The 115,343-nt window shown below is 38.6% G+C and carries 84 protein-coding genes and 1 pseudogene (2 of these 85 running past the window's edge); 39 read left to right on the top strand and 46 right to left on the bottom strand.

Features of this window, described 5'->3' with window-relative positions:
* Both R3E32_08680 and R3E32_08675 read right to left on the bottom strand, forming a co-directional pair.
* Positions 1 to 1,816, bottom strand: the 5' portion of a protein-coding gene (locus tag R3E32_08680; protein MEZ4884785.1) for a hypothetical protein. Its footprint begins 1,115 nt before the window's first position; only the first 1,816 of its 2,931 coding nucleotides appear in the window; its start codon is at positions 1,814 to 1,816; its stop codon lies beyond the left edge, outside the window.
* Positions 1,817 to 2,230: 414 nt separating this feature from the next.
* Positions 2,231 to 2,353, bottom strand: coding sequence for a type II toxin-antitoxin system PemK/MazF family toxin (locus R3E32_08675; GenBank protein MEZ4884784.1), 123 nt, complete (start codon positions 2,351 to 2,353; stop codon positions 2,231 to 2,233).
* A gap of 535 nt (positions 2,354 to 2,888) precedes the next feature.
* On the opposite strand from R3E32_08675, the gene R3E32_08670 reads away from it, so the two are divergent.
* The gene (locus tag R3E32_08670; GenBank protein ID MEZ4884783.1) at positions 2,889 to 4,352 is read left to right on the top strand and encodes a DUF1800 domain-containing protein; all 1,464 of its coding nucleotides are present in this window, start codon (positions 2,889 to 2,891) and stop codon (positions 4,350 to 4,352) included.
* Between the two features lie 60 nt (positions 4,353 to 4,412).
* Complete coding sequence (locus tag R3E32_08665; GenBank protein MEZ4884782.1) at positions 4,413 to 6,062, top strand: DUF1501 domain-containing protein; 1,650 nt, start codon at positions 4,413 to 4,415, stop codon at positions 6,060 to 6,062.
* 143 nt (positions 6,063 to 6,205) lie between these two features.
* Here the strand turns inward: R3E32_08665 and R3E32_08660 are convergent, their stop codons facing one another.
* Entirely contained in the window at positions 6,206 to 7,189 is a 984-nt protein-coding gene (locus R3E32_08660; GenBank protein MEZ4884781.1) for an IS110 family transposase, read from the bottom strand.
* 349 nt (positions 7,190 to 7,538) lie between these two features.
* Positions 7,539 to 10,454, bottom strand: a complete 2,916-nt coding sequence (locus R3E32_08655) for a PKD domain-containing protein (GenBank protein MEZ4884780.1) — start codon at positions 10,452 to 10,454, stop codon at positions 7,539 to 7,541.
* 346 nt (positions 10,455 to 10,800) lie between these two features.
* Between R3E32_08655 and R3E32_08650 the strand changes: the two genes are divergently transcribed.
* The 14 genes from R3E32_08650 to R3E32_08585 all read left to right on the top strand — a co-directional run bounded on the left by R3E32_08650 (position 10,801) and on the right by R3E32_08585 (position 29,078).
* Positions 10,801 to 13,932 carry an amidohydrolase family protein gene (locus tag R3E32_08650; GenBank protein MEZ4884779.1) on the top strand — a complete coding sequence of 1,044 codons (3,132 nt, stop codon included), beginning with the start codon at positions 10,801 to 10,803 and terminating at the stop codon, positions 13,930 to 13,932.
* Between the two features lie 184 nt (positions 13,933 to 14,116).
* Positions 14,117 to 15,439 (top strand): amidohydrolase family protein, encoded by a 1,323-nt coding sequence (locus R3E32_08645; protein MEZ4884778.1) that lies wholly within the window; start codon positions 14,117 to 14,119, stop codon positions 15,437 to 15,439.
* 30 nt (positions 15,440 to 15,469) lie between these two features.
* Positions 15,470 to 15,613: a hypothetical protein gene (locus R3E32_08640; protein MEZ4884777.1), complete on the top strand. Its 144-nt coding sequence runs from the start codon at positions 15,470 to 15,472 to the stop codon at positions 15,611 to 15,613.
* A 32-nt stretch (positions 15,614 to 15,645) separates the two neighbouring features.
* Complete coding sequence (locus R3E32_08635; protein MEZ4884776.1) at positions 15,646 to 16,530, top strand: alpha/beta hydrolase; 885 nt, start codon at positions 15,646 to 15,648, stop codon at positions 16,528 to 16,530.
* 416 nt (positions 16,531 to 16,946) lie between these two features.
* A complete protein-coding gene (locus R3E32_08630) occupies positions 16,947 to 17,939 on the top strand; it encodes an OmpA family protein (protein MEZ4884775.1) in 993 nt (330 codons plus the stop codon).
* A 44-nt stretch (positions 17,940 to 17,983) separates the two neighbouring features.
* On the top strand, positions 17,984 to 18,484 hold the full coding sequence (locus R3E32_08625; GenBank protein MEZ4884774.1) for a DUF6252 family protein: 501 nt from the start codon (positions 17,984 to 17,986) through the stop codon (positions 18,482 to 18,484).
* Positions 18,485 to 18,689: 205 nt separating this feature from the next.
* Positions 18,690 to 20,903: a DNA cytosine methyltransferase gene (locus tag R3E32_08620; GenBank protein MEZ4884773.1), complete on the top strand. Its 2,214-nt coding sequence runs from the start codon at positions 18,690 to 18,692 to the stop codon at positions 20,901 to 20,903.
* Positions 20,900 to 22,078, top strand: a complete 1,179-nt coding sequence (locus tag R3E32_08615; protein MEZ4884772.1) for an MvaI/BcnI family restriction endonuclease — start codon at positions 20,900 to 20,902, stop codon at positions 22,076 to 22,078. Before R3E32_08620 ends, R3E32_08615 begins: the two co-directional genes overlap by 4 nt.
* A gap of 132 nt (positions 22,079 to 22,210) precedes the next feature.
* Complete coding sequence (locus R3E32_08610; GenBank protein ID MEZ4884771.1) at positions 22,211 to 24,913, top strand: CpcT/CpeT family chromophore lyase; 2,703 nt, start codon at positions 22,211 to 22,213, stop codon at positions 24,911 to 24,913.
* 72 nt (positions 24,914 to 24,985) lie between these two features.
* Positions 24,986 to 25,615 (top strand): T9SS type A sorting domain-containing protein, encoded by a 630-nt coding sequence (locus tag R3E32_08605; GenBank protein MEZ4884770.1) that lies wholly within the window; start codon positions 24,986 to 24,988, stop codon positions 25,613 to 25,615.
* A 68-nt stretch (positions 25,616 to 25,683) separates the two neighbouring features.
* Entirely contained in the window at positions 25,684 to 27,285 is a 1,602-nt protein-coding gene (locus tag R3E32_08600) for a T9SS type A sorting domain-containing protein (protein MEZ4884769.1), read from the top strand.
* Positions 27,286 to 27,579: 294 nt separating this feature from the next.
* On the top strand, positions 27,580 to 27,786 hold the full coding sequence (locus R3E32_08595; GenBank protein MEZ4884768.1) for a hypothetical protein: 207 nt from the start codon (positions 27,580 to 27,582) through the stop codon (positions 27,784 to 27,786).
* Positions 27,787 to 28,054: 268 nt separating this feature from the next.
* Positions 28,055 to 28,579: a hypothetical protein gene (locus R3E32_08590; protein MEZ4884767.1), complete on the top strand. Its 525-nt coding sequence runs from the start codon at positions 28,055 to 28,057 to the stop codon at positions 28,577 to 28,579.
* Positions 28,569 to 29,078 carry a hypothetical protein gene (locus tag R3E32_08585; GenBank protein MEZ4884766.1) on the top strand — a complete coding sequence of 170 codons (510 nt, stop codon included), beginning with the start codon at positions 28,569 to 28,571 and terminating at the stop codon, positions 29,076 to 29,078. The genes R3E32_08590 and R3E32_08585 overlap by 11 nt, the downstream gene beginning before the upstream one ends.
* A 964-nt stretch (positions 29,079 to 30,042) precedes the next feature.
* On the opposite strand, the gene R3E32_08580 is transcribed toward R3E32_08585, so the two are convergent.
* From R3E32_08580 to R3E32_08570, 3 genes are all read right to left on the bottom strand, one after another.
* Positions 30,043 to 31,467, bottom strand: a complete 1,425-nt coding sequence (locus R3E32_08580) for a glycosyl hydrolase 53 family protein (GenBank protein ID MEZ4884765.1) — start codon at positions 31,465 to 31,467, stop codon at positions 30,043 to 30,045.
* A 61-nt stretch (positions 31,468 to 31,528) separates the two neighbouring features.
* Positions 31,529 to 32,155, bottom strand: a complete 627-nt coding sequence (locus R3E32_08575; protein ID MEZ4884764.1) for a hypothetical protein — start codon at positions 32,153 to 32,155, stop codon at positions 31,529 to 31,531.
* 6 nt (positions 32,156 to 32,161) lie between these two features.
* Positions 32,162 to 32,773 (bottom strand): hypothetical protein, encoded by a 612-nt coding sequence (locus R3E32_08570; protein ID MEZ4884763.1) that lies wholly within the window; start codon positions 32,771 to 32,773, stop codon positions 32,162 to 32,164.
* A gap of 397 nt (positions 32,774 to 33,170) precedes the next feature.
* On the opposite strand from R3E32_08570, the gene R3E32_08565 reads away from it, so the two are divergent.
* Positions 33,171 to 36,650 carry a tetratricopeptide repeat protein gene (locus tag R3E32_08565; protein ID MEZ4884762.1) on the top strand — a complete coding sequence of 1,160 codons (3,480 nt, stop codon included), beginning with the start codon at positions 33,171 to 33,173 and terminating at the stop codon, positions 36,648 to 36,650.
* Between the two features lie 106 nt (positions 36,651 to 36,756).
* Here the strand turns inward: R3E32_08565 and R3E32_08560 are convergent, their stop codons facing one another.
* Both R3E32_08560 and R3E32_08555 read right to left on the bottom strand, forming a co-directional pair.
* On the bottom strand, positions 36,757 to 37,224 hold the full coding sequence (locus R3E32_08560) for a PA2169 family four-helix-bundle protein (GenBank protein ID MEZ4884761.1): 468 nt from the start codon (positions 37,222 to 37,224) through the stop codon (positions 36,757 to 36,759).
* A gap of 135 nt (positions 37,225 to 37,359) precedes the next feature.
* A complete protein-coding gene (locus tag R3E32_08555) occupies positions 37,360 to 38,286 on the bottom strand; it encodes a YihY/virulence factor BrkB family protein (GenBank protein MEZ4884760.1) in 927 nt (308 codons plus the stop codon).
* A 152-nt stretch (positions 38,287 to 38,438) separates the two neighbouring features.
* Here R3E32_08555 and R3E32_08550 point away from each other — a divergent pair, with 152 nt between their 5' ends.
* On the top strand, positions 38,439 to 39,716 hold the full coding sequence (locus R3E32_08550; protein ID MEZ4884759.1) for a DUF2851 family protein: 1,278 nt from the start codon (positions 38,439 to 38,441) through the stop codon (positions 39,714 to 39,716).
* A gap of 391 nt (positions 39,717 to 40,107) precedes the next feature.
* Here R3E32_08550 and R3E32_08545 read toward each other — a convergent pair whose 3' ends face one another.
* Positions 40,108 to 40,545, bottom strand: a complete 438-nt coding sequence (locus R3E32_08545) for an OsmC family protein (protein MEZ4884758.1) — start codon at positions 40,543 to 40,545, stop codon at positions 40,108 to 40,110.
* Positions 40,546 to 40,678: 133 nt separating this feature from the next.
* On the opposite strand from R3E32_08545, the gene R3E32_08540 reads away from it, so the two are divergent.
* The 7 genes from R3E32_08540 to R3E32_08510 all read left to right on the top strand — a co-directional run bounded on the left by R3E32_08540 (position 40,679) and on the right by R3E32_08510 (position 51,413).
* Positions 40,679 to 41,752: a Nif3-like dinuclear metal center hexameric protein gene (locus R3E32_08540; protein ID MEZ4884757.1), complete on the top strand. Its 1,074-nt coding sequence runs from the start codon at positions 40,679 to 40,681 to the stop codon at positions 41,750 to 41,752.
* A gap of 25 nt (positions 41,753 to 41,777) precedes the next feature.
* Positions 41,778 to 42,557, top strand: coding sequence for a C4-type zinc ribbon domain-containing protein (locus R3E32_08535; GenBank protein MEZ4884756.1), 780 nt, complete (start codon positions 41,778 to 41,780; stop codon positions 42,555 to 42,557).
* Between the two features lie 213 nt (positions 42,558 to 42,770).
* Positions 42,771 to 44,246 (top strand): tetratricopeptide repeat protein, encoded by a 1,476-nt coding sequence (locus R3E32_08530; GenBank protein ID MEZ4884755.1) that lies wholly within the window; start codon positions 42,771 to 42,773, stop codon positions 44,244 to 44,246.
* A 221-nt stretch (positions 44,247 to 44,467) separates the two neighbouring features.
* Positions 44,468 to 47,632 carry a T9SS type A sorting domain-containing protein gene (locus R3E32_08525; GenBank protein ID MEZ4884754.1) on the top strand — a complete coding sequence of 1,055 codons (3,165 nt, stop codon included), beginning with the start codon at positions 44,468 to 44,470 and terminating at the stop codon, positions 47,630 to 47,632.
* 83 nt (positions 47,633 to 47,715) lie between these two features.
* The gene (locus R3E32_08520) at positions 47,716 to 49,266 is read left to right on the top strand and encodes a T9SS type A sorting domain-containing protein (protein ID MEZ4884753.1); all 1,551 of its coding nucleotides are present in this window, start codon (positions 47,716 to 47,718) and stop codon (positions 49,264 to 49,266) included.
* Between the two features lie 49 nt (positions 49,267 to 49,315).
* A complete protein-coding gene (locus R3E32_08515) occupies positions 49,316 to 49,765 on the top strand; it encodes a T9SS type A sorting domain-containing protein (GenBank protein MEZ4884752.1) in 450 nt (149 codons plus the stop codon).
* An 82-nt stretch (positions 49,766 to 49,847) separates the two neighbouring features.
* Positions 49,848 to 51,413, top strand: coding sequence for a T9SS type A sorting domain-containing protein (locus R3E32_08510; GenBank protein ID MEZ4884751.1), 1,566 nt, complete (start codon positions 49,848 to 49,850; stop codon positions 51,411 to 51,413).
* A 225-nt stretch (positions 51,414 to 51,638) separates the two neighbouring features.
* On the opposite strand, the gene R3E32_08505 is transcribed toward R3E32_08510, so the two are convergent.
* Complete coding sequence (locus R3E32_08505) at positions 51,639 to 55,790, bottom strand: C25 family cysteine peptidase (GenBank protein ID MEZ4884750.1); 4,152 nt, start codon at positions 55,788 to 55,790, stop codon at positions 51,639 to 51,641.
* 633 nt (positions 55,791 to 56,423) lie between these two features.
* Between R3E32_08505 and R3E32_08500 the strand changes: the two genes are divergently transcribed.
* The 3 genes from R3E32_08500 to R3E32_08490 all read left to right on the top strand — a co-directional run bounded on the left by R3E32_08500 (position 56,424) and on the right by R3E32_08490 (position 60,456).
* Positions 56,424 to 57,851, top strand: coding sequence for a hypothetical protein (locus R3E32_08500; GenBank protein MEZ4884749.1), 1,428 nt, complete (start codon positions 56,424 to 56,426; stop codon positions 57,849 to 57,851).
* A 305-nt stretch (positions 57,852 to 58,156) separates the two neighbouring features.
* Entirely contained in the window at positions 58,157 to 59,239 is a 1,083-nt protein-coding gene (locus R3E32_08495) for a DNA recombination protein RmuC (GenBank protein ID MEZ4884748.1), read from the top strand.
* A 20-nt stretch (positions 59,240 to 59,259) separates the two neighbouring features.
* The gene (locus tag R3E32_08490) at positions 59,260 to 60,456 is read left to right on the top strand and encodes a proline dehydrogenase family protein (protein ID MEZ4884747.1); all 1,197 of its coding nucleotides are present in this window, start codon (positions 59,260 to 59,262) and stop codon (positions 60,454 to 60,456) included.
* A 56-nt stretch (positions 60,457 to 60,512) separates the two neighbouring features.
* Here R3E32_08490 and R3E32_08485 read toward each other — a convergent pair whose 3' ends face one another.
* Positions 60,513 to 60,806, bottom strand: coding sequence for an SCP2 sterol-binding domain-containing protein (locus tag R3E32_08485; GenBank protein ID MEZ4884746.1), 294 nt, complete (start codon positions 60,804 to 60,806; stop codon positions 60,513 to 60,515).
* A 172-nt stretch (positions 60,807 to 60,978) separates the two neighbouring features.
* On the opposite strand from R3E32_08485, the gene R3E32_08480 reads away from it, so the two are divergent.
* The 4 genes from R3E32_08480 (at position 60,979) to R3E32_08465 (ending at position 66,543) form a co-directional block, all read left to right on the top strand.
* Complete coding sequence (locus R3E32_08480) at positions 60,979 to 62,355, top strand: MATE family efflux transporter (GenBank protein MEZ4884745.1); 1,377 nt, start codon at positions 60,979 to 60,981, stop codon at positions 62,353 to 62,355.
* A gap of 107 nt (positions 62,356 to 62,462) precedes the next feature.
* Positions 62,463 to 63,743 (top strand): HNH endonuclease, encoded by a 1,281-nt coding sequence (locus R3E32_08475; GenBank protein ID MEZ4884744.1) that lies wholly within the window; start codon positions 62,463 to 62,465, stop codon positions 63,741 to 63,743.
* 17 nt (positions 63,744 to 63,760) lie between these two features.
* Entirely contained in the window at positions 63,761 to 65,203 is a 1,443-nt protein-coding gene (locus R3E32_08470; GenBank protein MEZ4884743.1) for a hypothetical protein, read from the top strand.
* Complete coding sequence (locus R3E32_08465) at positions 65,200 to 66,543, top strand: DNA methyltransferase (GenBank protein MEZ4884742.1); 1,344 nt, start codon at positions 65,200 to 65,202, stop codon at positions 66,541 to 66,543. The genes R3E32_08470 and R3E32_08465 overlap by 4 nt, the downstream gene beginning before the upstream one ends.
* Here the strand turns inward: R3E32_08465 and R3E32_08460 are convergent.
* The 6 genes from R3E32_08460 to R3E32_08435 form a co-directional block, all read right to left on the bottom strand.
* Positions 66,506 to 67,990 carry an O-antigen ligase family protein gene (locus tag R3E32_08460; protein ID MEZ4884741.1) on the bottom strand — a complete coding sequence of 495 codons (1,485 nt, stop codon included), beginning with the start codon at positions 67,988 to 67,990 and terminating at the stop codon, positions 66,506 to 66,508. The two genes, R3E32_08465 and R3E32_08460, sit on opposite strands and share 38 nt — an antisense overlap.
* A gap of 13 nt (positions 67,991 to 68,003) precedes the next feature.
* Positions 68,004 to 68,879 (bottom strand): hypothetical protein, encoded by an 876-nt coding sequence (locus tag R3E32_08455; GenBank protein MEZ4884740.1) that lies wholly within the window; start codon positions 68,877 to 68,879, stop codon positions 68,004 to 68,006.
* Between the two features lie 201 nt (positions 68,880 to 69,080).
* Positions 69,081 to 71,708, bottom strand: coding sequence for a M1 family aminopeptidase (locus tag R3E32_08450; protein ID MEZ4884739.1), 2,628 nt, complete (start codon positions 71,706 to 71,708; stop codon positions 69,081 to 69,083).
* 169 nt (positions 71,709 to 71,877) lie between these two features.
* Entirely contained in the window at positions 71,878 to 72,306 is a 429-nt protein-coding gene (locus tag R3E32_08445) for a gamma-glutamylcyclotransferase family protein (GenBank protein MEZ4884738.1), read from the bottom strand.
* A gap of 42 nt (positions 72,307 to 72,348) precedes the next feature.
* On the bottom strand, positions 72,349 to 73,200 hold the full coding sequence (trpA, locus tag R3E32_08440; protein MEZ4884737.1) for a tryptophan synthase subunit alpha: 852 nt from the start codon (positions 73,198 to 73,200) through the stop codon (positions 72,349 to 72,351).
* A 53-nt stretch (positions 73,201 to 73,253) separates the two neighbouring features.
* Positions 73,254 to 73,781, bottom strand: coding sequence for a hypothetical protein (locus tag R3E32_08435; protein MEZ4884736.1), 528 nt, complete (start codon positions 73,779 to 73,781; stop codon positions 73,254 to 73,256).
* A gap of 89 nt (positions 73,782 to 73,870) precedes the next feature.
* On the opposite strand from R3E32_08435, the gene R3E32_08430 reads away from it, so the two are divergent.
* On the top strand, positions 73,871 to 75,061 hold the full coding sequence (locus R3E32_08430) for a glycosyltransferase family 4 protein (protein MEZ4884735.1): 1,191 nt from the start codon (positions 73,871 to 73,873) through the stop codon (positions 75,059 to 75,061).
* A 103-nt stretch (positions 75,062 to 75,164) separates the two neighbouring features.
* On the opposite strand, the gene eat is transcribed toward R3E32_08430, so the two are convergent.
* From eat to ytxJ, 11 genes are all read right to left on the bottom strand, one after another.
* Complete coding sequence (eat, locus tag R3E32_08425) at positions 75,165 to 76,478, bottom strand: ethanolamine permease (protein ID MEZ4884734.1); 1,314 nt, start codon at positions 76,476 to 76,478, stop codon at positions 75,165 to 75,167.
* Positions 76,479 to 76,530: 52 nt separating this feature from the next.
* Positions 76,531 to 77,187, bottom strand: a complete 657-nt coding sequence (locus R3E32_08420) for a hypothetical protein (GenBank protein ID MEZ4884733.1) — start codon at positions 77,185 to 77,187, stop codon at positions 76,531 to 76,533.
* A 78-nt stretch (positions 77,188 to 77,265) separates the two neighbouring features.
* The gene (locus tag R3E32_08415; GenBank protein ID MEZ4884732.1) at positions 77,266 to 78,312 is read right to left on the bottom strand and encodes a hypothetical protein; all 1,047 of its coding nucleotides are present in this window, start codon (positions 78,310 to 78,312) and stop codon (positions 77,266 to 77,268) included.
* Between the two features lie 112 nt (positions 78,313 to 78,424).
* The gene (gene lgt / locus R3E32_08410) at positions 78,425 to 79,207 is read right to left on the bottom strand and encodes a prolipoprotein diacylglyceryl transferase (GenBank protein MEZ4884731.1); all 783 of its coding nucleotides are present in this window, start codon (positions 79,205 to 79,207) and stop codon (positions 78,425 to 78,427) included.
* 35 nt (positions 79,208 to 79,242) lie between these two features.
* A complete protein-coding gene (gene nth / locus R3E32_08405) occupies positions 79,243 to 79,860 on the bottom strand; it encodes an endonuclease III (protein ID MEZ4884730.1) in 618 nt (205 codons plus the stop codon).
* A gap of 77 nt (positions 79,861 to 79,937) precedes the next feature.
* Complete coding sequence (locus R3E32_08400) at positions 79,938 to 80,891, bottom strand: hypothetical protein (GenBank protein MEZ4884729.1); 954 nt, start codon at positions 80,889 to 80,891, stop codon at positions 79,938 to 79,940.
* 245 nt (positions 80,892 to 81,136) lie between these two features.
* Positions 81,137 to 81,799, bottom strand: coding sequence for a 16S rRNA (cytidine(1402)-2'-O)-methyltransferase (gene rsmI, locus R3E32_08395; protein ID MEZ4884728.1), 663 nt, complete (start codon positions 81,797 to 81,799; stop codon positions 81,137 to 81,139).
* Positions 81,800 to 81,847: 48 nt separating this feature from the next.
* Entirely contained in the window at positions 81,848 to 83,065 is a 1,218-nt protein-coding gene (locus R3E32_08390; protein ID MEZ4884727.1) for an FAD-dependent oxidoreductase, read from the bottom strand.
* 378 nt (positions 83,066 to 83,443) lie between these two features.
* Positions 83,444 to 85,024: a DUF2828 family protein gene (locus R3E32_08385; GenBank protein MEZ4884726.1), complete on the bottom strand. Its 1,581-nt coding sequence runs from the start codon at positions 85,022 to 85,024 to the stop codon at positions 83,444 to 83,446.
* Positions 85,025 to 85,103: 79 nt separating this feature from the next.
* Complete coding sequence (locus R3E32_08380; protein ID MEZ4884725.1) at positions 85,104 to 85,808, bottom strand: methyltransferase domain-containing protein; 705 nt, start codon at positions 85,806 to 85,808, stop codon at positions 85,104 to 85,106.
* Positions 85,809 to 85,820: 12 nt separating this feature from the next.
* Entirely contained in the window at positions 85,821 to 86,216 is a 396-nt protein-coding gene (ytxJ, locus tag R3E32_08375; protein ID MEZ4884724.1) for a bacillithiol system redox-active protein YtxJ, read from the bottom strand.
* A 98-nt stretch (positions 86,217 to 86,314) separates the two neighbouring features.
* Between ytxJ and R3E32_08370 the strand changes: the two genes are divergently transcribed.
* Positions 86,315 to 89,047, top strand: a complete 2,733-nt coding sequence (locus R3E32_08370; GenBank protein ID MEZ4884723.1) for a PAS domain S-box protein — start codon at positions 86,315 to 86,317, stop codon at positions 89,045 to 89,047.
* Between the two features lie 87 nt (positions 89,048 to 89,134).
* Here R3E32_08370 and R3E32_08365 read toward each other — a convergent pair whose 3' ends face one another.
* Positions 89,135 to 90,883, bottom strand: a complete 1,749-nt coding sequence (locus R3E32_08365) for an alpha-glucosidase (protein MEZ4884722.1) — start codon at positions 90,881 to 90,883, stop codon at positions 89,135 to 89,137.
* Between the two features lie 456 nt (positions 90,884 to 91,339).
* Here R3E32_08365 and R3E32_08360 point away from each other — a divergent pair, with 456 nt between their 5' ends.
* Positions 91,340 to 92,482 (top strand): MFS transporter, encoded by a 1,143-nt coding sequence (locus tag R3E32_08360; GenBank protein MEZ4884721.1) that lies wholly within the window; start codon positions 91,340 to 91,342, stop codon positions 92,480 to 92,482.
* A 105-nt stretch (positions 92,483 to 92,587) separates the two neighbouring features.
* Here the strand turns inward: R3E32_08360 and R3E32_08355 are convergent, their stop codons facing one another.
* From R3E32_08355 to R3E32_08345, 3 genes are read right to left on the bottom strand one after another with little or no spacing between them, the layout of a single operon-like run.
* The gene (locus R3E32_08355; protein ID MEZ4884720.1) at positions 92,588 to 93,277 is read right to left on the bottom strand and encodes a hypothetical protein; all 690 of its coding nucleotides are present in this window, start codon (positions 93,275 to 93,277) and stop codon (positions 92,588 to 92,590) included.
* Positions 93,278 to 93,317: 40 nt separating this feature from the next.
* Complete coding sequence (locus tag R3E32_08350; GenBank protein MEZ4884719.1) at positions 93,318 to 93,611, bottom strand: hypothetical protein; 294 nt, start codon at positions 93,609 to 93,611, stop codon at positions 93,318 to 93,320.
* 23 nt (positions 93,612 to 93,634) lie between these two features.
* On the bottom strand, positions 93,635 to 95,002 hold the full coding sequence (locus tag R3E32_08345; protein MEZ4884718.1) for an NAD-dependent succinate-semialdehyde dehydrogenase: 1,368 nt from the start codon (positions 95,000 to 95,002) through the stop codon (positions 93,635 to 93,637).
* 228 nt (positions 95,003 to 95,230) lie between these two features.
* On the opposite strand from R3E32_08345, the gene R3E32_08340 reads away from it, so the two are divergent.
* From R3E32_08340 to R3E32_08330, 3 genes are all read left to right on the top strand, one after another.
* Positions 95,231 to 96,184 carry a zinc ABC transporter substrate-binding protein gene (locus R3E32_08340; GenBank protein MEZ4884717.1) on the top strand — a complete coding sequence of 318 codons (954 nt, stop codon included), beginning with the start codon at positions 95,231 to 95,233 and terminating at the stop codon, positions 96,182 to 96,184.
* A gap of 320 nt (positions 96,185 to 96,504) precedes the next feature.
* Positions 96,505 to 97,290: a metal ABC transporter ATP-binding protein gene (locus R3E32_08335; protein MEZ4884716.1), complete on the top strand. Its 786-nt coding sequence runs from the start codon at positions 96,505 to 96,507 to the stop codon at positions 97,288 to 97,290.
* 12 nt (positions 97,291 to 97,302) lie between these two features.
* A complete protein-coding gene (locus tag R3E32_08330) occupies positions 97,303 to 98,592 on the top strand; it encodes a metal ABC transporter permease (GenBank protein ID MEZ4884715.1) in 1,290 nt (429 codons plus the stop codon).
* A 10-nt stretch (positions 98,593 to 98,602) separates the two neighbouring features.
* Here R3E32_08330 and R3E32_08325 read toward each other — a convergent pair whose 3' ends face one another.
* The 13 genes and pseudogenes from R3E32_08325 to R3E32_08265 form a co-directional block, all read right to left on the bottom strand.
* On the bottom strand, positions 98,603 to 100,678 hold the full coding sequence (locus R3E32_08325) for an ATP-binding protein (GenBank protein ID MEZ4884714.1): 2,076 nt from the start codon (positions 100,676 to 100,678) through the stop codon (positions 98,603 to 98,605).
* Between the two features lie 454 nt (positions 100,679 to 101,132).
* Complete coding sequence (locus tag R3E32_08320; protein MEZ4884713.1) at positions 101,133 to 103,262, bottom strand: ATP-binding protein; 2,130 nt, start codon at positions 103,260 to 103,262, stop codon at positions 101,133 to 101,135.
* 206 nt (positions 103,263 to 103,468) lie between these two features.
* Positions 103,469 to 103,648 carry a hypothetical protein gene (locus tag R3E32_08315; protein MEZ4884712.1) on the bottom strand — a complete coding sequence of 60 codons (180 nt, stop codon included), beginning with the start codon at positions 103,646 to 103,648 and terminating at the stop codon, positions 103,469 to 103,471.
* A 300-nt stretch (positions 103,649 to 103,948) separates the two neighbouring features.
* The gene (locus R3E32_08310) at positions 103,949 to 105,271 is read right to left on the bottom strand and encodes a 2-oxo acid dehydrogenase subunit E2 (protein ID MEZ4884711.1); all 1,323 of its coding nucleotides are present in this window, start codon (positions 105,269 to 105,271) and stop codon (positions 103,949 to 103,951) included.
* Positions 105,272 to 105,416: 145 nt separating this feature from the next.
* Positions 105,417 to 108,098 (bottom strand): pyruvate dehydrogenase (acetyl-transferring), homodimeric type, encoded by a 2,682-nt coding sequence (aceE, locus tag R3E32_08305; protein MEZ4884710.1) that lies wholly within the window; start codon positions 108,096 to 108,098, stop codon positions 105,417 to 105,419.
* A 313-nt stretch (positions 108,099 to 108,411) separates the two neighbouring features.
* Positions 108,412 to 109,500 (bottom strand): YciI family protein, encoded by a 1,089-nt coding sequence (locus R3E32_08300; GenBank protein MEZ4884709.1) that lies wholly within the window; start codon positions 109,498 to 109,500, stop codon positions 108,412 to 108,414.
* Between the two features lie 171 nt (positions 109,501 to 109,671).
* Positions 109,672 to 109,839, bottom strand: coding sequence for a hypothetical protein (locus R3E32_08295; protein MEZ4884708.1), 168 nt, complete (start codon positions 109,837 to 109,839; stop codon positions 109,672 to 109,674).
* Positions 109,840 to 110,110: 271 nt separating this feature from the next.
* Entirely contained in the window at positions 110,111 to 111,118 is a 1,008-nt protein-coding gene (locus tag R3E32_08290) for an adenine-specific methyltransferase EcoRI family protein (GenBank protein MEZ4884707.1), read from the bottom strand.
* A gap of 9 nt (positions 111,119 to 111,127) precedes the next feature.
* Positions 111,128 to 111,670, bottom strand: coding sequence for an EcoRI family type II restriction endonuclease (locus tag R3E32_08285; GenBank protein MEZ4884706.1), 543 nt, complete (start codon positions 111,668 to 111,670; stop codon positions 111,128 to 111,130).
* Positions 111,606 to 111,965, bottom strand: coding sequence for an EcoRI family type II restriction endonuclease (locus R3E32_08280; protein ID MEZ4884705.1), 360 nt, complete (start codon positions 111,963 to 111,965; stop codon positions 111,606 to 111,608). The genes R3E32_08285 and R3E32_08280 overlap by 65 nt, the downstream gene beginning before the upstream one ends.
* Positions 111,966 to 112,051: 86 nt before the next feature.
* Positions 112,052 to 112,291, bottom strand: a complete 240-nt coding sequence (locus R3E32_08275) for a hypothetical protein (protein ID MEZ4884704.1) — start codon at positions 112,289 to 112,291, stop codon at positions 112,052 to 112,054.
* Positions 112,292 to 112,458: 167 nt separating this feature from the next.
* Positions 112,459 to 113,094: pseudogene (locus R3E32_08270) on the bottom strand (adenine-specific methyltransferase EcoRI family protein).
* Between the two features lie 180 nt (positions 113,095 to 113,274).
* Positions 113,275 to 113,454 carry a hypothetical protein gene (locus R3E32_08265; protein MEZ4884703.1) on the bottom strand — a complete coding sequence of 60 codons (180 nt, stop codon included), beginning with the start codon at positions 113,452 to 113,454 and terminating at the stop codon, positions 113,275 to 113,277.
* 107 nt (positions 113,455 to 113,561) lie between these two features.
* Here R3E32_08265 and R3E32_08260 point away from each other — a divergent pair, with 107 nt between their 5' ends.
* Positions 113,562 to 115,343, top strand: the 5' end (the start) of a protein-coding gene (locus tag R3E32_08260; protein MEZ4884702.1) for an SdrD B-like domain-containing protein. 11,262 nt of this gene lie beyond the right edge of the window; 1,782 of the gene's 13,044 nt are visible here — the first part of the coding sequence; it begins with the start codon at positions 113,562 to 113,564; its stop codon lies off the right edge, out of view.

Below are 115,343 nucleotides of genomic sequence, written 5' to 3'. Positions count from 1 at the left end.
CTGCGCTTTGAATCAAATAGGTTGAACCCACTTCCAAGTCTGTGAGGTGCAAACTATGCCCAAAATCGCTGCTTCTGATTTCGGTCAAATTGCCGCAAGTACCTGAAAAAACGGTCAACACATCTGCAAAGTCGGCATTGCTTTCGATGATGACCTCGCCATCCTCAGGGGCTTCAAAACTGTACCATATCGAGGATTTTGATTTGAGGTTGAGGCTCGGTTCGGGGCCAAAGAAAGTAGCATCTTTGTTCGTTCCCAGTGTGCAATCACTATTGATAGTCAGGACAATGGCATCTGAACAGAGGTCATTTGCAGGAGGTGTTTTTGTAGCTGCACCTTCTGCAATGGACAGGCACACATTGCCCTCCGTTTTGCCGAATTTATCGACTGCACCACTGACCCTTACAAAATAGGTTTGATTTGGAGTCAAGTCCATGACAGGTAAAATTTCGCCTACAAAACCAAATTCATCGTAATTAGTGCAGTTGATTTGCTGCAAATTACCACACGTTCCCGAAAAGACGGTCAAAACATCGTTGAAGTCGGTTTTGGCTCGAATAGTCACTGCACCCGAAGTTGGAGCGACAAAAGAGTACCAAATTCCATGCAGACTTTCCACACATTCCGAAGCACTGCCTTCAAAAAGTGCGTTGATATTTGTGCCTTCCACACACATTCCGCCCAAAGTCACGCTTTTGGCTTTGTCGCAAATATCGAAACTTTCGCCCTCGCCATATACCCGCACATTGTCAAATCCTGACCACCAACCCCACATATTGTTGTCGTCGTATTCAAATATAAGGTGCATGTTTTCAGCGCGATAAGCCGAAATGTCAATGCGGTCGTGAATGGCAGAATTGAAAAATTCTCCTGCAATGTTTTCACCTGTATAACTTTTGGCTCGGTGGTATTCGCTTCCGTCAAAAACATACACATTGAAAGATTCTAATTGATAATCTCGGTGATGTACATCCATTTCCAAGAATATTTGAGCAAAATCTCGTCCATTGAAGGAAGGAGAAATTAGTTGCACTTTGGAAGGAATCGTATCCCCAATGGCATCATCGTCAAAAAACACAAAACAACTTCCGTCAATGCTTCTAATTGGCTCGTCACTATCGAATTGTGTGCCGAATTGCCAATCCCATGAGCCTTTTTCAACATTGGTTTCCCAACCTTCTGGCATTTCACACGCATTGAAGTTTTCCAATAACAAATCTCCATCTTTGCCCCAACCTTTCACTTCAAAGTTATCAATTGAAGCCCACCAAGTCCAATCATTTCCATCGTCATACACAAATCGGACGGTCATTTTGTCGTTTTTGTGGGGAGTCAAGTCGACAAAAACATGGCGGTAATCGGGAAAACCCCATCCACTGTCTTCTTCGCCTTGAAAGCGTTCTACTTCAATGTATTCGCTGCCATTGAAGGCTTCAATCACCAAAGATGCGCTGCCGTTCCAATTCCGAAAATGCACATCAACTTCAAGAGTGATTTGGGCATTGACCGTTGCATCAAAGGTGGGTGACTCCAATTCGAGACTCCAAGCAGGGGTGTTTTCGCCCGCCGCATCGTCGTCAAAATAGACCATGCAAGTACCATCCATACTGTTGTTTTCAGCCGCATTTTCATTTTCGGAAATGCCCACGCCCCAAACTGCTGCTTCACCTGCCACCTTTGTCCGCCAATCGCTTGGGAGTTCACATTCATTGAAGTCTTCAAATAAATAGAGGTCTTGGGCTTGCAATTGAAGGGAAAAAGTTGCAGCAAGCAAGAATAAGATGATGAATTGGAGGTACTTGTAATTGTGTTTCATTGTATATGGGGTTTGGATTTTTTGTTTCTATTGATTTATCATTTAGGATAACTGAGTATTCAGCCTTAAACAAGAATCGAATACTGAAAAGAATTTTCTTTACTTGACTTTGTTTCATCCGTGCTGTACAAGATTCCTATTCATGTTCAAGGCGTGTAAAATGAAACCGCAAACTAATTTTTGAATCTCAATAATCCCAAGCTATTTTTTGCTTTTACTATCGTATTAATACGAAAAACGTAACCGAAAACTAGGTTAATGGAAATACGCTCTATTTCTATAAACGCTTAGATTTAAGCATTCGAAAATTTCTTTACTTCTTTATCTTCAAATATTTAATGACAATTTTACCGATTTTCTTCAAATCTTCCTCAAACAATTCCCCAGCTTTATTGCTCAACCTATTTTTACTAACTACTCGCTATTGAGTATTCGGTTTGCCGTATCATTACTCAAAATAACAGCAGGGCGGTCTTTACATAATTCTCCACCAACAGGAGGACTGAAATTCACCCACCAGATTTCGCCTCTCTTCATAATTCTGCTTCGATTTTGGTGGAATAATTGGTTTCTTCTAACCAAGATTCTGCTTCTTTTTCTCGTTCTTCATCAGCAGCCATTTCTTCATAAGTAGATTTTTCTTTTCTATCTTCTTCTGCTTCAAAAAACGCTATTTTATCATTGATTAATTTGTGAATTTGAAGTAAATAGTCATCTTCTAAATCATCGATTTTTCTAAAAAGGTCTAATTTTATTTCTGCAATACTAATGGTGTTTTTATTTGAATGTTAAACAATAAAGTTTCCTTCAATAAACAAAACACCTTCCATATAGGTTTTCGTTCCTTCAAATCATAGTTTCCAATAAAAACGTCCTATAAAGGTTACAATTTTCTTCAATAGCAGATAATACTAAACATCAAATTGCTGTCAAATTTTGACATTATTTAAACAATCAAATAGAAAAACAGTTGAAAATTAGTAAATTTAGCTGAAAATCTCACAAACGAAACCAACATTGTTTCGTAAAAAATCAATAAACCCAAAGCATAAGAAACAAATACATTATCAATATGAGTTGTGCAACTTCCAGCCTCGAAACCTATATTCCCTCCAGCGATACCCCGTGGAATGTCCGAAGAGTAGCGCATTTATACCGTCGAATGGCGTTTGGGGCTACTGCCGAACAAATCAATCAAGCCCTCAATATGAGTCCTGCGGCTTTGGTTGACCAATTGGTTAACCAAGCCCTCAACCTGCCGCTTTCACCTCCGCCAACTTGGGCCGAATGGGCGCGGCAACCTGTGGACGATTACACCGATTTTGACGAAGAAGTAGGGCAACACTATGAGGAAATGTCGGTTCAGTGGGTAAAAGATATGCTCAATAATGGTTTTCGGGACAAATTGGTGCTGTTTTGGAGCAATCATTTTGTGACCGAATGGTACAGTTATTACTGCTCGGCTTATCTGTATAGTTACCACAAAACCTTGCAGCAAAATGCCTTGGGGAATTTTAGGACTTTTGTTGAAGCGATTGGCAAAACTCCTGCAATGCTCATTTACCTCAATGGCAACCTCAATACGGCCAATGAAATCAACGAAAATTATGGTCGGGAATTAATGGAGTTGTTCACGCTTGGTCAAAACAATGGCTATACAGAAGATGATGTATATGAAATATCTCGTGCTTTGACGGGATGGATAGGGGCAAATGGTGAAACTTGCGAATTTTACGAAAACGACAATCAACGCTTTGACCCTGATTTTCACGACAATTCACCAAAAGAAATTTTTGGTCAAACTGGAAATTGGGGGTACAATGATGTGCATCAACTTATTTTTACCCTTCGTGCCAATCAAGTTGCTACTTATATTTGCAGCAAAATTTACCGCTATTTTGTGAATGAAGACATTGACGAAGAAGTCGTTGCAGGTTTGGCACAAACATTCCGCAACAACAATTTTGAACTCGCTCCCGTTTTTCGCCAACTTTTTAAAAGCGAGCATTTTTTCCATGAGGATGTCGTGGGTACTCGCATCAAAAGCCCTATGGAATATCTGATTGGCTTCTTACATACATCTGGCTTACCCTACAATGACGACAACCTGAGGGATTTGGTATATGCTTCAGATGGTTTGGGGCAGCAATTGTTTGTACCTGTAGATGTGGCAGGTTGGCCAGGACATCATGCTTGGATCAACGAAAATACCTTGACCCGCCGTTGGGATATGGTGGGCGAATTTATTGAAAATTTGGAGGAGGATGCTTATATACCTATGATAAATTTGGCACTTTATCTGACCAACAATTCCAATGATGTTGCCTTGATTGCTCGTTCTATGGTCGATTATTTTCTGCCAAACGGTTTGCCGAATCCGAATGAATATGAGGTAGCTACGGATGTATTGAAGGGTGATATTCCCGAAAATTATTTTCAGGATGGGAGTTGGAGTTTGGATTGGGCGGAAGCACGAGGTCAAATGCGGTTGTTGATGGGGCATTTGTTGCGGTTGCCTGAGTTTCAACTTACCTAATTGTTTTATGGCTCAATTGTTATATTGTTTTATTGCTAAATTACTCGAAAGTAAATCAAAATGAATACACATAAACACCCTTCTTCTACTTCAAAATCAACGCAAAACCGCAAGGGCAAAACCCTGCAAAACGAAAAGGCGCACAATTGCGACCACAAGAATTGGAGTCGGCGAGATTTTTTGACAACGAGCGGATTGTTTGCAGCAGGAGCATCTTTTATGCTCTGCAACAGTAGTTTGAAAGCATTTGCACCGAATTCGATGTTGAAGGCTTTGGGAGCTTTGGAGAGTGATAGGACTTTGGTAATCGTGCGATTGAAGGGAGGGAACGACGGTTTGAATACGATTATTCCGAGAGGCAATGATTTTTACTACAACATCCGCCCCAACATTGCGGTTCCAGAAAACGAATTGACTCCTTTGAGCGATGGTTATGGCATCAATGCTGCCATGAATTCACTCATGCCTTTGTGGAATGACGGCAACATGGCGGTGCTTCAAAGTGTGGGGTATCCCGACCAAGATTATTCACATTTTCGCTCGTCCGATATTTGGGCTTCGGCAAGTGACACCGAACAATATTTGACCACAGGTTGGATAGGTCGACACTTAGACCAAGAATATCCTGCTTACAGCATTGCACCACCTGATGCACCTGCGGGTCTGCAAATTGGGGTACGTACCAACTTCATGTTCAAAGGAGCGGACACGAGTATGGCCTTGGCAATCAGCAATCCCACAGAATTTTACCGCATTGCCCAAACGGGACAACTCTACGATACTTCGCTGTTGCCGAATAATTGCTACGGTAAAGAGGCGACCTTTATGCGTAGTGTTGCCAATAGTTCTTTCCGCTATTCGGAGGCTATCAAGACAGCTTTTGATGCTTCAACAACGGAGGTGGACTATCCGCAAGAGGGGCAATTGGGAGAGCAATTGCAGATTGTGGCGAGGTTAATAAAAGGGCGTTTGGGAACAAAAGTGTATTTGGTGGATATTGATGGCTTTGATACTCATGCCGAACAGCGAGGCTACCATGAATATTTGATGACCGACATTGCAGATTCGGTAAGTGCGTTTATTCAGGATTTGAAGGGTGAAACGGATGCTTGGGAGAATACTTTGATTATGACGATTTCGGAATTTGGACGCACAGTACATGAGAATGGTTCTTTGGGTACGGATCACGGAACATCTGCTCCCCAATTCATTTTTGGAGCAAATATCAATGGGGGCATCAAGGGCGAACACGCAAGTCTCGACAACATTCCCCAATATGGTGATATGCAGCATACGACGGATTTTCGGGCGATGTATTATTCTGTTTTGAAAGATTGGTTCTGTATGGAAAGCCAATTGGCGGATGCAATTATGGGTCGCAATTTTCCGATTATTTCCGATTTGTTGCCGAATTGTGAACCTGCAAAAGGTTCAAATGATACGGCGGTTCTGTTTGGACACAACCCAAATCCTTCAAAACCGCAACAACGATTGATTAAGTATGCTATCTTGAAACGGGGTTTTGTGCGGCTGCAATTGTTGGATTTGGCGGGTAAACCCAAGGCTACTTTGGTGAATACTACACAAACGGAGGGTAGTTATACTTTTCCTTTTTATCCACAGGAATTTCACTTGAAGCCTGGGCAGTATATCTATCGTTTGGATACGGGTGGAAAGACGTATAGTAGGCGGATTAGTTTGTTGTTTTGATTGAACATAGAGAAACAGAGATTTTTAGCTCACTTGGTTTGGGAATCTATAGCTCTATTCCACTTGTTGGTGCTTCGAGAAGGATTAAGACGAACTGTATTAAAAAGCAAGCAAAAATCGGATTATTTTTTAAATTGGTTATTTTATTCAATATGTTCTTTGAATTTATTGTGATAATCATCTTGAAATTTGACACCTGATTTAACGACGGCAAAAGTTTGCCTAAGCAGCTTGTTGATAACAGCAACTTTAGCTACCTTGTATGGCTTTCCTTTTGATCGGAGTCTATTGAAAAGTTCTTTACATTCTTTATTGAATCGTATAGCTGCTCTTGTAGCATTGAAAAGAACTGTCCTAATTTGAGCTGGACCAGCTTTTGAAATGCGTCCTTTTCGATACACAGAAGAACCCGATTGATGAGTCAAAGGCACGGTGCCTACAAACTTAACCAATTGTTTAGAATTTGTAAATAATTCAAAGCCATTAGTATATGTGTATAGTAATTGGGCTGATTTTTCGCCAATACCCTTAACAGAACAGGCAAGTTCTTTGAATTTATCGAAACCAATGTCAGTCAAGGCATCCAATTCTTGTTTGATTTTTCGAATATTGTCTTGTATCGTATTCAATACGTCTTGAAAAGCTTCTAAGACAACATCTGGTGTGTAAAGACACTGCATAAGGCTATGAATTTGATTTTTAGTCTGTCGTTCCTGCTTTTCAAAGGCATTAAGAGCCATTTGCATTTTTTTTCTCTTTTGAATATCCTCATTAGGCATTTGAAAATCAGGCAAATCAAGTGTCTTTCCAGCTATTGCTAAAGCTCTTGCTGCTTGCTTATCATCTTTTGCAGTAATGCCTAAGACTTTCATAAAAGCACTGCTTTTTTGTGGATTAATCAATTTAATAGAGCAGTTGGATTTGTCTAAAGAATGAAGCAACTTATCACTGTAAGTGCCAGTAGGTTCTAAAACAAAAGTAATATGTTGTTCATCAAAACCTTGTAAGAATACCTCTATGGATTTCATTGTATTTTCGATTTGATAATCAACCCAGTGGTTATCTTCTTGATAAGCAATGTCTAAAGTCTTGTTACTTACATCTATACCGATAATTAGAGAATTCATAAAGTAATAAATTGAATGTTAAACTAATAATGATGAAATATATCCTATGAAATCTGCGTCGTGACTCAGGCTTTATGCCTACTGAACTGTCCGATTTTTATGGGATATAAAGAACGAGGGGCTAACGTCTAATACGGTCTCTAAGGACTACTTTTGAATCAGTTTACCCTCGTTCTTAATTTTAATCAATATATTATTTTTTATTACAACTTTTGTACTTTTTCCTCTTGGGCCAATGTACGACTTTTGAAGTTTTTTTAATAAAATGCTGATTGTCATAAGCTCAGTATTTTTTAGCGCAAACTTCAAAAGTCTCCTACCTCCAAAATCTTCGATGAAGCAAACCTACCTACCTAATCAAGGTCAAATTCCCTTTCCAAACCAATTCTTCCTCCAAAAATGTCAATGCACGAATATAATAAACATAAGTACCAATACCCATAGGACGAAAATCAACTTCACCATCCCAGCCTTTAGAGATATCATTGGTAGAAAAAACTTCTTGTCCCCAACGGGTGAATATTTTAAATTCTACAATTTCCTTGATACCCCTTGTTGGACCGATTCCAAATTCATCATTGACACCATCCCGATTAGGAGAAAAAGCATTGGGCATAATGACATCAAACACATTGTCGACAAATATTCGCACGGAATCCATGGATTGACAGCCGTTGTCATCAGTGGTAACAACATAATACGTGGAGCTAACAAGAGGCGTTAGTTCGGGATTGGCAATCAATGTTTCGGCAAAATCACTATTGGGAAGCCATTGAAAATCCCAAACGCCACTGGCATCCAGTCGAATACTTTCACCAATATTGATGGTCACATCTTCTCCTGCATCTACCTCAGGTTCAGGAATAACCGTGATGACAACCGTATCTCTTGCATTGCTAAAGCAGCTATTGACACCCGAAACAATATAGGTTTCTGTGCTGGATGGCGTTGCAACAGGATTTTGGCTATTGGCATCACTGAGCGAGTTGGCGGGAGTCCAACTGTAACTATCTGCACCCGCCGAAAATGCGTTCAATTGAACAGATTCACCATAACACAAAATGGTATCGGGAGAAGCTGTAAGTTCAATAGAAGGAACAACGATAATGGTCACTTCTTCACTGTTTTGGCAACCTTTGTCGTCTATTGCAGTAAGGGTATAAACAGTATTTCCTTGCGGCGAAATGATTGGAGTCAATTCTGTATTGTTTACCATCACTCCATCTTGAAGCCATTCAAAACTGACTACATTGTTGCTCACAAGCCCCTCCAATGGCACTTGATCACCAAAACATATCGTAAAGTCTTCGGGCACACTTACCACAGGCAAAGGCAAACCGAAAGCTTCCATTTGGTCGGAATCCACACAACCATTGGGATCTGTCACAACGACTGAATAATTGCGAGGTCCTTCATAATCCATATTTAGGTTGGGGTTTTGTAGGGTTGGATTGTCTAAGGACGCCGCAGGACTCCAAGCGTAAGTATATGGAGTGGTCGATACATTTGAAGTGACGGACAAAGGAACATTGTCACCAAAACAGATTTCTCTATCTACACCTGCCTCTACCAAAAATTCGGGATAAATGGTGAAACTAAGAGAGGCTGTATCTCGGCAACCTTCGGGCGATTCGGTGTAAAAGTTGACTGTATAATCTCCTGCTGAGTTGTAAATATGACTTCCATTCTCTGCATTGCTGCTATTGGCAGGGCCAGAAGCAGGATCGCCAAAATCCCATTCCCATGCAACGGTATTTAATTGGGTTTCATTCACAAAATCAATCGGAACGCCAGGGCACTTCAATGAGGTCGAAAATTCAGCAGCTTCTGGCACTACATATACTTGCTGTTGGTAACTCACATAGCAGCCCAGATTGGTGACAGCATTCAGCGTAACATTGTAAGTACCCCCTTCTGCATAGTGGTGTTTCGGTTCAATGGCAGTGCTGGTTGTACCATCACCAAAATCCCATGAGAATGTTTGGAAATTACCGTATGAAGAAGTTGAAAGGTTGGTAAACTCCACAGGGTCATAAAAGCAAGTGGTTTGAGCTTCAAAACTTGCATCTACCAATGGATACATATACACAATAATATCTGCCGTATCACTACAAATGAAAGAACCTCCATCGTAAATAGCAATCAATTGCCCAACATATTTACCCGTATCAGGATATTGATACATGGGGTTTTCTTCTGTCGAAATGTCCGTATCGGTATTGGGATCGCCAAAATCCCAAAAATATTTGTTTGCCTTGATGCTGGTATTGACAAAATTGATGGTAAAATCATTGCAGTTGTTGAAGATGTATTCCCCTGCTGCTGTAATGTTGTCCGACTCCAATTGGGCTACAGAAGCTTCACAATCTATCACATTGAACTGAAAATCACGCCGTATAGTGTTGATAAGTTGCCCATTACGGTATTCATGCACGCATATTCCCACCACATATTGTCCTGCTGTTGGAGGAGTGCCATACAACCGTCCTGTCACAGGGTCTAAAGTCATAGCATCCTCTCCAAGTGGATCAACCGCATCAAATCCATTTCTCCAACTCACTGTTTCATAAGGAGGCGGGGGAATCACCCTACAATCCACCCCATTTTGGCCATCTTCGCCAGGTGTAGGACATAGATCACTTCCTCCAATCAATGGGTCACAAAGCTCATAGACCAAAGAATCGCCATCCAAATCGGTAGTAGATTGGTCTAATGAAAAAGGCACATTTGTGCAAATCATCGTTGGAGGAAATTCATTGAAGGTAGGAGAACTGTTGCAGATAGCCAAACCAGGGTCGGGAATATGGGTCATGTAAGTAGAACCTGTTTGAGCAGGAAAATTGATATTATCCAAAGTGATGTTTCTACTATAGCGTTGATAGATAATGTCGTAACCGCCTGCTTTGGGAGGTAGAGTTAAGACGGTTTCGTATTCTCCTTTTTCCACACAAATACTGGTGAGGATACTTGCATCTTCGATACAAAGATTGGTAGGAGGATCCACAAAAGTTTTTGGAGGGCGATTGACATCATAGATATCAAAATTGCCATTTGCTTCAAAAACAAAAATATGTGCGGGATCGTCCAAATCTCCGCATTGATCGCAATTACAATCTCTATAAACCGTCAAGGAAATGCGGTATTGATTGTTTCCCAAACATTCATAGGTCATTTCTCCGCCCACAATGTGAAAAGCGTTGACATCATTGACACCGATAAAAAGCATAAATATGCTCATACAAATAGCTGTAAAAATTCGTTTCATAGCGCAAAATAATTGATAAAAAAATGTCTAATAAGTCCATGTTTGCCAACCGACCTCAATATACTAAGAATGTTCTAAAAACATTGTTCTTTAAATAGTCATGTGCCATACTTTTTTTTATTTCATTAATTAATTAGCTGCAAAAGTTTGAATTGGGAATTGTAAAGTGAATTTTCGTTAAGTCACGTTTCTTTCTTCAAAAAATTCTATTTTTGCAAAACTGTTTTGATTTTAGGGGAAAGACACACACTATAGAAACAAAAAGACCAGTTTTTTGTCTTCTGATTTCAAATTTTCACTAATTTTTCCTTCAAAAATAGATAAAATCATACATTAATTAAATATGATGAAAAAAATACAAACCACCCTGCTGATAGCCTTACTACTTTGTAGTGCGGTCATATCAGCCCAGACCACTTTTCCCGTCAATGGGGTATACGACCACCGAGAAGGCATATATGCTTTTACTAACGCAATGCTTCACACACAGTACAATAAGGTCATAGAGAATGCCACTTTATTGATAAAAGATGGAAAAGTAGAGGCAGTCGGAACGAGTGTGGCCGTTCCTAAAAATGCCGTAGTAGTAGATGTAAAAGGCAAACATATCTACCCATCTTTCATAGACTTATACGCCAATTACGGTGTGCCAGAAGTGAAGGGAAACTCTTGGAATTGGGGCGATTCTCCCAAATTTATCTCCACAAAAGAAGGTGCTTATGCGTGGAATGAAGCCATTAAAGCAGAATTTAATGCTGTTGAGAACTTCAAAGTAGATAAAAAAGCGGCAGAAGAATATGTGAACCTTGGCTTTGGCTCCGTATTGACCCATCAACATGATGGAATCGTCAGAGGCACAGGCGTTTTGGTCTTACTGAATGAAGAGAACGAACATGAAGTCATTTTGAAGGAAAAAGCATCAGCTCATTATTCTTTTCAAAAAGGATCTTCCTCACAAGTTTATCCCACTTCCTTGATGGGTTCTATCTCCCTACTTCGACAAACTTATTTGGATGCAAAATGGTATGCTAATGCAGGTAACAAAGAAGAAAAAAATCTCACTCTTCAAAGTTTCAATGAACTGCAAAATTTACCTCAAATTTTTGAAGTACGGGATTGGCTTTCCGCTTTGAGAGCCGACAAAGTGGGAGATGAATTTGGAGTGCAGTACATTATCAAAGGAGATGGTGATGAATATCAACGCATTGAAGAACTGAAATCTGCCAATGCTCGCTTTATTATACCGCTCAATTTTCCCGATGCCTATGATGTAGAAGATCCATTTGATGCGTCCAATGTGTCATTGAAGGATATGAAACACTGGGAATTGGCAGCGTCTAATCCTGCAATGCTTTCTAAAGCCAATATTGATTTTGCGTTTACACTGGACAACCTCAAAAACAAAAAAGACTTTATGAAGAATCTTCGCAAGGTCATCAAAAGAGGTCTAAGTGAAGAAAATGCTCTGAAAGCCTTGACATATACTCCTGCAACTATCTTGGGTGTAAACGACCAACTTGGCAGTCTTGAAAAAGGTAAAGTGGCGAATTTCTTGATTGTATCGGGCAATATTTTTGACAAGAAGGCGGAAATTTTTGAAAACTGGGTCGGAGGCAAACCTTTTCATCTCAAAAAAATGCAAGTTCTGGATTTGAAGGGAGAATATGCTTTCAATGTAGGGTCAGTGAATTATGAACTGCAAATTAGCGGTGAGCCTGACGCTCCCAAAATGGAGATTGTATTCAATGATTCTACAAAAATACCTGTAAAACATAGCATTAGCAACGAAACGATTTCTCTAAGTTTCGACACAGATAAAGATAGTCTGAATCAATCAAAACTGGGTGAAGGCAAGGTTCGTCTGAGTGGTTGGATCAACAAAGACGGTGAACAGTGGGTCGGACGTGGGCAGGACGCAGATGGACAATGGGTCAATTGGCAAGTACTATATGCCAATGAATTGCCTCAAAAAGAGGACGATAAAGACAAAAAAGAAGGTGAAGATAAAGGTAAAGAAGGTGAGGAGGAAGAGGACAATGAAGAAATCGGGAACATTATCTATCCTTTTGAAGCCTATGGTGCCCCTACGCTTCCAAAACAAGAAATTGTCTTGTTCAAAAATGCAACTGTTTGGACGAATGAAGCCGATGGAATTTTGAAGGAGAACGATGTATTGATTGAAAATGGCAAAATTGCAGCGATTGGAAAGGGTTTACCTACCCCTTCTTCTGCAAAAGTGATTGATGCAACAGGCAAACATTTGACCAGCGGTGTGATTGACGAACATTCACACATTGCGATTAGCAAAGGTGTGAACGAAGGTGGTCAAGCAAGTAGTGCAGAGGTGCGTGTCGGGGATGTAGTCAATTCAGAAGATATCAATATTTACCGCCAATTGGCAGGAGGTGTTACGACTTCCCAACTGCTACATGGTTCGGCAAACCCCATTGGAGGTCAGTCCGCTATCATCAAGCTTCGTTGGGGATATATGCCAGAAGATATGAAAATGAAGGGTGCTCCTGAATTTATCAAATTTGCTTTGGGCGAAAATGTCAAACAATCTGGTTGGTCTGAAAATGCCGCCATTCGTTTTCCACAAACCCGAATGGGAGTTGAACAGGTTTTTGTAGATGGATTCACCCGTGCCAAAGAATATGGACAACAGAAAAGGAGCATTAGCCTCCTGCCAAAGAACAAAAAAGGAACTGCTCCTACAATCGGCACATCAAAAATAAAACCTGACTTAGAATTGGATGCCTTAATGGAGATTCTTGAAGGCAAACGATTCATTACCTGCCACTCTTACGTACAATCAGAAATTACGATGCTCATGCGTGTTGCTGAGCAGTTTGGCTTCAAAGTCAATACTTTCACACATATTTTGGAAGGCTACAAAGTGGCAGACAAAATGAAAAAACACGGTGTCAATGCTTCTACTTTCTCTGATTGGTGGGCCTACAAATATGAGGTAATCGATGCCATTCCTTACAATGGGGCCATCATGCAAAAAATGGGTGTGAATGTCGGCTTCAATTCAGATGATGCCGAAATGGCGCGCCGATTGAATCAAGAGGCAGCCAAAGCGGTGAAATATGGTGGATTGAGCGAAGAAGAAGCTTGGAAATTTGTGACCCTCAATCCTGCAAAAATGCTACATATTGACAACCGAGTGGGAAGTATCAAAGTTGGGAAAGATGCAGATGTAGTGCTTTGGTCAGACAATCCTCTTTCGATTTATGCCAAAGCCGAAAAGACCTTTGTTGATGGTATTTGCTTTTTTGACCGCCAAGAATACGACCAACGAGAAGAATATGTTCGCAGAGAGCGCAATCGTTTGGTTCAGAAAATGTTGAACGTCAAGAAAAAAGGTGGTAAAACACAGGAAGCCCAACCTAAAAAGAAACGCCTATACCACTGCGATGATATGGGAGAAGCGGAATCAACTGATTTGTATGAAGAACATCATAAAGGACATTAATCAACTCCAATACTATATAAGTTACTTGTATGTTATAAAGACTTTTGTAGTTTTCTGTTTGATGGAAAGGCGATTTTCTTCCTTCTTATACATTGTTAAATGAAACTACAAAAGTCTAAATTAGGATTTTATTGGCAATTCTAAGCAAATGAAAATCAAAATACAAATTAAAATAAATACAAAAATGATTCATCTATATAAATTTTTCACTTTACTTCTCTTCTTCACTGCAACGTGCTTGGTGGCTCAAGACAATTCTGTGCCGACACCTGCAAAAGCACAATCGCAGACTATTGTTTTGACAGGAGGAACAGCCCATGTTGGTGACGAAAATGTCATCAATAATAGCATCATTATTTTTGAAAACGGAAAAATCACGATGGTGGCAGATATGACCATGGTGAAAATAGACCTAACCGATAAAACGGTGATAGACATCAGTGGTAAGCATGTCTATCCAGGTTTTGTAGCAGCAAGTACTGCAATGGGCTTGATGGAAATTGCCGCAGTTCGTGCTACCAATGACGATGAAGAAATTGGCACACTCAATCCCAATGTTCGGTCTATCATTTCCTACAATACCGATTCAAGAGTCATACCCACCGTTCGCTCCAATGGTGTATTGATTGCACAGGTTCGCCCAAAAGGAGGACGCATTTCGGGAACGTCTTCGATTGTGCAATTGGATGCATGGAACTGGGAAGATGCGGCCTACAAACTAGATGATGGTATTCACCTAAGTTGGCCTCACCTATACACCTTCAAAGGTTGGTGGGCAGAGCCAGGAGGTATCGAAAAAAACGAAAAATACGGTGAACAGATAACCGACATCGAAGACTTATTTGACCAAGCCAAAGCCTATTGTCAAAGCGAAGATCATGACGAAAAGAACTTGAAATTGACCGCAATGTGTGGGTTGTTTGATGGCTCAAAGAAACTTTTTGTGCATGTAAACATGATCAAAGAAATCATTGAAGCGGTGAATTTCTCCAAGAAATATGGTGTAAAAATGGTGATTGTAGGAGGTGAAGATGCTTGGATGGCAACCGATGTATTGAAAAACAACAATATTCCTGTAGTACTCAAACGTACCCAATCATTGCCAAATCGTGCGGATGAAGACATTGATCTTCCCTTCAAATTACCCAAATTGTTGCAAGATGCGGGAGTGTTGTATTGCATCACAATTGGTGACGGTTCAGATGCGTTTTGGGACCAACGAAACCTTCCTTTCCACGCAGGGCAAGCGGTTGCAAATGGTTTGACCCAAGAACAGGCCCTTGCTGCCATCACCTCCAATCCTGCCAAAATTCTCAACATTGCAGATAAAACGGGTACTTTGGAAACGGGTAAGGATGCCAATATCATCGTGTCTTCAGGGGATGTATTGGATATGCGAACAAGTAATATCGAACATGCCTTTATTCAAGGCCGTGCGATAGATTTGGACAACAAACAGAAGGCTTTGTATCGTAAGTATATGGAGAAATATGGGCTGGAAGAATAAAGAAGAAAAGATATTTTAATACAAAAAGATATGAGCGAACAAAAAGAAGAACAGCATATTCCCCTTGGTTGTTGGGTATTGGGGAGTATTTTGATGGTCGTAGTAGGGCTTTTGGTGATTGTATTATTGGTCAATTTTTTAGGCTTGTTTGGAATGGTATTTTCTGAGCATTGAATTCTGTTGGTATGTGGAAAATGGTTTGGATATTGAATATATTTTTTGTCGTGGGATGTTCGTCCGATACAGGATTTTCTACGCCTTTTCCAGTTCACACACTGAAGCAATCAAACGGATACATCAAGTTTGAAGACCATCAGATTTATTATGAAACGAAAGGGGAGGGGCTGCCTATTATTTTTTTACATGGTGGATATTTACACTGTGGAATGTGGGAGCAGCAAATGGATTTTTTTGCTGCAAAAGGTTTCAGAGCCATCAGTTATGACGATTTAGGGCATGGTAAAACAAGAGATGGGACGGTAAAAGTATTTGGGCATGAAGTTTTGCTGCAAATTCTGGACAGCCTGAACATACAGAAAGCTCATTTGGTAGGATTATCTTGGGGAGCAATGATTGCCGTAGATTTTTGCTTACAACATCCTGAAAAGGTCGAAAAAATGGTATTGATTTCTTCTGGATTGAATGGTTGGGAATATTTTCAAGATTCGCTAGCTGCAATGAACAATCAACTTCGTCAAAAAGCTAAAGAGCAAGCAGATACTACCAATTTTGTTGAACTATTCATGAGAAATTGGACGGATGGCCCTTCTCAAAAAACGGATAGATTGGACTCCTCTCTTCGCAATTCTATCCGACAAATCATGACCAAAACAGTTACTGCACATTGGGGAAAAAACTGGTCTTCTTTGGTTCAAAATCCACCTGCTCGTCTTCAATTAGAACAAATAAAACAACCTGTTTTGTTGGTGAAAGGTAGCTTAGATGCTCTTGACATCCACCAAATTACCGATATTTACCAAAAAAAACTTGACAATGCCTACCGATTCGATATACCAAATGTGGCACATACACTGACTATGGAAAAACCTGATTTGTTGAATGAGGTGTTGTTAGATTTTCTGCAATTTTGATAAAGGCGCATCTTAAAAACATACTATGCCCTCATTAAGTATATTTTATGTACTATAAGGGAAAAAATAAATCAATGAAGTCAGTTTTTACGATACTTTGGAATCTTGTCCATACATTGCAGCAATTGGGAGAAGAATTTGCAGATGATTTGTATAACAACAAACTTTGCAAGTCCAATGATTTTGATACAAGCTTTGTTTTTGACGTTCTTCTACTTCATCCCTTGAAATGCTACAATTTCATTTTTTTTTGTTTGTGGGATTTCTATATCTTCTTTATTTTGGTTAGCAAATATGTGTCCTCCTAATCTCACCTCTTATTGCAAATTTGATTCTTTGTTAATTTTTGAAGTCTCCTTTTACAGCTTTTGACAAAGAACCATTATTTTTCATCACCAATCCTTAATTGATTACAAATGAGAGCGTTATTGTTTATTGTATGTTTATTTGTTCTGTCTTCATTCGCTTATGCTCAAACCGATAAACCTGGTAGTGAAGATCATCCTCTTTTGACTCGTTATCCTGATTCCTACATTGCTTACTATGAAACGGTCAAATTTAGAGAATATGTATTGTCAACAGGGCCAGTAACAGGTTATCGCTATATTGGTAAACGGGACACACTTGAAGGTCAATTAACTCGAATAACCTACTTGATTGACAAGCCGACAGAAAGTTTGTCGATTGGAGAGGTCTATAGAGATTATGACTTGGCACTTCAAAAAGCAGGTATTTCTATTATTGCTAAAGGTTCGTTTGCTCAAAGTAATGTAAAAGGCGATGTTGGAGGGGGACAGTGGATTGGGTTGGCGCTGGGAGCCAATCCTCTTGGTCAAGGTGCAGCAGCCAATTATCTTTTTGCGGGTACGAGTAGTGCAGGAGGAACATTTGCTATCATGGGAAAAGTGGGGCGAGCAGATGGTTCGACCTATGTAGCGATTTATGGCGAAAGACACAGTAGTAAAATAGTGGTTGTGCATGTGGATGTGATTGAATTGAAGGCTGCCGAAACGGGTCATGTTTTTGCGGACGCCAATTACATCAGTAAGGAAATCACCGACCGAGGAAGTGTGGCAATCTATGGTATTACCTTCGACTTCAATAGCAGTACTATCAAACCTGAATCCAAAGCGTCTTTAGATGAAATCGCCTCCTACCTCAAAACGAACGCCAATATTTCTCTCTATGTGGTGGGGCATACCGATATGAAAGGTACTTTGTCCTACAATCTCAAACTCTCGAAAGACCGAGCTAAAGCGGTTGTGGATGCGCTCACAAAAGACTATGGAATTGCTTCGGAGCGATTGATTTCGGATGGTGTGGCGTTTTTGGCTCCTCGTGCTACAAACGAAAGTGATTTGGGGCGTTCGATGAATCGAAGGACTGAATTGGTGAGGCAGATAGAGTAACAACAAATCAATAAATTTTAATTTTAACTCAAAAACATTATTTTATGCAGTATTTTAATTTTAAACATTTTTTAATTTTCAGTTTGGCTATACTATTTTCATTTTCTTCCTGCAAAAACGATGATGATGGTATTCCGAATCAAGATGCAGGAAAAGGTGAAGTGACGGCTAATGTTAGTGGTAGTGCTTGGGAAAGTTCTCCAGATGGACCTCATTCTCCTGTTGGAGCAGTAGGTATAAAAAATACCTCTTTGAATATCATCATACAAGCATACGCAGAAGATGGTTCATATATATCTCTCAATATTATTTCCCAAAATGCCCTTTCTGAGAGCACTTATACATCGGCCAATGGAGAGTTTCAAGCACAATACAAAAGTGATTTTATGGATCAGATAACCTATACCTCTCTATTGGGGCAAGGAACAGTGACTCTGACAAACATCAGTGACAGCAAAGTTTCGGGTACATTTAACTTCACAGGGTTGAGCGGTACTGGAGATTCTCGTACAGTATCAAACGGCAAATTCGATATAGATTTATAGTTGTTGGCGAACTCAACAGATAGTAAAAAGCTGCAATTGGATTTAGGGATTCTATTGTGGCTTTTTGTTATTATTTTTAGCAAATAAAATCCTAGGATAGGACAGAGTTGTTAGTCCAAAGTCAAAAATATTGTTATTTTGTTTGTATAAATTTTTTTCAACTAAAAATTGTCCGTAGATTTGTCCGTGTCCGCAAAATAATACTATGGCAACAATTAATTTTTATTTAGACAAGACAGATAAAAAAGGATTCGCCCCTATTCATTTGAGAATCAATTGTAATGGGAAGCAAATAAAAATTGCTACTGGCGAAAAAGTGAAGATAGAATACTTTGACAAAGAATTGCAGAGCGTTAAATACGCTTCCAAAAAACAAAACGAAATCAATCATTACTTGGCCTTTTTGAAGGAAAGAGCAGACGAATTGTTAAACCGTTCTTACAAGAAAAAATATACTAACAAGGAGATAAAAGAGGCTTTAAATGGTTTTGTGAAAAACTACAAAGAACACCATCAAGTAAGTATTGTAAAAGAACAACTACCGCTTTATGGTCAGGTGTTTACGTTTATAGATTTGTTTGCAGGTGCAGGCGGGTTTAGTGAAGGTTTCTTGCAAGCAGAATACGAAAGCAAATATTTTGATTTTTTGTTGGGGAGTGATATCAATGAAAATTGTGAATTGACTCATGTAGTTAGGTACAATCATCAATTGGGTTTAGATGCTGCATTTTTGTGTCAAGACATTACTGAACCCGATTTTTTGGACAATCTATTGGCAAATATTGGTGATAAAAAAGTAGATGTAGTTTGTGGCGGGCCTCCTTGTCAGAGTTTTAGTTTGGCAGGGAAACGCAAAAAATTCGATAAAAAAGACGATTTGTTTTCACATTATCTACAAGTAATCAAGGTGCTGCAGCCCAAGTATTTTGTGATGGAAAATGTACGGGGCATATTGACCAAGGAAAAAGGCAAAATCAAAGAATTGGTATTGAAAGAGATTAATGCAATTATAGACATCAAAGAAATTCCCAAATTAAACACTTTCCTTAAGCAACTAAAAACGACCAACAAACAAGATGAATTTTTGATTGATTGCTTAATTAAAAGAATTGAATTAGAACAATTTAGTGAGAAAAAGGCTGAAGAAGCAAAAGAAATTTTCATCAATATGGTAGAGTCCAAATTTCGCCAATTGACCCCAAAAATAGTTGACTATAAAACCAGCAAAACGGATGAGCGGGTGAGTACGATTAGACATGGCTTTAATTTGCTGCAAAGAAATAAGCAATGGGAAAAACTCAAACGCAACGTCATACGTGAAAAAGATTTTTGCAATATAGACAATGACTATTTTGTGAATACCTTCAATGATTTTCTTTCGGAATTGGATGCAAACGAAATCATCAAAAAGATAAAAAAAGCTTTTGATGCTTTGGCGATTCCGAAAGCCTATCAAAAAGATTGTCAAGATATTCTACAGGCTCTGCAAATCTATACCCTTGGTTTTGATGATACCCTGCAATTTATTAGACGGTTTTGTAATGAAGAACAAAGAGAAGAATTGGCTCAAATTATTGAGAAAATAAGGCTCTATAAAATTGAATCTCCTTTTGTAGCAAATGCATCTAATTATGGTGTTCCTCAAAATAGAGAAAGGGTGTTGTTTATTGGCTGCCGCAAAGACCAAAAATTTATTGCAGAAATTCCACCAACTGTTAGTTCCGAAGAAAAAGTATCTGTTTTTGAAGCTTTATACGATTTGGATTTTGTCGGAAATGATGAGGAGGCGCATCACTATGAATCGGTTAATATTGCAACACAATACAATGGGGAAGCGAAAAAGATGAAAGCATTACTAAAGCAACGTTTGATTGATGGAAAACCAATCGAAACACAAGGAAAAACTTTTGCAGATTGGAGCAAAAAAGGTAGATTGAGCGGTCGCTTCAAAAATGGAACAAAGCCTTTTTATGTCAAAAATGCGGAAGCATTGGAGAAAGGCGAAAAGGTATATGATGTGCTACACAATCACAAAACAAGCAAGCAAAATGAGGGGGTCATTAAGCGTTTGGGCTTAATATTAGAAGCGGGAGATTACAAAAAAGCAAAGACAATGCTGGAAAAACATGGTGTATCTTCTAAAAAAAGAAACTACACGGTGTTGAAGCCCGAAAGCCAGAGTCCAACGGTCATGACTATACCCGATGATTATATTCACTACAATTCTCCAAGGGCATTGACGGTTAGAGAAATGGCAAGACTTCAATCTTTTGATGATGATTTTGTGTTTCAAGGAAAACGTTCGACTGGTGGAAATAAACGCAAAAGTGAAGTTCCGCAATGTACGCTTGTGGGAAATGCAGTGCCACCTCTTTTGGCGAGGGCGGTCGCTATGGAGATTTTAAAGCATATCAAATGAGAGAATTAACAAAAACAGAAGAGCAAAAAATAGGTGTTCTAACTGCGTATTCTATTTCTTTGACTTTGATTGAACCTACTCCTACTGGACTCAAAAAATCTATTATGGATGCAACAGGTTCTGTTAGAAATTACTTAAAATCCAACAACTTGCATGATTATGATTTACAATTGCAAGGACCGAGTTACAAGGTTCTTATTGAAGGTTTGATTTATGGAGTAAATTCTGTCACTAAATCACGCATCTCATTATACCGACCTAAAACCAAAAAGGGAGACCCAAGAATTTGGTTTTCTGGTTTGACAAAATTTGTTGCACCCAATGATATACTCGCCTTGATTTGTTTTGATAGAAAAATCCATGTTATCAATATAAGCCGATTGCCGATTGAAGCATTGTTACAATCGGATCAATCAAATCCATTGAAGGAATTGGTGGAAGAAATCAATGGAATAGAAAATGCTATTGCAAATGAATTGCTACTTATGCTTAGAAGTATTGCCCAACTTGGTCCAATTCCTTCTATGTTGAATGCAGACACTTCCGTTGGTCGAACATTGGAGACGGTTTTAGGGATAAATATCAATTCATCAAAAAAGCCTGATTACAAAGGGATTGAATTAAAGTCATTTAGAACAAAGAGAGGTACTAGGAAAAGCTTATTCGCTCAAGTTCCTGATTGGAAATTGAGTAAGTTTAAGAGTTCGGCTGAAATACTCCACGCCTTTGGTTATTCGAGAGAGGATGTTTTTAGGCTGTATTGTACTGTATCTGCAAATACCGTTAACTCACAAGGCCTATCCTTAAAAGTGGATTCAAATATCAATCAATTAATAGAATATTCAGATAACAAAAATATAGGCGATTTTGTGGTTTGGACTTTAGAGAAATTACATAAAAGACTATTAGAGAAGCATAAAGAAACTTTTTGGGTAGCTGCTGATAGCATCTTTATTGAAGGAAAAGAACATTTTGAATATAAAGTTGTGGAACATACCAAGAAACCCATGGTCGCTCAATTTGATATTTTATTAGAACAGGGTATCATCACATTAGACCACCTAATCAAAAGAAATTCACAAGGTAGAGTAGTTGAGAAGGGGCCATTTTTCAAAATCAAATCCAATGGATTGGCTTTGCTGTTTCCTCCAAGTACCATCTATTCATTGAAGTAAATAGTTTTCTATCAAAAAAAATGTAGAAGAAGTAAAGCCGTATCAGTTTTTTACGGCTTTTGAGATGTCGAAACCGTATCTTCAAAAATAATTTCCCCTATATTCGTTCTTTGCCTACAAAAAATTACCAAAATGAACAAACCACAAATCGTCAGCATCTTCCTCCTAATCACTTTTGTTACTTTCTCCTGCAAAAACACCAAAAAATCACAAACCAACAACAACCGCTACAATCCCGAATTGGCGGAGTTGGTCGAAAGAATGACAGGCTCCTTCAACAGCTATCGGCAATCCATAGACGACCCTTCCTACTACAACATCACCCTCGAAATGCACCGAATTTGGGAAGACCGAAACGATGGATATTGGCTGTACGTCGAGCAGGCAGTGGCGAGTATGAAGCACAAACCGTATCGGCAAAGGGTGTACCATGTGACAGCGTTAAATCCACGAACCTTTTCGAGTGAAGTCTATACACTGCCCGACGAAAAGCGATTCATTGGAGCATTCAAACAAAAAAATGCTTTTTTGACGTTCACGCCTGATTCTTTGGAGGTTCGAGAAGGTTGTGCCATCATTTTGCGGAAAGAAATAGATGCTTTTGTGGGACAAACCAAAGACAAAGAATGTGGCAGCACCTTGCGGGGAGCGACTTATGCTACTTCAAAAGTAAACATTTACAAAGACCGCCTCGAAAGCTGGGACCAAGGCTTCAATGACCAAGATTCGCAGGTTTGGGGGGCAGTCAAAGGCCCTTATATTTTTGACAAAATGGAAAAAATCGAACTCAAGTACCCCAAAGCCAAACGGGAAGATGTGGTGGACAACTATCACGGCGAAAAAATCAAAGACCCGTATCGTTGGCTCGAAGACGAGAACAGCGAGGAAACGAAGGAATGGGTGAAAGCCCAAAACGAATTGACCCGAAAATACATGAACAATGTGCCGTTTCGCCAACGCATTGAAGGCAGGTTGAAGGAGTTGTGGCAGTTTCCAAAATATTCGACATTGGAGGAAAAGGGCAAGTATTTTTATTTCTTCAAAAACGATGGACTGCAAAACCATGCAGTAATGTATGAGCAAAAAGGTCTAAACGCCCAACCCAAAGTATTCCTTGACCCCAATGACTTTTCAGACGATGGTTTGTTGTCGCTTGCGAATCACTCCTTTTCTAAAGATGGCAAATACATGGTGTATGGTGTTTCAAAAGGTGGTTCGGATTGGAGAGAATTTTATGTGTTGAAAAATGGAAAGAAACAAAAAGACCATTTGAAACACATCAAATTTGCGGGAGCAGCTTGGTACAAAGATGGTTTTTTTTACAGCCGTTATGAGCAGCCTGAAGAGGGCAAAGAACTGTCTGCCCAAAACCAATTGCAGCGCATTTATTACCACGAACTGGGTGAATCACAAGAACAAGACCAACTCGTTTTTGAAGAAACCCGTTATCCCAAACGGAGTCACAGTGCATCTACTACTTCTGACGAAAGCTATTTGATTATTACTGCATCAGAAGGTACAGACTACAATGCACTTTACTATACTAAAGCCAAAAAATGGGATAAAGGTTTTGAACCGATTGTTGAAGATTTTACTAGCAATAATTATGTAATTGACAACATTGGTGATGACCTTTTGGTGCATACCGACCGAGATGCGCCCAACTGGAAATTGGTCTTAATTAACCCAAATCGCCCCAAAGAGAAAAAATGGGAGACGGTGATTGCAGAAGACAGGAATGTATTGAAGGATGTTTGGTTGGCGGGCGACAAAATTGTGGCGCATTACTTAGAGGATGTCAAAAGCAAATTGGTGGTGTATAGTTTGAAAGGCGAAAGATTGGGTGAAATTCCATTGCCGAGTGCGGGGATGGTGAAAGACTTTTCGAGCAACCGAGATTCTAATGTGGTTTTCTACAAATTTGAGTCTTTTCTTTCTCATCCAACGGTTTATCAATACAACTTAGAGTCCGCTACAGTAGCAAAGGCAATCTACAAGTCTGATATTGATTTCCTTTTTGAAGACTACGAAACCAAGCAGGTTTTCTATACTTCAAAAGATGGAACCAAAATTCCGATGTTTATCACCCACCACAAAGACACCGAATTGGACGGTCACAATCCTACCTTATTGTACGCTTATGGAGGCTTCAATGTGGTACGTGAACCCGAATTCAAAATCGAAAACCTGCCTTTTTACGAAGCTGGAGGAGTCTATGCGGTGGCAAATATCAGAGGGGGAGCAGAGTATGGTGAGGATTGGCACAAGGCGGGAATGTTGGATAAAAAACAAAATGTATTCGATGACTTCATTGCAGCAGCCGAATACTTGATTGACGAAGGTTATACCAATTCTGAAAAACTGGCGGTGACGGGTCGCTCGAATGGCGGTTTGTTGATTGGAGCGGTGATGAACCAACGCCCCGAACTCTTCAAAGTGGCAATGCCCGTAGTCGGAGTGATGGACATGCTTCGCTATCAAAAGTTTACGATTGGCTGGGCATGGGTTGGAGAATATGGCAGTAGCGACGACAAACGACAATTTGATTTCCTTAGAGCCTATTCACCCTACCACAACATCCGCTACAATGCCAACTATCCTTCAACGTTGGTGCTGACTGCTGAAAGAGATGACCGTGTTGTTCCTGCCCATTCTTACAAGTTTACGGCAGAACTACAACACGCTTACAAAGGTACAAACCCAATTCTCACACGCATTGATGCCGCTTCAGGACATGGTGCGGGTGGTAGCGGCAAAACGGTACAGAATTACATTGAAGAATATGCCGATAGATGGGCGTTTTTGTTTTGGGAGTTGGGGATGTTTCCTAAGTAATTGTTTGGGAATCTGGGTAAAATAGCTTAAATTGCCTATACACAGGATTTAGACCAAGCGATTCAAACAGTTTTGTATGAAGCTGATGAAGCCGACGAAGCTGACTACAAAGCAGTGATTCCTCTTTATCTTCAAAAAGGAGATATAGCGAATGCCCAACAGTATTTGAACCTCATTTCTGCCCACAATGCAGAAAATACCCAATACATCGCCCTGCAAAACCTACACATCAATCTGCAATCAACAGGCAGAAGTTGGTATGATATCAATGCACAAGAAGAAGCGACAATTCGTAGCATTGCTACAAGCCCAACAAGGGTAGCCGTTCACGCCCAAGCAATTTTGCATTGGGTATTTGGAGAACAATTTGAAACGCATATTCCTGATATTGATGGTAGCGGAAGCCATAAAAGAACGATATTACCCCCTTTTAGCAATCGGATAAGCAAGCAAGAACTACAAATTTTGCCGAATCCAAGTAAGGGAATAGCCAATGTCTATTGGACACCACAAGAAGTAGAGCAACCTGCCCAAATACAAATCTTCGATTTAACAGGAAGGGAAGTTGCTTCTTATGCGGTAGATGCTGCTACAGGGCAGACACAACTGTTTGTCGAAGGGCTGAAAAATGGTATTTATATCTGTGTCTTGAAGATTGGTGAAGAAATTACTTACCAAACCAAGTGGGTGGTTGTGAAATAAAATTTCACACAAAAAGGCAGTTGTGTTTTTTAAACACAACTGCCTTTCCTATAAAACATACAAATAATATGAAATATCTTATCTACATACTCTGCTTATTATCTACTTTGCCAACAATGGCTCAACACACCTTTTCTACCACTATAGGTCAGCAACATCGACAAGTCTTAGAAAATGGTTGTAATGTTTTTTCTCTGTCTGATACCACTTATATCATTGCCAATAATTATCTAGATAGCTTGGGAATCAATAAGCTTAATCTGATAAAAATAGATGGACAAGGACACATCCTTTGGGAGAAAAATCACAGAGTTACATCAGGAGCAGTTATTTTTACTTGCATTGGAGAATTGATACATACTAAGGATGGAGGATTTGCTTTTGGTAGTTTTAAATACCAAAATGCAAGTTATGGAGAAGAAGCGTTCCTAATGAAGTTCAACAGCACAGGAGGATTGTTGTGGCAGAAAAGGTATGGCAATAAAGAGCAGCATGAAAGAACACTTGCCCTACAACAGTTTGAAGATGGAGGTTATGTTCTATCAGGGTTTTCCTTTCCCTCTGATTTTGATTCTACTACCATTTACATTGTGCGAACCGATGTATCAGGCAAAAAACTTTGGGAAAAATACATTTCTGCTCCCAAAGAAAAAGACAAAGATTATATGCGTTCTTTGAGCGTAGATGTCAACTTGGATGGGGAAATCGTGATAGGAGGTTTGATGGCAGAAGTAAATTTTAATGATAGTGACGGAACACATCTTGAAGATGGGATTGTTCTGAAATTGGACAGTTTGGGCAATGAAATTTGGCGGAAATATTATGAAACCCGTGATGAATTGAACGATTGTGATACGTATATTAAAACTCTGCCAACGGGAGGAGGTTACATTGTTTGGGGGTGTGAACGATACGCCATTTCTCCTTCTTCAGAATTCGTTGTAGATTCTTATTTTATTCAACAACTAACGGAAGAAGGAGATACCGTTTGGACAACATTTTTAGACGATGGCAGTAGAGAAAATGGAGGGACAAAAGAGATAGAAAATATCCATTTTCTGGAAGATGGACACTTATTGATTATAGGTACAAACACAGTTCAACCAAATGCAGCACCTAGATTTGGTTATTTGGCTAAGTGTACCTCTAATGGAGATTTAATATGGGAAAGAACGTTTGATTTTTATGGAGAAAGCCTTCCTGTATCTAATGATAATTTTTTCTATGATGTAGCACTGACACCCGATGGTGGTTTTATGGTCAGTGGAAGAATTACTTTTTATGGAGAACCTGCACTTTCAGGTACTCGAACTCAGGTGTGGCTGCTTCGCTTGGATAGTATGGGCTGTTTGTATCCCGATTGTACGGATAAACCTATTGTGGTGGACATTGAAGAAGTGTTGGTGGAGGAATTGGAGGGAGGATTGAAGATTGTTCCCAATCCAAGCAAAGGAATGGCAAATGTCTATTGGACACCACAAGAAACAGAAATTCCTGCCCAAATACAAATCTTCGATTTAACAGGAAGACAAGTGTTTAATGCTGTCGTAAATGCCAATAGTGGTCAAGCAAATTTGCCTACTACTATTGCTAAAAATGGTATTTACGTCTGTGTCTTGAAGATTGACAACCACATTAGCTACCAAACCAAATGGGTAGTAGTACAGTAATTCTTTCCTTCAACCAACCTCCATTCTATGTGCTTAGAATGGAGGTTTTCTTTTAAAATATACTATTCGATGAAATTCATATTATTTATATTTTGTTCAGTAGCTTCTTCTTATTTAGTGCTTGAACGATAAGGCACAAATATTTGATATTGATTAAAATAAAGAGCTTTTTTTGCTTGAATTTTATAGTAGAAATTATTATCTTAGCAATTGCAATATTTGTATAATGTTAATTACGAATCAAATGATGATTTGTCTGTCTATGAGATTCGTGTAAAAAAGTATTACTATCTGATGCGTAAAGAATTTGAAGCACAATTACAATTGGATTCGATTCCTATTGGAGAGGTAGAAATAGATATGCGAAGCCGTCATGAGCTACCTCAACTATTAGCAGGATTACAGCATATTTTCACGAATGAAGCACTTCGAACAGCCGTTCTGAAAGTTTTATCTGAGGCTATTTTGTCAGAAAAAAAGCGACGGGTCGTTTGGGAATGAGTTTATGGGAATTATTTGTTTTGGGTTGTTGCCGTCTAAATTTAAATATAGATTATGATAATCTACATGATTTATCGAATAATCACCATTCACTTCGAGGGATATTAGGTGTAGCAACGAGAGGTTATCTACCGAATGTAAAACATTATTGTTTGCAAACAATTAAAGATAATGTTGGTTTACTTACTGAAGATAACCTTAATGAAATCAATAAAATAATAGTTAATGAAGGTCATCAATTAAAAAAAAGGAAGGTAAAATTTTAGAGTTGAATCTCAAAGCAGATTCGTTTGTAGTAGAACGTCATATTCATTTTCCAACCGATATCCGTTTATTGTGGGATTGTGTACATAAATGTATTGGTTTTATAAAGCTGTTAAAAAGCGTAGTAGACATATCAGGATTACGTAATTATAAATCAATACGTAAAAAAATAAAAAGATTATATACGCTTACAGCAAGAATACATAAACGAAAAGGTAATAATTATATAAAACGCCTTCAAGATTCGACAGAGGAGTATTTGGCAGCAACCTATCCTTTATTAAAGAAAGTGAATGATTTAGTAGAAGCTTTGAGTGAAATAATTGATTCAAAACCTCACTTAGCAACAAAGTTAGAAAGCTTGAAATATTATCGAGATATGTTAAAAAAACATATCGATTTGGTGGATAGACGTATTCTACAAGGCGAACAAATTCCTCATTCGGAAAAGGTATTTTCCATTTTTGAACCTGAAACGGAGTGGTTGAAGAAGGGCAAGGTGCGCACCAAATGTAGAATTGGGGCATAATGTGTTGATTGTAACTGACCAATTTCACTTTATTGTTTATCACAAAGTAGCTGTAAAAGAACAAGATAAGGATTTAGTGATTCCATTAGGGAAGGAATTACAGGAACGCTTCAAAGAAAAGTGCAAATTGTATAGTATTAGTTTTGATAAAGGTTTCTGGCTGAAATCAAATAAGGAAGCGATGGAAAAAATATTCGATATAGTTGTGATGCCTAAAAAAGGAAAACCAACTATTGCTGAGAAAGAGGCGTACCAGGCAGATAACTACAAAACTTATAAGCGTAAACATAGTGCAGTAGAATCAAATATTAATGAATTGGAACAGGGTGGTTTGGATAAAGTAGCGGATAAGGGCTTGGATGGCTTCAAGAAATATGTGGCATGGGGAGTATTGGCTTACAATTTAAAGCGATTGGGCAGATTGTGCATGGAGCAGCAAAAAGCGAAAGCCAAGAAACTGCAAAAAGCGAAAAAACGAAAGCTCAAAAAAGCCTCTTGAGTTTCAAAATAGGCTTTTCTTTATAAATTGTTGATAAATAAGATTTTAACGTATTTCATAGGGGATTGTCTGCTCCGAAATGAGCGCAATGCAATGTATATCAGTAATTTAGAAAGAAATTGCCTCAAAACTCAAAAAAACATTCTCATAGATGTTTTTTTTTAATCTGTTTTTAATAAAAAAGCCTGTTTTCGTTCAGGCACTATTTATTTGCACAAACTACTTTTTCTACAACTTTGGGAGAATACAATCCACGAATGTATGAAAATGGTTGTAATATCTTTGCTTTAGAGGATAGCACTTATATCATTGCTCACGAAAAAGAGGTAGTAGTTCATCAAACTCCGAAGGATATAAAGTTGTTAAGCTAAGAAAGCGACAGGGGGTTTTGATATATTTCTTTAAAATTCATATTCTTGAATATAACAACAAAAAATGACTTTTCCAAAAATATTCTCTCGTGTACGCACGCAGGCGCGCACGGTCTGAAAAAAATCATAATTACCTTTAGTATTTATTTTTTAAAGGCACAGGTCGAATGAATTCAACAATACAGATGCAACATTTATGAAGCTACCACTTTCTTGCTTTTTACACAAAGAGATGACAGTTAATCGTTTTAAAAACCAATAAATAGCTGTTAATCAATTAGATATACTTTGCGGGAAAATTATTTTTTACCTAACCCAACTTGTAGCATGAAAGCATATATTGTTAATAATCAGTAATTTGAATGAAAAATGTTGGTTTTCTGAAACTACCAATATTGGTTTCCGCATTGATTGTTTATATTACTTAAACCCACCCCTTACCCCTCCCAAGAGGGGAATTTCCCACTTGATACAAGTATTCCCCTCCTTGGAGGGGCAGGGGTGGGTTGCGATTTATTCCTTTTTAATGTGAAGGCCTATATTTTTTGGTAAACCACGCTAAAAATGAATTTTATGAATTTTGATATTTTTAACTACCTGAACAAACTCACCTTCTCATTCCAAACAGGATGATTCTCCTTCCAAATACTGACCAAGTACACCCCATTGGCCAACTGCGGCAATGAGAAATAAGAAACAGTTTGCCCTTGTTCCAAAGGCTTCTGTAAGAGTAATTGCCCATCCAAACGGTACAAATGCGCCATTAAATTTTGCGTTTGGATATGTTCGTCCACCGAAATCTTTAGTACTTGATGGTTGTCCTGAAAAACTGCTTTGAAGTCAGATGGAAAAAAGACAGGTTCAATTCCTACAACTCCGTCTTCCATCCATTCGATGCCACCATTGGCGATTAAGTTGTTGTCAAAATCAAAAAATGTGGCGTTTTCGTAGTGAGAACCCAAAGCCCATTGAGTAGAACAATTGGAAGAAACCCAAGCTGGCTCCCAGTAAATGACTCCGATTCCACCATTTTCTGCAACAGATTTGGAGAGGTCTATTATCCATTTTTTCTGATTTTCGGGACTTGCAGGATAGCCACTTTGAGTCGTACCTAAGATGTTGCTTGCATTGTCGTTACCATTTGAAGTCCAAGGATAGCCTGTTTCAAAAATCATGGACTTTTTAGTCGGGTACAGTTGTTTGAGTTCGGTAATAAGCGCACCCACACCTACAATGTTTGTCGGTTGGTGCCATTGCCAATAATAAGAAAAACCAATTATATCAAAATCAGTGACTCCATTTGCAGTAAATTGTTCTAAAAGCCATTTTACATTGTCTGGTCCTGCAATGTGCAATGCTATTTTTATATCTCTGTTTAGCGTTGTTTCCACATCTCTGACGGCTTGAATAGCAGTGTTGAACAATTGGCTATTTCTTTCCCAATCCAGAGTCCATATTGCATTGTCTATGGGAGATAACAAAATGCCTTTGTTTGTTTCATTACCTATTTGCACCATATCAGGGAGTACATTCTCGGCAGCCAACCCTATAAGAGTGGAGGAAATATGATTGTAAAGCGAGTCTTTTAGGGTAGGTAAATCAAAAACCAATTGCAGCCAAGCAGAAGGGATAAGTTGTTTGGAAGGATCTGCCCAATTGTCGGAGAGGTGAAAGTCGAGCAACACATCCATCCCTGCCGTTTTTGCTCGTTTGCTGCTTTTGAGTATATCTTGATAATCGGAATAGCGGTGTCCAATGTTCAAATTGTCGTACCAAGAAGGTGTATGCCACATTCTTAGGCGTACCAAATTGCAATTGTGGTCGGCAAAAATTTGGTAGGGATCTTTGGCAAGGTTGTTTTCTTTATATACCACACCACAATCTTCCATTTCATTGACGTAAGAAAGGTCTGCTCCAAAATAAAATTCCTGAGCTTGTAGATGATTTATAATCAAAAAGATAAAAATTGAAGTAAAAATAATTTTTAGACTTGTCCATTTATGTTTGACTGAACTCATGTTGTGGTATTTTGGTATGACCATTTTTGCTTTGTAAAACCTAAATATAGCAAAAAAAATGTCAATAAATTCGGAGCAATAACTTTACCACGCCATCTTTGACGGAATTGACAAAAATTTCGAAATACCTATCAGAATAACCTGCCCTCTGATAATATACATTTCCTGCTTGCCAACTATATTCGGTAGTTTCGAGATTCGGTGGTGTAATTCTGATGGTACAATCAAAATTTACATTAGTTGAATCACCATAATTTAGGTTAATTGCTGCAACGTAGAATCGAGTTTGAGTCAGTGATTCGGTATAAAACTTGTCAAACTCTTTGAGGGTAATATTTTTTTCAACAATTTTGTATTTGGGCTGTTTTTTTCGCTTGTAGATTTCCGCTTCAGGTGCTAAAATCTGCTTTTCCTCTAATAAACTTATCTGATTCTTCAATAGTTGGAGAGTATCGTTATACTCTTTAGAAAGTGCTGCCTGTTTTTCATCTATAACCTGTTTTTTTGTTTCCATAAATTCATTTTGTTGAATAACATATACGCTATCCAATATGGAATCATAATGTTGTTCAATATTTTTTATGGCCAATTGATGTCGCTGAATATTTGGTTGGTATAAAATATATATTGTTACTATGCCTACTGTGAGCATCAATATGATAGCAATGATGGTAGTTGTTTTCCACATGAAAGGTTAGTAAATTTTTAGGATAAAATTTATTTGGTCTTGTGTTATAGTTTCTACAAAAACTTCCATATAAAAATTAGTGTCATCAAAATGATAGTAATAGACTTTTCCAATTAACCAAGTTTCTTCAAATTGTCTTTCATTTGGGAAAGTAAGTTTTACGGTACAACTATGATTTGGATAGATGACTTGACCAAAAAATAACACCTTTGTGAGCGGTTCTTCATATATACCTTCAAAACTCTTCAAATGTAATTTTCGCTCAATCATTTTCTTGCTTTCTCTGCGTTTTTCTCTTATTTCTATCTCTTTTGGAATTCTGGTATATAAATCAATGTTGCGTTGAAGTTGGCTAATCTGGGTATTGTAGGTATTGATAGAATCTGTGTATGGTTTTGTTAATGTCTTATTAAATCTGTTGAGAGAGTCTGAAAATAAATGTATAACACTATCTTTATAGGCAATTAATACACTGTCAAATTTAATTTCATAAAAGTTTTCTACCTCTTTTTCTTTCAATGAGTATTTTGTCAGTTGCCCATTGAAGTAAAAAAAGGTGCTGACCAGGATTATTATTGCAATGACACCAAAAAGTAGGATAGTTGTTGTTTTCCACATGGGTAGGAAGAATGGTTTTTTGCAAAAATATAAAATATATAGTTATTTGAAGGTGGTTTTTATTGAAAATAATTACATCTGATTTTTTGTTAATGTTTTGATTCTAAGATGATTATATTAATAAAAGAGTAATTTGAATAAATAAGTATAATTTTTGGAAAGACCCCTACGTAAGCAAGCTATAAAAAGATTCATAAAAAGGCAGGTTTTTTGAAACATATTTGTCAGAAAATATTTACCTTTATTTATCAGAAAGCTAATGTCAATGGATTAAGTTGTAATAACTTGCATATCTAAAAAGAAGCCCAACATGATTTAAAAATTAAAATAAAGAATTTTAGACATATAGACATACTCTTTCACCAGTACATAACGAGACTTAATAAATTATTGTGTTATGAAACGAACTATTACCGCCTTCCTGCTGCTATTTTTTTCTGCTCTGTGTTTTGGTCAACCATCGGGTGATGGTGACCTCGTTAAAGTGAATGATACACCAAATTTTAGCATAGACCAAAGGGTTTTATGGTATCAAAAAGCACAGACTAAAGTAAAAGAAGCAAATTATGAGGTTGCACGTGCCTATTTTACCGTAGCAATTGAGTTGGACCCCAATTATGCACAAGCATACCACGGGCGAGGCTTAGCAAAAGCGGCACTTGGAGATTATTTGGATGCCATCAAAGACTACGACAAAGCCATTGAAATAGATCCCAACTTTGTCGATGCACATATTGCTCGCAGCGAAAGCAATGCTGCTCGAAACAATTTTGATGCAGCCATGAAAGACCTGAGCGAAGCAATTGCAGAAAATCCCAATTCAAAAGAAGCCTTGCAAACAAAGGGTAAACTGCAATTGAAGTTGGGAGATTACCAAGGTGCTTTGACCTCTTTTGATGGAGCATTGGCATTAGATGATCAGTATGCAGCAGCATTCAATGAACGTGCAAAAGCCAAAGCTGCAGTAGGTAAATACGATGAGGCAGTGAAAGACTTTAAAAAGGCAATGATTATTGATCCTTCTTACAAGGATATATACTATGCTAGTAATCCAGCAAAGGCAATGGATGAGGAGAATACACCTGCATTGAAGATGCAAACTGCTTATGTAATTGGTTTGTTGAAGGCTTCATACAATGACCATGAAAGTGCCATTGAAACCTACTCCCAAATTTTGAATCAGAATCCTAACAATAAAGATGCTTATTTCAAAAGAGGGGTTGCTAGTCACGAACTATATCAATACGATATGGCTATCAAAGATTTTGATAGAGCGATTAAAATAGATAGCAAGTTTACAAATGCTTTTGCGTCAAGAGCCAAAACAAAGGCTGCAAAGGGTGATTACAAAGGAGCGATTTTGGACTACAACAAAGTGTTAAGTATGGAACCCAACAATCGCCAAGCTTTCATCGAAAGAGGAGAGGTGAAAATAGCAGGAGGCAATTACAAAGATGCCATTTCTGATTTTGATCAATTGTTGACCATAGATTCTCAAGATATGGCAGCTTATGGTAATCGGGCAGATGCCAAGGCTGCTATGGGTGATTACAAATCGGCATTGATTGATTACCATATTGCCATCGGTATTGATGGAACAAACAAAGATGTCTATTTGAAGCGAGGAAAAACCAAAATGGCAGTTTTGGACTATCAGGGTGCTGTTGAAGATTTTGACAAGGTAATCGCACTCGAAGAGGAAGGAGATAAGGATGCCTACAACATGCGTGGAAATGCCAAAGCCGCTGTTGGTGAATATTTGGAGGCTATTAGTGACTTCGAAAAAGCCATTGAACTAAGCCCCTCTTTTCAAGCAGCCTATTACAGTAGAGCTAATCTGAAAGCAGCAAGGGGTGATTATATTGGTGCAATTACAGATTACGACAAAGCTTTGGAACTATATGCACAACACACCATGAGCTTTTACAATAGAGCAAATGCCAAAGCTGCCGTTGGTGATTATAAAGGTGCTTTGAAAGATTTCAATGCAGCATTAGAAATTGATCCCAACCTAAAACTGGCCTATTACAACCGTGCGAATGTGTACAAAAACTTGAAACAAAACAAAAGCGCATTGGCGGATTATGATAAGGTGATATCCATTGACCCTAATTTTGCAGATGCATATTACTACAAAAGCGAAATCAAGATGATAGAGAATAAGTACGATGAAGTCATTGAAGACATCAATCATGCTATCTCTTTGAATCCTCAAGATCAAGTATCTTACAATATTCGTGGAAATGCAAAATTGGCATTGGAAGATTATGCAGGAGCAATTGCAGACTTCAATAAGGTCATTGAACTAAACAATGAATCAGCCGATGCATACAACAATAGAGGACAAGCAAAACTCAAACTGCGTCAATTCAAAGAAGCTCTTGCAGATTTCAATCAGGCATTACAAATCAAACCTACCTTTAGCGATGCCTACTACTATCGAGGTACTGCAAATTCTTCGATAGGAGAGCATGAAGCCGCTATGGCAGATTTTGATCAGGCCATTGAATTGAATCCTAAATATGGAGTAAATTATTACCAAGAAGGAACAGAATTAGCAAGTACAGATGATTTGGCAGGCATTGAAGTAGAAGAATCTATAGATCCAAAGTACAAACTATCTTACTTCAGTAGAGCGAGTTACAAAATGTCGGAAGGAAACTACAAAGAGGCAATGGCAGATTTTGAAAAAGTAGTTGAAATAGATCCTGAATACAAGCAAGCCTACTTAGGAAAAGGTGTAGCCAAAAGTGCTATGGGAGATTACAAAGGAGCTATTTTGGATTTGAGTCAAGCCGTCAAATTGGATAACAAATATTCAGAAGCCTACTTCAATCGTGGATTGGCACGCATGAATATGGGTGAATATGAAACTGCTTTTGAAGATTTTGACCAGACTACTCGTTTGACTGATAACAGAGCAGATGCTTACTATTACAAAGGGGTTTTGAGAGCGAAACAAGCAGATTACAAAGAGGCATTGAAAGAGTTTGAAAATGCAATCAAAGTAGATCCTAAATTTACACAAGCCTACAACGATAGAGGTATGGCACACTATGAATTGGGCAATTATCAAGCTGCAAAAGTAGATTTCCATGTAGCAACAGCTATTGATCCTAATTTTTCAGAGGCTTACAACAACCGTGGATTGGCAAAACTTCGTGAGGGTGATTTTGTAGGAGCAATTTTAGACTTTGATGAAGTCGTGAAATTAGATGCAAACTTTAAATCCGCCTATGTGAACAGAGGTAGTGTGAAATCGAAAATGAGTGATGACAAAGGAGCTATTGCCGACTTCAATATGGCCATAAAAATAGATCCAAGTTATGTGGATGGCTACAACGCAAGAGGAATGGCCTATGTATCTCTTGGTGACAATACCAATGCATTAAAAGACTTCAACAAAGCGATTCAGTTGGATGCACGTTTTGGAGATGCCTATAGCAATCGAGGAGATGTATATGCCAAAATGGGTAGCCATCAAATGGCGATTGAAAACTACGACAATGCCATAGATTTGAATACCAAAGATGGTCATGCTTTTGCTCACCGAGGTATTTCTAAAGCAGAAATCAGTGACTATAGCGGAGCATTGGCAGATCTCAATCGTGCTATTTCGATTAACCCTGAAGACAAAAATGCTTACCTTGAAAGAGGAAAAGTACGCTTTCAATTGAAAGATATTATGGCTGCAATTGGTGACTTTAGCAAAGTAATAGATATAGATCCTAAAAATGCTCCTGCTTACCTTGAAAGAGGCAATGCTTACTTTAAGCTTACCAAAACTGAAAATAGCTGTAACGATTGGAGAAAAGCAGAGCAATTGGGAAATGGTTCAGCTTATGACAATATTCAGCAATACTGTGGTGAAAACTAACTTTTAGTATAGTCGTAATTGCTGAGGTGATAACATGAAAAAAGGTCGAAGTTGATAACAATTTCGACCTTTTTTTAGGTTATAACATCGGTTGATTTAATAAGTATTATGCCTGTTTCTTAAACGTTTGTTTCAATGTTTCCATTCTATCTATAAGATTAACAATCTGATCACGTTGTCCATTTACAACTTCCTTCGTACTATCAGGTAATGTAGTTTCATAAAGTGCTTCGTTATATTCCTTCAAAGCAGCCTTTTCACCATTGATACATTCCTGCAAAACAGCTACATCATCATTATCTGTAAATAAGGTTTTGAAGTCAATCCATGCACGGTGAACCGCACTCGTGATACTGCTGCCTTTATCTGGTTCTCCACCTATCTTAGCAATTTCTGCTTTGATGGCATGTCCAAAATCATATCGCTGTTGCGAACATTCTTGAAATAGGTTTTTGAGAATAGTGCTTTCTGTCTCTTCCGCAGCTTCTTGATATCCTTTTTCGCCGTCATAGTTCTTTTCGAGTAGATCATTCAACTCTGAAACAATCTTATCATTATATGTGTCTGTAAACATGGTTAAAATTTTTTAGGTTATAAGATGTAAAAATCACCATTAAAACGATAAAACCTTCTTAATGTTCACTAAAAGAAAAAAATAAGAAATATTTTATTTTGAATAAATAAAAATATGTTCATATAATTAAAAATGTTAATCACTTCCAATTGCCTGATTTTCTGGAACAACTTCCTGCTGAACAACCCGAATCGCATACTTATTAGGCATGATGGGATCTCCATACCGTTTTGCCCAAACAAAGGTAAATTCAGCCCCTAAGAATAAAATCTGTGAACTGTAATAAGTCCATATCAACAACACCGCAATCGAACCTGCCGCACCATAAGTAGTTGTAATGCTGCTCTGTCCAATATACAAACCAATCAAATGTTTGCCAATTGCAAACAAAACAGCGGTGAAAAAAGCTCCCGCCCAAACATCACGCCATCGAATTTTGGCATCAGGCAACACCTTAAACATAAGCCCGAAAAGAAAAGTAGTAATGCCCAAAGAAACCAGTGTTGTGACAGCAATTAGAAAGAAATCGCTTATACCAGGAATAATTTGAACAAATTTTTCGCCAAACGCAACCATTGCAGCATTCAAAATCAAAGATACCAGCAACAAAAACCCCAATGTTACAATCATTCCAAAAGACAGCAAACGAGTAGAGAGAAACCAAAGAATGTTGCTTTTAGGTTTGGCCCTGATTTCCCATATCGAGTTCAATGAATCCTGCAATTCTCCAAAAATGGCAGTTGCTCCAAAAATCAACCCTATCACACCAACAGTCGCTACCCATATACTGGAATTCTCTACATAAGAATTTTCAATCAACTCTTGAACCTGCAAAGCTGCATAATCTCCCAACAAACCATTCAATTCTAAATATACCTCCCCCCTAATTGCCTCTTCTCCAAAGAAAAAACCTGCAATGCTAATCATGATAATGATTACTGGAGCAAATGAAAAAACAGTATAATAAGCCAATGCCGCCCCCAATTTGAGAGAATTGTCTTTGCTGTAGTTTTCCCACAACTCAACCAAAAATGATTTGATTTCTGCAAAAAAAGATGACATAATAGGTCTTACTTTTGGATTGGGGTAAGTTTAGGAATTAAACCTATAAATAGAGGTTTTGTTGATGAAAACGAAAATATTGGCTATTCTTTGGGATAAAAATACTAAATTTGAAATAGATAACCAATTCATTCACCAAGCCATCAATCACCATGAACGAAGCTTTCCTATCCTATTTATGGAAATTTCGCCTCTACAAAAACGAACACCTACAAAGCACCGAAGGCGAACCCATTGAAGTGCTGCAAACAGGTGAACAAAACCACCAAGCAGGCCCCGACTTCTTCAATGCCAAAATAAAAATAGGAGACACAATATGGGCAGGAAACGTGGAAATTCACACCCATGCATCCGATTGGCTCAAACACCAACACCAAAGAGATGATGCCTACGACAATGTGATTCTACACCTTGTTTATGAACCCGATATGGACATCAAACGAAAAGACGGAACACCCATTCCCACTTTATCCCTTTTCAAGCGGATTCCTCCCATACTTTACCAAAATTTTCTGTACCTCGATTCGAGCAAACAGTGGATTCCTTGTCAAGAACAAATCGCTCAGATTGACGGATTTACCCTCTCCAATTGGCTCGACCGCCTTTTGATTGAGCGGTTAGAACAAAAAATAACTCCAATCCTTCAATCTCTTCAACAAAACCAAAACAGTTGGGAAACCACATTTTATTACTTTTTAGCGAGAACTTTTGGAGGCAAAGTAAACTCAGCGCCATTTGAACTGTTGGCAAAATCACTGCCTCTGGAGGTATTGGCAAAACACAAAAACCAGTTATTTCAAGTAGAAGCACTCTTGTTTGGTCAAGCAGGATTGTTGGACAAAGAATTTGAAGAAGACTATCCCAATGCTCTTCGAAAAGAATACCATTTTTTACAGAAAAAATTCACTCTCAATTCATTGCAGGGACACAGTTGGAAATTTGCGAGAATGCGTCCACCCAATTTGCCGACCATACGTATAGCCCAATTTGCAAATCTCATTCATCAATCGAGCAGCCTGTTTTCCAAGGTACTGAGTACTCAAAAATTGGAGGATTACTACCAGCTATTTGAAGTCCAGCTATCAGATTACTGGCTCACGCATTATGTTTTCGACAAAAGCTCCAAAAAAAGAAGTAAAAGTTTAGGAATCACTACAATCAACAGCCTTCTAATCAATACAGTTGTACCAATGATGTTTGTATATGGCAAAAAACGTGGAGAAAATGATTTATCGGACAAAGCATTGAAGTTATTAGAAACATTACCTCCTGAAAAAAATAGCATCATCGAAAAATGGACAACTTTGCAGGTTAAACCACAAAATGCATTTGAAACACAGGCTTTACTGCAATTGAAGAACCGCTATTGTGATAGCAAAAGGTGTTTGGAATGTGCGATTGGGAATAAGTTGCTAAGGAGTATGAAGTAGAAAGATTGAGCTGAAAAATAAAAAAGGTAGGATGGTAAATCTAATAATTACCATCCTACCTTTCAATTCAATTTAGACTTTGGACGAGGGAGCAGAGATGCGAGAAGTGAGATATTAATCAATTGATAATGAATAATTTACGATTAAATGGTAAAAATAAGCAAATAATTGATTATCAAACATTTACAACTTGTTTCCCGCTTCTCACTTCTTTCGTCCAAAGTCCAAAATTCAATAGTTCGTAGTGTTTTTCTAATAAATTGATAATCAAATTATTAGAAAATAAATTAATTTTTTGCAACTATCTGATAATCAAATTTTTTTGTCTCTCTGTCTCTGCGTTTAGTAAAAACTACCCGAACCATTGTCAATTAGTAACCGTAGTTATTTATTAAGCTTCAAAACTGACATTCAGACTGATAGGGACAGCACTCAAAGCTTTGGAAATAGGACAACCTGTTTTTGCGCCATTCGCCAGTTCAATAAACTGCTCTTCGTCCATTCCGCTTACCTTTCCCTTCAAATCCAAGACGATACCCGTAATCGCAAATCCACCTTCAACAGCTTCCATGCTTACCGTTGCAGTAGTGTCTAAATTATCGGCTGTAAACCCAGCTCCTGCAATCGCAAAGCTCAATGCCATCGCAAAACATCCAGCATGAGCTGCTGCAATTAGTTCTTCTGGATTTGTACCTGCTGTGCCGTCTTCATTCTTGAATCGTGCCTTAAAACTGTAAGGTGTTTCCTTCAATACACCACTTGGAGAAGTGAGTGTACCCGAACCTTCTGCACCTGTTCCTTGCCAAACGGCAGTTGATTTTCGTTTCATGAGATAAATTTTGGTTGAAAATGATTGTTTAATATGGGAATGTAACACCAATCCTATGCAAAAGTTTGGAGGGAAGGATGAAGAAATTTGGAAAAAAACCTATTTTTGCTATCCAATAAATAATGTAAGCACTATGAAAATCAAAGACATTACACAATACCTTGAAACCATTGCACCATTGGCATACCAAGAAAGCTACGACAATGCAGGCTTGATTGTAGGCAATCCTGATGCAGATTGTGAGAAAGCTCTTTTGTGCTTAGATTCCATCGAATCGGTTGTAGATGAAGCCATTGAATTGGGCTGCAATTTGATTATTGCCCATCACCCGATTGTTTTTGGAGGCCTGAAAAAAATAACAGGCAAGAACTACGTAGAAAGAACAATCATCAAGGTGATTAAGAATGACATTGCGATTTATGCCGCCCACACCAACCTTGACAATGTGCGACAAGGTGTAAATGCCAAAATTGCAGAAAAATTGGGTTTGATGAACTGCGAAATTCTCGCTCCCAAAAAGAATATGTTGAAACAAATCAGCGTATTGTGCCCCTTGGCTCAGGCAGATGGTTTTCGTCAGGCCTTGTTCAATGCAGGAGCAGGGTATGTGGGAGATTATAACAGTACGAGTTTTAATAGTTTGGGCGTCAGTACGTTTGAAAACCCAGAATTGTCACAACAAACACAGCAAGGCGAAATCAAAATTGAAGCTATTTATGCATCACCCATTGAAGGAAGGATATTGCAGGCGATTCATCAATCACACCCACAAGTCAAACCGACTTATACAATTGTTGCCTTGGACAATCGTTATCAACAAGTTGGGTCGGGAATGATAGGAGAATTATCAGAAGCGATTAACGAGAAGGAATTTTTAAAATTGCTCAAAAACAATATGCAAACGCCCTGTGTTAGACATACCTCTTTGAGGCGAAAAAAGGTAAAAAAAGTTGCTGTTTGTGGTGGTGCAGGAAGTTTCTTGTTGTCAACTGCAATGGCAAGAGGAGCAGATGTTTTTGTGACAGCGGATTACAAATACCACGAGTTTTTTGATGCCGAAGGAAAAATAGTAATTGCCGATATTGGGCATTATGAAAGCGAACAATTTACGATGGAATTGTTTCAAGAGTTTTTACAGAAAAAATTTAGTAACTTTGCAGCTATTTTATCGAATACCAATACCAATCCTGTCAAATATTTTATTTAAAGAGCTAAAAATATAAATTAAAAATATGACAAACATCATTAGTGAAGAAAATCCCATAAAAGATAAATTAATTGGACTTTATACACTTCAATTGATTGATTCTAAGACGGATGAAATTAGAGTTTTGAGAGGAGAGTTGCCTATTGAAGTAGAGGACTTGGAAGACGAAATTGCTGGTTTGGAAAAACGAGTTAGTAAAATCCAAAAAGAAATTTCTGACATCAATGATTTTATTGGCCAAAATCAAGCTGGTGTAAAAGAAAGTGAACAATTGATTGCGAAGTATGATAAACAGTTGTTGGATGTGAAGAACAACCGTGAATACGATGCTTTGAACAAGGAGTTAGAGATGCAACGCCTTTCTATTCAATTGGCTAACAAAAAGATGCGTGATGCTCAAAAACAAGTTGAAAGCCATGAGCAGTATTTACATGAGTCGGAAGACAAACGTGATGCGAAACTCAAAGAATTGGCTATCAAAAAGAAAGAATTGGAGGTCATCACCGCAGAGACAGAAAAGGAAGAGCAAGCCTTGGTAAAAAAGTCGAAAATTGCAGAGAAAAATGTAGAAGAACGATTGTTAAATGCCTACAAACGCACCCGTGGAGCCTATCGAAATGGTTTGGGAGTAGTGTTGGTTGAGCGGGATGCTTGTGGAGGATGTTTTGGCAAAATTCCACCTCAGCGTCAATTGGAAGTACAACACCACAAAAAAATCATTCTTTGCGAACATTGTAGCCGTATTCTGATTGATGAAGAAATTCAGATGCAAGTAGAGGAGAATGTGGCTAAAATGCTGAAGTAAGAACACAGATTTTATTGATGGCACAGATAGTATTTTTCAAAATTTGATTCTTTGATAAAATTTGTAACTTGAGACTTTTGAAGTTTACTGTGTTCAGAAATCGTTGGTTATTTTATTGATAACTAATTTTTTGTGACATCAAACTTCAAAAGTCTTTGTCGCTTTTACAAAAAATGTCAGCGAACTATTCTTTAGACAAGATGAAGGAATTTTATGCAAAAGTTAGGTTGTGTTTTTTTGTTTATAGTCATCCCTCTGCTGCAAAGTACAGCCCAAACTTTTGAATACAATTCGCAATGTCAGCAGGCTTACGAAGCCATTTTTAGCCTTCGATTGGAGCAAGCAAAAAAGCTATTGCAGCAAGAAAAACAGGCGCATCCCAACAACCTCATTCCTATATTACTCGAAAATTACATAGATTTTTTCACCGTTTTTATCACCGAAGAAGAAACCGAATTAGATACCCGAATCGGAAAAAAAGACGAACGGTTGGAATTGTTGAAAGCAGGAGACGAAAACTCACCTTATTACCTGTTCAGTCAAGCAGAAGTCAACCTTCAATGGGCATTCGCCCGCATCAAATTTGCCCAATACTTCAAAGCCGTATGGGAAATCCGAAGGGCTTACAAACTCCTTGAAGCCAACGAAAAAAAGTTTCCCAACTTTGCCCCCAACAAAAAATCACTCGGCATTTTACACGCTATGGTAGGCACTGTTCCCGACAACTATCAATGGGGTATGAAAATTTTGGGAATGGAAGGAACAATAGCACAAGGAATGGGCGAAATACAATCCTACCTTCAATATGCCTCCAAAAACGACCGCTTGTTTTACGACGAAACCAAGCTACTTTATTCATTCTTTCTGATATACATAGACACCAAAACCGAGCAAGCATGGCAAATTGCTCAAACACTTCCTACCAAAAACCACCTGCTCAATACCTTAGTTGCAGCACAATTGTCATTCCGCACAGGACACAATGACTATGCTATTCAATTGCTTACGAATCGTCCGAAAGGGGAGGAATACATGGATTTTTATTTATTGGATTTTCTGTTGGGAACGATGAAACTGAACCGTTTGGATGCGGATGCAGATGTGTATTTGAAGCGGTTTGTCCAAAACTTCAATGGCAAACATTTCATCAAAGAAGCCTACCAAAAACTGGCATGGCACGCTTTGGTCATCAACAACAATCAGGATGCCTATCAAAAGAATATGGAACGCTGCAAATCGAAAGGTAGCAAATGGGCTGACCCCGACAAACAAGCCTACAAAGAAGCTGTTGAAGGGAGTATGCCAAATCGAACCTTGTTGAAGGGCCGACTTCTTTTTGATGGAGGATATTTTCAAAAAGCACTGACCGTTCTTCAATCTGCCAACTACAAAACACCTGCCGAAATATTGGAATGTCACTACCGATTTGGTAGAATTTATGAGGGCTTGGGGGACAACAAACAGGCGATTGAGTACTACAAAAAAACCATTGAAGAAAACGAAAGTGTAGGAGAAGGGCATTTTTTCGCTCCAAAAGCCTCTCTGCAATTGGCAAAACTCTATGAACGACAAAACGAAAAGGAAACTGCCATGCTCTACTTCAAAAAATGCCTTCGCTTCAAAAACCATGAATACAAAGATAGCATTGATCAACAGGCAAAAGCGGGGATGAATCGGTTGAAGGGGTGATGAGAGGGGAATTGAAATTCAAAAAATAACTTCAAGGACTTCAAAGGGGATGGGGATATTTTGGGCTGGTAAAGTAACAAAAAACTAAAAAACTTGTATGTATCAAAAAAATGGCTTAATTTTAAAGCGTTCTATTTTAGTTTTTACTTTACCTTAAAAAATTGTATCATAATGGAAAAATTTAACAAGCCCAATTTGCACACACACACACACTTTTATGTGTGCAGAAAAGTATTTTTTGGTTCTTATGTTTGTTTTTGATGGGGAGTTCGGGGGTATTGAAGGGGCAGCAACAAGGCTGCTATACAGAATCCAGTCCTAATTTTTTGTCCTCTATTCCCTCCAATGAATTCAAACTAACAGGTGAACACTACATCTTTCGAGTTTATGTTCACATTATTCGTGATGATGAAGGAGAATATGGTAGAACACCCGAAGAGGCAGAAATTTTGATAGATGTTTTAAACAATGCCTTTAACCAATTGGATGTTGACCCTACTCCTGAGATTGAATTTAGTTTAGAGTCAATTGATTATATTGACTGTGAGAGGTATTTTACTCCTGAAAATGGGTTGATTGACGAGGCACTTGTAAATGACTTAATCACAGAACGAGAACATCTTGATGGAATAGATATTTATTTGTTGGATAAAAATACGGTTGATGGTATGGAAGAACCTGTATGGGGAGGATTTGCCTACGCCATTCCTTCTACTGCAATGGTTATTGGTGGAAATATTCCCGCTGATGTTTTCTTTGATGGAAGTTCTGGTTTTGACGGGGGACTCAGTAATATTGTTGCTCACGAAATGGGTCATTGTTTGGGATTGTACCATCTTTTTGAGGGAGATTTTTGCTATCCTCAAATAGGCAGCCCAAGTTGTCAAGAATCTCAAACAAACGGAAAATATTGTGGTGATTTTGTAGAAGATACAGGGCCTATTTGGAATAGGGTATTTAGGGTAGAATCCTCTACAAATGGATGCACTGTTGACCCATCTGCACCAGAATGCATTAATACTGCTGTTTCATATGACGAAAGTGGCTATGATTTAATAAACTATATGCAATATACACATCCCGAATGTATGGCTTTGTTTACATCAGGACAACAGGAGAGAATGTTTGATTGTATTGCGAATACCTCCTTTCTGCAGAAATGCCTAACTAACGAATTGAACACTTATGAAGATGTAAACGACCTTGTCATTGAATATACTCCTCCAACTTATCTGCAACAAAGCACTACTTTAAACACAGGAACAACCGTTTGGAGCGATAGTGAAGGTTATGAAATCACAGGCATGATTACAGTTCCAAATGGTGCAGAACTGATTATTCAAAATACACGAGTAGCTTTTTTAACAGAAACATCGGGTATTACTGTGCAGAAAGGAGGTGTTTTGAGAATTGTTAATGCACAATTGACCACAAATAAATGTACGGAAAATGTGTATAGATGGAAGGGGATTGTGGTATATGGGCAAGGGAAAAATCCTTCTAACCTGCCTCCTCCTTATGGTATAGGAAAGCATGCTTTCCTTTCTATTACCAATAACAGTAAAATAGAACGAGCAGATATTGGGATTTTGGTAAAAGGTTTGGCAGGAGAACTTCCTGTTTCAACTGTTTGGGCATCACCTGGTGCACCATTAGAAACCATGAACAATGGAGTTTTGAATGTAGAAAACACCATTTTTAGAGACAATCAAACATCCATCAAAATGCAATACTTATTTGATGAATCAGCAAAAAACAACAAAATACGCAATAGTAGTTTCTCCGTAAGAGCATCTTTAGCTACCGAATCCATTACTCACATAGATTTGAACAAAGCAGGCTTAATAGACATTCAGAGCAATGAGTTCAGTGCGCCTGCCCTTTCATTCGTTTTTACGGCTATAAAAGCTCACAATACCTCTATTAAAATCGGTGTAATCCATCCTGAAGATGGCAACCGCTTTTCTGATTTCTTTACTGCAATAGATGTGTATAGTTCTTTGAACACCACACTAACAGAAATTGAGAACAACAATTTCCAAAATAACAAGCATGGAATTACACTACAAAATACGGCAATGTCAACCATAAGAGGAAATGTATTTTTGATTCCTCATGGGTTACCAGTTACACATTTTCCTGTTTCAGCTAGTTCTTATGGCGTTTTTACGCACAATGCGATTGCTTTTGATATTAGTCGCAATCATTTCCAACTTGTAGAACCCCCAACTCCTGCTAGAGATTTTTCTGGCCACGCCCTTGTAATGGTCAATAGTCACGATGACCACGGATTCACTACTTCCATAGCAGAAGAAAATACCTTCTGTGGCACCTTCACCGCAGCCACTCAATTCGAGCGAAGTAATACCGACCTGCAAATGCACTGCAATCACTATCAAGACTGCGTCCGTGATTGGTTTTTAGCCCAAACCCTCGACGACCCCAACAATGACATTACAGACGAACTGGAGAAGCAGGGAAATTGTGGAGGAGGAATTCCTTCTGCCTTTACTCCTCTCGGCAATGAATGGCATGTTTTTGAAGCCGATACTTGGCACATTCTCAATCAATCGGATGCACAATTGGTAATGGATTGGGGGGCAGATTCACAGCCCGACTTTAGTTTGGTAGAAGGACCTTTCGCACAAGGAGCATCATGTGGAAATGAAGAAGCACTTTGTGCTGAAAATGCTTTAGATGCCTGTGGTCTCAATGAGGTACATCGGGTAGAGGAAACAAGTAGTGGAAAGGGCGATTATTATACGGCACTTCAAAACAATGATTCTAATGGAATGATTGCTTTGTTGGAAAATGAACAAGCAGAATGGAGCGATAAATGGTTGGTGGGAATTTATACAGGCAAAGAGGAATTTACACAAGCCAGTCAAACCTTGAATCGCATTCCACAAAATACGCCCTCCAATATTATCTTCCACCAACTTTTCGCTACCGTAATACAAGCAAAAGGCAATTTTTCTCCAAGCCAAGAACAACTGATTCGCAGTCATACCTCCAACAAAGACACCCAAATTTCCACTTTGGCAGAAATGTTTTTGGCAGAATATTTTGACGAAACCATTGAGAGACATCCCATGCCTGTAGTAACTTCCAGTTCTAAAAGAAGTCCTCAAATAGATATACCTCTTTTTAAGATTTATCCCAATCCTGCTAGAGGTGAAGTAAAGGTTCATTTTTCGGAAGAATTGCAAAGTTTAGGTAATTCAACCATTCATATACTGGACTTTACGGGTAAAGTTATCCAATCCATTTCTGTTGATTCTTTGAATAGCATTGATATTGGTAATTTATCTAATGGAGTTTATATGGTTTCCTTACAGACATCAGAAAAAACTCTTTTCACTGAAAAGTTGGTCATTGTCAAATAATGAATCAATAAAAGTCAAGCTCCAATGATTGATACAATTATTGGAGCTTGATTGATTTTAAAGCCTCATAAAAATACATTCGAATGCAAAAAATACAGCTACTTATATTATTATTATTTTCTCAGATTTCTTACAGTCAACATTATTTTTTCAAAACGGTGGGTAATGATAGTATCAATACTTTTCTGAGAGCAGGTATTTCGGTGGAGGACGGATTCTTAGCTGTAGGAACTTACAATTCCGTTTCCCACAAAGCCCTTTATGTACATAAAATTGACTTAGAAGGAAAAGCCCTTTGGACACAGATTCTGCGTACCTTTGACTTAGAGCAGCATTTGTCTATGAATACGGGAGACCTTCTTATTGATTTTAATGATAATTTTTTGTTGGCTTATAATCAACACGAAGAAGATAATAGTAGAAATATAGGCGTAATAAAATTTGATAGTAGAGGGCAGGTTTTATGGGAAAAACAATATGGTGATATTAGAAATCAAAATCCACATATACTCTTGAGAACGAAAGATGGTGGATTTATTGTTGGTGGGCTTGAAGCTTATGTACCCGATGTAACGCCTTTTCAATACTGGACGATGTATGTAGTCAAGGCAGATAGTTTGGGCAATCAGCAATGGGAACAACGCTACACCTTAGATGAGGGGAATAGCAGTTTGACTGTGGACATCATCGAAACCTTAGATGGAGGTTATTTGTTGGGGGGCTACGGACATTTGGAAGAAGACTTTGCGGGAGCCTATCAGCGAGAGGCTTATGTGGTCAAAATAGACAGTTTGGGCAATGCTCAATGGGAAAGAAATTATGGTACGTTGGATTGGGATGATAGTGGTGTTGGTGTTTATCAATATCCCGATAGTACCTATTTGCTTTATGGTCAAGAAGGGGGAGCGGAAAGTATATTTAGTTATTTGATGTTCCGTCACATTGACCAGAATGGTAATACATTGGAAGAAAATACCTATGAAGAGCGGTACACTTATGCCTGGAAGATGTATCCTTTGGAGGATGGTGGTTTTCTGGGAGTAACCTTTGAACGGATTAGAGAAAACGACCGTTTACGCCCTCGCTTGATGCGGTTTACGCCTTATTGCCGAGATACGTTGTGGACGAAAGTCATTGATTACCTACCAGAAGAAGAAAATTTAGGCATTCGAGATGTCGACCAAACGAAAGATGGGGGTTTTATCATCACGGGTTTTCGCACTTCTCCCTTCCCACAATTCGGTTGGGTTCTCAAAGTCGACAGCCTCGGCAATGGCTGCTTTGAATTTGGCTGTGACAGCAGCACAATTACCCACATTGAAGAAATTCCCAAGTCCGAGCGAAAGCGATTTTCGCTTTATCCCAATCCGACACAAGGAGAAGTGACGGTTCAGTTTTATTCCCCCTTTGAAGGGGGCGAGGGGGATGTTCGAGAGACATTGAAGGAATCGGAATTGGTGGTTCGGGATGTTTCGGGAAAGGTTTTGAAGAAAATGGATTTGGTGGAAATAGAAAACGGAAGTTTTCAAAACTTCCGTTTTCTTAGTGTCGATGATTTAGAGGCAGGTATTTATTTTGTGGATTGGCAATTGGAGGGGAAAAGTTTGGGCGTGGAGAAGTTGGTGGTGTATTGAAGGCAGCGTTTTTAATAGGAACTTTGTCTTAATATGAAAATGTATGCTTATGAATTTCGCTACCGTAATACAAGCAAAAGGCAACTTCTCTCCAAGTCAAGAACAACTGATTCGCAGTCATACCTCCAACAAAGACACCCAAATTTCCACTTTGGCAGAAATGTTTTTGGCAGAATATTTCGATGAAACTTTTGAACGCATACCTACTCCAGTTATTTCAAATGCTTCAAAAAAAGCAACAACTACTCTCCAAGAGTCCTATGAACTCTATCCCAATCCTGCAAATGACCATATCGTCATCAAACTAACAGATAAGTTATTTGATAAAGAGGAAATCCACTTGGAGATACTGAATACGCATGGAGAAATTGTACTTTCAACTCCAGTAAATCACTTACAAGTAATCCCTATTCAAGATTTACCTTCAGGAATTTATTTTACCCACCTTCATCAAAATGGAGAGATAAATGAACTGAATAAGTTTATCATCATTAGATAGAATTGATAGAAAACAGGCTATAACTTTCCAAGAGAAATTATAGCCTGTTACTTATTTACTCATCTTCGATTTAAAAAATACTATGAAACAAATAGCAATATTGTTTATTTTTCTTTTATGTACTAAAACCCCTCTTTTTTGTCAAGGTTTCGATTATTTTTTCAAAACTATCGGAGCAGACACCATCAATACTTTTTTGAGGGCTGGCATATCTGTAGAAGATGGATTCTTAGCGGTAGGAACTTACACTTCCGTTTCTCACAAAGCTCTTTATTTACATAAAATTGATTTAGAAGGTAGGTCGATTGGAACACAAATTTTGCGTGCATTTGATTTAGAGCAGCATTTGTCTATGAGTACAGGAGACCTATTAATTCGTTTAAATAATGATTTTTTAATAGCTTATAACAAATCAACAGAAGAAAAGAGTATAGATATAGGCATCATTAAATTTGATAAAGAAGGGGAGATTCTATGGGAGAGGGAATTTGGAGATGAACGAGACCAAACACCTTTTGTTCTTTTGGAAACAAAAGATGGTGGATTTATTGTAGGTGGATTAGAAGCTTATGTCCCTAATGTCACTCCTTTTCAATATTGGACGATGTATGTGGTCAAAGCAGATAGTTTGGGCAATCAGCAGTGGGAACAACGTTATACCTTAGATGAGGGAAACAACAGTTTCATATTTGATATAATCGAAACTTTGGACGGAGGATACTTATTGGGGGGCTATGGGCATGTGGAAGAGGACTTCGCTGGTGCTTATCAACAAGAAGCTTATGTGGTCAAAATAGACAGTTTGGGTAATGCCCAATGGGAAAAAAGCTACGGGACCCTGGACTGGGACGATAGTGCTGTTGGTGTTTATCAATGCCCCGATAGTACCTATCTTTTGTATGGCTCGGAGGGTGGAAGAGAGAGTATGTTTAACTACTTGATGTTTCGGCATATTGACCAAGGCGGGAATACTTTGGAGGAAAATACTTACGAAGAATGGTACACCACTGGAACATGGAGATTGTTTCCTTTAGAAGATGGTGGTTTTTTGGGTTTTGCCAATCATAGATTGAAAAAAAATGCTCCCGTTCGTCCTCGAATGATGCGTCTTACGCCTTACGGTCGAGATACTTTGTGGACGAAAGTGATTGATTACCTACCAGGAATGGAAAATTTAGGGATTCGAGATGTCGACCAAACAAATGATGGCGGATACATCATCACGGGTTTTCGCACTTCTCCTTTTCCTCAGTTTGGGTGGGTACTAAAAGTCGACAGCCTCGGCAATGGCTGTTTTGAATTTGGCTGTGACAGCAGCACAATTACCCACATTGAAGAATTTCCAAAATCCGAACAAAAACGGTTTTCGCTTTATCCCAATCCAACACAAGGAGAAGTGACGGTTCAGTTTTATTCCCCCTTTGAAGGGGGCGAGGGGGATGTTGGAGAGACATTGAAGGAATCGGAATTGGTGGTTCGGGATGTTTCGGGAAAGGTTTTGAAGAAAATGGATTTGGTGGAAATAGAAAACGGAAGTTTTGAAAACTTCCGTTTTCTTAGTGTCGATGATTTAGAGGCAGGTATTTATTTTGTGGATTGGCAGTTGAATGGAAAAAGTTTGGGCGTGGAGAAGTTGGTGGTGTATTGAGCATCTCAGAATTCCATAAATGCTCTTTCCTTTTTGTAATGATAGGTGGAAGAGTCAAAACAAAAAAAGGGAGAAAGGATATCTAAAATATCTTTTCTCCCTTTCCAATAAGGAGCAAGTTATTCAACATCAACCAAATAACTTGCAGCTTGTTTTTTGTGCAAAAGACTGACAGTTAATAGTTTTGGAAACTAATTGCCAGTCACTAATAGACCAATCACTCTTTTACTTCGCAATCAATAATTTCTTAGTCACTTGAGCATTCCCATTCACCATTTGCACCCAATACATACCCTCTGGCAAATCAGCAATATCCAAAGTCACCCGATCATTGTTGCGAATTGCTTTTTGTTGGCTGATAAGCAACTGACCCGCAAGGTCGTATAGGTGGATTTGAGTCATTGTTTCTTGGGGTTGATACCCTTTGAAGTCCAAGTAAACGAGGCTGTTAGCAGGGTTGGGCGATAGAGTCATCAATGCAAAAGTATTGGCTACATCTTCAATGCCCGTCACTACAGGATCGGCAATAACAAAGGTGCGTTTCGTAGATTTTAGCTGAACTTTAGAACCATCGGCTCTGGTGACAACCACATTTTTCAAGGTTAAATTGATAGGTACTTCACGCTGTCCAGCCGATTTAAGGCTTCCTATCACCATCACACAACCCAAATTGCAGAGTGCGCCATAACTTGTTCTATTTTCGTGGTTGGTTCGTGTCAGTGCCACATCCCATAGCAATGTATTGTTCATGATAGTATCTAGGGTAAGCATATCTTGCCCTTTCACACCCAACCAAGAATTGCCGTAGGTAGCCATTGGAGCGTTGAGTTGTATGGTGTCGTCTTCGCCAAGTTCTGCAAGGGTAAATTCTGCGGTGAAAGCAATTCCGTAAATCCCTTCGGCAGGCTTATTCTCAGTTCCCAAATTCACCGAAAAAACGTGTTCGTAGCCAGGAATGATTGTGTCCACTGCTTCCACATATAAGGCTGCATCATAGGTTTCAAAAGTGGAGGCTGTCTTGTCCACAGTTTGGTGATAATTGGCTTTGATAGCAGTAACATCATCGCTGTTGATGATTCCATTACCATTGCAGTCTGAGTGCTTGGCGTTCAAAGCATCCGCTACTATTTCCGTATCCCAATCAAAAGCCAATTGGCCATCCCAGTTGTAGATATCGCTATCTTCTCTTAGCTCTCCTTCAAAATTATAGCCTAAACCAATAGACAATAAATCGTACATATTGGCAGTTCCGTCGTAATTGGCATCGCCGGGATAGACCAAATCGTTTGGATATACTTTGAAGGTTTTTTCGACATTGCAGCCCAAATCATCGGTGATATTGACGGTATAAATACCTTGTTCGGTTACTTCAATGGCATTTTCAGTGCTGCCATTCGACCATTCAAAAGTATAGTTTTCACCAATAGATGCCATACTCAAGTTGGAAACATCTTGGTCGTCCATTACTACAATATTATCAACTGCTGCAACGGTTTCTGACATTTCACAATTGCCTTCTATTTGAAGGGTTTTTTTGCTAAAATTGTTGTCCTCACAGCTTTCACTGATTTTGTCTTTTTGGTCAATCGAAACGCTGATTTCGTTGATTCCATCACCTTCAAAAATATCGTTGGCGACATTGACGTAGTAGGCTTGTTGGTAAGGGGGAGCCAATACTTTTTTGCTTGCCAAATTGATTTGCGTTCCGTCCGTCAGTGTCCTCACTACCTCCAACTCGATGGAGTCATTAGAGGCTTTACCCAAATTAGATACCGTGACTTTCACAGTAAACTCCGACATGAAAGGAGTTACTTTGTCTATAATATTTCCATTGTTTGGGTTAATGATTTGTATATCTTCCTCTTCAACCACATAGTCGGCCTTATCTCCTGCAAACAAACAGATTGTTGGATCTCCTACATAAGTGAGGTGTTCTGCAATGAGTTTGATGTAGGGTTCATTTTCGGGTGTTGCACTGGCAATAGATTCTTCAAACCACTGATGTAGAGAAGCACCTACGGAGTGTCCATAGTTTTGGTTGGAGAGTAAATCGTAGAAGCGGATATGAAAATCTTTTGTTTGTTCAAAATCTTCATAATAAGAAACACCTGCCAAATAGCCGATGGCACCAGCCCGTCTTTCCAAGATATATTCTTCTGCTTGCGATTTTTCGTTACTGCCTGTCATTCGTTTGTGAATCTGTCCTGCATGGTCGCATATTGGTGCGAAGAAGGCAAATCTACCCGTGCTATCGTATTCTGAAGCTTTCCAAATATCAAATTGCCAGCGCCAATTACCGTCCAAGTGTCCCCAGTAAGTCACTAAGGCAGCACCTTTCTCTACCATCTGATTGTACTGTTTGGTCACATTACTAGCATCATTTGTGCCGATTTGAGCAAAACGTTGAGAATGTGCGCCATAGGTGCTATTTTCGATTTTTTGCTTCAAAGGATTCATTACATTGTTGACTACATACAAACCCTCATCATTATTAGATGCTTGGAAAGGATGCAAGACTCGTTTCATCCATAATCTTTCCTCTTTCGTACATGCAGGATTTCTTTGCTGCTCTTCGTGTACTGTCACCTTGTTCATATAATTGAAGGTTTCTGCAATGGTTTGAGCAGGAATTCTGCCTATTTTTAACTGTGGCAAATAGGTGCTTGCATCTCTGGCTGTGAGCATATTATCAGATGGAGGAGAACCATAAGAAGGTATCAAACACTTGTGGTAATTGTTGAGCGGATCCAACGCAATGTCTCTGTAATCAATGGATTTTCCTACCAATAGCATATATTCAGGTTTGATTGTCCATTTATCAACTGCATAGTTTACAAAATTGCGGATACTCAATGGGTGTGTTTTGATGCCAGACGCAAATTGGTCATACAATTCTTCAATAGATACAGTGACAACTTTGTGAGAACCACCATCTTCTGATCTTCTATACTTAGCATAACCTTCAAATTGGTCAAAATCAGCCGAAGAATAAACCAATTGTGGGTTATAGACGAGAATAAAATCTCCTTGATTGTTTATTTTTTTGAAGTCTGTAAATCTTACTCTTTCAATATCATTCATTATTTTGATGATATCATCTCGACCACTTAAATCATTGAAAACCTCTTCAGTAGCACTAATGACCAACTTTCGGCTATCTGCAACGTTTGTTCCTGCGGGTAGGGCGATTCTATATTTGCCATTTTTGATATTGGGAATCAATCGTAAATGATTCGTCAAATCATAGACAACTGGATTACTACCACCGCTAAAACCTTCGATTTCGATATAAGAAATATTGTTGTGGGTTAGTTCAAAAACAAATTGGTTGGAGTTGATAAAATCATTGTCTATGTAGGGTTTGAAGTCAAAAGTTCGGGGATAACGAAGCTTCAAATAAGCAACTGATTGCCAATCATCTTCGGGTGCTTTTAGCAAATCTCCAACGGATTCTACAACTATCTGAGTGATTTTGTTATCGATATCACTTGCTGCTATTGGGAATGTATAATCTGGTGTTTCATAGCCATCAAACGACTTATCCAAATAAGGTATGTTTTTGACATTTACCCGAATATGGTGATCCGGGTTTACCATCGTATCGTCATTTCTTCCTACAACTTTGACCTCCAGTTCTGCCATTGGCGCATTGCTTCCTTTGAATAGGGCAGGAGTTGGCATACCATACTTTCGGAAACTATTGTCAATGATAGAGTCCACAAGACCCTCACCTCTTTCAAAGTCTGCGTAGTTGTAAGGCGATAAAATATCTGCTTCATTTGTAGTAGATCTTGCACTTCTAAAAGCCAACATAGTTGGTTTTCCTCTACTAAAACGGCTTACTGATTGGTTCTTTTTATCGGGCATCAACAAAACCTCGTGCATAAAGAAGGTTTCCTTCTCTGCAATGCCAAAAGCCGACACATCGTTTTCAGTGTCTTGAACTCTAAGATTTTGTGCTGTGTTGTTCCATGTTAGGTAATAGGTTGATGTATCGTTGAACAAACTCTTATACGGATTCAGTTGTCCATTTTCTTCTTGGTAAAGACGGCTATCAAAACGACCATCATTTTTTCGTCCATAAAATTCTATATAATCTTCTCCCGTCAAGTTCTCACTGCTGCTAACATAAAGTGGCACTTGCTCACCATTATGGAACAATTGAAAGCCGTCAGCCGATAATGGAAGGTCTGTTTTTTGAAGTGCATCGAAAGAAATACGATACAAAGCATCATCACCTACTTTAACTTTATAGTAGGATTGGTTATAATTTATCCATTCATTTGCATAATAACTGCTGGATGATTGTGCAATAGCAGTAAGTGGTAAGAGGCATATAAGTAGAAAATGTATGTAGGGTAGTTTAAAAATTTGCATAACGATGTTTTTTACAGGGCATTTAGGATAAACAAACAATTCTTCATTCATTTATTCGAAATATAAAGTTAATAAGTTTCTCTTACTTTCTTCTATTTTTTCAACAAAATAATAATTTGCTAACAACATAAACCAACAAAGTCCGCTATCTTTCGACAATCGGACATCTTTCTTCTTCAAAAAAAAGGAGCAAAAAGGTTATTTTTTAAAGTTATTTGACTCCACATCTATTACTTTCCTGCCTTTTTGCTCCCTCGAATGGTTTTCTACAATTTTACAAGGATTTTTTTACATACACTTGATTTTGTTTTTTGCAATATTGCTACAATTACTTTCCGTTTAATTACATCACAAATATACTCCGACATGCTGGTGTCTGAAAGTACAAGAATTGCCAATCATAACATTTTTTTGAAGGGAAAAATGGAAATAAAAATGAAAATGAAATGATATTAAGTAGCTGATTTAATTGCTGTTAGGAAGTGTTTACTGATACTAAAAAGATACAGTTTTTATACTAAAAAATAGCTTCAAAAAAAGCCTAAAAAAAGCCTAATTTTGTGTGAATTTTAGGAAGATGCAACTTTTTATCAAATTTTCGCATTAACACATTCTATCACTTATCCACGTTGTATGCAGAAAACAAAACTTGTAGAGATTATTCAAGCACTAGATGACAGCGAAATCAAGCGTTTTGATGATTATGTAAATTCGCCCTTCTTCAATAAGAATGATAAGGTAATTGCATTGCTGAAATTTATTCGCAAATATTACCCTGATTTTGAAAATACCCGTTTCACCAAAGAAAATGCGTACAAGACGGTTTTTGGGAGTAAGCAAAAATTTAATGTCCAAAAACTGCGGAATATCATGTCACAATTGGCAAAATTGTTGGAGGCCTTCCTTGTTCAAATTGATAGAGAATCGTCTGATATTCAGTTTGATGAATTGCTTTTGACAGCATTTGATAGAAGGTATATTGACAAACATTTTGCTCAAAAATACCAGGAATTAAAAAAACAAACGGCAAAAACCAAAGAGAAATCAGCGACTCATTACTACTATGTTCATCGCATTGAAGATGTGGCTTTTGATCACAGTATCAGGAGAAATAATAGGTTGATAGATACCAATGTTGAAGAAGCGGTGAACAACTTAGATTATTTTTATTTAGCCCTAAAATTGCGGTATTGCTGTGCAATGCTTAATAGTCAAAGTGTGATTACGGTAGATCACAACATGCAAATGTTTGATCAGATATTGAATTATTTGGAGACCAATTCTTTTGAACATATACCAGCTATTCATCTGTATTATCGCCTCTTGTTGTTGTTGAAAGAGGAAAAAGATACATATTATGAAGAGTTGAAAATTTTGTTGGGAAAACATCGAGATGCTTTGTCTATAATGGAAATTAGGCAGATATATATTGCGACATTTAACTACCTTAATAAAAAATTGAAAGGAGGTGAAAGTAAATACCTCAAAGACATTTATGAGCTATACAAACTCATGTTTGAACGAGATATATTGATTGACAATGGATTTATCAACAACCACATTAATTTCAGAAATGCGCTCATTGCAGGACTTCGATTGGGTGAATTGGAGTGGGCAGAAATGTTTATTGAAAAATACAGTCCTTTGCTTGTACCTTTGAACCGAGAAAACTGGGTAAATTACAGCCTTTCGGAACTAAATTTCCATAAAAAAAATTACACAGAAACCCTAAGTTTCTTACTTAGTTTTGAGTTTGAAGATGCTTATAACTATGCTGAACACAAAACCTTGCTTGCTAAAACCTATTATGAATTGGAAGAAGATGAGGCTTTGTTTGCGCTTATACATGCTTTTCGCATTTATTTGCACCGTGACACCAACATTGCAGAGCATTTCCAAAAGACCTATCACAATTTTATTCGTTTACTAAACAAACTCGCCAAAGCACGTTTTGACCCTGATGCAAATGTGAAAGATATCCGTAAGGAACTTGAAGAATTGCAGTATATTACAAACCGAGAATGGCTGCTGGAAAAAATTGAAGAATTGAAAGATAAGTAAGGAATAAGAATTAAAAAATCACTTCTCAATCAGATAGTTGAAAATTTCAAATGCTGGACTTAATTTTTGGTTCATCGAAGATTTTAGTGAAATGAGACTTTTGTAATTTATTTTTAAAGATATGGAATGTTTGAAAATCAGTATGCTCTCAAAAGGAAACTACAAAAGTCTTTAACTGCTCCACTAAAAATATCCATGAGTCTAATTTTTTGAGTGTTAGTAAGGAATGAATAAAAAAAAATGTGTCAGACAATCCTTCGATGTAGTTAAAAAACCAATCACGGGTCATTAATCTACTAATCATTATGGAACAATATATGCTAATATTGGGTACGCTTATTTTGGTGGCATTGATATGGTTGATTTATTTTCAGGTGACGAACCGACAGCCTAGAGAGAGTGCTTCCATGCAGTTGATGCTGACCCTGCTGCAAGACCTCAAAAAGGAAATGAGTGAAACAGGAACACAAGGAAGACAGGAAATGCAGCACCGTTTGGATAAGGTGATACAACAAATTAGCAGTCACCAACAACACAATACCCAACACCTTCAACAGCAACACAGTGCTTCTTCAAAACTCATACAGGAAATCACCAGCAAAATTGGAGAATTGGAAAGCACAAACAAACAAGTATTGTCTTTTGCAGAGCAGATAAAAAGCTTGGAACGCATATTGCAGCATCCCAAACAGCGAGGTGTTTTGGGGGAATACTTTTTGGAGACCTTGTTGGCAAATACTCTCTCGCCACAGCAATATAAAATGCAATATCGCTTCAACAATGGTGAAATTGTAGATGCTGCAATTTTTTTTAGAGATACCATTATTCCCATTGATGCAAAGTTTTCGTTGGCTCGCTACAACCGCATGATTCAAACGGATGATAAAACATTGAAAGTGAAATTGGAACGCCTTTTTAGAAACGATGTGAAACAGCGCATTGACGAAACTTCCAAATATGTGAGGGTAGGAGAGGATACGACTGCTTTTGCGTTTATGTTCATTCCAGCCGAAGGAGTTTACCAACATTTGTTGGCCTACAATGCGGCTGATAGTCGAGATATGGTAGAGTATGCGTTTCGGAAACGGGTTGTTTTGGTATCGCCTACTTCATTTTATGCCTATCTCGAAACCCTCTTACTTGGCTTGAAAGGCCTGGAAATTGAAAATTCGGTGAAGGAAGTTATCAAAAAAGTGAGTGAGTTGGGAAAACATCTTTCGGCTTACGAAAGTTATTTAGAGAAAGTCGGCAAGCACTTGGGAACGGCTGTGAATATGTACAATCAAGCTGCAAGTGAATTCCAAAAAATAGACAAGAATATTTATCAAATTACAGATACAGAGCAAGGTGGGAGCTATCAACCTACCTTATTCGATAGACCTGAATGATTATTAATCTTAATAAAATTATGCCTGAAACAGACATCCCTATTCCTGTTCGGTTCGATGATACCGAAGTCGCATTTGCTTACAAATCAACTAATAAGTTGCACAAAGCAAAAATCCTTTTTAAGACCATCAACCATGAAAAACTGGTAGATTGGGGAACAAAATTTGTAGAAATAGCCCTTCAATACCACATTCCATTTGTGAAAACAGCTTTTAAATCAACAATTTATGAGCAGTTTTGTGGTGGCGAAACGTTGGAGGAAACCCAAAAGGTGATTGACAAGTTGGGAACATTTGGCGTGAAAGTCTTACTGGATTATGGCGTTGAAGCGAAAGAAACAGAATATGATTTTGACGAAGCTGCAAAACAAATTGCCAAAGCAATCAAACATGCTCGGGAAGACGACCAAGTTCATGCGGTAAGCAGTAAAATTTCAGGCTTGGCACGTTTTGACCTACTCCAAAAAATCAGTGAAGATAAGCCATTGAAGAAGAAAGAGTTGGATGAGTTGGAGAATGTCAAAAAAAGATTGCAGAAAATCTGCAAAGCAGCCGATAAATACAAAGTAGCCATTTATTTTGATGCAGAAGAAACATGGGTACAGCCTGCAATTGATGCGTTTGTGTTGGAAATGATGGAACAATACAATGTAGAACAATCCATTATCTTCAATACCTATCAACTGTATCGGCACGATCGCTTAGAATTTTTGAAGGAAAATCATGCTGCCTCAAAAAAGAAAGGCTACATTTTGGCGGCAAAGCTTGTGCGAGGTGCATACATGGAAAAAGAGCGAGAACGGGCTGCAAAAATGGGCTATCCTTCTCCTATTCAGCCAGATAAAGAAGCGACAGATCGTGACTACAATCTGGCATTGGCCTATTGTGTAGAGCATTTAGATACCATGACCGTTTGTTGTGCTTCTCACAATGAAAAGAGCAATGCTTTTCTTTGTCAACTCATTGAAGAAAAACAGTTGGATAGAAACTACTCACATATTTATTTTTCGCAATTATATGGAATGAGTGACAATATTTCCTTCAATTTGGCAAATGCAGGCTACAATATTTTTAAGTATTTACCTTATGGCCCTGTCAAAGAGGTAATCCCGTACTTGATTCGGCGAGCAGATGAAAATACCGCTGTTTCGGGGCAAATGGGGAGAGAATTGAGTCTGATAGTGAATGAATTGGACAGACGAAAGAGATTAAAATAATAAATTGGAGATTAATATATGACGCATATATTAATCTCCAATATTAAAAACTCAACCTACATCAAACCCTGTAATTGCATCGCAACCATCATATCTCCTTCAATGGCAATATCACCATTCATCACCGCAGCCATAGGATTCAAGTCACCGCTCTGAAGTGCCATAAAGGTTTCAGAAGTAGTAGATATAGTACAGTCTGCTTCAGCATCTTCATTAGACACCTGATTGGCATCTCCCTTGCCATCAATAAAAATAACCTTATCATCTAAGACTATTTTTAAGGTTGCACCTAAAGGAGCAACTTGTGCTGCCCGTTTTTGAAATTCACTTGTGATAGCATCTAAGCTCATTGTCGTAAAAATTTGTTAAAAATGGTAAATAGTGCTAACATTTACATACTGTGTTAGCTCTGATAAAAAACGGCTGCAAGATAAGGTAATTACTTCAATCCATATTCAATCCTTCCAATTGAGGTTATAAAAATTCCGATTAATTATAGACTTTTGTGGCAAAACAAAATAAATGGCAGTTATTGCTCCTAAAAACACCTTAACACACGAAATACGAACCCAAAGTATTTGGAAATTGATGATACGTCTTTCTGCGCCTGCTATCATCGGTATGTCCGTCAATGGCATCAATGCATTTGTAGATGCAATCTTTGTAGGGCAATTCATCGGGAAAGAAGCGGTAGCAGCTATTTCTCTCGCTTTCCCTTTGACCATGATTACCAATGGTTTTTCTGCAATGATAGGAGTGGGGGCATCTTCCTTATTGAGCATAGCGATTGGGTCGGATGATGAAACTACGCAAAAAAAGATTTTTGGCACATTGACTGCGCTCTCCGTTATTGTATCGACAGTATTGAGCCTGTTGGGTATTTATTTTGCTCGTGATTTAATTGCTTTTTTGGGTGGAAAAGGCGAAATTCTGGAGATGGGAACGCTTTATTACCGTATTACGATGATAGGAGCTTTTTTCAGGATTTATGCGGTGGCCATCAATATGTTGATTCGGGCAGAAGGCAAAATCAAAGAAGCAATGGCTTTGAGTATAGTTAGTACGCTACTCAACATGGTTTTAGATCCTTTGTTCATCATTGTATTTGCTTGGGGTATTGCAGGAGCGGCGTGGGCAACGGTCGCTGCCATGGGCGTTTTCACCATTTTAGGGGTCTTATATTTTGTGAGGGGCCATGCTTCATATCCTATTTCATTGACTACTTTTAGCTTAGAAAAAAAACTGCTGCGTCCTATTTTGAGTATTGGCACTTCTGCAATGATGTTGCAAGTCATGTTTTTTGTACAGCAAGCGGTGGTATTCAAATCTTTAGCCTATTATGGAACCGATTGGGACCTGGCATTTATGGGCAGTTGTTATCGGATATTTCTGTTGGTTATTTTACCAACTATGGGTTTTGCACAAGCCATGCAGCCGATTTTAGGGATAAATTTTGGTGCAAAAGATTTTCAAAGAGTGAAGCAGACTTTTAATGTTTTTGCAGGTAGCGGAACTGTGTTTGTTTTGTTTTTGTGGGCTTTTATACTCTTGTTTCCTGAAATGATATTGGGTTGGATGTTGCCAGATGCGACACTTACTCCAAACGATGTATTCAATTTTCGGATCATGCTCAGTACCCTTCCTGTTCTGCCCATTTTCTTGATAGGTACTACTTTTTTTCAATCCATTGGAAATGCCAAGAGTGCGGGAATTGTCTTGATTTCGAGAGAAGTACTTTTGTATATACCTTTTACCTTAGCCTTGCCACTGTGGTTTGGAGTAGATGGCATTTATTATGCGGGAGTTCCTGTCAATTTGATTGTTATTGGGGTGGTGGTATGGATGATTTGGCGGGAGTTTGGGAAGTGGGCTAGGGTAGAAGCATTGAAGACGGAGTAGTTTTTGGTTAAAAAGAATAGTTTTTTTATAATATCCTTCAATTTTTGCAAAAAATATTGTCTTTTGCAGTAAATTTCCTGTATTTTTGATGGTGTAAAATCAATAAAATGGCATCTGTAAATGGTGATTGGCTGCATTCGAGGGTAAGCTCACATTTGAGCGAATTGATTATTACTCGTCAATTGGTTTTGGTGAGTAGGGAATTGAAATATAGTGGGTTCAAATGGTCAGGAGGGAGAGAAGGTAATAAAAAAATGTATAAATTTGCCAATAGTGTTGAAATTACCCCTTCTCAGATGCAAACGAAAATTCGGGCAATGATTCGCTATGGTTTTATCAAAGAAGGATCAACTTGTCCTTTGGAATGGACTACAATGGGAGATTTATGGAATGAATTATATAGTGTTGGTAATGATGTTGCTGCGAGAAAAATCTACCAATTAGTTTTACTACATTCCTTATCAATCTATACTTTTCGAAAGACCAACCCTCAGTATAGTTGTAATCCTACTCAAGGAGAATTGCCTTTGAAGACCTTATTTAATACACTGGATAATAATGGTGCAATATCCACCGCTGCTTTCAAAATCTTAGTAGATGGAAGGAAAACAGGAAGCGCTAAAAATGCTTCTTATTGGGGTACAGACCTAATCAATACTGGGATGTTTACATTGTTTAAAAACACGCATTTAGTATATAATCAACAATATAGAACCTTATTTGAAGCCATTAAGAATTTTCAACCGAATTTAGAATTAAGCGATACAGATTGGGAAGCCATAAGAGAAAATCCTCTTTTGCCTATTGCTCCTTTTCAAGAATTGGTGAAAGAGATTTTTCTTGATATTGGAGAACAGAAAGATGAGTTTGGAGGTTTATTTGAAGAATATTTGGTGGAACCTATTTTCTCTGCTATTGCAGCAGAAGAAGAAAAGCTGATTCCTGAAATGGATATTTTAAGCACAGGAACAAAATTTGTGCAGACTAAAAAACGTATCAGAAATGCTACTTGGTCTTTGAGAATAAAAAAGCAGTACAGCTATCAATGTGCTGTTCCTGAATGTGATGTGGAAGGGGGCATTTTTATTGAAGCTGCTCACATCAAGCCTGATAGGATAAGAGAAAGTGAAATTCCACATCGTACACACGTTTTAAATGGTTTATGCTTGTGCCGTCATTGTCATGTTGCTTTTGATAGCGGCTATTTTACATTGACAAATGATAGCAAAATAATTGTTGCAGAAGAATTTAAGCGAAAAATCACCTTACAGCATATCAAAAAGATAATACTTGCGAGTGAAAATAGACCTATCAAAAACCGAAAAGATAAGAGGCTGCCTTTGGCATCTTTTATAGAATATCACAGAAACCATAAATTCAAATATTGATTAAAATCCTCTTTTAGATGAATGTGACTTCCAATACAAGGCAATATATTGCAGACTTTGAAATAACGAATTATGTCAAAGAACAAATGGTTATACCTGGATTGTATGAAGTTGCAATTAAAAGAGAAAATAGCCAAATTGAGGAACAAAGACGCTTAATCAAAGATTTAGAATCAAAGTTTTCGCTGCAAAATGGCAGTAGCTTTAGCAATCAAGTTCATTTTCAAAATGCACCGAAAACACCTATTCAGCGGTGGTTTCCTTACCGAGAAGGGTATTCTATCAAATTAGTAGAAGCGTTTTTGAATGAGTTAGATATTCAAGAAAGTGTTTTTGACCCTTTTTGTGGAAGTGGTACAACACTTTTGGCTTCAAGGTGGAACAATGTGGCATCTTATGGAATAGATGTCAATCCAATTTCGGTATTGGTAGCGGAAGTTGAGAATAGTTTTTATACTTCTAAAGACCTTGATTTTTTGCAGAAAGTTATTGATGATTTATCCCATCTTCAAGTTTCCTGCAAAATCTATAAAACCAGTTTCACACTTTCTGATAAAGTATTCAATGAAACAATTCTTCATGCCTTGTTGCAATTGAAGGAATACATTGAAGCCATTGACTACTATGGCGTTCAAAAGATACTAACTATTGCATGGTTGTCTATTGTCGAAACGGTATCGAATGTAAAGAAAGAAGGAAATGGCATCAAATACAAAAACCGAAAGCGCACTAAAAATGGATACATTAACATTGAGCAGTCTGTGTGGGAAGATGCCAATTTCCCCAAAGATAAATTTCGTTTTGTTGTCAATATTTTGGTGGAAAAACTGCAAATGATGCTCCATGATTTAAAGCATCACTATGGAAAGGTTGAAAAAATACCTGTCATTTTTCAAGGAGATTGCCTACAGTTTGACAAATGTTTCAATGACGAAATCCATTTTACCTTTTTCTCACCTCCCTACTGCAATTGTTTCGATTATTTTGAGATTCATAAAGTCGAATTATGGTTGAGTGAATTGGTGCAAAATAGAAAGGAATTGAAGGAATTGAGGACAACAGGGTTTCGTTCCAATACCAATGCAGGCATTGACAAACCCATTGTGTATCATCATCCAACCTTAGAAAAATTGTTGCAATTATTTGATTATCAAAAATTATGGCATAAAAAAATACCGAGAGTGGTAATGGGATATTTTGATGATATGTTCATGCTTTTGAAGAAATTGTATCAACAAACTGCAAAAGGTGGTCATGTTGGAATTGTTGTGGGAAATTCTGCTTATACGGGAGTCATTATTCCAACAGATATTCTCATTGCAGATATGGCGCAGCAACTGGGCTTTGAAGTAAAAAATATTTTGATAACAAGACATTTAACCACCAGTTCACAACAAAAACAGCAGTTAGAATCACTCAAATCTTATTTGAGAGAAAGCATAATTCTTTTGAAAAAATGACAGCAATAAGTAATAAAAAAGTAGAGGAATATGTGACGGTAAAAGAAAAAATACCTTTACAAATCCCCAAAAACACCGTTTTTAACATTAACACCCAAAAAGTCACGACCTTAACGCATGGTTTTCACAAATACCCTGCTAAGTACATTCCTCAAATTCCCCGTTGGGCCATACAAAAATATGCTGGCGAGTCTATTCCCAAATTGATTTTAGACCCTTTTTGTGGCTCAGGAACTACATTGGTAGAGAGTTTGGTGAATGGTCAAAATAGTATAGGTATTGACATTGACCCTCTTTCTGTTTTGATTTCAAAAGTGAAAACAACAAAGGTGAACCCAACATTGCTTCACAAAATAGCGGATTGGGTAATACTTGAAATTCAACACCGTAAGAAGGGAAATTTTAGCCCTGATTGTGAAACCATTGAACACTGGTTTACCAAAGAGGCTATTCATATTTTATCCATTATTAGGACGGTTATTGACGAAGTACCTGTAAAGTTTGGAGAAGAAAAAGAGGTGAAGGACATACAGGATTTACTGTTGATATGTTTTTCTTCTATTATCCGCAAAGTTTCGAATGCAGATAATGAATCACAAAAAACCTATGTTTCACATACCAAAATAAAAACGCCAGAAGAACCTACTGCTCTATTTTTGAAGAAACTGCAATTATTTCAAGAAAGAATCGTGGCTTTTTCTAAGCGAATAAATGACCAGCAGAAAAGTACAATTATTCATACAAACAGTTCTAAGCCGCTTACCAATCACATTGCATCGAATAGCATAGATTTAGCGATTACATCACCGCCTTACATCAAAGCGATTGATTACATTTACAATCAAATGGCAGAGCTTTTCTGGATAGGAGACCTCTTCGATATGCAAACGCAAAGCCAACAAAACCAAAAGAAAAAAAAATACATTGGCACAAAGCACATACATAAACCCGAATATGCTTCTTATTCTCCTCTCGAAACATTGACGGATAGTGCTATGCTCAACCAAATTCTTCACGACATTTATACTTTTGACCCCAAAAATGGACACAAACATGCTTATTTGACCTATCGTTATTTTTCAGAAATGCGCCAACATTTTCAGCAGATGAATAGTGTATTGAAGAATGAAAGTCATTATGTTATGGTTGTAGGAAACAGCAATGTTAGCAGTGTTTTTATTGATACCGCTAACATTTTGATAGAAATTGCAGAAAAAGAGGGCTTCCAGTTGGTCAATCTATGGGGCTATAAAATCAAAAACCGCTATATGCGTTTTGACAGAAAAGGACGAGGAGGCATTATCAAGATGGATTGGGTAATGGATTTTGTGAAAGGCTAACCTGTTGTTTGTTTTTCACAAGAATCCCCTGATTGATCAACATTGCTATATTCATAAAAAACAGAGGCCCAATCTTGTCTGCTTCAAGTAAATCCGACACAAACAAATTGAGCACCAAAAAAGCAATGGACATCATAATGACCATGATAAAAGTCCTTTGATGGGGGTCTGTTGCAGCATGGTATATATTTTCACCCGTCACAAAAAGAGCAAGAATAAAAACAATGAAAATAAAGAGCCCAATGATGCCTTGTTCTACCAAAGTCATTAAAAAATAGTTGTGTACACCTGATTTTTCGGGATTATCACTCACATAGGTTTCAAAATCGCCAATCGTATAGTTTTTGTAATATTGGTAAAAATTACCAGGTCCAAAGCCTGCCCAAAAATTATCTTGACTCATATTGATAGCTGCAATCCATCGGTGAACACGTTCCATAAAAGAAACATCTTTTCCTTCAAATGTAGCCGATAAATGCGAACCGAGTTTGTGGTGGTAAATAGTGGATTCAAAATCAGGAGCAAAATCGAGAAAGCGATAGTCTTGGGAGTAGTATAAAATGGATAATGTAATGACAATTGTACCAATAATTCCCAAAAATGCCGATAGTCGGAATTTGAAAATGTAGTAAATTGCAGGAATTAACAGAATGCTTGCATAAGCAGCACGGGTATAGGCAAACCAGATACCTGTCAATATGACTACTAAACCAAGATGCAAAAACAAACTTACCAAACTTCCTTTTTTGACCCATCGGCGGGCAAGCCAAATATAAGGCAAGAAAATGACCAGGAAAACAGCATAGTTTACGTGGTTTCGGAAGAAAGGAACCATTGTTTTGTTCACCATCCTAAAGCCAAAATCGTAGGTCCAATGGAGATAAATCGCCCTTGCAGTGATAAAAACAAGCGGTACAAAAATCAACCAAAACACAGGCTTGAAGTCTTTTTCTTCTTTGATAAACAAGCCTGCTAAAAATACAAAAACGGTGATGTACCACAGTTTGACGAGGAAAAATTTGAAGGATACCAAGAAAACTAAGGAATAAACAACTGTAATACCTATCCATACAAGATGCAGCAAAATCAACAAGACAACTGGATGTCGGGTGAATTGTTTGGATAAAGCATTAGGGTGCATCCGAAAATATAGAAAAGCAGCAAACATCAACAAAACCATCAAAGGTTCGGTCGGAAAGTCCGTAGCTACTGCCCCCAAATCCACTTCAATAGAAAATGGCATGAGGAATATTAGTAGCAAGAAAATTTTCTTCAAATCAATCAACAAAAACAGCAACAGAAGTATAGCACAGGGTAGCGCATACAAAACTGACTGCTCCAACACAATTGCTCCAAAAACGGACAAAAGTGTTACAACAGCAAATCCTGAAAACAAATAAATCGGAGAAATTTGCTGAATGTCAGAAGGATGTAGAGAAGACTTCAAGAATCGTTGCGTTTTAATTTTTTTCAAACTTTATCTCCCTAAACTTCTCGACAAAAACCGACACGAATACCATCACGCCTAAACTGATAAGCACTGCACTCAAAATAATCAACAATCGTTCAGGTTTTGATTTTCGGTCAGCAGGTATCGCAGGCTCTATGATATAGAGGGTAGAATATTTTTGTTGAAGCACCTTGGCTTGCTGTTCATAAATCGTGTTGGAGAGATTGTATTGACCGAGAGCCGATTCCATTAGTTTTTCCAATACATTTTGAGTCACCGTATCCTTTGGGTTGTTTTGAATCACATGATTCAAACTGTCTTTGAAAAACATCATCTTTTCTTTGCGAATATCTTTATCCTCTTCAAAATAAGCCAATTTATCTTTCGCTTTTTCTGTCACTATCCGTCTATTCATTTTGTCCAAATAATCAACAATATCATTGGAGATAGTTGCAGCTAGTACAGGGTCTTTGTCCAAAACCTCCGTTTGCATCATGCCATTGGGTGTTTGATACGTTTTGATATATTCCCTAAATTGTTCTCTGATTTTATAATCCGAAAATTTTTCTTCCTTTTCTATTTCCCAATACTCGTGCAAGTTGTATTTTTCGATAACATAGTCCTGCAATTCTCTAGAATCCGCAAGAGTTTGTAAACGATACACGTCACTTGGACCTCCAAAAAGATACACAGGTTGGCTTCCTGCTTCAGTCAAATAAAGACTACTGGGTTCCATATAGTGAGGATTGGAAGGTTGGTAAATAACACTAGATGAATAATAATTGGGAAGCAGGAGTGATACAAGAGCACTTCCTACTGCTGCAATGGCGCACACTACTCCGATAGGTTTCAACCATTTGAGCAGTATCCGAATCAGTTCCTCCATAAAACAAGCTTGTTTTTTTTGTTAATTAGTGGGAGCAAAGGTAGCAAAAGTTTAGGAACGCCTGCTAAATAATTCAGAGATAGACTTCCGAAATTGATTCTTGAAATGTGGCGGGTTATGCTTGCTGTATAGTTCTTTTCAAAAGAAAAATTTCGGAAGCCTTTGCAAACTATCATGGATTGCTGTTCTCCTAAAATCCTATCACATATTCTGATAATAATACTGCAATTTTTCGTGGGTTTCCTGTGTTTTGATTGCAGAAATTAGGTTCTTCAATTGTTCAATTCTCTCGTCTAAATGGTGAACCTGTTGGTTAATAGTTTCACTTTCTTTACCTGATAAAGACGACAACATATTTCTTTTTGAACGATAAACTTCTAAGATAGAACTGATAGATTGTGTAGCGTTAAGTCGAATCCACCAGTTTTTGTCACTGATTGCAATTTGTTCTAAAGTAGGCAATCCTTTGTCCAATGCTGAATCACCCATTCTGCCCAAAAAATCGCCGTAAAACTCTACCAAAGTATAGCGGTCATTCCCCGTACTGTTTTGCAAACGATCTTCAAAGTAATCTTGCTTATCTATGTTGCCTTTTTCAGCATAAATCTTTGATACAATGGTCACAATTTTTGGGTTCTTGTCCGATTCCAATTGAAGGGCAAATTGGAGCGCATCATTTGGAGCCATATCATTCAAATATCTCAGTGCGGTTGCCATCACCAAATAAGAAGAATCTTTTATAGCCCTTTGAAAGACAGGGATATAGGTGGTATCTTGTTGCTCTCCCAATTTCTCCAAAGCGGCTGCTCTCACCAGTGATTTCGGATCATTTACAGCTATGTTCTTCAGTTTGTCTAAAATAGTTGTTTTCGTAGCTTCGATAGTTGTTTCGATGCGTTCCAAGGCCAATTTTCTAACCGACCAAGACTTAGAATCCAATGCCTTGATAATGGCTTGATGCACAAAATCTTGATCTACTTGAAACCGAGCCATTTTCAAAATTGCCTCGTATTGATCTAAAAACAAAGGCGCATGTTCAAGCTGATAAGCAAACATTTCCAATGGTTTATTATCCGTTTTGTCTGCCAATAATGCTTTATTAGCATCTACATTCACCAATTTTGGGGCTTCTGCTACTTCAAAAGTAAAAGTCTGAGAAGCTTCTGTTACTTCAATGTTTTTGCGCTCTACACTTCCGTCAGCAAGGTAAATATCGACCGACATAGGCAAGCGAAAAACGAAACCTTCCTGTGTTTGAAGTACAGTGATTTCTTGCAGTTTTTGGTCTGCAATATATCGTTGATTGATTTCTAAAACAGGATGTCCTTTGGTCAAAAACCATTGGTCAAAGAACCAGTTGAGGTCTTCTCCTGTCACTTCTTCAAAAGCCAATCGAAGGTTATGTATTTCAACAGATTGAAAGGCATTGGTTTTGACGTATTTGCGAACTGCTGCAAAAAAAGCATCATCGCCTACATAGTTACGCAGCAAGTGCATTACCCGACCGCCTTTTTGGTAGCTGTGTCTATCAAACATGTGTTCCCTATCTGCATAGTGAAAGCGAAAAATAGGTACTTGTTTTATTTCTGCTTCAGATAGATATGCATTTAAGTCTTGCATGAGGTGATAGTCTGCTTCTACTCTACCATACTTGTGTTCAAACCACAAATATTCGCCGTAAGTAGCAAATGCTTCATTGAGTGGAAGATTGGACCAAGACTCGGCTGTCAACAAATCTCCAAACCAATGATGTACCAGTTCGTGGGCAACAATATCTTCATTGTTGGCATCTATTAATTCTCTATCAGTGCGTTGTACACCATCATAAAAAATTACTGCTCCCGTATTTTCCATTGCCCCCGCTATGTAATCATGCACAGGGATTTGGGCGTATTGTTCCCACGGATAATCATATTGCAGCAATTCCGAAAAGAAATCCATCATTTCGATTGTATTACCGAAAATGTTTTTGGCGAAAGGTTCATATTCGTTTTCGACATAGTAGTTCACTTCAATGTCGCGCCATTTATCTTTCACCACTGCAAATTCGCCTACCACCAATGCCACCAAGTAAGGAGCATGATCCAATGTTTGCTTCCAATAATCAGTACGTGTGCCATCCAGATTTTGCTTACTACTGATGAGTTTGCCATTGCTAAAAGTCACATATTTCGACTGAACGGTAATATATAATTCTTGTGTAAATCGCTCATTTGGACTGTCAATGGTCGGAAACCAACAAGAATTTGCTTCCGTTTCACCTTGTGTCCATATCTGTTGAGGCTTTGTCGGATGACTTTTGTCTGCATTGATGAAGTATAAGCCTTTGTTATCATAAGTGATACCAGCGTTTTGCTCCAACAATCTGTCGGGCAATGCCGTATAGTCTATGAATACAGTGTAAGTTTCGTCTTTTGTATAGGTTTCCGGGAGTTGAATCTGCAATTGAAGGCTATCATAAGCAAAAGTAAGTGGCTTTTTTTGAGTGCCTTCGATCAATGCAATTTCATGTATGTCAAATCCTTTTGCATCCAAAGTGAGCAAAGAAGTGGGATAAAAATAAGGCTTAATTTGAAGTGTGGCTTGCCCAATAACCGAAGCTTTTTCCCAATCAAACCGAACTGACAAGCTTGTGTGTACAATATCGTTTACTCGCTTTTTAGTGGCTCTATAAGGGAAAACAATGGTATCCTTTTTTTCTTCAGTGTTTTTTACCTGCGTATTGGTATCAATAACAGTATTTTCTGGAGTTTGAAGAGCTTTTGGAGTCGCACAGGAAGACCACACAATGACAGTCAAAAAAAGGTTTAATAAGACGTACTTATTCATGGCTAGTAGATTTGGATGTCGAATAAAAGATGGTTTTTAATTGGGTTGCATGTGAAATGAACACAACTAAATATCATAAATATAGGTTAATCAAAGGTCTAAATGAAGTTGGGGTAGTAACAATAAAGGGAGTGTAGAATAGGGTAACAAAAATAATACAGTTGGGTTTTCAGTATCTTTTTGCAGCATCTTCATAATACTGTCTGTAATTACCAGACTCTATAGGATTCAAATTTTGGGTCGTACGTTTGTAAACATATACCATTGCTTCAACCGTATGACCATCGTCTGTGGTTACTTCCATCAATACACGTTCATACAATTCTGGGCAACCTTCGTATTCGTCCAATAATTCAACCAGAGGCACTTCGCATGGAGGGATCCTAAAAAGCTCGCCATGCACCTTAGAACCAGGACGACCCGCAGAAATTGCAGCAGGAAACTCACCTACATCGTAGAGGCTACCTTCGATGTAGCCCTTTCCTGTATAGGAAAAGGAACGTTCAACTAAATTTGACATTTCATTGTCGAATCCTCTTTGCAAACTACCGTAGGCAAAAATATAAGAAGAGGGGAGATCGTTTGGAGCAACTTTCATGATATTATAGAATAAATGGGCAAAACTAAAATACAGTAAAATTTAAGCTGTTTTTAGGGATTTTCCAAATTTAATATTGCGTACAAAAGATTTTGTTGATTCCGCAATGTTATTTGACCCCTCCAATGTCTTAATGTATGCACTGCCAATGATGGCACCTTCTGCGAATTGACAAGCCCTCGAAAAACTCTCATGGTCTTTGATTCCAAAACCAATCACCAAAGGATTTTTAAGGTTTTTGTTTGCAATTCGCTGAAAATATGCTTCTTGTATATCGGAAACCTGTTTCACTTTACCTGTAGTGCTGTTATCAGATACGACATAAATGAAACCTTCAGTGTGTTCGTCAATCAGTTCGATACGTTTGTCAGCAGTTTGAGGCGTAATCAACAAGATATTGGATAAATTATGGGCTTCAAACAAAGACTTATAGGATGTTACATATTCTTCAATCGGCAAATCTGGTAAAATCACCCCATCAATACTCACTTCTGTCGCTTTTTTACAAAATGATTCCATACCATATTGCATCACAGGATTGAGATAACCCATCAGCAACAAAGGAATAGAAACTCGTTCTCGAATGTTCTGCAACTGTTCAAAAAGAAGAGCCAAACTCATCCCATTTTGAAGTGCAACCTCCGAACTGTGCTGTATCGTTGGCCCATCTGCAATTGGGTCAGAAAATGGAATTCCTATTTCAACCATATCCGCACCAGCATCTTGAAGTGCTTCAAGAATGACTGCTGTATCCTGCAATTGAGGATAACCCGCCGTAAAAAAAATGGATAATACTTTGGGATTGTCCTTTCTTTGAAACAATGTGGTGATTCGGTTTTGCATCTCGTCTTTTACTTTTTTAGACGTAAGACTAATGACATAAGGAGTAATCAAAGACCTCTGAAGGTTTGAAGTTTTCTTTCGTCTTACATCTCACGTCTTTTTTTTTAAACAAACAACTGCTTCGCCTCCTGATGTACCAATTCCAAAGCATCTTCTGTCGGACTGCTTTCAGCTTCAATGACATACTGAAACACTGCACGAATCAAATCTCGTCCAGACGCATCACTTGGTAAAGAGCCTGCTACACGATTGATGATGGTAATCGTTTCTTCGGTTGCAGCTTTCACCACTGCCCATACCTTGCGAGAAACATACAATTGTTGGGTGATGTTGTGTTCATACTCCATCCTTACACTGCTTATCAGTACAATGTGCTGTTCGGGAGCAGTCGCAAAATCGCCTTGGTTTCGGGTCAAAAGATGCTGAGGACTAATGCGTTCCAAATAAAGAGCCAAACGCTCATAAGCCTGCAATCGGATAGGCAAAGAGTCATTGCGTTGTTCCATTCTTCTCTCCAACTCCATTCGCTTCAAGCCATCTTCCAGCATTTTGGACAACACAAAGTAGGCGGTCAAAAATACCACCAAAGAAGGAATCAAATATTTGAGAATTTCTATAGCAAATTCAGGCATAGGTATATAAAAAATATTGGTGATTCGATAAAAATGCAAAGATATACTAAATTGCGGGTAAAATTATATTATCCCCAAAACAATCCCTTGTGCAACAGCCAAACTCTGCCAAACCAGTTATCCTGTATGTTATTCCTTCTTTGGCTTTTGGAGGGGCTGAGATTCAAGCTCTTCAACAATTGAACTACTTACATCGACAAGGTTTTGAAGTCTATTTGATAGTATTGAGCGAAATCAGCGATTTCCCGATTCCCATTCAATTTCCTGAAAAACAAATTGAAGTTTTGGGTTTTTTATACAGTTCTTTGATATTCAATGCTGTACAAAAATCGTTTGCACTTGTATTGCCCCTTCTTCAATTCATTCAAAAACGCCAAATCACCCATGTTATTGCACATTTGCCCCTCAGTCATTGGGTGATGCGCCTCGTCAAAATGCGCCAAAAAATAAGCGGACAAGCTACTATTCAACTCATTCAATACCATCATGCTATTCAATACGAAGAAAATCCACTTGATACCTTCTCCAAAAAAGCCTTCAATGCCTTCAACAGTCAATTGGCAAAACAAGTAGATGATAGCAACATCTTTGTATCAAAAGCAGCATTTGACAACATTTCTAAATACCTCCATATCCAAAACCCCAAAATCATCCACAATGCAGTCATCGAAAATAGGGTAGGGAAGGAGCTTGCGCTTCATTACCTGCAAAAAGAGGGCATCAAACAGGCTGATTTTTGCATGGTTTTACCAGGTCGAGTGCTTGCCGAAGTGAAAGGACACGGTTTGTTGATTGCCGCTTTTCAGACTTTGCAGCAGCGTTTTGGATGGGAAGTAGGGGAGGTAAAGGTCATTTTTGCAGGAGGAGGTCGATCTATTCCTGCATTGAAGGAAAAAATAGCCACCGTAAAACTCATCGATTTTTTCCATTTCACCGATTTCATTGAAAATACCTTGCTGCTTTCTTTTCTGCAATTGGCGGATGTGGTGGTCATTCCCTCGATTGCAGAAGGGTTTGGAAACGTGGCAGTTGAGGGCTTGATGCAGCAAAGTACAGTGCTTTGCTCCAATGCGGGCGGATTGAAGGAAATTATCACCGATGGCTTCAATGGATGGGTATTTGAAGCGGGAAATGTGGAGCAACTGACGGATAAATTAGCTTATTTGTATCAACACCGACACGAAAAACTGTTGGACAAAAACGCACTATTGGAAGATTTTCGCCAACGTTTTACAATTGAAGGGCAAAAAAAACAACTTTTGGATTTTTTGAAATTGTAAGGTTATTTGGATTTTGGACGGAAGAAGTAGGAAGCAAGATTTGGAATATAAGTAATTGATAATTAATTTTTTTAGAAACAAATTACTATCAGTACATCTATGTTCAATTCCCAGACCATTTGAACCAGCCGAAGCTCACCACTAAAATCCCTGCAAAAACCAATGCCAACTCAAAATTATACACCGTAATCGCTACCAAAGAAACGCTTGCGATTACCAAAGCCACAATTGGAGCAATCGGATAGAAAGGCACTTTGAAGGGACGCTCCAAATTGGGTTCTTTTTGGCGCAGCACCAAAAGTGAGACCATCGAAATAATGTAGAGCGTCAAAGCTCCAAAACAAGCAATGGTGATGATTTCACCCGTTTTGCCCGTCAATAAAGCCACCACGCCAATCAGCATGTTGAAAACCAAGGCATTGGCAGGAGTGCGAAAACGAGCATCTACTTTCCCCAAAATGCGGGGCGCAAAACCTACTCTTCCAAACTCAAAAGTTGCCCGTCCAGCCGCCAAAATGATGCCGTGAAACGAAGCTACCAATCCAAACAAACCAATCGAAGTGACCAGATGGTACAAAATATGGGATTCACCCACCGCATGGGCCATTGCCAAAGGAAGTGGGGAGTCGGAAGCCGCAGCACCAGCTGAAGGAAACACAATCGTTTCCCAGCCATTGATGCCGACTGCCGAACTGAAGGTCAAAATGCACAACACTACCAAGGTCAAAATCGCTGAACCAAAGCCAATCAAGACATTGCGCTGAGGATTCACCGTTTCTTCTGCTACATTCGCCACCCCTTCAATGGCCAAGAAAAACCAAATGGCAAAGGGAATTGCTGCAAATGCTCCCGACCATCCATTTGGTAAAGCGTTGTGAGTCAAATTTTTCCACTCAAAATGAGGCATTGCCGCCCCTGCAAAAATCAACAATTCCAATACGGCAATTACTGTAATGACCAATTCAAAAGAGGCTGCTGCTCGCACACCATAGATGTTCAAAGCAGTGAAAACCAGATAGGCAATGACCGCAATGAGTAAAATAGAAACGGAGGGCATAAAGATGTTGAGATACGCTCCAATGGCAAAGGCGATGGCTGGTGGCGCAAAGATAAATTCGATATTTTGTGCCATGCCTCCCAAAAAGCCCCAATTTTTGCCCAAGGCTCGAAGGGCATAGTCAAATGCGCCTCCCGCTTTAGGAATCGCACAAGCGAGTTCGGTATAGCTGAAAGTGAAGCACAAATACATAATGATAATGAAAAAAGTCGCTACTGCCAGCCCAAGTGTTCCGCCTTTTTCGAGGCCCAAGTTCCACCCAAAATACATACCTGATATCACATATCCAACGCCCAATCCCCAAAGCATGAGTGGTCCGAGGGTACGTTTGAGTTGAGGTGAGTTGCTTTTTTGTGTCATTTTTTTTGTGTTGAGGTTTTAGTGTTTTGAAGTATTGGGGTTTTAAATTTGCCTAACCTCTATTGGTATTAAAAACATAAAATTTCCCCATTATCGGCTTCATGCCTTTTACTGCCGCTTTCCAATAATACAAACCTGTTTTGAAGGGAGATGATTTTCCAAGGTTAATAACGTAGGTTCTTTCATTGGCAGCCAATTCGATAGGTGGGATAACTTTGCGGCGATTTTGGTTTTCGATTTGCAGCAATATAGGAGCATTGGCAGTCGCTTCAAATTGAAATTCAATGGCATTTAAAAACAATTCTTCGGGTTTTGGGCGCAAAACCTTTAATTGAAGGGCAGCCGAAGCAGTAGAACGAAAAGTGAGGCTTTCCGTTATCATTTTTTCATAGCGAGGTACGGGCGTTACCGATGCCTTTATTTCTTCCAAAAGTCTGTCCAAATCCATCGGATTGTCGGACAAGGACAAATGACTTTGTTGAAGGTCAAAAAAAGGATGTGCTTCTAACTTGCTGTAATCCTTGTCTTTGATAAACATTGCCAAAGTTGTCACGTCCTCGTCACATTCCTCACATTCACTCAGATGTTCATAGAGTATTTTGGGCAGTTCATCGACTTTGTCCAACTGAATGGCTTCGGCATACAACATCCTTGCCTCATCGCTAAGGTGTTCGTTTTCAAAAAAATGATGGTTGGTTATTGTGTTCATTGTTTCCATTTTTTGTACTGTAAAAAAGAATTTCTATAACCATAGACGATAAAGAAACCCTTTTTTGGAAAAAGAAATTTACGCTCCTCGATAATACCCATGCACAAAATCCTCCAAACTAAACTGACGTGCCTGTTGAAGACCAATGTGCTGAAAAATGGCGACCAACAATTGCTTTTCTGCCGAAGCATAGCGTTTTCGTAGGGTATCTGGCTTCAATTCTTTTGTATGTTTCCAAGTGATGATTTCTGCCAAATGTTCAAAAAGATTTCCTTTGGTAAAGTGTTGGTAATCTATGCCAAAATAGCTTAAAATTTCTACTACCACATTATCAGGGCAGTTTTGCCAATACTCAAAAACGTCTTTTGAAATCAATACTAACCATTGATTGACCTTCAAACACAATACAAAATCCAGCCTTGCTTCAATTGGGTGTTTGCGGAGGCAAACCTCGAAAATGTTTTTTTGGAGTTCAATGGCTTCTTCGGTACTCACCATATCCTCAGCGGTTTGATGGGCATGCCAATTCAGTTCATTCGACGAGTCCAAGTTGCTGATGTCGTCGTAATCCACTGCGGATTGTTGTTTCTCATGCACTTTTGTCAGCCGCTTATAGGTTTCGTGTAGAAGATTGCGGAGAACTGTCTTGAAATAGGTACGGAAGAGTGATTTTCCTTCAAACTGTACCAACTTTGGCAAAATTCGTCGGAGCAATACTTCATTGAGTTCTTGCACTACCTCACTTGTTTCGAGTTGTTTGAAACTGCCACGACTTTGGTAAATCATGGTTTCTTTGAAGATTAGTTTTTGGTATTTGGTGATGATGCGGTTTGGTTGGTCGGAGTAGAGCAATTGCAGGTCTTGTTTATTGCAGAGTTGATTGCAGATGCTGCGTATTTTTCGCACCAAAAAACCATAAACCGTGGTTTGAAGTGTACCTGTATGGTTTTGAAGTTCTTGTAATAATATTGCTGTTATTTTTTGTTGAACTTCAAGTGGGTTTTTTATCTCCAAAAAACCATTATTGACGTATTCTGTCAGCCATTTTTGAATGATTTTAGCGTGTTTTTCTATCAGTATTTCGGGTGAATGTTGCAGCAAATAAAGGTCGTCTTTTAGGTTCATAGCTTTTGGGATAAAGTGTAACGAAGCAAGATGCGAAAGGTCGAATATACTTATTATTTAGAGAATTTTTTGTTGGTGAGAACGAATAAATACCTTCAAACTCCCCAATACTTCAATGGCTTTTTCCCTGCAATCGCCGATTTTGCGCCAACCAAATCAATATCAAGCCTCCAATTACCAAAGGAATACTCAACAACTGCGTATAACTTGCTTCTACTTTGAAAAACTCCAACAATGCACGCAAACCAAAGGTCAGGACAAAAAATACGCCCAACAAAAATCCATCGGGTAAATCTTTCTTTTTGTGGAACAAATACATCATAAACGCAAAAACGCCTGTGAGCATCAACGTTTCATACAATTGAGAAGGATGTCGGGGATAATCATCTACTTTGGTGAACACAAAAGCCCAGGGAACATCCGTCACTTTCCCATACAACTCCGAATTGAACAAATTGCCGATGCGAATAAACGCTCCCAACAAGGGAATCACAATGGCCGATAAATCCAATACCTTTATCAACGGCACTTCCTTGCGAGAACGGCTATATAAGTATATGGCAATCAATACTCCAATCACCCCGCCATGACTCGCCAATCCTCCATGCCAAACCTTCAAAATTTCGATGGGATCTCGCATATAGAAATCCAAGTTGTAGAACAATACATCTCCCAAACGTGCGCCAATCACTCCTCCAAAAAATACATATTGCACCAAATCAATCACCGTTTCTTGGTCAAATCCACTTTTGCGGTACAAATAGCGCATCAATGCATAACCAACAATAATTGAAGTAGCCCACATGGTGCTGTACCACAGTAGTTTGAAGTTGCCAATTTGCAGAATGGCAGGTTCTACATTCCAAGTAATGTAAGTGAGTAGGTTATAATTCATGCTGTGTTATCTAATGTCCAATATCAAATCGTGGATTATCCAACTTTGCTGCAAATAGGACATTCATTTGCATCGTGTCCTCTTGCAGGGCAGTATTCCCGACCGAAAAAAATGATTTGTAAATGTAACTTATTCCACGATTTTTTCGGAAAAATTCGCTTCAAATCTCGCTCTGTTTGCACCACATTTTTACCACTCGTTAATCCCCAGCGAGTTGCTAAGCGGTGAATGTGCGTATCGACAGGAAAAGCAGGTTCACCAAAAGCCTGTGACATGACCACCGAAGCAGTTTTGTGTCCCACCCCTGGCAATGCCTCCAAATCCTCATAATTTTGCGGGACTTTTCCATTGTGTTTGTGCAAAAGTATCTCTGATAAATCATAAATCGCCTTCGATTTGCGGGGCGACAGGCCACAAGGTCGAATGATGGCCTTGATGTCTTCTACTTCACATTGCACCATTTTTTGAGGTGTATCTGCCATCGCAAATAGGTGAGGAGTCACTGTGTTTACCCTCTTATCAGTACACTGGGCAGACAACAATACGGCAATCAAAAGTGTGTAAGGGTCTTCATGTTGAAGTGGCACATCTACGGTAGGGTAGAGTTCTTCTAACTTTTGAAGGATAAAAGTGGTTTTTTCTTTTTTGGTCATTTGGAGGGTTATCTTTAGACGAAAGATATAAATGTTTTGAGTAAAATCAGCATCATCTACAAAATCTGCGATCATGATCACTTCATCACAAACTTCAAGATATTCGCCTTTCCATCTCTTGCTTCATTGCCAATGTATAAATCCCCGTTTGCCATAAAACAGATACTTTCGGGTTGTTTAAAAACATCAGGGTCAAGCGGTTCGATGTGGACAATGTTTTTTCCTGCTGCGTCCATTACTACCAATAATTTGCCTACTGTAGCTATCAAATAAATTTCTTTGGTAAGCGGGTGTACATCAATGCCCGAAGGTTGAAAAGACAAATCACCGCTTGCAGGATTCAAAAACTTGGCAACTTTATTAACGATATCTGCGCTTTTGTCATTGGCTAAATGACGGGCCAAGCTGTCCAAAGATATGGCAAACAAAGGTTCTGGATTCATTTCTTTTTTAGCTAAATTGAAGGAGTACACCGCTTTGTAGTTGTTCCATTTGGGGTCATCGTGTGCTTTTCCTTTGCAGGCAATCAATAGGTTTTGTTTTGAAGCATCCAAACACAAACCTTCTGTATCGTTTGAAGAACTCAATGAGGTTTCGTACTTTTCTGTTTCTTGATCGTCTGAATTGAAGTTGGTAATTTGGTACAAATCACCATCGCTTCGAAGCACCCAAATTTCCTTTCCTACTACTTCAACATCTTCAAAATCACCATTTTTGCCAAAATCTACATCACTCGTAATTTCATCGGTTTCAAAGTTGTAAATATACACATTTGCTTTCTCGTCTTGAATGCAAGCAAACAAAGTGCCTCCCAAAAAATCCAAACCTGAAAGTTCGTCAAGTTCATTGGGAAGTTTTTGTTTTTGAGTGGGTTCTGCAAAATTGTAAGGAAAAACATATTTTTCGTCAGGTGCTATTTTTACGCTTGCATCTTTAATGGCTGCATCTGTTTTTGCAGTGGTAGCTTTACTTTTGGGTTTGCAGTGGGCAAAGAACAACAAACAACTGAGGTAGATTAGTATTCTGTACATATTTTTTTTGTTTTGGTGTTTTGGTGTTTTTTGGACTTTGGACGAAAGAAGTGAGAAGCGGGAAGCAAGATGTAAAGATTTGGTAATCAATGATTTGCTTGTTTTCGTTGTTTGGTCGTAAGTTGTTCATTATCAATTTATTAATGTCCCACTTCTCGCATCTCTGCTCCCTCGTCCAAAGTCTAAGTGTTTTGAAGTGTTGATGTTTTCAATTTGAGTTTGAATTTTGAGTTTTGAATTTTGATTCAGCATCCTGCCAAGACAATCACAATTTCCCCTTTCACATTTTTGGATTTGAAGTGTTGTACCAATTCCGCAACTGTTCCCTGCACATTTTCTTCGTGCAATTTGGTCAATTCTCTCGAAACTGCCACTTGTCTATCTGCTCCAAAAAACGTTACAAACTGCTCCAATGTTTTGACCAATCGGAAAGGCGATTCATAAAAGACCATCGTGCGGGTTTCGGTTTGCAGGGCTTCAAGGCGAGTATTGCGCCCTTTTTTTTGAGGTAGAAAACCTTCAAAGCAAAACTTATCGCAGGGAATTCCCGAATTGACCAAAGCAGGCACAAAAGCCGTTGCTCCGGGCAATGACTGTACTTCAATGCCCGCTTTTCGACATTCTCGAACCAACAAAAAACCTGGATCAGAAATGCCAGGCGTACCCGCATCTGTCACCAAAGCCATTTTTACGCCAGCTTGCAGTTGCTCCACTATTCGCTGCAAAGTCTTGTGTTCATTGTGGGCGTGATACGATTGAAGAGGCTTGGAGATGTCGTAGTGTTTCAACAGAAAGCCACTTTTTCGGGTGTCTTCTGCCAACACTACATCTGCTTCCTTCAATATGCGAAGCGCACGTAAGGTGATGTCTTCTAAGTTGCCGATGGGCGTGGGAACGAGATACAACATGAATTGGAAATGAAAATTAGAATGAAAATCAAAATTGAAATGTCAATATTAACCAGCGAAATCTACGATTATTTTTCGATTTACCACAAATCTTGATTCCTCCGTTTGTGAAGTATCGTGGGTCAAATGTCGCCATCGGTATCTTTTGGAGAAAGGATGCGTTTTTCCTTCCACCATATCCGCCGCCATTTCGCCCAAAATAGGGCCCATTTTCATACCGTGACCACTGCCGCCCGTACTTACCGAAAGCCCCTTGATATCGGGGTGATGGTCTATCCAAAAATGCCCATCTAAGGTATCGGTGTAAAGGCATCGGCGGGTATAAACCAAAGGTGCGGTGGCCAATTCGGGGATAGCCATCTGCAAAAAAGACCGCATATCTGCTACTTCTTCGTCTTTGATTTGACGGTCGTCTTTATCGGGGTGAAGCAACAATCCGTTGGTGTGTTTCCCAATTTTCACCACGCCATATTTGGGTGAAACAGGGAAACCATACCATCCAGAATTGGAAATATCGGCAGTGAAAACGCTCATATAAGGAGGCGTAAAATATTTGGGATCATGGGGTTTTAGCCAAAAAATGGGGTGACCAGTGGTTTTGATATAGGGCTGCAATTCGGGAAGCAGATGAGGGGTATGTGCGCCTGCTGCAATGAGCGCATGACCACACCAAAAGGTTTTGCCTTCTTTGGTTTTCACCGCCTTCAGTTGTCCACTTTCAATCACGAAACTATCTGCGGTTTGTCCTTCGTGAATGTCGACACCCAAAGAACGAGCATAATTAGCCAACTTTTCGATTGCCAAACCAGATTCTACATATCCTCCTTTAGGATTGAAGTTGGCATCTACAAATACTTCATTATTGAAGGCAGGAAATCGTTTTTTTAATCCCTCCGCATCCAAACGACCAGAAGCATAGCCATTTGTAAGGAGGTTTTCGTAACTTGATTTCTCAAAAGTAAATTGTTTCTGCTCCATATTGCCTTTGCAGAGCATCAAAAAACCGACTTCATGGTACAGTTTTTCTGCTAAAAGGTCGTTCCATTCTTTCCATCTGTCTATACATATTTCTGCCATTCGGAAATATTCTTGATCTGAGCCATATTCCATGCGAACTACCTTTGTGATGTCGGTAGAGGCAGCCAAATGATGGGGGATTCTGTCAGGATTGATGAGCCCAACTTTGTGTTTGCACTTCGCCAATTCGACGGCTGCAGTGATGCCGAATACGCCGCCGCCTACAATTAGAATGTCGTATTTGTTCATGTTCTCAAAGTCCATAACATCAAAAAGCGCAATATCGAAAGGTGTTGTGTTTTACACTCATTTGATATTGCGCCTGTTAAAAATTTTACAAAAGTAAAAAATCACAGATTACACTTGTTCTCTTGCGTCCAAGATTTCTCTCGACCTTCAAGTTTGGATTGAAATATTGCTGTGGTAATCTTTCGATTGACGACAAATATAGTTGTTTTCCTAACATTTTACAAAAAAAAACACCCTAACCAAAAGATTCATTTTGGTTAGGGTGTTTCCAATTACAGAAGAATAAAAAAGCCACAGATTACACTTGCGTTCTGTTCAAGAGATAAAAATTGCTGTGGTAATCTTTCGGCTTGTTTCAAATATACTTATTTTTTTCGGTTACTGCAAACTTATTTTTTTCAAAACATCCTGATTCAATGCCTTTAACATGGCTTCAATAGGTGTTTGGTTAACAGCCGTTTTCGCTTGACCTTTTTCCACTTGTTCTTGTTCGCCTCCAATGAGTAGAGAAAGAATCGAACCATCAAATCCGCCAATCATTATGACTCCTTTGTCATCCAATTTGTTTGGAAAATCACCACCTCTGCCCGTCACCCACCACCAAACGATTCTCATTCGTGGCAATCGCACTTGAGCGAGTTTTTGCATTGCTGCCTCATAATTCGTTTGGGTATTGCCGTTCACAGGGTTGAACTGCATATCAGAAACGACTATCAAAGTTGTCGGAAAATCTGCGACAGGTATTTTTGGGTTTTGTTGTCTGACCCTAACGATTTCATCAATGACCGACTGAAAATTGGTTGTTCCCCAAGCCGTGTTTGCTGAGGTGATTTGCAGCACTTTATCCGTGAAGGTGCCGCTCAATTGTTTGACCTTCGATTCACTGTCGAACATGATTACATGGTCTTTGAAAGCACCTTCATTTAGCGTTGCAAAATAAACGCCTAAGCTAATGCAAATATTGAAGGCCGTTGTATCGGCTACCTTTGCAGCCATAGAACCAGAAGTATCCAATGCACACCAAACATTTTCTTGAATACCTTGATTGTCTGCTTTTGCCAGTTCAATCAAACCATCAAACTGTTTGTCCAAAGTGATTTTTTGGGCTAAGGAAAGTTTCTGTGTGACTTGATTCATCAGTTCATAGACATATCCTGTAAATTTTGCAGTAGGCTGTTGTTTAATCCATTCTACATAAGCTTCTTCAATGTCGTGTCTTTCAAAGGAAGTTTGTCCATCCTTGCCTTTTTTGTTCACCAAACTGAACAAGGCTTTGCCTGGAATCTTCAAAAAATTTATTTCGTTCCATTTATTGTCACACATTTTTCTTTGAAACTCATGTGCTTTTCCTTCCGCTTTGAATTTTCGATAATCAGTCGGAGTCCAGTTCATGTATTTGAGGAAACCATAAGCAAATTTATTCAGTGCCTTGTGTCGGTCATTGAAGGTATTGGATTTAGAGCGAATACGAGGCAAATATTTGGCTATCAAATCTTTGTTGTATTCGTCTTCAATACCCTTTTTGAGTAAAGCATATACTTGTTTGTGGTCGAGTTCGCCAATGAGCTCACGATGCCACAAATCTTTCCAACTGCCTACAACTGGTATTAGCCATAAATTGGGGTACAAATGTTGTTTGTGGTATCGGGCGAGCCAAGTGATGCCTTTTCTGAACTCACTTCTATTTCCTTGCCCTTTCTGTACTTTTTCGCTTTCTACAAAACCTTTTACTTTGCGAGAAATCAAGCGGTTGTAGAAAATAATTTGCAGGGCAATTTTAGGAGATTCTGCCCATATTTTACCCATATCTGCAAATACCTCCTTCAATTTTCTATCCCTGAAAGTACCGCTTTTTGAAAAATAGTTGAGCAGTTCGCTTCCTGTTGTAGAATGTGAAACGGCTCCATTTTCGGTGTAGGTATCGTATTGGTAAACGGCGGTTAAGAATTGATTTTTCATAATTGATTGATTAGGTTTTGTTTAATTGAAATTACAAATCAAATTGATTTAGAGTTGATTAAAATTTATTTTATAATGTTTAGGGTGATTTAATTATATAGTAGGAATCAACTGCTTCTTGACCTGTATAGTTTGGACCTGCTTTGTCATTTGCTCCAAGGTATTGAACGCCAAATTCTATGATTTTCGTTCCAATACATTCTATCATTTTCGTTTTGGAGTTATAGGAAATGTGATTTTCTTCAAAAATCGGTTGTAGAAATTTTGAAGTGTTATGGTTTTCGATGTGGATACTTTTTAAGTCAAGGTTTGCAGTAAAATGACCGTTTGGAGAAAGCATCGCTAAGTATTTTTTCAATGTACTAAGCTTATCTCCAACATAATGCAGACCGTGAATACAGGTGATGAGGTCGTATTTTTCTATTTTAGTCCAATTCAGCAAAGAACTCACTTCGAAATGGACGCAGTAGATGTGTTTGGGTGTTGAAGTAAAGTAATTTACCAAATCAATTCCTGTCAAAGATGCTTTATTTTGGAGTTTTTGGTTCTCTAAGTAGCGAGCCGATTGAAGCAGTGCATTTCCTTGACCACAACACAAATCCAACCATTTCACCCTTCCGTATTCTTCAATGAAGTTTTTTAGGAATTGTTCTGGCTCAAATCTTATTTCTTGTGCATAACTATTGACACCACTGGCATTGCGTTTTCGATTCATATTGGAGTTGGCAACAATGGGTGACCAGATAAGCTCCTTTTCGGGTAATAATTTCACGCTCTGTTCCAATGTAAATTCATTTTAAAGTTCTGCCTTCAATCCTTCTACTGAAATGGCACTGTGAGAAGTATGAAAGGTGAGATCACCGTTTTTGATGAGTAAAATCTGTGGTGATTCGTGTCGAACTTCAAAAGCTTCTGCAATTTTGTTGGAAACCGAACGGAACCGAATTAAATCGAGGTAATAGATGGTCAGTGCGTCTTCTGCAATGTCCCAACTGCGCTCCAAACGGCGTTTTGCCATAGCACTGATGGAACAACTAATGCTGTGTTTGAAAATGGCGACAGGTTTAGTGAAAGATTCGTTGGCAATGTCCTTCAATTGTTCTTCATTTTGAAGTATTTGCCAGTTAATACCTATTGCAGTAGTTTCGTCTTTGTTATTTCCTTTTCCCAAAATTTTGTCTAAAATCCCCATGCTATATTGATTTATTGTTAATAACTTGTAGCTCGATTTGTAACAGTATTACAATGACAAAAGTTCAATAGGGTAACGAAAGGATTTTTTTATTTTTTATGGGATTGATTAATAGCCTAATACGATGGATTATACCTCAACAGGAGGTAGATGATACGGAAAAATACCGTATTTCGAGATTTACTGCAATTATAATGATGGCAGCTATTTTATTGGGAGTCATATATTTTTTTATATATGTAATTATTAGGTATTGGGTTGGGATTTATTCGATGTTGATTTTTACATTCCTAGCTTTTTTCGTTTTGCTTGGCTATCGCAAATATGGAAATGTGATTTGGGTAAGTAATGCCTTTTCATTTTTTATTTTGTTGATGCTCTTCATATTGATTTTTACTTCGGGCGGTTTGTACTCGCCTGTAATGGCGTGGTTGTTTGTTGCTTCGATTAGTTTTTTCTGGTATATCAATAAAAATTCAGGGATTTTTTGGACTGTGATTTGTTTTTTAATTCTTTTTTTATTGTTCGCATTGAATATTTATGGTTATGAATTTACGTTAAGATATGACGAACAATATCAGCCCTTGTTTACCTTATTTTCCCTTACAGGATTGTTTATGTATTTACTTACTATATTTTCGCTGTATGAGAAAGAACATACAACGGAAAAACATCAGTTGAATATAACGAATAAGATTATCCTCGAAAAAAATCAGGAATTGGAGGTGCAACGTGCAGTAACAGAGGAGAAATCAATTTTGTTGGAGCAAGCCTATCAACGTTTAGAAGAACAAAAAGACCATTATTATCAAAAATTGATTGAAAATGGAAGTGAGGTATTGGCCATTGTAGATAATAATGGGATATTTAAATTTGTGTCTTCAACGATTGAAAGTGAATTTGGTTACAAGCCCTGTGAAATCCTCAATGAAAGCGGTTTTTTGCACATTCACCCTGATGATCTGGAAGAATTGAAAGAGGGGTTCCGAAATGTATTGGAGATTCCAGGCAAGCGGTTGAGAAGTGTCTATCGGTATCAACACAAAGATGGGGCTTGGTATTATGTGGAAAATTTTGCTCAGAATTTTTTGAATGACAAAGATATTGAAGGGGTAGTTATCAACTTCAGAAATATCAATGATTATATTGAAAACCAACGAAAAATTTCTGAAAAAGAGCGTTACTATCGTTCACTTATAGAAAATTCATCAGATATTATTAGTATTATAGATGCAGAGGGGAGATATCAGTATTTATCTCCTTCTTTTGAGAAGCAGTTCGGACACTATGCCATTAATTTTATTGGAGAAGATGCCTTTCAGTATATACATTCTGATGATAGAGAAGAGGTCAGGGTGTTGTTTGAGAATGTGAAAAAAGCGTATGGTTGGCAGATGGTTATAAAGAAATTGTATCGTACACCCGATAGCACAGGAAAATTAAGGTACCTCGAATCTGCTGCACACAACTTAATAAATGATCCTATTATTAAGGGGGTTGTAGTGAATACCCGTATTGTTGATGAAAAAGTGATGACTCAACAACGACTGGAAAGTCGTGAAAAGTATTACCGTTCTCTCATCGAAAACTCAATGGATATGATTACAGTAAGAGATGAGAGTGCCGTTATTACTTATTGTTCTCCTTCAACTAAATTTATTTTGGGCTATAAGGAAGAAGAACTGATTGGTAAGACGGGCTTTCATTTGGTTCATCCTGATGATATAAAAGCTGCTGAGAAAGATTGGATTTATCTGATGATGAATCCCAATGAAGTGATTCGTATAGAACAAAGAGTACAGCATAAGGATGGAAAATGGGTGTTTATTGAAGCAAGAATCACCAATTTGCTAAATGTAGAAGGGGTAGGAGGTGTTGTATCCAATTTTTCGGATATCACTAAAAAGAAAGAAGCAGAGCAAATTCAGAAAGAATATGAGCAAAATCTCGAAAAGGAAGTGGCACTCAAAACACAACTATTGAAAGAACAGAATGATGCGGTAGAAGGGGCTTTGAATAGCTTGAAAAACACACAAGTACAATTGGTAAATGCTGAAAAAATGGCTTCACTTGGACAGCTAACCGCAGGTATCGCTCACGAAATTAACAATCCCATCAATTTTGTATCGGCAAATATTCACCCTTTGAAAACTGATTTCCAAGATTTGAAAAAAATCTTGGAACAATACAAGACAGCAGCGAGTGCCAAGGATAAATTGACCGCCTACAAAGCCGCTGAAAAATTTGCAGAAGAAGCAGGGATTGGTTATTTATTTGAAGAAATGCAGGCACTAATAGAAGGTATTGAAGAAGGTGCGAATAGGACGAGAGATATTGTATTAGGACTGCGAAATTTTTCTCGATTAGATGAAGATGGTATCAAGTATGCCGACATACATTCAGGCATAAATGCCACTTTGGTTTTGTTGAAGAATGAAACCAAAAAGAACATCAAAATTGTGCGGAAGTATGATACTTCTTTGAAGGAAATCGAATGTTACCCCGGTAAACTAAATCAAGTATTCATGAATCTGCTCACCAATGCTATTCAAGCTGTTGAAGGGAAAGGAACTATTACGATTACTACACAAAACGATGGTAATTACGTAAAAATAAAGGTGAAAGATACTGGAGTAGGAATGACCGAAGAAGTAAAAGAAAAAATATTTGAGCCGTTTTTTACCACCAAAGACATTGGTAAAGGTACTGGACTTGGACTGTCAATTACCTATGGAATTGTAGAACAGCACAAGGGTAAAATCATTGTAAACACCGAATTGGGTAAAGGCAGCGAGTTTGTTGTTATCTTGCCTAAGCTGTTGCATGAATAAACAGATATCTAAAATTCTGGAGGTCAGATTCTTTGACAAAACCTGTGATTTGAAGCTTAGGAAAATTGCAGGAATATCGAGATAAAATCACTTCAATGAAAAAATAATCGCCTGATAAGGTTGAAGCGTAACCTTTCCATTCGCCATTTCCACCGATTCATAGTTGTTGATAACCGCCTCTTTAACTTTGTCAACTTCTGTCAGTTCAATGCTGGAATCGTGATTGGTAAAGTTCAGCAATACCAACATTTTGGCATCATCAGAGGTTCTTGTATAAGCGTATATGTCAGGATGTTCTGATTGAAGGAGTGTATAATCTCCATAAACCAAAACGGGATTGTTGGTTCTCAATTTGGTCATTTTTCGGAAATGATTCAAAATAGAATTGGGGTTTTTATCCTCTGCCGCAACATTGATGGTAGCATGGTTGTCGTGAACAGGTAACCAGGGAGTACCAGTTGTGAAATTTGCATTTTTAGAGTCGTCCCATTGCATCGGTGTTCTGCCATTGTCTCTCGAACCAAATCGAAGGGCTTTCATATAGGCTTCGACATCACCTCCTGTATTGACGACTTTTTTGTAGCCATTGATGGCAGAAATATCTTGGTATTCTTCAATGGTTTCAAATCCAATATTGGTCATGCCCAATTCGTCGCCATAATAGCAGTAGGGAGTACCCCGCATACTCAAAATAAAGGTATTCAACATTTTAGTCGAAGGTTCTCTAAATTCGGAACTGTCATTGCCATATCTACTGACCAATCTGGCTTGGTCGTGATTCGATAGGAAAATGGACAACCAACCTTTTTCGGCAAAAGCACTGTCCCAACGGCTAAATACTTCTTTGAAGACGGCAAGGCTGTAACCCTCTGGCTTGGCAATGTCCACGCCTTCAAAAGCATAGGCCATATTCAACTCTTTGCGGTCTTCATCCACCAAATCATGGGCATCTTGAAAGTTTCTCCCTGCCCCTTCTGCGACACTCATGACATCGTATTTGCTAAAAACAGCTTCGTGCATTTCTTGCAGATACCCATGTAAGTTGCCTTGCATGGCATAGTATTGAATGAAATCTTTTTCCCAACCCTCGGGAAAAGCAGGAAAAGTGGTGTCTTTGGCTGCAAACTGAAAAGCATCGAGTCTAAAACCATCTACTCCTTTTTCCGCCCAAAACTTCATGATGTCATACACTTCTTGCCTAACTTTTGGATTTTCCCAGTTCAAATCGGGTTGTTTTTGGGAGAAATAATGCAAATAATAGGAATCAGTAGTAGCATCATATTTCCACGCATCGCCTTTTTCGTCAAACAAACTGTATCTAAAATTGGGTTCTCCTTTTTCTTTAGGCCACCAATGGTAATAATCTCGGTAGGGATTGTCTCTCGAACTCCTTGATTGTTTGAACCATTCGTGCTCATCGCTGCTGTGATTCACCACTACATCCATAATCAACTTTATGCCTCTTTCGTGCATTCCCTTCAATAGCAGGTCGAAGTCTTCCATAGTGCCAAAATCACTCATGATGTTTCGATAATCACTCACGTCATAGCCATTGTCGTCATTGGGTGAACTATAAATAGGATTGAGCCAAACCGCATTTACGCCCAAACTTTTGATGTAGTCCAATTTTTCGATAATCCCTTTCAGATCACCGATTCCGTCGCCATCTGTATCTTTGAAACTACGGGGATAAATCTGGTAAATGATGGATTCTTTCCACCATTTTTTGGAGGTTTGAGGTGCTTCCTTTTTTTGTTCAACTGGTTGTTGTTCAGATTGATTGGTGCAGCTATTGATTAGAAGAATACTTAAAGCAATAAGTAATATTTTGTTCATGAGTTTTTTTGATTTCTAGTAATAAAAGGCATGATTGAAGAATTCTCCAAATATACAAAAGTTTTCAAAAAAGGCATATCTCTAAAGCCATTGTACATTTTCCCTCAATATCATTGAGGCATCTTCTTTGGGTTAATATAGCACCTACATTGGATAATTTAGGCATAGACACGCCCCTTAAATTGCCGTATCTTTGCAGTTCAATATTGTTATCGAAGACTGTGTAAACTTGTACAACAAAAATCAAATAAGTTGTGCATTTGAAATTTCCAACAATCTGATTTAGAAGTGATTTTTTCATTTTAATGCTTATTCGTTACTAAAGTATTTTTGATTGATATGAGATTATTTACAGTGATAATATAGTCACCTGATTGAAGAAGCAGACATCTTTATTGAAGAATTGAAGCAAAGAAATTTGCCTTTTCTCGTTCTAAAAAAAACAATAAATTAAACATGATAAAAAATAGAATTGCAGTAAACATCCTTTTTGGGATGAATGGATTTTTGTACGCCAATTATACCGCTCGATTGCCGCAGATTCAATCACTTTATGGATTGGACAATGGTGATCTTGGCATTAGCTTGTTGATTATGGCCATTGGAGCATTGATTGCCATGCCATTTACAGGTTGGTTGATTGTCAAAAACAGTAGCCGAAGGATTGCCACTTTTGCAGGTTTGGCATTTTGTTCGATGGTTCCGCTTATTGGAATGATGCCGAATATAGTGCTATTCGATATGCTCTTTTTTTCTATGGGGCTTGGAACAGGAATGATGGATGTGGGCATGAACGCCCAAGCGATTGCAGTAGAAAAATCTTATCGCCGCCCAATTATGTCCTCTTTTCACGCCATTTTTAGTGCGGGGATGATGTTTGGAGCAGGAAGTGGAGCTTTGTTTATGTATTTGGGTTTTAACTTGTTGCCCCATTTGGTTGTGGTTTCGAGTTTGGCATTGATTTCACTTTTGTGGGCAGTTTCCAATTTGATAGATGATGGGAATGGAAGCACCGCTACTACCACAAAGCACACCCCATTTAGTTTGCCGAAAGCTTCGTTAGTAGGAGTCGGGTTAATTGCTTTTTGTTGTATGCTTGGAGAAGGCGCAATGGCGAATTGGAGTACGAACTATATGTTGCACATTGCCAATGCTAATGCATCTTTCGCACCTTTGGGTTTGGTAGCGTTTTCGTCTGCTATGATGTTGGCACGCTTCTTTGGCGACCATGTACGGCACCAAGTAGGCGACCGTAAGTTGCTGATTGGCAATAGTATTTTAGCTGGAGTTGGATTGGGTCTGTTGTTGATAGTACCGCATCCAGTAGTGGTTTTGATAGGATTCTTTTTGGTCGGTTTGGGGCTTTCGGTCATCGTACCGATTGCGTATTCAACGGCTGGAAATACGCCAGATTTGCCGCCGAGTGTAGGAATTGGAATGGTCACAACGATTGGATATTCAGGACTTTTGCTTGGCCCACCTATCATCGGATTTCTTGCCGAGTGGCAAAATATGCAAGTAGCTTTGTCTTTTACTTTGCTACTATTTGTACTCATGATTGGATTGAGTTTCCGATTTCAGTCGGTTAGAAGTGCTTAGATTAGAAGAATAATGTAAGTGCAAAAGACACTGATTTACAATTCTCTGGATTTTGAATCAGTGTCTTATAACAAAAAAGTAGAACGACCATTAGTTTTGTTCAGCTCACTTTTTTGGATTGTATGAATAATTTTTGATTACTTCAAAAACCAAATTCAACGTTTCTCCACTTACTTCATATTGTTCTTCAAAATTGAACAATAGGCCGCTATCTACATCTTTTTTTAGGTCTTCTACATATTCAATTCCTTCAAATTTAATACCTTGCTCAATGTTGTCAAGGATATTTGTTTTTGTGAACGCTTTTTCGTTGATGTGCATCATCGCAATGAAATGGTCAATTGTATCTCCAATTTCAGTAGTGCAAACGGTTGTTTCTGCACTATTTAAGTCAAATTTTTGTGGCGGCGAACAATTCTTGGCTATACTCAAAATGTTATTCACCAAAGCTTTAGACTTCGAAAATGAGCTGGTATAATAAGCATTTTGTTCAGCCGAAAAACCTAAGTCAATTTTCTCTTGTGTATTTTCCAGTACGCATTTGGCGACCAAGGTTGTTTCGAGAATTTTTTTGTTGTGAAATGAGGTGAAAAATACCACTGTCCTTTCGACAATTCCCTCTATATCTGGGGAAAATATGATGCTCAAAAAAAACAAATCCTTCGCATCTCGGTGTATTTCTACTTCAATTGAAGTTCGATGTTCTGAATCCCACCAATTTATTTCAAGAGGAGCAAACTCATAAATGATGTCATCAAATTGGTCAATGCTAAATTTGTGTAGAATTTCTTTCATGTTTTACTTATATTAAAATTTAGTTGTTACTTTACTTCAATTAATCTTTGCTACCTTCAATAACCTTCATGGCAGTCTTCACTTTGTTTTCCAATTCCTCAAGTATTTCTGCATCTTCAATGTATTCTTCATCTTTTTTAATGAAGTCTATTGCACATTCAAGACATTCCAAATCCCATATATAAAATCCTACTTTACGCTTGCCTTTTAACCTTTCAATTCTATGATCTAAGCCAAAGGATTCTGCCATGTAGTGAGTATTAGCTTGTAGAATCTCAAGTTCGTCTTCAGTAAATTGAATATATGCTTTGATATCTCTGGTTCCTGGTTTCATTTGACAATCAATTAATTTTAAAATTAGTTCACCACAATCGTTTTCGTATTCACAAACTCCCTAATTCCGTAGCTTGACAATTCCCGCCCATAACCCGACTGCTTGATGCCACCAAAAGGCAAACGAGGGTCAGAATGAACGATTGTATTGATAAATACGCCACCCGCTTGAATTTGACGGGCCAATCGAGTAGCTTTGTCTCTGTCTAAAGTCCAAATAGAAGATCCTAAACCATATTTAGTCTTATTTGCCAGACTGATAGCATGTTGTACATCTCGTGCAGCAATTACTGCTGCCACTGGTCCAAAAATTTCCTCTTCAAAAACGGGCATTCCTTCTTTCACATTCACCAACAAAGTAGGATTGAAAAATGCACCTTTTTTGTCAGCGGGGCGATTACCTCCAATCACTGCCTCTGCCCCCAACCGCATAGACTCCTTCACTTGCTTCGCCACTGTTTCCGCCAAATCCTCACGAGCAAGTGGCCCGACATCTGTATCTTCATTCATCGGATCACCCACCTTCAACTGACGAATATGTTCGGTGAGGAGTTCCACAAAACTATTCAGCACAGGTTCTACCACAATCAAACGTTTGGCTGCAATACAACTTTGCCCAGCATTGCTCATTCGAGACTGAATAGCTGCCTCTGCTGCCAACTTCAAATTGGCATCGTCCAACACAATAAAGGGATCGCTTCCCCCCAGTTCGAGCACCGTTTTTTTGATATTTTTGCCCGCCAATTCCGCCACGGTTGAACCAGCCAAATTACTGCCTGTCAAAGAAATTCCCCTTACCATCGGATCTTCAATAATGCGCTTCACCATGCCATGATCCACAAAAATACTCTGAAACAAACCCTCCGAAAACTGAGCCGTCCGAAACAATTGTTCAATCGCAATGGCGCATTGAGGAACATTGGCAGCATGTTTGAGAATCACCGAATTGCCCGCCATCAATGCAGGAGCAGCAAATCTGAATACTTGCCAAAACGGAAAATTCCACGGCATAATCGCCAGCAAAACACCCAAAGGAGCATGGGTAATAACACTTGCCGAATTCTCTGTATTGATGATTTCATCCTTCAAAAAATGTTTGGCATTGTTGGCATAATATTCACAGACCCAAGCACATTTCTTGATTTCAGCTTTAGCTTCTTCAATGGGTTTTCCCATTTCCATAGTAATCAGTTTTGCCAAAGGAATTTGATTTTCCATCAGCAATCCTGCCAGTGTATTCATACGTTTTGAACGAGTCTTTAGAGAACTTGTGCGGTTGATGGCAAAACCAAATTCTGCCTTTTTCAATACATCGGTGAGTTGACTATTGGAAAGCGTATTGAAGCGTTTGAGGAGTTGATTCGTAGTAGGGTTTATAGAAAGAAATTTCATGGTTTCGTGCTTGAAGTAGAATAAAATGAACCTTAAATATACACAGCTTTTTTGGATTTTTCATTTTAATGAAAACTTGTAAAAACCAAAATTCGGTAATTTTTGTTTGTTTTTTTAGATTGGTCTAAAAATAAAATTTGATTAGACTATAAAAGATTTTATCTTTGTTTCAATACACCTCTATTGAACGAGCTTTTCTTCAACAAGGAAAAAATAAGTTACTGCAATATGAAAAAAATAATTTGGATAAATATTTGGTCAATGATTGCTTGCCTTTTATTTGTAGGCTGCAATTCGCAAGACTCTACTTCAACAATTGAAGGGCAAAACAAAAAGTGGCGCATCGTGACGACTACGGGTATGATAAAGGATGCAGTTACCGAAATTGTAGGAGATAAGGCAGACGTGGAAGGGCTTATGGGAGCGGGAGTAGATCCTCACTTGTACAAAGCTACCCAAGGTGACCTTAAAAAATTGGTCAATGCAGACATTGTTTTTTACAATGGCTTACATTTGGAGGGCAAAATGCAGGATATTTTTGAGAAAATGGCCAAACAAAAGGAAGTCATTGCGATTGGAGATGTGTTGGACAAAAGCGAACTTATCACCAGTTTTGATAGTGGTGGTGCAGAAAGTAGAAAGACCTATGACCCACATATTTGGTTCAGTGTTCCGCTTTGGACACAAGCAGTCCAACATATTGGAGAAAAAATGCAGCAGATAGACCAAGCCAATGCTGCTTACTACCAAGCCAATCTGCAAGGTTATCTAACTAAACTAGGCGAACTGAACAAGATAGTGGCGGCTAATATTCAAACCATTCCCAAAGATCAACGTTTGTTGATTACTTCTCACGATGCTTTTGGCTACTTTGGTAAAACCTACGATATGGAGGTGAAAGGTTTGCAGGGAATATCGACGGTGGCGGAATTTGGTTTGAAGGATGTGACGGAAATGGTAAATTTGATTGTCACTCGAAAATTAAAAGCTATTTTTATTGAAAGTTCGGTGGCTGCAAAACCTTTGGAGGCAGTAGTGGCAGGCTGCAAAGAGCATGGTCATGCGGTGAAAATTGGTGGGACTTTGTTTTCGGATGCGATGGGAGCAGATGGCACTAAAGAAGGTACTTACATTGGTATGGTGGAATACAATACAAAGACGATTGTAGAGGCATTGAAGTAATGGATATTGGAAAATTATAGAAGAAATAACACTTGATTACAAAATCACCTTAATACACTTTCACGAAAGTTATTTAACATTCAAAAGGGCTTTAGCCTTGACACTATTTGTAGAAAAATGCTGAAAATTAATCTAATAGGAGCGTAGCTTCGGCACGTAATAAACAACGTTTTTTTATGGTGTCGAGGCTACGCCCCTTGAAAATAAGGTTACTTTTAGTTCTACAAATAGGGTCGCAGCGATGCTGCTGAAATTTAAGGAGCATTGTTTCACAATCTAAACCCCCAAAATCCCAACACAAAAAAACAACACAAAAAAACATGATTACGCAAGTAGAAAATCCTATATTAGAGGTTCACAATCTGACGGTTGCGTACAATAAAAAACCTGCTTTGTGGAATGTAGATTTTACGATTCCCAAAGGGAATTTGGTGGGCATTATTGGCCCGAATGGTGCGGGTAAATCCACCTTGATTAAAGCGATTATGGGTTTGATTCCGTTGAGTAGTGGCTATGCAAAGTTGTTTGGGCAGGATTTGGATAGAGTAAGAAACAAGGTAAGTTATGTGCCGCAAAGGGAGTCGGTGGATTGGGATTTTCCTGCAAGTGCATTGGATGTGGTGTTAATGGGTTGTTATGGAAAACGGGGTTTGTTTCGATGGCTCACCAAATCTGACAAAGACTTAGCATTGGCGTGTTTGGAGAAGGTCAGAATGGAGGGTTTTGCCAATCGTCAAATTGCACAATTGTCTGGAGGGCAGCAGCAAAGGGTTTTTTTGGCGAGGTCTTTGGCGCAGCAAGCGGACTTGTATTTTATGGATGAACCTTTTGCAGGGATTGATGCGACTACTGAAAGTGCGATTTTGGAACTCTTGTCGGATATGCGGGATGAGGGAAAAACTATTTTGGTGGTACACCATGATCTTCAATCTGCTTATGAATATTTTGACTGGATCATTTTGTTGAATACCCGATTGGTGGCTTCTGGGCCTAAATTGGAGGTTTTCAACCCCAAATTGTTGCAGCAAACCTATGGTGGTAAGCTGAGTGTACTTTCACAAATGGGAGATTTGTTGCAGGAGAAGGAGTTTCCTGTGAGGGAGTAAAAACAAAAAAAAATGTTAGATTTTTTCTCATTGTCAGACCCCAATGTGCGATACGTCGTATTGGGGATGGTATTGTTGGGGGCAAGTACAGGCGTAGTAGGCTGTTTTACCTTTTTGCGGAAACGTGCGCTTTTAGGTGATGCTGTCTCTCATTCGGTTTTGCCTGGAGTGTGTTTGGCGTTTATGCTTACAGGAATGAAACATCCTCTGGTGCTTTTGGTGGGAGCAGTGGTGACGGGTTGGCTATCTTTGGTGGTTATTGACGGAATCACGAAACATTCCCGCATCAAATCAGATGCAGCAATTGGTTTGACCCTTTCGGTTTTCTTTGGAATAGGGATTTTGTTATTGACCATGATTCAGCAATCGGGTAATGCTTCGCAGTCGGGATTGGATAAGTTTTTGTTTGGCAAGGCGGCGGCAATGGTTGGGGCAGATTTATGGGTGTTTGGAGGTTTGAGTGTGGTATTGATTGGAGTAGTGATGCTGTTCTTCAAAGAGTTTATGCTTGTTGCCTTTGATCTGCATTTTGCGGAATCTATTGGATTGCCTGTTCGGATGATTGAAATTGCGCTTTCGTCCATTACGGTTTTGGGGGTGGCAGTAGGGATTCAGGCAGTTGGAGTGGTGTTGATGGCCGCAATGTTGATAACGCCTGCTGCTGCTGCTCGGTATTGGACAGATAAATTGCCGAAAATGGTGTTTTTAGCGGCTGTTTTTGGGGCGTTGGCAGGCATTTTTGGGGCGTTTATTTCTTATCAAGGTACGTCTATGCCTACGGGACCTTGGATTGTGGTGGTCTTGTCGGTCATTGCTATCTTTTCGATGTTGGTCGCTCCAAAGAGGGGAGTATTGTCACGTTATTGGTCGATGAAAAAGAACAACGCAAAGATTTTGGAGGAGAATATATTGAAGATTTTTTACCACTTAGGTGAAGGGGACAATGCTTTTTTTGAAGCTCGAAAAATAAAAGATTTGAAGGAAAGGAGGAGCATGTTAGACCATCGTTTGAGGAGTGGTATTCAACGTTTGATCAATAAGGGTTTACTTCAAAAAGTGGACTCAGGAGGAAAGTGGCAATTGACGGAAAAAGGCAAAGTATTGGCGCAACGAGTGGTGAGATTGCACCGTTTGTGGGAGTTGTATTTAACTCGTTATCTGAACCTTGCTGATGACCATGTTCACCATGATGCCGAAGCGATTGAACACATTATCACTCCTGAAATTGAAGCACAATTGGAGCTTGAATTGGGTTTTCCTGAGAAAGATCCACATGATAGTGTGATTCCTGAGGCGGTTTGATTTCACAATTTTATCTGCTTGCCATCACCCGCTCATCATTAAATGTGTTTTTTTCGGCATTTTGCAGTATTTCCTCATTGTTAAAAGGAATCGTAAAATAAAAAGTGCTGCCTTTATTACTCTCCGATTCTACCCATATTTTCCCGTTGTGTTGTTCCACGATTTTTTTGCAGGTAGCTAGACCAATGCCCGTGCCTTCGTATTCTTGTCGGGTATGTAAGCGGCTGAACATTTCAAAGATGCGTTCTTGGTGTTCTTTGGCAATGCCGATTCCGTTGTCTTTGACAGAAAAGATATAGGCTTTGCCATTTTTCTGTACATCTATCCATATTTTGGGATGATTGCTATCTGAAAATTTGAGGGCATTGCTGATGAGGTTTTGTAAGAGTTGTCCCATTTGTGTACGACTGACTTTCACTTCTGGTAAACTTACTACATGTATGACAGCTTGTTTTTGCTTGATGTTCAACTGCAAATTTGCCATGGCGACTTCTACTATTTCCCCCATTTTTACGGAGTCTTTTTTGAGTTCTTGTGTGCCGACTTTGGAATAGGTCAGTAAGTCGTCGAGTAGGTTGTTCATGCGAGAGGTTGCTTCGGTAATGAATCCCATAAATTCTTGCGCTCCTTCGTCTAGCTTGTTGGAATACCTGCGACGAAGCAAGGATGTGTAGGAGCCAATCATGCGTAAGGGTTCTTTGAGGTCGTGTGAAGCTATGTAGGCAAATTGTCTGAGCTCTTTGTTGGAGTTGGCGAGTTTTTGGTTTTGCAGTTCTATTTGTTCGTTTTTGGTTTTGAGGGTTGCATTGAAGCCTGATTGAAGGTCGTTTACTTCTTCGAGTTGCTGATTTTGTTGCTGAATTTGAAGATTTTTATCCGCCAATAAACCGTTGTAGCGTTTTTGGTTTTTGTAGTAGTAAAAGAACAAAAAGGAGGTAAAGAGTAGAAATGCGACCAAAACGGCTAAGAAATAGTTTTTCCAAGAAGTGATTTCTTTGTTTTTTCCGAGTAGTTCGTTTTCTTTTTTGAGTAGCACAATTTCCTTTTCTTTTTTGGCGACTTCATAGCGTGTTTTGGATTGCGCCATTTCTTTGAGCGTATTTTCGTTCAAGATAGAGTCTTTGAGAAGGGTATGGGCTTTCATGTAGTGAAAGGCTTCTTGGTAGTGCTTGTTTTTTTCGTATGTAGCGGATAGGAGTTGGTAAATTTCTACTTTTCTGGATTTTGCGTCAATGGTTTCTGATACTTTTAGTGCTTCATCTAGATAACTTAATGCTTTTTCGATTTTGCTCATATCCAAATAAATAAGACCTATGGACTGCAATGTGGGTATTTCGTCAAACTTGTCGCCGATGTCTTTTTTGTAGGATAGAGATTTTTGGTAATAGTCTAATGCGGTTTCACAGTATCCTAAATCATAGTAGTCTGCTCCAACATTGTGCAAGGCGTAGGCAATGCCTTCGGCATAGTCCATTTGTTCAGCCAGTTCTAGTGCCTGAAGGTTAATTGCCAGCGACTTTTCGGTGTTTCCGAGGCGGTTGTGAACACTACCGATGGCTCCCAAACACGAATAAATGCCTATGCTGTCTTCGAGGTGTTTGACCAGTTTTTTGGATTTGGTGTAGTTTTGAAGTGCCAATTCAAAACTGTTTTGAAAGAAGAAAATATTGCCAATTTCATAGAGTGCTTTTGCTATACCCAATGAATCGGATAGTTCTTCATATGTTTCTAAGGATTGAAGTTGATATTTGTAGGCTAATTCAAAATTGCCGACTTCTTGGTAAATGCTTGATAGTTTGCGGGTTATTTTTACTTGTAGTTCGGAAAGATCAAGTTGTTCGACTTTATCCAAACTTTGAAGAAAAACGGTCAAGGCTGATTCTATATGATTGGCTGCATGATGTTTTTTACCAAGTTCGTATAAACGTACAACTTCACTTTTTTCTTTTTCAAGTGTTTCTACACTTTCTTGTGTGTAGGAATCGGAATGTGTGTTGACTATAACTTCCGCTGATATGTTGATAGACCATGGTAGGTAACACAAGCATAGAATGGTGAAATACCGAAATAGGTAAGGCTTATACATTTTCGATGTAGGTAATTGTTATTCAATATATTAAGTGGGATTTTGATTTGAAGTAATAGGGAGGATTGGGATGTGGAATGGTGTCTTTATTCATCTTTCCATCGGGGAGGACTCGATTGGCTGGTATCTATTTTAGAACTGTATGTTAGTCGATTTCTACCACCTTTTATGATAACTTGACTGTCCTCAGTGATTGGTTTCACAGAATTGTCTTCTTGAATTTTTTGAATAACTTCCATGTTATTTGGGTTTAAAAGTCTACTAAAATATTAATGAAGGTGGATGTTAAACGAATGCAGTAATATTTACTGATTTTAGTCTAAGTAAGCCAAAGATTATACCAAAAGTAGCTTGAGGAGATAGAGGAATAATAGAAGATAGGAAATGAGAAGATTTGGTTTGGGAAAATAATATTCAAATAATGGATGTTGAATAATTTATGAATGAAACGGTCTTAAATAGCTTTCTCCAAACTTGACGAAGACTCAACATGATTCGTCATTTTATTGTCATACGGAAGTGTGAAATAGAAAGTACATCCTTTGTGTTTTTCTGATTCTACCCAGATAATTCCTCCATGCCGTTCTACAATTTTTTTGCAGGTAGCCAATCCAATGCCAGTGCCTTCATATTCTTGACGGGTATGTAGTCGGCTGAACATTTCAAAGATTTTTTGTTGGTATTCTGGATCGATACCGATGCCATTGTCTTTGACCGAAAAGACATGCATTTTGCCATTTGTTTGCGCACTGATTTCTATTTCAGGATGTTCGCTGTCCGAAAATTTGAGGGCATTGCTGACAAGATTTTGGAACAACTGGCTCATTTGTGAGCGATTTGCACTTATTTTAGGTAGTTCGTGTATGCGTATTTGGGCATTTTTTTGTTGGATGTCCAGGTGTAAGTTTGCCAATACGCCTTCAATGACCTCATGTATATTTATAGACTCTTTCTGTTGATTGTGTGTATTGATTCTCGAATAGGACAGCAAATCTTCCAATAGGTTGTTCATTCGATTGGTAGCATCTGTGATGTAACCCATAAATTCTTGTGCGCCTTCATCCAGATGTTTGGTGTATCTGCGCTTTATTAGGGAGGTATAAGAACCAATCATGCGTAGCGGCTCTTTGAGATCGTGGGAAGCTACATATGCAAATTGCTTGAGTTCTTCATTGGTATTTTCGAGTTGCTTATTTTGGAGTTCTATTTGTTGATTTTTTGCAGCCAGCACATGGTTGAATGTTTTTTGAGATTGATTGACATCTTCCAGTTGTTTGTTCATTTTTTCCAACTGGCTATTTTGGATAGCAATATGGGCTGTTTTTTCTTCGAGTAGTTTGTTATAGCGTTTTTGACTGCCATAGTAAAAGGCTGCAATGAGTAGCAGCAGCACCAGACCCAATACCAATCCTACCAAAGCCATCATTCGCAAAGAAGTGATTTCTCGATTTTTCCCCAATACCTCATTTTCTTTTTTCAAAAAGGTGATTTCCCGCTCTCGTTTATCTACTTCATAGCGGGTTTTTGCCTGTGCCATTGCCTCCAGTGTATTTTGATTCATGACCGAATCTTTCAGTGCCATGTAAGCCTTCATGTAGGTACACGCTTCAGTAGGTTTGCCGCTCTGCTCATAGGCCAATGCCAATCGTTGATAGACATCAATTCGGCGGGTATCCGAATCTATTTCCTCGGCTATTTTGAGAGCTTCTTTTAAGTATTGAAGTGCCAAAGAGTTATATCCCATGTCCAAATATACCGAACTGATTGCTCTCAAAGTACCTACTTCTCCAAACTTGTTTTCATGTTTTTGTTTGTAAGACAAAGATTTTTTATAAAAGTCTAATGCCTTATTACATTCCCCCAAGCTGTGGTAATTTGAAGCAACATTGTGCAGGGCATCTGCTTGTTGACTTTCTAAATTGTTTTCTTCTGCAATTTTTAGAGCAAGTAAATTGTACTCCAAAGATTTTTCGGTTTGCTCCAATCTATCGTAAGCACTGCCAATAGAGCCTATACTCGCCATCTCTAAACCCACAATATGAACTTGTAAAGCAAGTTCCCAACTTTGTTTATAGTATTGAATAGCTGTTTTGTACTGATTTTGGTAAAAGAAGATATTGCCCAGTTCAAATTTCGAGGCTGCAATATTGGAGGAATCTTGCAATTCTTCAAATATCTGCAAGGCCTTCAATCGGTATTGATAAGCAAGTTCGAGATTGCCAATTTCTTTATAAGTTTTGGATAGATAGTTTGCAATCTTTCCGATTTTAGTTAAATCGGGTGTAGGTTCAGAAATGGCCAATTCATAAGCTTCTGATAGCACTTCAATGGCATCGGTGCTATTTTGTAATAAAATGGACATTCGCCCTATTTTATACAGATTGTCGATAGTAAATGTTGATTGGTCCAACTTTCGAGCAAATTCTAAAGAAAGATTGTAAGAATCAATGGCTTTTTGGTAGGCTTTTTCGCCATAGTAATAGTCCCCCATCTCATGGTGAATGGTCATTAATTTGTCTTTGACTTGATCTTGTTCATATTCAATAATCAAGGATTGAAGACTATCTATATTGGTAGCATTCACTTTGTCAATTGTTGATAAAAGTAATAATGACAAAGTGATGTTAAAGATAATATATAGGGCTTTGCATTGCATTGAAAAAAATTAGTGAACAGTATTTGACAATAAGGTATTAATAACCATACTACAAAAAAAATGCCACCTTGACAATAAGATGACATTTTTATTAAGCATTTGATTGCTAATTTATTTTATTATATGTATGGTAGCTAAAGTTTTGCTTCTTTTCTTTTCATTTTTTCCATGAATTTAAGCGGATCAATGGGTTCATAGCCAATTGGACAACCATTTTTACCATTTGCGATACCACCACCTTTTAGAGTGCTGGACTTTGAAGTTTCTAAAGCATGTACTTCCTTCAATGTGGTGATTTTTTTTAAAGTGCTCATAAGCCTTACGTGTTTTAAATGTAAAAAAATGATGAGGATAATTTTTAATCCTATTGTACTAAATTAGCAAAAAAAATACCACAAATCTTATAAACCCTAAACTTAACCAAACCCATTACTATTGTTTAGTATTAAATCTATGTATGGGAAATTGACGTTTAGTATTTTTGGAATTGAAGTAGCGGCAATAATTTCTATTTTTTTGGAAAAACTATCTTTTAAAGAAAAAGGGATTGCGTGTTGAGCAATCCCTTTTTACATCCAAGTCTTACGTCTTGAATTTCATATCTTTTGTCTTTACTAAAACCACCCCAAAAACGGATCTTCCAAGATATTCTTCAATTCAACCAAGAAACGAATGGCATCCGCACCATTGATGACCCGATGATCAAAACCAATGTGCATTGGCATCATCAATCGAGGCAAAAACTCAGTGCCATTCCAACGAGGTTCCATCAAAGAAGCCGTAATACCCAAAATCGCCACCTCTGGAGAATTGACAATTGGCTTCAAATCTGTACCACCGATTCCTCCAATATTGGAGATAGAAAAGTTGCCACTGCCACGTTCCATGTCGGTCAAGTTGTTTTTGCCATCACGAGTACGCTTCGACATTTCCGACAATTCGATAGAAATCTCGGTCAAACCCTTGCGGTCCACATCTCGAATCACAGGCACCAACAAACCTCTATCAGTGTCCACAGCCACACCAATGTTGATGTAATCTTTGAAGACCAATTCTTTGGTTTCCATATCAATACTGGCATTGAATTGCGGCATTTTGCGAAGAACCACTGCAATGGCTTTTACCAAAATAGCTGTAATCGTGAGGCTTCCACCTGCTGCCTTCACCCGATCTTTGTATTGTTGGCGAAGTGCTTCGAGGTTGGTAATGTCCGCCTTTTCCGAAATCCAAGCATGAGGAATCACCGAAAAGCTGTAGTGCATATTCTCGGCGGTCACTGCATTGATACGGCTCATAGCCTTGCGCTGCACCTTGCCGAATTTCTCAAAATTGGGTAAAGGTTGAATCGCCATACCACCACCGCCACCACTTGCAGGAGCTTTTGCAGCTTTTTCCAGTTTTTCTTGTTTCGTTTTTGCAGCTTGCAGCACATCGTCTGCTTTGATGCGGTTGCCGTCAGAAGGCTTCAAAGTAGCTGCATCCACACCCAATTCCCTCGCTATTTTTCGAGCCAAAGGTGACATACGGAAGTTGGCATCTCCTCCAGTTTGTTGTGGTGAAGTAGCAGGTTTTTGTTCTTCTTTTGGCGTTTCTTTTTGAGGTGTTTCTGCTTTTGCTTCTACTTTTGCAGGAGCTGACTCAGCGGGTTTTTCTTCTTGTTTGGGTGTTTCCTGTGCTTTGTTTGTGTCCGCAGTGCTTTCGCCACCAGTATTGATACGTACCAACAAGTCACCTTCATTTACTTCATCACCCACACTTACCAATATAGCTTCCACCGTACCCGCCACATCGCTTGGCATTTCGGCATCTACTTTGTCGGTACTGACAATCATCAGTGTATCTTCCTCTTCAATCTGATCTCCCACTTTCACCAATATTTCCGTCACCTGACCCGTAACGCCATCGCCGAGAGAAGGAAGTTTATATTCGTAACTCATTGTATTTTATTTTTTGTGTTAATGTTCTTTTTGTGTTGAGGTGTTAATGTTTTTGTGTTTTCATTCTCTCAAAAGCCCTAGGTGTCTCCTTACCCTCTAGCATTCAAATTCTCGTCCGCTGTTTATCGTCCACCGCCAGCCGTTCTTAAACACTCATAGGATCAATTTTATCACTCTCAATCCCATGTTGTTCCATGAAAGCCAACAAATCTTTTTTCGTCACCTTTTTCTTTTTCTGCAAAGTTCGCAAAGCAGCATAAGCAATGTATTTACCACTCACTTCAAAATAATCTCGCAAGTTCTCACGGCTATCACTCAATCCAAAACCATCCGTTCCCAAAGCCACAAAACCGTCAGGCATCCAGGGGTACAAAGCACCAGAGGTCAGCTTCATCCAGTCGCTATTGCTCACAAACACACCCTCTTCACCTTTCATTACCTGTTGAATATAAGGTGTTTTTTCCTCCTTTGCATCAGGGTGTAGCATGTTCCATCGGTCACAAGCGGTTGCCTCTTTGTACAATTCGTTCCAACTCGTGACACTCCAAATATCCGTAGAAATACCCATTTCTTCCAATATTTCCGCTGCTTGAAGCGTCTGTACAATACCCGAGCCTGAACCCAACAAATGCACTTTTTTACCTTTGCTGACCTTCGTTTCAGAAGCCTTGTATTTGTAAATACCTTTCAGAATACCTTCTTCCACACCTTCTGGCATGGTCGGCATAAAGTAGTTTTCGTTGTAAACCGTAATGTAGTAAAAAATCTTCTCATTCTCAACATACATTCGGCGAATACCATCCTGCACAATAATCGCCAATTCATACGCAAAAGCAGGGTCGTAAGACAAAATCGAAGGTACGGTCAAAGCCATCAAATGAGAATGACCGTCTTGATGCTGCAAACCTTCCCCATTCAAGGTCGTGCGTCCAGCCGTTCCGCCCAACAAAAATCCTTTGGCAAGCATATCTGCACCCGCCCAAATCAAATCCTGAACCCTTTGGAAACCAAACATCGAGTAGTAGATGTAAAACGGAATCGTAGGAATGCCATGCGTAGAGTAGGCCGTACCTGCTGCAATGAAAGAAGCCGTTGCACCCGCCTCATTGATGCCCTCCTGCAATACCTGACCTGTTTTGCTTTCCTTGTATTTAATCACCGAAATCCCAATCTCCAAAGGTTCGTATAGCTGTCCTTTGGCATTGTAAATCTTGGCAGAATTGAAGATAGATTCCATTCCAAAAGTCTGTGCTTCATCGGGAACGATAGGCACAATATACTGTTTGATGGAAGATTTGCGGAGCAATTGGGTCAACAAACGAACAACCGCAGCGGTTGTAGAAAAATCTTTGCCACCAGAGCTTTCACTACCTTCAAATAAAGGTTGAAGTGTTTCATTGTCAGGAGCTTCAATTGCAGGGTAATCGTCCAAGCGTTCAGGAATATAACCTCCCAAAGCCTTGCGTTTTTCGTGTAAGTATTGCATCACCTTGCTGTCTGCATCGGGGAAGTAAAACTTTGCAGCCAAAGCATCCTCATCACTGATAGGTATATTGTAGCCATTTTTGGTGGTGATGCGGTCGTCCTCTTGTAGGTTTTTGACCTGATGGGCTGTATTCAAACCTTCGGCAGATTTGCCCATACCATAACCCTTGATTGTTTTGACCAAAATAACCGTAGGTTTGTCCGCATGTAGCGCATTTTGGAAAGCCGCATAGAGTTTTTCACGGTCATGTCCGCCACGTCGCAGGTTTTTGATTTGTTCATCGCTGTAATCCGCCAACAATGCTTCAATTTTTTTATCCCCGTTGGCCAATTTTTTGCGAATATCCGCCCCGTTTTGAAGGGTGTTCAATTCTTGGAAATTTCCATCTACCATTTCCTCCAATCGCTTCAACAATACACCTTCGCTGTCTTTGGCAAAAAGCTCATCCCACTCACTGCCCCAAATCAACTTCAATGTATTCCAGCCGCTACCCAAGAAAGAACGCTCCAATTCTTGAATAATTTTGCCATTTCCACGAACAGGGCCATCCAAACGTTGCAGATTGCAGTTGATAATAAACACGAGATTATCCAAGTCTTGACCGGAAGCCACATTGATAGAACCCAAGATTTCAGGTTCGTCTATTTCGCCATCTCCGATGATGTGCCAAATTTTTCCGCCATTTTTAGGCTTCAATCCTCTGTGTTCTAAGTATTTTTGGAACCGAGCTTGGTAAATCGCCATCAAAGGCCCAAGTCCCATGCTGACCGTAGGCACTCGCCAAAAATCGGGCATACGGCGAGGGTGCGGATAGGAGGAAACACCACCGATGGTTTCTTGTCGAAAATTGGCAATTTCATATTCACTCAACCGTCCTTCCATTGCAGCCCGTGCATACAAGCCAGGAGAAGCATGACCTTGAATCATAAAGGTATCACCACCATAGTCTGCTGATTTTTTGCGGAGAAAATGGTTCATCAATACTTCAATAAATGTAGCCGCACCTGCATAGGTCGCAATGTGTCCACCAAGCGCTGTACCTTTGTCATACGCCTGCAAAACGATGGCCTGTGCATTCCATTTGAGAATATTTTCGAGTTCTTGTTCTATTTCTAAGTCACCAGGATAGTCAGGTTGGTCGTCTACAGAAAGAGTATTGAGGTAAGGAGTGTTGATGGCGGAACCACTGTTGGCAATTCCTTTTCGAGCTAACCAATGACGGAGTGATTGAAACAGTTCTGCCGATTTTTCCTTCCCATGTGCTTCCACTATTTCTTCCAATGCTTCGAGCCATTCTTGTTGCTCCAACTGCCAATCATTCAAAATAGGTGCGTCCTGCATAGTTGTTTTGTGTTTTGAATCTGTTTTAGGCGACAAATATACTACAAAACCTTATTAATGGAATAGGACAAAACTAACTTTTGGTAGGGAAATTCCTATCTAAAAAGCTCAATGGACTATTTCAAGAATAAAACACAAAATGTAAAATTTTAATTTATTGATTTATAGATTATTTACAAACAATAAATTATTTTCATTAAATATTGACAAGCGGTTTTGATTTTTCTACTTTAATTGGATTAAATATAAGACAAAATCAATTAATGAAATAGAGTCATTGTTTTATCTTTTTACTTCTGTTATCCAAATGGCTTTACTCCCTCATCAATGCAATGTTAAAATTGTGAAATTCGGCATTCATCAGTCCATTTTTTACCGCAGGATCACCGTACATAATCTCCTGTGCTGCCTCTCTTGTAGGGGCTTCAAAAACCACAATTCCAAAGCCAATGTCGGGATCTGGTGAACGTCCTACGAAGATGACAGTTCCTTGTTCGGTTAGTGTTTTCAAGTAGTTGAAGTGAACACTGACAATATCGGATTGCTCTTTGGTCCATGCCTCTGGATTGCGGGCCAATTCAGGGTCTATAAGCGTAAGTTTGTAGGCAAATTGCTGCATATCGGTTTGTTTAGCTGTGTTTTGTAGTGATGATGTTAGATTCTCGGTGGTTTTTTTGGCAGGGGTAGCAACTTTAGCAGGTTTTTCAGTAGTCGGTGGTGCAACTCCGTCAATATCATCCGTTGAAGGATTGAACGAATATTTTGAAGTAGAAGATTGAGTTGTAGTTGTTGAAGAATGGATGGTTTCCTCCTGCTCCATTTCCTCATTTTCTTCATCTTCAATGGCTACTGTGGGCAAACTGTTGTCGCTTTCTCCAGAAGTTTTTGCTTGGGGAAGATTGCTCTGCATATCGGTTAAAGCCAACAACCAAGTTTGCTGAAAATAGTTGTAAGCCTCATCCCATTCCCCATCTTTTCCCCAACCCAAGTGTGTCAGTTTTACATCAGTTTGGTTCGGTTTTAGAGCAATAAACTCCACCACAATCCAGGTTTTTTGGTTGCGAATAGTTGGAAATCTATCGGGCATCGCAAATTCAAATGAAAACATCTGAAAAGGAATGAATGAAAGAATGCGGTTGTCAGTATTGGGGTAATTGGCTTTGGTGTATAGAGAAATTTTGTAGTTGCCATCTACTCGAAAATCAATCTCCGAGTCTGCTGCCAAAAAACTCTGAACTCCCTTATCCGTTGTCCACGCCCACCACGCTTTGTCCAAAGGCACATTGACGGTTGCTTGACTGATCAATATTTTGCTATTATTTGCTTGACTGTGAACAGAGTTGGGTAAAAGCAATAAGCTGCCAAAAAAGAAACAAATTAGGGTTCGAAAGATATTTATCATGGCTAAATTTTTAGGTGATAAGGAATACGAGGAGAGGTTGTCTTATCTTAGAGGAAGGTAAGACTTTTTTGTTTAACACACAAAAAAAAAGGAGTAGCCACCGTTGTTCTGAAACAAAACGGTCGACTACTCCTTGATTTTATGTCCTTATGTCCTTATGTCCTTATGACCTCACCCCTCCACCTTCAAAAACCGCACCTTATCCACCACACGACCATCTTCCTTCCATACACACCAATAAGACCCAACTTCCAAATCCGTCAAATCCAACGCCTGCCGCTCTTGAAATGCCCTCAACGAATACTCTGAGTGCCAAAAATGATTGTATAGCAGGTGCATATTGCAAAGTCCATAGCTTCAATGGTACGAGGATGGAGAATGTATGTTTGCTACGTTGGCTAACCAAATAAGTACAAGCGATACCGAAGGCGTATGAAAGAAGCACGCAGAAGATTGAAGGAAATCGCCAAAGATTTTCCGAACTTGTTTGTGCATTGGCAGTATGGCTATACTCCCTGATAGGTTTCTAATCCTGAAGAACCGTATGAATCGAGAGGTTCACATACGGTTCTGTGAGAGGGTAGGGAACTGTTTTAGTCAGTTCCCCGCTCTACTCGACTTCCTTTCTATTGTTAATTAATTTGTTTTGTATCCGTTTATTTCTGATTAGGATTCTAAAATAAGGACATTTCCCATCTATTGATAGGTCTTTTCCATCATTACCCTTTCTGAATTTAATTATTTCAAATTGGTCGGGATTGAACTTATGAAGAAATGTTATTGGTACTCCCATAGCACCGTCATAATCCAAGGGAATATCCTTTGTTTTATCAACATTGATTCCATCGTAATTGTCATATTTGGAGTATTCATCTTCGTTTCCAACATATTTTTTTGTAAGTTCTATGTCTTCGTGACGCTTAAAATTATCTAAGTTGGTCAACCATAAACAATTATTCGGAGAAACTATTCTATTTCCAAAGTCATCTATCCGTGCTTCTGTTCCGTAAAGTTCATAGTGTTCAGGTACAATAAAACCAGAAACACCTCTACCAAGATTTATTCCTAACCAAGCCTTATTTTGTTTAATTAGCTTAAAAATTTCTTTGTATGTTATTGCATTAACATTCCCAATGATTAAATACTTTTTATCGTATTTAACTAATTGAGCAACATACTCTCGAAACAATGAAAAAGGGGGATTAGTAACAATAATATCAGATTGCTTTAATAATTCAATGCTTTCAACTGACCTAAAATCCCCATCACCTTTAAAGCGAATAACATCATCAGCATTTGGTTTAATAGCTTCTTCTGAACCTGTAAATTCGTAGTAAAAACCACTCTCAACTTTTTCGGTATTAAATAAATCTATTTTTTGTTCTCGATAACAAGAGGCTATTAGTTTTTTTAATCCTAATTCCTTGAAGTTTACAGCAAAATAATTGAAGAAATTGCTAATTGTTGGGTCATCACAATTACAATAAACCACTTTATTTTTAAAATGACTTTTATAGTGTTGCAATTCACTTTCTATATCTGAAAGTTGAGTGTAAAATTCATCACTTTTAGATTTTTTAGCCTTTTGTAGTAATTTATTAGTTGCGTTCCGTGCCATTATTATTCTTTATTTGCTTCTGGTTATTTGGTGAAATATATCGCTACCCAAAACTTTAAGCGAGGTTTTAGAAATTTCAATCATAATTTCTAACATTTCCTTAGCGTCCCATTTTTCTCCATTCCCTTGTGAATAAATAGAAGTTGCCTGAAGCATGATTGTTTTTTCCTTATGCTTGACAAATTTATTTTCGCACAAATTGGTGTTAATTGGCATTCCATAATTTGCAGCAGTCAGTCTATCTAATCTGTTTAACATTCCTGAATTGTATTCAAGAACTACAACTCGCCCGTTAGGTCTTTTAATCGAAATGGTTTCCGTTAAAAAGTTTGAGCCTTCCAAAAATAGAACATACGGAAAATGAGATTCAGACAGCATAAAGTTAGCGATTTCTGATATATTTTTATGCGACCGTTCTATCGCATTTCCAGCAGCCATCAAGTCTTGGTTGTTGTCTTTGCCAACTAATTTTCCTTTTTTGATATTTTCAATGTCCTTCCCTTGGTGTTTGGCTTCTGATACCAGAATCACTCTCCAATTCCACGTTGTCATCTTTCACTTCAACTATTCCGCCATCTGGTTTAATGCTTGAATTTTGCACAAAAAGGGTCTGTCCCAAATTGGGGTCAATCTTCTTTAATGCTTCGTTTATTTCTTCTTTTCGTATGCTCGTTCTGTACTTAAAAGTCAATTGCGGAAACTCTTTTTCAAGTTCTTGAATAACAAGATTTGATATTTCACCAACAGTTAAATCGTGCAATTTTGCGTTGTCACCAAATATGCCGACTACACCTTGTGATTTTTTATGTTGAGTTGTCAATCTTTTTGATTGATTTTTCTTAGCCATATTATAATTTATTTTTTATCATATCACAAAGTTAGTGAATAATTGGTTCTTCTTTGCTTGCAGGCAACGGCAGTCCGTGAAATAACTCACTTCCCTACCTTCAAATATAAGCAATTCACCAACACCATGCGCCCCAACGCATCACAGAATAGTAAAATTTGTAGTGAATGTGAGGCTTTGTGGATGCTCTGAGTGCCAAAAATGATTGTAGCAGGTGCATATTGCAAAGTCCATAGCTCCAATGGTACGAGGATGGAGAATGTACGTTTGCTACGTTGGCTAACCAAATAAGTACAAGCGATACCGAAGGCGTATGAAAGAAGCACGCAGAAGATTGAAGGAAATCGCCAAAGATTTTCCGAACTTGTTTGTGCATTGGCAGTACGGGGCTATACTCCCTGATAGGTTTCTAATCCTGAAGAACCGTATGAATCGAGAGATTCACGTACGGTTCTGTGAGAGGGTAGGGAACTGTTTTAGTCAGTTCCCCGCTCTACTCGACTTCCTTTCTATTGTTAATTAATTTGTTTTGTATCCGTTTATTTCTGATTAGGATTCTAAAATAAGGACATTTCCCACCTATTGATAGGTCTTTTCCATCCTTTCCTTTTCTGAATTTAATTATCTCGAACTGGTCAGGGTTGAACTTATGAAGAAATGTTATTGGTACGCCCATAGCACCGTCATAATCCAAGGGAATATCCTTTGTTTTATCAACATTGATTCCATCGTAATTGTCATATTTAGGGTATTCATCTTCGTTTCCAACATATTTTTTTGTAAGTTCTATGTCTTCGTGACGCTTAAAATTATCTAAGTTGGTCAACCATAAACAATTATTCGGAGAAACTATTCTATTTCCAAAGTCATCTATCCGTGCTTCTGTTCCGTAAAGTTCATAGTGTTCAGGTACAATAAAACCAGAAACACCTCTACCAAGATTTATTCCTAACCAAGCCTTATTTTGTTTAATTAGCTTGAAAATTTCTTTGTATGTTATTGCATTAACATTCCCAATGGTTAAATACTTTTTATAATATTTAAATAATTGAGCAACATACTCTCGAAACAATGAAAAGGGGGGATTAGTAACAATAATATCAGATTGCTTTAATAATTCAATGCTTTCACCGAAAAGGATTTACTCCCAAAGCATGGGCGGGGTATGTGTTGATTGGAGGTTGAACAGCTATTGCTCAAAACCATACACTCTAAAATCTTTCCCAAAGCCGAATATTCTCCAAATGGTCTTTGATGGCGTGTTGATATTGGGTGGAGGAAGTGAAGGTACTTAATCGGTGCGTTCTTGTCATAGACTTTTGTTGGAATTTGCTACCTGTACAAAATCTCCCTCTCCTTCCCCTTTCTCATGCAAGATAAATGACACCATAAACGCCATACAATTATACCTCAAATACCCTTTTTTTGTACCTTCGTAGCGGTTTGTAAAACAAGCCTTAAACACAAAAAGCAACGATTCTACTTCCATATTTCGTTCTTTTTCACACGACCATACCAATAAAATGATAAGAACTAATTTTATCAATTGAAAATCAAGTAAAACAAATGCAACAAGTTGAAAACACAACAACCAACATGAGAAACATTTACGCACTCTTTTTTCTTATCTGTTTATCCTTCATCTTTCACCCCAAGATACAGGCCGAAAATCCCCCTTATGCCAAAGTGCTCAATACTCCTGTTGTCATAGGAAGCAACATTGAAGTAACCGTTACTTCCAACAGCAATGAGCTGCCCGATTGTGGCATCTTCTTCTTCAATTGCGGCACCAACAATGCAGGAATCAACAATTTGGACATATATTGGGCGGTGTATGAAATAAGCGACTGTGCGGGCTGCAATCTAAGCGGTACAGCAGTAGCATCAGGCATCATAGACCACGGATTTTGGGGAACCAATTGTCTGGCCAATAGTACTGCTGAAGGCGTAGATTGTGCCAATCCAGGAGGTTGTGACAGAACGTTTCAAATTCCTACGAGTCTGCTGTGTCCAGGAGCTACGTATGAAATCGTCACCTATGCCTTCAATGCAGACTACAGCAAAGGTATTGGCACCAACTCCAGTATTGGCCCAGGCCCTTGGCGTTGTTGCAATGGCAATCCTGCTTTCGGAGATCTCGCCAGCATGGAAGCCTGTACACTCCCTGCCAACGGTGGTACAGGTGGTGGATGGCTCAATCCTTCTTATCCCCAGACATACACTTTCGTAGCCGCAGGAGATCCGCCCATGCCAACCCTTTCCAAAACCAGCAACATTGCAGATGGCGGAACAGTTGTTTGTGGAGAAGATTTCAACACCTCCATTACCATCACTCCCAATAGCGTCTGTCCACCTACCAAAGTCTCTTACTCAATTCTATTGAATGGTGACGAAATAGGAACAGGCACAAGTGATTGTGTTGATGCAGCACAAAACTTCAATTTCACGGCCACCATCATTGGCTGTCCTTTCGACCCCAATTGTGCCGCCGAAGGAAATGGTTTGGTCAATGCACTCTGTTCCCAATTCGGAACCAATACACTCCGATGGGAAGCACGCCAAGATTGCGACAATGCCTTGGTAGCATTTGAAGAAATTACCTTCAATCTCAACTGCCCTGTTCCCGACAATTTGACTATTTCAAACGATGACAAATTTTTATGCTCAGGCGAATCAGGAACCGTGAATGTGTTTAATCCCGCCAATGTGAACATTCCTTACGCTGGCGGTACCTATGAACTACATTGGAACAATCCCAATCCCTACACCAACCCAACTTTACACTACCTCAATTCAGGTCAAACAGCCACACTCACCAACGATGGCACCTATCCCTTCAATACTCCAATCATTATTTCGGGTACCATCTGGGAAAACTTCAATACCATTGCACCTATTGGCTGCGAAGCATTTGCAGGAACAGCTCAGTTTGTGATGTTGTCAGATATAATTCTAAGCAACAATGCTGTTGCTTGTAATTTGGGTCAAATCAATGTGAGCGCAAGCGGCGGTTTACCAGCCTTCAATTCTATGACCAATTATACCTTTGATGCTACCAGCGCAGGAGCAGGCACCAACAACACAGGTATTTTTACCACTTTAGAAGGAAGTTCCAACCCCATACCAGAAGGCACTTATACGATTGTAGTGACGGACGGTGAAGGTTGTAGTGCTTCCATAGATGTCGAAGTGTACAATCCCATTAGCATCACTCCAACTGCACCAATTTGTAGCGACTTCAATACTTTTACTATCAACGTTGGAGGAGGACAGCCAGATCATCCAAACACCAATGATTTAAGTCTTTACACTGTTTTTTCGGATATTGATGGTTTCTTGGGAAACCCAGATGCCAATGGCAATTTTACAGCAACAGGA

It is taken from the genome of Chitinophagales bacterium, from assembly GCA_041392475.1.
Taxonomy (GTDB): Bacteria; Bacteroidota; Bacteroidia; order Chitinophagales; family UBA2359; genus JAUHXA01.
The sequence above is the reverse complement of the archived record's forward strand: the minus strand, read 5'-3'. Positions and strand labels throughout refer to the sequence as shown.

Excerpts from the sequence above, each read along its gene's own strand:
- R3E32_08675 (MEZ4884784.1), bottom strand. The coding sequence starts at position 2,353 with ATGAAGAGAGGCGAAATCTGGTGGGTGAATTTCAGTCCTCCTGTTGGT.
- R3E32_08670 (MEZ4884783.1), top strand. The coding sequence starts at position 2,889 with ATGAGTTGTGCAACTTCCAGCCTCGAAACCTATATTCCCTCCAGCGAT.
- R3E32_08665 (MEZ4884782.1), top strand. The coding sequence starts at position 4,413 with ATGAATACACATAAACACCCTTCTTCTACTTCAAAATCAACGCAAAAC.
- R3E32_08660 (MEZ4884781.1), bottom strand. The coding sequence starts at position 7,189 with ATGAATTCTCTAATTATCGGTATAGATGTAAGTAACAAGACTTTAGAC.
- R3E32_08655 (MEZ4884780.1), bottom strand. The coding sequence starts at position 10,454 with ATGAAACGAATTTTTACAGCTATTTGTATGAGCATATTTATGCTTTTT.
- R3E32_08650 (MEZ4884779.1), top strand. The coding sequence starts at position 10,801 with ATGAAAAAAATACAAACCACCCTGCTGATAGCCTTACTACTTTGTAGT.
- R3E32_08645 (MEZ4884778.1), top strand. The coding sequence starts at position 14,117 with ATGATTCATCTATATAAATTTTTCACTTTACTTCTCTTCTTCACTGCA.
- R3E32_08640 (MEZ4884777.1), top strand. The coding sequence starts at position 15,470 with ATGAGCGAACAAAAAGAAGAACAGCATATTCCCCTTGGTTGTTGGGTA.
- R3E32_08630 (MEZ4884775.1), top strand. The coding sequence starts at position 16,947 with ATGAGAGCGTTATTGTTTATTGTATGTTTATTTGTTCTGTCTTCATTC.
- R3E32_08625 (MEZ4884774.1), top strand. The coding sequence starts at position 17,984 with ATGCAGTATTTTAATTTTAAACATTTTTTAATTTTCAGTTTGGCTATA.
- R3E32_08620 (MEZ4884773.1), top strand. The coding sequence starts at position 18,690 with ATGGCAACAATTAATTTTTATTTAGACAAGACAGATAAAAAAGGATTC.
- R3E32_08615 (MEZ4884772.1), top strand. The coding sequence starts at position 20,900 with ATGAGAGAATTAACAAAAACAGAAGAGCAAAAAATAGGTGTTCTAACT.
- R3E32_08610 (MEZ4884771.1), top strand. The coding sequence starts at position 22,211 with ATGAACAAACCACAAATCGTCAGCATCTTCCTCCTAATCACTTTTGTT.
- R3E32_08600 (MEZ4884769.1), top strand. The coding sequence starts at position 25,684 with ATGAAATATCTTATCTACATACTCTGCTTATTATCTACTTTGCCAACA.
- R3E32_08595 (MEZ4884768.1), top strand. The coding sequence starts at position 27,580 with ATGCGTAAAGAATTTGAAGCACAATTACAATTGGATTCGATTCCTATT.
- R3E32_08580 (MEZ4884765.1), bottom strand. The coding sequence starts at position 31,467 with ATGAGTTCAGTCAAACATAAATGGACAAGTCTAAAAATTATTTTTACT.
- R3E32_08575 (MEZ4884764.1), bottom strand. The coding sequence starts at position 32,155 with ATGTGGAAAACAACTACCATCATTGCTATCATATTGATGCTCACAGTA.
- R3E32_08570 (MEZ4884763.1), bottom strand. The coding sequence starts at position 32,773 with ATGTGGAAAACAACAACTATCCTACTTTTTGGTGTCATTGCAATAATA.
- R3E32_08565 (MEZ4884762.1), top strand. The coding sequence starts at position 33,171 with ATGAAACGAACTATTACCGCCTTCCTGCTGCTATTTTTTTCTGCTCTG.
- R3E32_08560 (MEZ4884761.1), bottom strand. The coding sequence starts at position 37,224 with ATGTTTACAGACACATATAATGATAAGATTGTTTCAGAGTTGAATGAT.
- R3E32_08555 (MEZ4884760.1), bottom strand. The coding sequence starts at position 38,286 with ATGTCATCTTTTTTTGCAGAAATCAAATCATTTTTGGTTGAGTTGTGG.
- R3E32_08550 (MEZ4884759.1), top strand. The coding sequence starts at position 38,439 with ATGAACGAAGCTTTCCTATCCTATTTATGGAAATTTCGCCTCTACAAA.
- R3E32_08545 (MEZ4884758.1), bottom strand. The coding sequence starts at position 40,545 with ATGAAACGAAAATCAACTGCCGTTTGGCAAGGAACAGGTGCAGAAGGT.
- R3E32_08540 (MEZ4884757.1), top strand. The coding sequence starts at position 40,679 with ATGAAAATCAAAGACATTACACAATACCTTGAAACCATTGCACCATTG.
- R3E32_08535 (MEZ4884756.1), top strand. The coding sequence starts at position 41,778 with ATGACAAACATCATTAGTGAAGAAAATCCCATAAAAGATAAATTAATT.
- R3E32_08530 (MEZ4884755.1), top strand. The coding sequence starts at position 42,771 with ATGCAAAAGTTAGGTTGTGTTTTTTTGTTTATAGTCATCCCTCTGCTG.
- R3E32_08520 (MEZ4884753.1), top strand. The coding sequence starts at position 47,716 with ATGCAAAAAATACAGCTACTTATATTATTATTATTTTCTCAGATTTCT.
- R3E32_08515 (MEZ4884752.1), top strand. The coding sequence starts at position 49,316 with ATGAATTTCGCTACCGTAATACAAGCAAAAGGCAACTTCTCTCCAAGT.
- R3E32_08510 (MEZ4884751.1), top strand. The coding sequence starts at position 49,848 with ATGAAACAAATAGCAATATTGTTTATTTTTCTTTTATGTACTAAAACC.
- R3E32_08505 (MEZ4884750.1), bottom strand. The coding sequence starts at position 55,790 with ATGCAAATTTTTAAACTACCCTACATACATTTTCTACTTATATGCCTC.
- R3E32_08500 (MEZ4884749.1), top strand. The coding sequence starts at position 56,424 with ATGCAGAAAACAAAACTTGTAGAGATTATTCAAGCACTAGATGACAGC.
- R3E32_08495 (MEZ4884748.1), top strand. The coding sequence starts at position 58,157 with ATGGAACAATATATGCTAATATTGGGTACGCTTATTTTGGTGGCATTG.
- R3E32_08490 (MEZ4884747.1), top strand. The coding sequence starts at position 59,260 with ATGCCTGAAACAGACATCCCTATTCCTGTTCGGTTCGATGATACCGAA.
- R3E32_08485 (MEZ4884746.1), bottom strand. The coding sequence starts at position 60,806 with ATGAGCTTAGATGCTATCACAAGTGAATTTCAAAAACGGGCAGCACAA.
- R3E32_08480 (MEZ4884745.1), top strand. The coding sequence starts at position 60,979 with ATGGCAGTTATTGCTCCTAAAAACACCTTAACACACGAAATACGAACC.
- R3E32_08475 (MEZ4884744.1), top strand. The coding sequence starts at position 62,463 with ATGGCATCTGTAAATGGTGATTGGCTGCATTCGAGGGTAAGCTCACAT.
- R3E32_08470 (MEZ4884743.1), top strand. The coding sequence starts at position 63,761 with ATGAATGTGACTTCCAATACAAGGCAATATATTGCAGACTTTGAAATA.
- R3E32_08465 (MEZ4884742.1), top strand. The coding sequence starts at position 65,200 with ATGACAGCAATAAGTAATAAAAAAGTAGAGGAATATGTGACGGTAAAA.
- R3E32_08455 (MEZ4884740.1), bottom strand. The coding sequence starts at position 68,879 with ATGGAGGAACTGATTCGGATACTGCTCAAATGGTTGAAACCTATCGGA.
- R3E32_08450 (MEZ4884739.1), bottom strand. The coding sequence starts at position 71,708 with ATGAATAAGTACGTCTTATTAAACCTTTTTTTGACTGTCATTGTGTGG.
- R3E32_08445 (MEZ4884738.1), bottom strand. The coding sequence starts at position 72,306 with ATGAAAGTTGCTCCAAACGATCTCCCCTCTTCTTATATTTTTGCCTAC.
- R3E32_08435 (MEZ4884736.1), bottom strand. The coding sequence starts at position 73,781 with ATGCCTGAATTTGCTATAGAAATTCTCAAATATTTGATTCCTTCTTTG.
- eat (MEZ4884734.1), bottom strand. The coding sequence starts at position 76,478 with ATGACACAAAAAAGCAACTCACCTCAACTCAAACGTACCCTCGGACCA.
- R3E32_08420 (MEZ4884733.1), bottom strand. The coding sequence starts at position 77,187 with ATGAACACAATAACCAACCATCATTTTTTTGAAAACGAACACCTTAGC.
- R3E32_08415 (MEZ4884732.1), bottom strand. The coding sequence starts at position 78,312 with ATGAACCTAAAAGACGACCTTTATTTGCTGCAACATTCACCCGAAATA.
- lgt (MEZ4884731.1), bottom strand. The coding sequence starts at position 79,207 with ATGAATTATAACCTACTCACTTACATTACTTGGAATGTAGAACCTGCC.
- nth (MEZ4884730.1), bottom strand. The coding sequence starts at position 79,860 with ATGACCAAAAAAGAAAAAACCACTTTTATCCTTCAAAAGTTAGAAGAA.
- R3E32_08400 (MEZ4884729.1), bottom strand. The coding sequence starts at position 80,891 with ATGTACAGAATACTAATCTACCTCAGTTGTTTGTTGTTCTTTGCCCAC.
- rsmI (MEZ4884728.1), bottom strand. The coding sequence starts at position 81,799 with ATGTTGTATCTCGTTCCCACGCCCATCGGCAACTTAGAAGACATCACC.
- R3E32_08390 (MEZ4884727.1), bottom strand. The coding sequence starts at position 83,065 with ATGAACAAATACGACATTCTAATTGTAGGCGGCGGCGTATTCGGCATC.
- R3E32_08385 (MEZ4884726.1), bottom strand. The coding sequence starts at position 85,024 with ATGAAAAATCAATTCTTAACCGCCGTTTACCAATACGATACCTACACC.
- ytxJ (MEZ4884724.1), bottom strand. The coding sequence starts at position 86,216 with ATGGGGATTTTAGACAAAATTTTGGGAAAAGGAAATAACAAAGACGAA.
- R3E32_08370 (MEZ4884723.1), top strand. The coding sequence starts at position 86,315 with ATGGGATTGATTAATAGCCTAATACGATGGATTATACCTCAACAGGAG.
- R3E32_08365 (MEZ4884722.1), bottom strand. The coding sequence starts at position 90,883 with ATGAACAAAATATTACTTATTGCTTTAAGTATTCTTCTAATCAATAGC.
- R3E32_08360 (MEZ4884721.1), top strand. The coding sequence starts at position 91,340 with ATGATAAAAAATAGAATTGCAGTAAACATCCTTTTTGGGATGAATGGA.
- R3E32_08355 (MEZ4884720.1), bottom strand. The coding sequence starts at position 93,277 with ATGAAAGAAATTCTACACAAATTTAGCATTGACCAATTTGATGACATC.
- R3E32_08350 (MEZ4884719.1), bottom strand. The coding sequence starts at position 93,611 with ATGAAACCAGGAACCAGAGATATCAAAGCATATATTCAATTTACTGAA.
- R3E32_08345 (MEZ4884718.1), bottom strand. The coding sequence starts at position 95,002 with ATGAAATTTCTTTCTATAAACCCTACTACGAATCAACTCCTCAAACGC.
- R3E32_08340 (MEZ4884717.1), top strand. The coding sequence starts at position 95,231 with ATGAAAAAAATAATTTGGATAAATATTTGGTCAATGATTGCTTGCCTT.
- R3E32_08335 (MEZ4884716.1), top strand. The coding sequence starts at position 96,505 with ATGATTACGCAAGTAGAAAATCCTATATTAGAGGTTCACAATCTGACG.
- R3E32_08330 (MEZ4884715.1), top strand. The coding sequence starts at position 97,303 with ATGTTAGATTTTTTCTCATTGTCAGACCCCAATGTGCGATACGTCGTA.
- R3E32_08325 (MEZ4884714.1), bottom strand. The coding sequence starts at position 100,678 with ATGTATAAGCCTTACCTATTTCGGTATTTCACCATTCTATGCTTGTGT.
- R3E32_08315 (MEZ4884712.1), bottom strand. The coding sequence starts at position 103,648 with ATGAGCACTTTAAAAAAAATCACCACATTGAAGGAAGTACATGCTTTA.
- R3E32_08310 (MEZ4884711.1), bottom strand. The coding sequence starts at position 105,271 with ATGAGTTACGAATATAAACTTCCTTCTCTCGGCGATGGCGTTACGGGT.
- aceE (MEZ4884710.1), bottom strand. The coding sequence starts at position 108,098 with ATGCAGGACGCACCTATTTTGAATGATTGGCAGTTGGAGCAACAAGAA.
- R3E32_08300 (MEZ4884709.1), bottom strand. The coding sequence starts at position 109,500 with ATGATAAATATCTTTCGAACCCTAATTTGTTTCTTTTTTGGCAGCTTA.
- R3E32_08295 (MEZ4884708.1), bottom strand. The coding sequence starts at position 109,839 with ATGCACCTGCTATACAATCATTTTTGGCACTCAGAGTATTCGTTGAGG.
- R3E32_08290 (MEZ4884707.1), bottom strand. The coding sequence starts at position 111,118 with ATGGCACGGAACGCAACTAATAAATTACTACAAAAGGCTAAAAAATCT.
- R3E32_08285 (MEZ4884706.1), bottom strand. The coding sequence starts at position 111,670 with ATGACAACGTGGAATTGGAGAGTGATTCTGGTATCAGAAGCCAAACAC.
- R3E32_08280 (MEZ4884705.1), bottom strand. The coding sequence starts at position 111,965 with ATGGCTAAGAAAAATCAATCAAAAAGATTGACAACTCAACATAAAAAA.
- R3E32_08265 (MEZ4884703.1), bottom strand. The coding sequence starts at position 113,454 with ATGGAAGTAGAATCGTTGCTTTTTGTGTTTAAGGCTTGTTTTACAAAC.